Annotated in this window: 88 protein-coding genes and 1 pseudogene; 47 read left to right on the top strand and 42 right to left on the bottom strand. The window is 65.6% G+C overall.

The window, feature by feature from the left end; all coding sequences use genetic code 11:
- The 3 genes from FJT57_RS16820 to btuC all read right to left on the bottom strand — a co-directional run.
- A partial coding sequence (locus tag FJT57_RS16820; protein ID WP_275264639.1) for a transcription initiation factor IIB occupies positions 1-584 on the bottom strand: 584 nt, incomplete at its 3' end.
- Between the two features lie 180 nt (positions 585-764).
- Entirely contained in the window at positions 765-2,117 is a 1,353-nt protein-coding gene (locus FJT57_RS01210; RefSeq protein ID WP_144902472.1) for an ATP-binding cassette domain-containing protein, read from the bottom strand.
- Positions 2,118-2,167: 50 nt separating this feature from the next.
- The gene (gene btuC / locus FJT57_RS01205; protein ID WP_144900987.1) at positions 2,168-3,187 is read right to left on the bottom strand and encodes a vitamin B12 ABC transporter permease BtuC; all 1,020 of its coding nucleotides are present in this window, start codon (positions 3,185-3,187) and stop codon (positions 2,168-2,170) included.
- Positions 3,188-3,245: 58 nt separating this feature from the next.
- Between btuC and FJT57_RS01200 the strand changes: the two genes are divergently transcribed.
- Positions 3,246-4,394, top strand: coding sequence for a PGF-CTERM-anchored ABC transporter substrate-binding protein (locus FJT57_RS01200; RefSeq protein ID WP_144900986.1), 1,149 nt, complete (start codon positions 3,246-3,248; stop codon positions 4,392-4,394).
- A gap of 89 nt (positions 4,395-4,483) precedes the next feature.
- Positions 4,484-5,785 carry a 3-phosphoshikimate 1-carboxyvinyltransferase gene (aroA, locus tag FJT57_RS01195; protein WP_144900985.1) on the top strand — a complete coding sequence of 434 codons (1,302 nt, stop codon included), beginning with the start codon at positions 4,484-4,486 and terminating at the stop codon, positions 5,783-5,785.
- A 156-nt stretch (positions 5,786-5,941) separates the two neighbouring features.
- Here the strand turns inward: aroA and FJT57_RS01190 are convergent, their stop codons facing one another.
- Positions 5,942-6,406 carry a pyridoxamine 5'-phosphate oxidase family protein gene (locus tag FJT57_RS01190; RefSeq protein WP_144900984.1) on the bottom strand — a complete coding sequence of 155 codons (465 nt, stop codon included), beginning with the start codon at positions 6,404-6,406 and terminating at the stop codon, positions 5,942-5,944.
- A gap of 218 nt (positions 6,407-6,624) precedes the next feature.
- Between FJT57_RS01190 and aroC the strand changes: the two genes are divergently transcribed.
- From aroC to FJT57_RS01160, 6 genes are all read left to right on the top strand, one after another.
- Entirely contained in the window at positions 6,625-7,776 is a 1,152-nt protein-coding gene (aroC, locus tag FJT57_RS01185; protein ID WP_144900983.1) for a chorismate synthase, read from the top strand.
- A 367-nt stretch (positions 7,777-8,143) separates the two neighbouring features.
- Positions 8,144-10,039, top strand: a complete 1,896-nt coding sequence (locus tag FJT57_RS01180; RefSeq protein WP_144900982.1) for a 2-oxoacid:acceptor oxidoreductase subunit alpha — start codon at positions 8,144-8,146, stop codon at positions 10,037-10,039.
- Positions 10,040-10,041: 2 nt separating this feature from the next.
- Positions 10,042-10,977: a thiamine pyrophosphate-dependent enzyme gene (locus tag FJT57_RS01175; protein ID WP_144900981.1), complete on the top strand. Its 936-nt coding sequence runs from the start codon at positions 10,042-10,044 to the stop codon at positions 10,975-10,977.
- 142 nt (positions 10,978-11,119) lie between these two features.
- The gene (lrpA1, locus tag FJT57_RS01170; protein ID WP_144900980.1) at positions 11,120-11,548 is read left to right on the top strand and encodes an HTH-type transcriptional regulator LrpA1; all 429 of its coding nucleotides are present in this window, start codon (positions 11,120-11,122) and stop codon (positions 11,546-11,548) included.
- Positions 11,549-11,723: 175 nt separating this feature from the next.
- Positions 11,724-13,088 carry a DNA polymerase Y family protein gene (locus FJT57_RS01165; RefSeq protein WP_144900979.1) on the top strand — a complete coding sequence of 455 codons (1,365 nt, stop codon included), beginning with the start codon at positions 11,724-11,726 and terminating at the stop codon, positions 13,086-13,088.
- A 350-nt stretch (positions 13,089-13,438) separates the two neighbouring features.
- Positions 13,439-15,205, top strand: coding sequence for an ATP-binding protein (locus tag FJT57_RS01160; RefSeq protein ID WP_144900978.1), 1,767 nt, complete (start codon positions 13,439-13,441; stop codon positions 15,203-15,205).
- Positions 15,206-15,291: 86 nt separating this feature from the next.
- On the opposite strand, the gene FJT57_RS01155 is transcribed toward FJT57_RS01160, so the two are convergent.
- The 13 genes and pseudogenes from FJT57_RS01155 to FJT57_RS01095 all read right to left on the bottom strand — a co-directional run bounded on the left by FJT57_RS01155 (position 15,292) and on the right by FJT57_RS01095 (position 25,254).
- A complete protein-coding gene (locus FJT57_RS01155) occupies positions 15,292-16,044 on the bottom strand; it encodes a DICT sensory domain-containing protein (protein WP_144900977.1) in 753 nt (250 codons plus the stop codon).
- 22 nt (positions 16,045-16,066) lie between these two features.
- The gene (gene tpiA, locus FJT57_RS01150; protein WP_144900976.1) at positions 16,067-16,711 is read right to left on the bottom strand and encodes a triose-phosphate isomerase; all 645 of its coding nucleotides are present in this window, start codon (positions 16,709-16,711) and stop codon (positions 16,067-16,069) included.
- Positions 16,712-16,829: 118 nt separating this feature from the next.
- Positions 16,830-17,372, bottom strand: coding sequence for a multiprotein bridging factor aMBF1 (locus FJT57_RS01145; protein ID WP_144900975.1), 543 nt, complete (start codon positions 17,370-17,372; stop codon positions 16,830-16,832).
- Positions 17,373-17,966: 594 nt separating this feature from the next.
- Positions 17,967-18,215, bottom strand: coding sequence for a hypothetical protein (locus FJT57_RS01140; RefSeq protein WP_144900974.1), 249 nt, complete (start codon positions 18,213-18,215; stop codon positions 17,967-17,969).
- Positions 18,215-18,433 (bottom strand): zinc ribbon domain-containing protein, encoded by a 219-nt coding sequence (locus tag FJT57_RS01135; RefSeq protein ID WP_144900973.1) that lies wholly within the window; start codon positions 18,431-18,433, stop codon positions 18,215-18,217. Before FJT57_RS01135 ends, FJT57_RS01140 begins: the two co-directional genes overlap by 1 nt.
- Positions 18,434-18,679: 246 nt before the next feature.
- A complete protein-coding gene (locus FJT57_RS01130) occupies positions 18,680-19,303 on the bottom strand; it encodes a CDP-alcohol phosphatidyltransferase family protein (RefSeq protein ID WP_144900972.1) in 624 nt (207 codons plus the stop codon).
- A 13-nt stretch (positions 19,304-19,316) separates the two neighbouring features.
- The gene (locus FJT57_RS01125; protein ID WP_144900971.1) at positions 19,317-19,889 is read right to left on the bottom strand and encodes an adenylate kinase family protein; all 573 of its coding nucleotides are present in this window, start codon (positions 19,887-19,889) and stop codon (positions 19,317-19,319) included.
- A complete protein-coding gene (hisC, locus tag FJT57_RS01120; RefSeq protein ID WP_144900970.1) occupies positions 19,886-20,983 on the bottom strand; it encodes a histidinol-phosphate transaminase in 1,098 nt (365 codons plus the stop codon). Before hisC ends, FJT57_RS01125 begins: the two co-directional genes overlap by 4 nt.
- A gap of 88 nt (positions 20,984-21,071) precedes the next feature.
- Complete coding sequence (locus FJT57_RS01115; RefSeq protein ID WP_144900969.1) at positions 21,072-22,679, bottom strand: GMC family oxidoreductase; 1,608 nt, start codon at positions 22,677-22,679, stop codon at positions 21,072-21,074.
- Positions 22,672-23,283, bottom strand: a complete 612-nt coding sequence (locus FJT57_RS01110) for a gluconate 2-dehydrogenase subunit 3 family protein (RefSeq protein WP_144900968.1) — start codon at positions 23,281-23,283, stop codon at positions 22,672-22,674. Before FJT57_RS01110 ends, FJT57_RS01115 begins: the two co-directional genes overlap by 8 nt.
- Positions 23,284-23,346: 63 nt before the next feature.
- Complete coding sequence (locus tag FJT57_RS01105; RefSeq protein WP_144900967.1) at positions 23,347-23,568, bottom strand: DUF1328 family protein; 222 nt, start codon at positions 23,566-23,568, stop codon at positions 23,347-23,349.
- Positions 23,569-23,791: 223 nt separating this feature from the next.
- Positions 23,792-24,385: pseudogene (locus FJT57_RS01100) on the bottom strand (IS6 family transposase).
- Positions 24,386-24,519: 134 nt separating this feature from the next.
- Complete coding sequence (locus FJT57_RS01095; protein WP_144900966.1) at positions 24,520-25,254, bottom strand: fumarylacetoacetate hydrolase family protein; 735 nt, start codon at positions 25,252-25,254, stop codon at positions 24,520-24,522.
- A gap of 152 nt (positions 25,255-25,406) precedes the next feature.
- Between FJT57_RS01095 and FJT57_RS01090 the strand changes: the two genes are divergently transcribed.
- Both FJT57_RS01090 and FJT57_RS01085 read left to right on the top strand, forming a co-directional pair.
- Positions 25,407-26,123, top strand: coding sequence for a metal-dependent hydrolase (locus tag FJT57_RS01090; protein WP_144902470.1), 717 nt, complete (start codon positions 25,407-25,409; stop codon positions 26,121-26,123).
- Positions 26,124-26,235: 112 nt separating this feature from the next.
- On the top strand, positions 26,236-26,634 hold the full coding sequence (locus FJT57_RS01085; RefSeq protein ID WP_144900965.1) for an OsmC family protein: 399 nt from the start codon (positions 26,236-26,238) through the stop codon (positions 26,632-26,634).
- A gap of 37 nt (positions 26,635-26,671) precedes the next feature.
- On the opposite strand, the gene FJT57_RS16535 is transcribed toward FJT57_RS01085, so the two are convergent.
- Both FJT57_RS16535 and FJT57_RS01080 read right to left on the bottom strand, forming a co-directional pair.
- Positions 26,672-26,845, bottom strand: a complete 174-nt coding sequence (locus tag FJT57_RS16535; RefSeq protein ID WP_203229064.1) for a hypothetical protein — start codon at positions 26,843-26,845, stop codon at positions 26,672-26,674.
- Positions 26,846-26,942: 97 nt separating this feature from the next.
- Positions 26,943-27,560: a DJ-1/PfpI family protein gene (locus tag FJT57_RS01080; RefSeq protein WP_144900964.1), complete on the bottom strand. Its 618-nt coding sequence runs from the start codon at positions 27,558-27,560 to the stop codon at positions 26,943-26,945.
- 212 nt (positions 27,561-27,772) lie between these two features.
- Between FJT57_RS01080 and FJT57_RS01075 the strand changes: the two genes are divergently transcribed.
- Together FJT57_RS01075 and dpsA are read left to right on the top strand one after the other, a co-directional pair.
- Positions 27,773-28,564, top strand: coding sequence for a GTP cyclohydrolase III (locus tag FJT57_RS01075; RefSeq protein ID WP_144900963.1), 792 nt, complete (start codon positions 27,773-27,775; stop codon positions 28,562-28,564).
- A 199-nt stretch (positions 28,565-28,763) separates the two neighbouring features.
- A complete protein-coding gene (gene dpsA / locus FJT57_RS01070; RefSeq protein WP_144900962.1) occupies positions 28,764-29,312 on the top strand; it encodes a DNA starvation/stationary phase protection protein DpsA in 549 nt (182 codons plus the stop codon).
- Positions 29,313-29,373: 61 nt separating this feature from the next.
- On the opposite strand, the gene FJT57_RS01065 is transcribed toward dpsA, so the two are convergent.
- Complete coding sequence (locus FJT57_RS01065; protein ID WP_144900961.1) at positions 29,374-29,553, bottom strand: hypothetical protein; 180 nt, start codon at positions 29,551-29,553, stop codon at positions 29,374-29,376.
- A 171-nt stretch (positions 29,554-29,724) separates the two neighbouring features.
- Here FJT57_RS01065 and FJT57_RS01060 point away from each other — a divergent pair, with 171 nt between their 5' ends.
- Positions 29,725-30,813: an NADH:flavin oxidoreductase/NADH oxidase gene (locus FJT57_RS01060; RefSeq protein ID WP_144900960.1), complete on the top strand. Its 1,089-nt coding sequence runs from the start codon at positions 29,725-29,727 to the stop codon at positions 30,811-30,813.
- Between the two features lie 126 nt (positions 30,814-30,939).
- On the top strand, positions 30,940-31,881 hold the full coding sequence (locus FJT57_RS01055) for a DUF7547 family protein (protein WP_144900959.1): 942 nt from the start codon (positions 30,940-30,942) through the stop codon (positions 31,879-31,881).
- A 6-nt stretch (positions 31,882-31,887) separates the two neighbouring features.
- On the opposite strand, the gene FJT57_RS01050 is transcribed toward FJT57_RS01055, so the two are convergent.
- A complete protein-coding gene (locus FJT57_RS01050) occupies positions 31,888-33,324 on the bottom strand; it encodes a PQQ-dependent sugar dehydrogenase (protein ID WP_144900958.1) in 1,437 nt (478 codons plus the stop codon).
- 132 nt (positions 33,325-33,456) lie between these two features.
- On the opposite strand from FJT57_RS01050, the gene FJT57_RS01045 reads away from it, so the two are divergent.
- The 5 genes from FJT57_RS01045 (at position 33,457) to FJT57_RS01025 (ending at position 40,120) form a co-directional block, all read left to right on the top strand.
- The gene (locus tag FJT57_RS01045) at positions 33,457-34,464 is read left to right on the top strand and encodes an ABC transporter ATP-binding protein (RefSeq protein WP_144900957.1); all 1,008 of its coding nucleotides are present in this window, start codon (positions 33,457-33,459) and stop codon (positions 34,462-34,464) included.
- Positions 34,461-35,222: an ABC transporter permease gene (locus tag FJT57_RS01040; RefSeq protein WP_144900956.1), complete on the top strand. Its 762-nt coding sequence runs from the start codon at positions 34,461-34,463 to the stop codon at positions 35,220-35,222. Before FJT57_RS01045 ends, FJT57_RS01040 begins: the two co-directional genes overlap by 4 nt.
- 59 nt (positions 35,223-35,281) lie before the next feature.
- Positions 35,282-35,746, top strand: a complete 465-nt coding sequence (locus tag FJT57_RS01035; protein WP_144900955.1) for an Lrp/AsnC family transcriptional regulator — start codon at positions 35,282-35,284, stop codon at positions 35,744-35,746.
- A 383-nt stretch (positions 35,747-36,129) separates the two neighbouring features.
- Positions 36,130-37,623, top strand: coding sequence for a proton-conducting transporter transmembrane domain-containing protein (locus tag FJT57_RS01030; protein ID WP_144900954.1), 1,494 nt, complete (start codon positions 36,130-36,132; stop codon positions 37,621-37,623).
- Positions 37,613-40,120, top strand: a complete 2,508-nt coding sequence (locus FJT57_RS01025) for a DUF2309 domain-containing protein (RefSeq protein ID WP_144900953.1) — start codon at positions 37,613-37,615, stop codon at positions 40,118-40,120. Before FJT57_RS01030 ends, FJT57_RS01025 begins: the two co-directional genes overlap by 11 nt.
- Positions 40,121-40,145: 25 nt before the next feature.
- On the opposite strand, the gene FJT57_RS01020 is transcribed toward FJT57_RS01025, so the two are convergent.
- From FJT57_RS01020 to FJT57_RS01005, 4 genes are all read right to left on the bottom strand, one after another.
- The gene (locus FJT57_RS01020; RefSeq protein ID WP_144900952.1) at positions 40,146-41,825 is read right to left on the bottom strand and encodes a PH domain-containing protein; all 1,680 of its coding nucleotides are present in this window, start codon (positions 41,823-41,825) and stop codon (positions 40,146-40,148) included.
- Position 41,826: 1 nt separating this feature from the next.
- Positions 41,827-42,294 carry a PH domain-containing protein gene (locus FJT57_RS01015; RefSeq protein WP_144900951.1) on the bottom strand — a complete coding sequence of 156 codons (468 nt, stop codon included), beginning with the start codon at positions 42,292-42,294 and terminating at the stop codon, positions 41,827-41,829.
- 13 nt (positions 42,295-42,307) lie between these two features.
- Positions 42,308-42,766 carry a CopD family protein gene (locus tag FJT57_RS01010; protein ID WP_144900950.1) on the bottom strand — a complete coding sequence of 153 codons (459 nt, stop codon included), beginning with the start codon at positions 42,764-42,766 and terminating at the stop codon, positions 42,308-42,310.
- Positions 42,767-42,841: 75 nt separating this feature from the next.
- Positions 42,842-43,693 (bottom strand): inositol monophosphatase family protein, encoded by an 852-nt coding sequence (locus tag FJT57_RS01005; RefSeq protein WP_144900949.1) that lies wholly within the window; start codon positions 43,691-43,693, stop codon positions 42,842-42,844.
- Positions 43,694-43,824: 131 nt separating this feature from the next.
- Here FJT57_RS01005 and FJT57_RS01000 point away from each other — a divergent pair, with 131 nt between their 5' ends.
- Positions 43,825-44,340 carry a macro domain-containing protein gene (locus tag FJT57_RS01000; protein ID WP_144900948.1) on the top strand — a complete coding sequence of 172 codons (516 nt, stop codon included), beginning with the start codon at positions 43,825-43,827 and terminating at the stop codon, positions 44,338-44,340.
- Between the two features lie 26 nt (positions 44,341-44,366).
- On the opposite strand, the gene FJT57_RS00995 is transcribed toward FJT57_RS01000, so the two are convergent.
- The 3 genes from FJT57_RS00995 to FJT57_RS00985 all read right to left on the bottom strand — a co-directional run bounded on the left by FJT57_RS00995 (position 44,367) and on the right by FJT57_RS00985 (position 46,977).
- Positions 44,367-45,398, bottom strand: a complete 1,032-nt coding sequence (locus tag FJT57_RS00995) for a succinylglutamate desuccinylase/aspartoacylase family protein (protein ID WP_144900947.1) — start codon at positions 45,396-45,398, stop codon at positions 44,367-44,369.
- A 239-nt stretch (positions 45,399-45,637) separates the two neighbouring features.
- Positions 45,638-46,063 (bottom strand): hypothetical protein, encoded by a 426-nt coding sequence (locus FJT57_RS00990; protein WP_238993870.1) that lies wholly within the window; start codon positions 46,061-46,063, stop codon positions 45,638-45,640.
- A gap of 2 nt (positions 46,064-46,065) precedes the next feature.
- A complete protein-coding gene (locus tag FJT57_RS00985; RefSeq protein ID WP_144900946.1) occupies positions 46,066-46,977 on the bottom strand; it encodes a ParA family protein in 912 nt (303 codons plus the stop codon).
- A 944-nt stretch (positions 46,978-47,921) separates the two neighbouring features.
- Here FJT57_RS00985 and FJT57_RS00980 point away from each other — a divergent pair.
- The 5 genes from FJT57_RS00980 (at position 47,922) to FJT57_RS00960 (ending at position 50,908) form a co-directional block, all read left to right on the top strand.
- Positions 47,922-48,296 (top strand): winged helix-turn-helix domain-containing protein, encoded by a 375-nt coding sequence (locus tag FJT57_RS00980; protein WP_144900945.1) that lies wholly within the window; start codon positions 47,922-47,924, stop codon positions 48,294-48,296.
- Entirely contained in the window at positions 48,296-48,589 is a 294-nt protein-coding gene (locus tag FJT57_RS00975; protein WP_144900944.1) for a DUF7521 family protein, read from the top strand. The genes FJT57_RS00980 and FJT57_RS00975 overlap by 1 nt, the downstream gene beginning before the upstream one ends.
- A gap of 108 nt (positions 48,590-48,697) precedes the next feature.
- Positions 48,698-49,129: a thioredoxin gene (gene trxA / locus FJT57_RS00970; protein ID WP_144900943.1), complete on the top strand. Its 432-nt coding sequence runs from the start codon at positions 48,698-48,700 to the stop codon at positions 49,127-49,129.
- Positions 49,130-49,211: 82 nt separating this feature from the next.
- A complete protein-coding gene (locus tag FJT57_RS00965) occupies positions 49,212-50,180 on the top strand; it encodes a ribose 1,5-bisphosphate isomerase (RefSeq protein ID WP_144900942.1) in 969 nt (322 codons plus the stop codon).
- Between the two features lie 116 nt (positions 50,181-50,296).
- A complete protein-coding gene (locus FJT57_RS00960) occupies positions 50,297-50,908 on the top strand; it encodes a hypothetical protein (RefSeq protein ID WP_144900941.1) in 612 nt (203 codons plus the stop codon).
- A gap of 120 nt (positions 50,909-51,028) precedes the next feature.
- Here FJT57_RS00960 and rbcL read toward each other — a convergent pair whose 3' ends face one another.
- Together rbcL and FJT57_RS00950 are read right to left on the bottom strand one after the other, a co-directional pair.
- On the bottom strand, positions 51,029-52,306 hold the full coding sequence (rbcL, locus tag FJT57_RS00955) for a type III ribulose-bisphosphate carboxylase (RefSeq protein ID WP_144900940.1): 1,278 nt from the start codon (positions 52,304-52,306) through the stop codon (positions 51,029-51,031).
- A 69-nt stretch (positions 52,307-52,375) separates the two neighbouring features.
- Positions 52,376-54,373: a DEAD/DEAH box helicase gene (locus tag FJT57_RS00950; protein ID WP_144900939.1), complete on the bottom strand. Its 1,998-nt coding sequence runs from the start codon at positions 54,371-54,373 to the stop codon at positions 52,376-52,378.
- A 147-nt stretch (positions 54,374-54,520) separates the two neighbouring features.
- Between FJT57_RS00950 and FJT57_RS00945 the strand changes: the two genes are divergently transcribed.
- The 4 genes from FJT57_RS00945 (at position 54,521) to thiD (ending at position 58,697) form a co-directional block, all read left to right on the top strand.
- Complete coding sequence (locus tag FJT57_RS00945; protein WP_144900938.1) at positions 54,521-55,843, top strand: Nramp family divalent metal transporter; 1,323 nt, start codon at positions 54,521-54,523, stop codon at positions 55,841-55,843.
- A 1-nt stretch (position 55,844) separates the two neighbouring features.
- A complete protein-coding gene (locus FJT57_RS00940) occupies positions 55,845-56,399 on the top strand; it encodes a hypothetical protein (protein WP_144900937.1) in 555 nt (184 codons plus the stop codon).
- A 118-nt stretch (positions 56,400-56,517) separates the two neighbouring features.
- Positions 56,518-57,225 carry a thiaminase II gene (gene tenA / locus FJT57_RS00935; protein ID WP_144900936.1) on the top strand — a complete coding sequence of 236 codons (708 nt, stop codon included), beginning with the start codon at positions 56,518-56,520 and terminating at the stop codon, positions 57,223-57,225.
- 113 nt (positions 57,226-57,338) lie between these two features.
- On the top strand, positions 57,339-58,697 hold the full coding sequence (thiD, locus tag FJT57_RS00930) for a bifunctional hydroxymethylpyrimidine kinase/phosphomethylpyrimidine kinase (protein ID WP_144900935.1): 1,359 nt from the start codon (positions 57,339-57,341) through the stop codon (positions 58,695-58,697).
- Between the two features lie 36 nt (positions 58,698-58,733).
- Here the strand turns inward: thiD and FJT57_RS00925 are convergent, their stop codons facing one another.
- The 3 genes from FJT57_RS00925 to ribH form a co-directional block, all read right to left on the bottom strand.
- Positions 58,734-60,110, bottom strand: a complete 1,377-nt coding sequence (locus FJT57_RS00925; RefSeq protein ID WP_203229063.1) for an MATE family efflux transporter — start codon at positions 60,108-60,110, stop codon at positions 58,734-58,736.
- Between the two features lie 83 nt (positions 60,111-60,193).
- Positions 60,194-61,342, bottom strand: coding sequence for a pyridoxal phosphate-dependent aminotransferase (locus tag FJT57_RS00920; protein ID WP_144900934.1), 1,149 nt, complete (start codon positions 61,340-61,342; stop codon positions 60,194-60,196).
- A complete protein-coding gene (gene ribH, locus FJT57_RS00915) occupies positions 61,339-61,743 on the bottom strand; it encodes a 6,7-dimethyl-8-ribityllumazine synthase (RefSeq protein WP_144900933.1) in 405 nt (134 codons plus the stop codon). The genes FJT57_RS00920 and ribH overlap by 4 nt, the downstream gene beginning before the upstream one ends.
- A 166-nt stretch (positions 61,744-61,909) precedes the next feature.
- Between ribH and FJT57_RS00910 the strand changes: the two genes are divergently transcribed.
- From FJT57_RS00910 to FJT57_RS00845, 14 genes are all read left to right on the top strand, one after another.
- Positions 61,910-63,901 (top strand): flippase activity-associated protein Agl23, encoded by a 1,992-nt coding sequence (locus tag FJT57_RS00910; RefSeq protein WP_144900932.1) that lies wholly within the window; start codon positions 61,910-61,912, stop codon positions 63,899-63,901.
- Positions 63,902-64,076: 175 nt separating this feature from the next.
- The gene (locus FJT57_RS00905) at positions 64,077-65,246 is read left to right on the top strand and encodes a 5-(carboxyamino)imidazole ribonucleotide synthase (RefSeq protein ID WP_144900931.1); all 1,170 of its coding nucleotides are present in this window, start codon (positions 64,077-64,079) and stop codon (positions 65,244-65,246) included.
- Positions 65,247-65,343: 97 nt separating this feature from the next.
- Positions 65,344-65,994, top strand: coding sequence for a 5-(carboxyamino)imidazole ribonucleotide mutase (purE, locus tag FJT57_RS00900; protein ID WP_144900930.1), 651 nt, complete (start codon positions 65,344-65,346; stop codon positions 65,992-65,994).
- A gap of 93 nt (positions 65,995-66,087) precedes the next feature.
- Entirely contained in the window at positions 66,088-66,501 is a 414-nt protein-coding gene (locus tag FJT57_RS00895; protein ID WP_144900929.1) for an NADH-quinone oxidoreductase subunit A, read from the top strand.
- A complete protein-coding gene (locus FJT57_RS00890; protein ID WP_144900928.1) occupies positions 66,498-67,208 on the top strand; it encodes an NADH-quinone oxidoreductase subunit B in 711 nt (236 codons plus the stop codon). Before FJT57_RS00895 ends, FJT57_RS00890 begins: the two co-directional genes overlap by 4 nt.
- Complete coding sequence (locus FJT57_RS00885; protein ID WP_144900927.1) at positions 67,205-68,875, top strand: NADH-quinone oxidoreductase subunit D; 1,671 nt, start codon at positions 67,205-67,207, stop codon at positions 68,873-68,875. The genes FJT57_RS00890 and FJT57_RS00885 overlap by 4 nt, the downstream gene beginning before the upstream one ends.
- The gene (locus tag FJT57_RS00880; protein WP_144900926.1) at positions 68,875-69,933 is read left to right on the top strand and encodes a complex I subunit 1/NuoH family protein; all 1,059 of its coding nucleotides are present in this window, start codon (positions 68,875-68,877) and stop codon (positions 69,931-69,933) included. Before FJT57_RS00885 ends, FJT57_RS00880 begins: the two co-directional genes overlap by 1 nt.
- The gene (locus FJT57_RS00875; RefSeq protein WP_049984872.1) at positions 69,930-70,391 is read left to right on the top strand and encodes a NuoI/complex I 23 kDa subunit family protein; all 462 of its coding nucleotides are present in this window, start codon (positions 69,930-69,932) and stop codon (positions 70,389-70,391) included. Before FJT57_RS00880 ends, FJT57_RS00875 begins: the two co-directional genes overlap by 4 nt.
- A 115-nt stretch (positions 70,392-70,506) precedes the next feature.
- Positions 70,507-70,767, top strand: a complete 261-nt coding sequence (locus FJT57_RS00870; RefSeq protein ID WP_144902461.1) for an NADH-quinone oxidoreductase subunit J — start codon at positions 70,507-70,509, stop codon at positions 70,765-70,767.
- Positions 70,764-71,117 carry an NADH-quinone oxidoreductase subunit J gene (locus tag FJT57_RS00865; protein WP_144900925.1) on the top strand — a complete coding sequence of 118 codons (354 nt, stop codon included), beginning with the start codon at positions 70,764-70,766 and terminating at the stop codon, positions 71,115-71,117. The genes FJT57_RS00870 and FJT57_RS00865 overlap by 4 nt, the downstream gene beginning before the upstream one ends.
- Positions 71,117-71,419 carry an NADH-quinone oxidoreductase subunit NuoK gene (gene nuoK / locus FJT57_RS00860; protein WP_144900924.1) on the top strand — a complete coding sequence of 101 codons (303 nt, stop codon included), beginning with the start codon at positions 71,117-71,119 and terminating at the stop codon, positions 71,417-71,419. The genes FJT57_RS00865 and nuoK overlap by 1 nt, the downstream gene beginning before the upstream one ends.
- Position 71,420: 1 nt before the next feature.
- On the top strand, positions 71,421-73,439 hold the full coding sequence (nuoL, locus tag FJT57_RS00855; protein WP_144900923.1) for an NADH-quinone oxidoreductase subunit L: 2,019 nt from the start codon (positions 71,421-71,423) through the stop codon (positions 73,437-73,439).
- Positions 73,436-74,962, top strand: a complete 1,527-nt coding sequence (locus FJT57_RS00850) for a complex I subunit 4 family protein (protein ID WP_144900922.1) — start codon at positions 73,436-73,438, stop codon at positions 74,960-74,962. Before nuoL ends, FJT57_RS00850 begins: the two co-directional genes overlap by 4 nt.
- A complete protein-coding gene (locus FJT57_RS00845) occupies positions 74,962-76,476 on the top strand; it encodes an NADH-quinone oxidoreductase subunit N (protein ID WP_144900921.1) in 1,515 nt (504 codons plus the stop codon). Before FJT57_RS00850 ends, FJT57_RS00845 begins: the two co-directional genes overlap by 1 nt.
- A 206-nt stretch (positions 76,477-76,682) precedes the next feature.
- Here FJT57_RS00845 and FJT57_RS00840 read toward each other — a convergent pair whose 3' ends face one another.
- Positions 76,683-77,090 carry a carboxymuconolactone decarboxylase family protein gene (locus FJT57_RS00840; protein ID WP_144900920.1) on the bottom strand — a complete coding sequence of 136 codons (408 nt, stop codon included), beginning with the start codon at positions 77,088-77,090 and terminating at the stop codon, positions 76,683-76,685.
- Between the two features lie 357 nt (positions 77,091-77,447).
- Here FJT57_RS00840 and FJT57_RS00835 point away from each other — a divergent pair, with 357 nt between their 5' ends.
- Both FJT57_RS00835 and FJT57_RS00830 read left to right on the top strand, forming a co-directional pair.
- Positions 77,448-78,920 (top strand): DHH family phosphoesterase, encoded by a 1,473-nt coding sequence (locus FJT57_RS00835; RefSeq protein ID WP_144900919.1) that lies wholly within the window; start codon positions 77,448-77,450, stop codon positions 78,918-78,920.
- Positions 78,921-79,009: 89 nt separating this feature from the next.
- Complete coding sequence (locus FJT57_RS00830; protein ID WP_144900918.1) at positions 79,010-79,795, top strand: CBS domain-containing protein; 786 nt, start codon at positions 79,010-79,012, stop codon at positions 79,793-79,795.
- Between the two features lie 76 nt (positions 79,796-79,871).
- Here FJT57_RS00830 and FJT57_RS00825 read toward each other — a convergent pair whose 3' ends face one another.
- From FJT57_RS00825 to FJT57_RS00805, 6 genes are all read right to left on the bottom strand, one after another.
- Entirely contained in the window at positions 79,872-80,099 is a 228-nt protein-coding gene (locus FJT57_RS00825) for a DUF7543 family protein (RefSeq protein ID WP_144900917.1), read from the bottom strand.
- Between the two features lie 61 nt (positions 80,100-80,160).
- Positions 80,161-80,337 (bottom strand): hypothetical protein, encoded by a 177-nt coding sequence (locus FJT57_RS16530; protein WP_203229062.1) that lies wholly within the window; start codon positions 80,335-80,337, stop codon positions 80,161-80,163.
- Between the two features lie 147 nt (positions 80,338-80,484).
- A complete protein-coding gene (locus FJT57_RS00820) occupies positions 80,485-81,699 on the bottom strand; it encodes a phosphotransacetylase family protein (RefSeq protein ID WP_144900916.1) in 1,215 nt (404 codons plus the stop codon).
- A complete protein-coding gene (locus FJT57_RS00815) occupies positions 81,696-83,804 on the bottom strand; it encodes an acetate--CoA ligase family protein (protein WP_144900915.1) in 2,109 nt (702 codons plus the stop codon). The genes FJT57_RS00820 and FJT57_RS00815 overlap by 4 nt, the downstream gene beginning before the upstream one ends.
- Positions 83,805-83,893: 89 nt before the next feature.
- The gene (locus FJT57_RS00810; RefSeq protein ID WP_144900914.1) at positions 83,894-84,202 is read right to left on the bottom strand and encodes a hypothetical protein; all 309 of its coding nucleotides are present in this window, start codon (positions 84,200-84,202) and stop codon (positions 83,894-83,896) included.
- Between the two features lie 110 nt (positions 84,203-84,312).
- Positions 84,313-84,777 carry a YbaK/EbsC family protein gene (locus tag FJT57_RS00805; RefSeq protein WP_144900913.1) on the bottom strand — a complete coding sequence of 155 codons (465 nt, stop codon included), beginning with the start codon at positions 84,775-84,777 and terminating at the stop codon, positions 84,313-84,315.
- A gap of 238 nt (positions 84,778-85,015) precedes the next feature.
- On the opposite strand from FJT57_RS00805, the gene FJT57_RS00800 reads away from it, so the two are divergent.
- Positions 85,016-85,861, top strand: coding sequence for a ZIP family metal transporter (locus tag FJT57_RS00800; protein WP_144900912.1), 846 nt, complete (start codon positions 85,016-85,018; stop codon positions 85,859-85,861).
- 137 nt (positions 85,862-85,998) lie between these two features.
- On the opposite strand, the gene FJT57_RS16360 is transcribed toward FJT57_RS00800, so the two are convergent.
- Both FJT57_RS16360 and FJT57_RS00790 read right to left on the bottom strand, forming a co-directional pair.
- The gene (locus FJT57_RS16360) at positions 85,999-86,283 is read right to left on the bottom strand and encodes a DUF7545 family protein (RefSeq protein WP_162524292.1); all 285 of its coding nucleotides are present in this window, start codon (positions 86,281-86,283) and stop codon (positions 85,999-86,001) included.
- A 122-nt stretch (positions 86,284-86,405) separates the two neighbouring features.
- Complete coding sequence (locus tag FJT57_RS00790) at positions 86,406-87,830, bottom strand: MATE family efflux transporter (RefSeq protein ID WP_144900911.1); 1,425 nt, start codon at positions 87,828-87,830, stop codon at positions 86,406-86,408.
- Between the two features lie 118 nt (positions 87,831-87,948).
- Here FJT57_RS00790 and FJT57_RS16355 point away from each other — a divergent pair, with 118 nt between their 5' ends.
- On the top strand, positions 87,949-88,116 hold the full coding sequence (locus FJT57_RS16355) for a hypothetical protein (protein ID WP_162524291.1): 168 nt from the start codon (positions 87,949-87,951) through the stop codon (positions 88,114-88,116).
- The last annotated feature ends 51 nt before the right edge of the window (positions 88,117-88,167 follow it).

The raw sequence follows: 88,167 nt of genomic DNA, 5'->3' as shown, positions 1-88,167 counted from the left end.
CGACCGGGGAGCAGATCCTCGTCGAGCGCGCGGCGATAGATGACCGACGCGGTCTCTCGAACGTTCTCGGGGAGGCCGAGCGCCGAGGCCATCCGGTCGATCTCGCCGAGGGCCTGCTTGAGGTTGCGCTCTTTCGAGTCTCTGGTCCTAAAGCGCTCGTTCCACGTGCGCAGCCGCTGCATCTTCTGGCGCTGCGTAGACGACAGGGAGTTGCCGTAGGCGTCTTTGTTCTGCCAGCCGATGTTCGTCGACAGGCCCTTGTCGTGCATCAGGTTCGTCGTCGGCGCGCCGACACGGGACTTCTTGTCGCGCTCTGCGCTGTCGAAGGCGCGCCACTCCGGCCCGCGGTCGATCGAGTCCTCGTCAACGACGAGCCCGCAGTCACCACAGACGGTTTCACCGCGTTCGTCGTCGGTCTTGAGGTCGGTCGAGCCGCACTCCGGGCAGTGAAGGGTTTCGTCTTCCGAGGGCTCCTCGCGCTCTTCGGCGTCGTTCGTCGTCGTTTCGTTCTCGCCGTCGTGATCGCGCCACGTGCGTCGCCGCTCGGTGCGCTCTCGCGTGCGAGTGTGAAGGGCGTCACTCATTTTGTGTTACGTGAGGACGGTGAGAACCGAACCACCGCCTCGTTCTCATTACCATAGTTGTAGGCGCGCCTAAAAAATGTGTCGGCCGTGTGCGAACACAATACCGATCCGATAGATCGATGCGGTCGATCCCTCCCGCTGCCCGCTCTCCCCTGTGTGGTAGTGTCACACGTGGACGGGTTAGTGACGGATATCTGAGTGATTGTCGGCGCCATCACAGGGATGATCGATCGCGGGGGGGCCGTCTTCGACGGCGGCAGCGACGGCGCTCGGAACCTCTCGCGGTTCGACCACCCGGGCTCGCGCTCGAAGCGAGTCGTAGACCGCCCTCGCATCCGCGCCGACGTAGTTTCGCTCCTCGAAGGGGCGACTCTCCACGAGGACGAGGCGGTCCGCACGCGTCGCCGCCCTGAGGTTCGGGAGGTTCCCCGCGCCCACTTCCACGTCCGCGACGAGGACGCAGTCCGCTTCATCGATCCGCTCGTCGACGGCGGTTCGGGCGTCGTCACCGACGCCAGCGAAGGGGTCGACGGTCACGACGTCCAGCGCCAGACTTCGGGCGGCCTCCGCGTCGGTGTCGCCCACATTCAGCGCACCCGCGGAGACGTCGTAGCCAGCGGCGTCGAGGACGTAGAGGTATCTGGCCGCGGTTCCCCCGCCCCCGACGACGTGGACGCGACCGGCCGACGCATCGGGATCGGGACGGCGTCCCTCCGGTAGCGCGGTGACGTACACCGAGCCGGTGACCGGGTGACGCGAGACGACCGCGTTCGCGTCGAAGGCGTTTCCGAGGGCGCGCTCGGTCAGCACCGACTCCGGCGGTCCGTGCGCGGCGACCGCGCCGCCCGCGAGCAGCAGCAGTTCGTCGCAGTACTGCGCGGCGAGGTTCAGATCGTGAATCGCCGCGATGGCGGTCTTTCCGCGCGAGACGAGCGATCGCACCAGTTCGAGCGTGCGGACCTGATGGTTGATGTCGAGGCTGGCGGTCGGCTCGTCTAGGAGTAACAGCGGGCTCCCCTGTGCGAGGGCTCGCGCGAGGAGGACGCGCTGGCGCTCACCGCCCGAAAGCGTCGAAACGTCGCGCTCGGCGAACTGTCGGGTATCGGTCCACTCGAAGGCTCGTTCGACGGCGTCGGTGTCGGATTTGCGCCAGCCACCGAAGCGAGAGCGGTGCGGATTCCGCCCCATCTCGACGACCGCCCGGACGTCGAACTCGAACGCGACGCTCGTGTCCTGCGGGACTGTCGCGACGAGGCGGCTGGCGGCTTTCGAGGAGAGGTCGTGCACTCTCCGTCCGTCGACTGCGACGCTCCCCGCCTCGGGAGCGAGCGTCCCGTTGATCGTCCGCAGCAGCGTCGTCTTGCCCGCGCCGTTGGGTCCGACGAGTCCGACGAACGAGCCCCGATCGACTGCGGCCTCGACGCCATCGAGGACCGTCGTCTCGCCGAAACCGACCCGGAGGCCGTCGATTTCGACGAGGGGGTCGTCAGTCTGGACTGGTGGACCGTCGGTCGCAGCGGGGGACGCGTCCACAGCGGTGTCCGTCGCAGCGGGGCACGCGTCCGCCTCGGGTTTCGACTCCCTCACAGTCCCGTCACCTCCCGCGAGCGGAGGAGATAGAGGAAAAACGGCGCGCCGAGCGCCGCAGTCACGATCCCGACGGGGATCTCGGCCGCGCCGGAGCGGGCCAACGTGTCGGTGGCGACGAGAAACGAGGCTCCCGCGAGCGCGCTCGTCGGCAGCAGAATCCGATGGTCGGGGCCGACGAGGAGCCGCATCCCGTGCGGGACGATCAGCCCGACGAAGCCGATCACGCCCGTCACGGCCACGGCGGCCGCGGTGACGACGCTCGACGCGGCGAGGAGCAGCCGCTTGGTCCGCTCGACTTCGATGCCGAGCGCGTGGGCGTCTTCCTCGCCGAGCAGCAGGACGTTCAGGTCCCGGGCGTAGACGAGCAGGAGGAGGAACAGCGGCGGCAGGACCAGCGCGATCACCCGCACCTCCGCCCACGTCGTCCCGCCGAGGTGGCCCATCAGCCAGTAGACCACGCGTCGGATGCTCTGCCCGCTGTAGAGTAGCAGAAGCGAGATGATCGCCCCCAGGAACGTCTGCACGGCGACCCCCGCGAGAAGCAGCGTCGCGGTCGGCGTCCGTCCGCCCTCAGTGGCGATGAGGTAGACGGCGAAGGCGGTGAGAACCGCGGAGACGAACGCCGCCCCCTGCAGTTCGAGGCCGAAGGGGAACGCGAAGGGAAGCACGATCGTCGCGACGGCCCCGACGGCCGCGCCGGAGGAGACGCCGACGATCGACGGATCGGCCATCGGGTTGCGGAAGAAGCCCTGCATCACCGTTCCCGCGGTCGCGAGCGCGAAGCCGACGAACGCCGCCAGCACGATCCGGGGAAGCCGGACGTCGAGGACGATGATCCGATGCGTTCGGCCGACGTCGAACGCGAACGGAAGCGGGTCCGCAGAGAGCAACACCCTCGCGACCGTCTCCGGCGGGATCGACACCGAGCCGATCCCCGCGCTCGCGACGATAACGGCTGCGAGCGCTCCGAGGAGCGCGATCGACCACGCGACGGCACGCGTTCTGACGGTCACGGTAACAAGCATAGTTGGATTAGCCAAATACTTATTGCATTAGCGATCAGGGCACGCTATGCAACGCAGCGCACTCGTCTTCGCGATGCTCCTCGTCGTCGCCGCGGCCGGTCCGGCGGTCGGCGTCGGAGCCGCGACGGCGTCCGATAGAACGATTTCCACAGAGTCGATTTACGGGGACCACGGCCACGGCCAGGACTCACAGGCGGCGACCTGCGAGTTCCCGTACACCGAGACCGACGCCACCGGTTCCCAGGTGAACCTCACGTCCGATCCCGAGCGGATCGTGACGCTCAACCCGAGCGCCGCGCAGACGATGTGGGAGATCGGTGCCGAAGACGAGGTCGTCGGCGTCTCCCAGTACGCGAGCTACCTCGACGGCGCGGACGAGAAGGCGAACGTCTCCGGGGCGAGCGGTCCGGACGTCGAGCGCGTGTTGAACGCAACGCCCGATCTGGTGTTGGTGCCGAACAGCTCCTACGGCGCGTCGGCCGAGCGCGTCGAGCAGATCCGCGCCCAAGGGATCCCGGTTTACGTGTTCGCAGAGCCGACGTCGCTGGAATACGTGGCCGAGAAGACCGAGCGAGTCGGTCGACTCACCGGCAACTGCGAGGCGGGAACCGCGCGCGCTGACGACATCCGCCGGTCGGTCGAACAGATGGAACGCGCGCTCGAAGACGCCGAGCGGCCGGTCGGGCTGAACGTCTTTTACGGATACACCTCCGGTGAGGACACGTTCATCGGCGAACTGATGCGGACGGGCGGACTCGAAAACGGCGCTGCCGACGCGGGAATCTCGGGCTTCCAACAGATCAACGACGAGGCCGTTGTGGAGATGAATCCCGACTGGATTATCGTGCCCACCGGCAGCTCCGTTCCCGACACTGCGGCCTACGAGAGCACGACCGCCGTCCAAGAGGATAAAATCGTCCGCATCGAGACGAACTTACTCCAGCAGCCCGCACCGCGGTCGGTGCAGGCCGCCGAGCAAATTCTCGAAGCGGTGCACCCCGAGGCGTACGCGGAGTATCGATCGATGCAGGAGGATGAATCGACGACAGCGAGCGATCAGACGACGTCGACGGCAGAACCGGAATCGTCTCCGGAGGAGTCGCCCGCGACGTCATCGACGGAGTCACCCGGCTTCGGCGCGGTGGCGGGCCTCCTTGCACTCGCGGCCGCCGCGATGCTCGCGACGCGCCGGTAGCGGTTCGGACGGTCCCACAGACAGCAATAGCGATTCGAGCGGCCCCGCAGACAGCAAGTATCATACCGTCCCCGCCGCCTACGACCCGTATGGACGTCATCATCTCGCAGTCGCGCGTCGCAGGGCGCGTGCGCGCGCCGCCGTCGAAGAGCTACACGCACCGCGCGATCCTCGCGGCAGGCTACGGCCACGACGCCGTCGTCACCGACCCGCTCGTGAGCGCGGACACCCGCGCGACGATACGGGCCGTTGAGGCCTTCGGCGGAGCGGTCGAGCGGGCCGACGACGACTCCCGAATCGACGTCTCCGGGTTCGGCGGTCGTCCGGACGTCCCCGACGACGTGGTCGACTGCGCGAACTCGGGGACGACGACCCGGCTCGTCACCGCCTGCGGCGCGCTCGCCGACGGCCTCTGCGTCTTCACCGGCGACGACTCGCTGCGCTCGCGCCCGCAGGGGCCGCTTCTCGACGCGATTCAGCAGCTCGGGGGACGCGCCGAATCGACGCGAGGCAACGGCCAAGCGCCGCTCGTCGTCGGCGGCGACACGCCCGGCGGCGGCGTGTCGATCCCCGGCGACGTCTCCTCGCAGTACATCACCGCGCTCCTGATGGCCGGGGCGGTGACCGACGAGGGGATCGACATCGAACTGGAGACCGAACTCAAGTCCGCGCCGTACGTCGACATCACGCTGGAAGTCCTCCGTGACTTCGGCGTGGAGGTCGAACGGACGGACGCGGGTTTTTCGGTCCCGGGCGGGCAGTCGTACGACCCGACGGGCGGCGAGTACGCTGTCCCCGGCGACTTCTCGTCGATGTCGTACCTGCTCGCCGCGGGCGCGGTCGCCGCCGCGGAGGGAGAGACCGTCGTCGTCGAGGGCGCGCGGCCGAGCGCCCAGGGCGACAGCGCGATCGTTGGTATCCTCGAATCGATGGGCGCGTCGATCGATTGGGACCGGGAGGCGGGCGAGATCACGGTCGAATCGGGGACGTTGTCGGGGACGACCGTCGACGTCGGCGACACGCCCGATCTGCTCCCGACGATCGCCGCGCTCGGTGCGATCGCCGACGGCGACACTGTGATCGAGAACTGCGAGCACGTCCGATACAAGGAGACCGATCGCGTGCGCGCGATGGCCGAGGAACTCGAAACGATGGGCGCGTCGGTGACCGAGGAGCGGGATCGGCTGACGATCCACGGCGGCGAGAGCGACCTCGTCGGCGCGCGCGTCGACGGCCGCGCCGACCACCGAATCGTGATGTCGCTCGCGGTCGCGGGACTCGTCGCCGACGGCGAGACGACGATCCGGGGCGGCGAGCACGTCGACGTGTCGTTCCCGGACTTCTTCGAGCGGATGGCCTCTCTCGGCGTTGACGTCGAGCGGAGCGAGTGATTCGGGCAAGGGTGTCGGCACCGACAACTGGGTCGGGCGCTTGACGGCACTATCCAGGTATTCGACGTCGCCGTCCCGGCACTCGACGTCATCAGGGCGACGCGTGCGACCGCGACGGCCGGGCGCGGGCGCGGAACGATGGTGCGCCCAGCCACGTCACGGCGAGTTAGCGGTCTCTCGGCCCGCGATCGATTCGATTTCGAGTTCGAAGATGCGGATCTCGATCTCGTCGATCTCCTCGCCGAAGACGCGGATCGGCGAGAACTGACGGTTGATCTCGGCGGTGTCGAATCGGTCGTGTTCCGCGTTCGGTATCTCGCTGAGTCCGCCGTCGATGATGATGCTCCACGAGTCGATCTCTTGCGGATCCGCGGTGGGTTCGGTATCGTAGAGGACGAATGTGGCCGTCTCCGTCGCGTCCAGAAACGCCCGCTTTCTGCTCTCCTCCGTCACGCCGAGTCGGAAGTAGAGCGCCTCGCCGTCGTAGTAGTGCGCCAGTGGGATGGCGTAGCTGTCGTTCCCTTTCGAGAGCGCCAACACGCCCGTCTCGGTCGTTTCGAGCCGCTCCCGAACCGTTTCGTCGTCCATCCCGCAGGTGTACGCGAACTCGATGTGTTCCATAATGCCCCGGGGCGGCAATTCCGAGCGAACCGGGCATAGAACTACGTCGCACGTGGGGAAAGTCGTTCCTGCGATCGAGGATAGCTGACACCCCTCCGATCGGCGGGGGATCGGAACTTCTGTGGCCCATAGCGGAGCGGAAGAGTCGTTCCCGCGCCGAGCCCTTCGATTGCGCGTTTCTGCAACGTATATATGCCCGGAACCACGACGGCGAGGTAATGAACGGGAACCGATTCGGTCGGCTCTTCCAGGTCACCACCTACGGCGAGAGCCACGGCGACGCGATGGGCGTGACGGTCTCGGGCTGTCCGGCCGGACTCGAACTCGACGAGGACGACGTCCAGGCGGAACTGGACAGACGAAAGCCGGGACAGTCGATGATCACGACGTCGAGGGGCGAACCCGACGCCGTATCGATCAACTCCGGGGTCCAAGACGGCTACACGACGGGGACGCCGATCGGAATGGTCATCGAGAACAAGGACGCGCGCTCCGGAAAGTACGAGCCGTACGTGACGGCCCCGCGCCCGAGTCACGGCGACTTCACGTACTCGGCGAAGTTCGGGACGCGCAACTGGGGCGGCGGCGGGCGGTCCTCCGCGCGCGAGACGGTGAACTGGGTCGCCGCGGGCGCGATCGCGAAAAAGGTCCTCGAAACGCGCGACGTCCGGGTGAAAGCGCACGTGAACCAGATCGGGGACATCGAAGCGCCGGAAGTCTCCTTCGAGCAGATGCTCGAAAACACGGAGGAGAACCCGGTGCGGTGTGCGGATCCCGACACTGCCGAGGAGATGCGCGAACTGATCGACGAGTACCAAGAGCAGGGCGACTCCATCGGCGGTTCGATCTACTTCGAGGCGCAGGGCGTCCCCCGCGGGTTGGGCGCGCCGCGATTCGACGCGTTCCCCTCGCGGCTCGGTCAGGCGATGATGTCGATTCCGGCGACGACGGCCTTCGAGTTCGGACTGGGTCGCGAAGCCCGCGAGTGGACCGGCAAGGACAGAAACGAGGACTGGGAGTTCAGTTCCGACGGCGATCCGGTTCCCGAGGGCAACAAACACGGCGGCCTGCAGGGCGGCATCACGACCGGCGAACCGATCTACGGAGAGATTACGTGGCACGCGCCGACGTCGATCCCGAAAAAGCAGAAGACGGTCGACTGGGAGACCGGCGAAGAGAAGGAAATCCAAGTGGTCGGTCGTCACGACCCAGTGCTGCCGCCCCGTGCGGTTCCCGTCGTCGAAGCGATGCTGAATCTTACGATTCTCGACTTCATGCTCCTGGGCGGTCGGATCAACCCCGATCGATTGGACGATCAACCGGGCGAATACGACACGGACTACCACCCTTCCAGCCCCCAGAACAAATAACGAATCGGCTAGATCGACAAGCGAGTCGGCTGCAGCACAAGCAGGAGTCGGTCGCGCTGGACGAGCTATGTAGCGATTTTTGCGGTTATATCGGACGAATTCCAAAACCCTCCGATATGCGCGGAGGGATGTCGATGTCCGGCCGATACGGTTATGATGGTACAATCAATTGGGGCGACAATCGATTGAAGTATTACAACTATTTAGAAATTAATATTCGATTTAGGCAGTATATTTAGCAGATACTATGTATTACGGACGCATAATAGGAACTTCATCATCTTTCCTTGGTAACTTATAGCAAAGGCTTTAATCGACTCCTTCCGAAAGTTTTCGGTAGTGGCCCACTCGGGCCGTGAGCTCAGATATGACTGACGACGAACTCATCTGGCGAATCGCGGGTGGTTCCGGAGACGGGATCGCCTCGACGAGCCAGAATTTCGCGAAGGCCCTGATGCGAGCGGGTCTGCACGTATTCACGCATCGTCACTATCCGTCGCGCATCCGTGGTGGTCACACCTACACGGAGGTCCGCGTGTCGGCGGACCCGGTAAAGTCGCGTGGCGACGGGTACAACTTCCTGCTCGCGCTCGGTGACTCCTTCGCACGGAACCCACAGGAGAACGCATACTACGGGAACGAGGAGGTCAAACCCCTCTCGGAGAACCTGGACGAACTCGCCGAGGGCGGCGTCATCGTCTACGACTCCGGCCTGCTCGACACCGACGACATCCCCGACTTCGACGAACGCGTCGAGGAGAACGGCTGGCACGTCTACGACATCGACCTCCGGACGATCGCTCGCGAACACGGCCGCGAAGTGATGCGCAACACAGCCGGTGTCGCGGTCACCTGCGCCATCGCGGGCATCGAACCCCAGGTCATCAAGAGCCTGATGGAGGACACGATGTCCGAGAAGGTCTTCGAGCCGAATATGTCGGTCTTCGACGACGCGTACGACACCGTCCGCGAGGAGTTCGACGCCGACGCACCCGACGTGTCGGTCCCGGAGGGCGAACACGACGAAGAACAGGTGCTCATTTCGGGCTCCGACGCCATCGCCTACGGCGCGCTCGACGAGGGCTGCCGTTTCATCGCGGGCTATCCGATGACGCCGTGGACGGAGGTCTTCACGATTATGTCGCAGAACCTCCCGGAGGTCGGCGGGATCTCCGAACAGGTCGAAGACGAGATCGCCGCGGCGGCGCTGGCGGTCGGTGCCTCCCACGCGGGCGTGAAGGCGATGTCCGGCTCCTCCGGCGGCGGCTTCGCGCTGATGTCGGAGCCGCTCGGACTCGCGGAGATGACCGAGACGCCGGTCGTCCTCGTCGAGGCGATGCGCGCCGGTCCGTCGACCGGGATGCCGACGAAGCCCGAACAGGCCGACCTCGAACACGTCCTCTACACGTCGCAGGGTGACTCCCACCGCGTCGTCTTCGCTCCCTCGGACGCCGAGGAGGCGTACAAGCAGACGCGGCGGGCGTTCCAGATCGCCTACGAGTACCAGATTCCGGCGATCGTCCTCTACGACCAGAAGAACGGCGGCGAACTCCGAAACGTTCCCGCCAGCGTCTTCGATGAGGAACCGAATCCGGACATCGGATCGGTCATCACCGAGGCCGAACTCGAAGACGCGCCGCACGACCCCTCCGGGAAGTACAATCGCTTCCAACACGAGGGCGAAAACGGCGTGAGCCCGCGGTCGGTCCCCGGCCAAAAGGGCGGTCGCTACCTGGCGACCGGCAACGAGCACATGCCCGCCGGGCACATCTCTGAGGATCCGGATAACCGCATCAATCAGGTCAACCGCCGGATGGAGAAAATGGAGGCCATCCGCGCCGACCTCGACAACGACGAGGACACGAACACCCACTACGGGCCAGAGGACGCCGAATTCGGCATCCTGACGTTCGGTTCCCAGCAGGGAACCGTCGAAGAGGCGGTCGACCGCCTCAACGACCGGGACCACTCGGTGAAGATGCTCGGCGTCTCCGAGATGGCCCCCTATCCGGTCGAGGAGGTCACGGAGTTCGTCCAGAGCGTCGACGAGGTGCTCGTCATCGAGATGAACGCGTCGGCGCAGTTCCGGGGCCTGACGCAGAAGGAGCTCGGTCGCTTCGGCGAGAAGCTCTCGAGTCTCCTCAAGTACAACGGTAACCCCTTCGAGCCCGATGAAATCGTCGACGGGTTCGTCACCAGTATCGTCGAGGACGGCACGCTGCCCGGCCACGAGACCAAGTTCGTTCCCGCAGCGAGTGATTAAGTATGAGCGCATTCAGTGCAATCGGCGAACACGCCGAACACGACCGTAACGAGTACACGCCCGGCGTCGAACCACAGCCCACGTGGTGCCCCGGTTGCGGCGACTTCGGGGTCCTGAAGGCCCTGAAAGGAGCCGCCGCCGAACTGGGCCTCTCCCCCGAGGAGATGCTGGTCTGTACCGGCATCGGCTGCTCGGGCAAACTGAACAGTTACTTCGACAGCTACGGCTTCCACACGATCCACGGGCGATCGCTCCCGATCGCTCGGGCGGCCAAACTGGCCAACCCCGGCCTGACCGTCATCGCCGCCGGTGGCGACGGCGACGGCTACGGGATCGGCGGCAACCACTTCATGCACTCGGCCCGCGAGAACCACGACATCACGTACATCGTGTTCAACAACGAGATCTTCGGGCTGACGAAGGGCCAGACGTCGCCGACGTCGCCGAAGGGTCACAAGTCGAAGACCCAACCGCACGGCTCCGCGAAGGACCCGATCCGCCCGCTGTCGATGTCGCTGAACGCTGGCGCGTCCTACATCGCCCGGACCGCCGCTGTCAACCCCAACCAGGCGAAAGACATCATCGTCGAGGCCGTCGAACACGACGGGTTCTCCCACATCGACTTCCTCACGCAGTGTCCGACCTGGAACAAGGACGCGAAGCAGTACGTCCCCTACATCGACGTCAACGAGTCCGAGGACTACGAATTCGACAACACGAACCGGTCCGAGGCGTCCGAAATGATGTTCGAGACGGAGAACGTCCTCAACGAGGGGACCGTCCTCACCGGCCGCTACTACGTCGACGACCGCCCGTCCTACCAGCAGGAGAAGCGACAGATCGGCGAGATTCCGGAGGAACCGCTCGCAGAGCGGTACTTCGACGACAGCTACGAGTGGGAGCGCGTCTACGACACGTTCCTCGACAAACACAAGTAAGCGCGCTCGCGGATCCGTCTCCACTTCTACCCGTTGGTCTGCTGAATCCCTGCGATCGCACTCGTTCAGAGGTTGTTTCGTCGTCGTGAGTTCGGTTTTTGGATTCGGAAGGTATTTTTTCTGCCACGCGAAAGAAGCGGCTATGGAAGCTACCTCGACGGAGGGCCGCATTCTCGACGTCCTCGAGGAAGACGCTCAGGCGTCGTACGCGGAGATCGCGAAACGCGCGGAGGTCTCGAAGCCGACCGTCCGAAAGTACATCCGCCAGATGGAAGAGGAGGGCGTTATCGTCGGGTACTCCGCGGACGTCGATCCGAAGAAGCTCTCGGAGACGTCGATCGCGCTCGTCGGATTGGACGTCGCCTCCGAGCGATACGTCGAGGCAACACGCGAACTCAAAGCGCTCGACTCCGTCGAATCGCTGTATACCTCCTCGGGCGATCACATGCTGATGGCGGAGGTCCGCGCCTCCGACGGCGACGCCCTCGGCGAGGTCATCGCCGAAACGCTGCTGGAGATCGACGGCATCACCGCGGCGCACCCGTCATTCCTGCAGGAACGGCTGAAATAACGGTCGGGAGTAGCACTGACGGTTCCGTCGAGGAATTTCACTTTCGGCCCGCTTTGGGAACGCTATTGTGATGCCTCTCCGTAGGGTCGCGTATCGGTGCACAGTCGAACCGCGGCGATGATATCCCGGCGATGATACCCCGCCGTTCGATCGACGCGCCACATCCGAGATCACGATGAGCGAGGAAACCCTTCCGGGCGTCGAGACGGGAACGCCCTCGCGGATCGTTCTCCACGTGGATATGGACTGTTTTTACGCCTCGTGTGAACGGCTCCGGGAGCCAGCGCTCCGCGGCGAACCCGTCGTCGTCGGGATGGGATACGAGGACGGTGAGACGTTCGGGGCTGTGGCGACCGCCAGCTACGAAGCACGCGAACACGGCGTCGAGAGCGCCCAACCGATCTCACAGGCGCTCGATCGACTCCCCCGTGCTCGCGACGACGCTGAGCCGGGTGTGCCGGGCGGGACAGGCGAATCGGCAGCGACAGATGCGACAGACGCGTCGACGGCGACGAACGTCGGTCACTACCGGCCGGTCGACCTGGACTTTTACCGGTCGGTGGCGTCGGCGGTCAAGGAGATTCTGCACGACTGCGCTGACGTAGTTCGCGAGGTGAGCATCGACGAAGCGTACCTGGACGTCACCGACCGCACCGGCTGGCAGCGAACCCCCGACGACGACAGGACGCTCGCGGAGGGCTACGCCAGATACGTCAAACAACGGATCGCGCGCGAGGTCGGCGTCCCCGCCAGCGTCGGCGTCGCGCCGAATATGTCCGCCGCGAAGATTGCGTCCGATCACGACAAACCCGACGGGCTGGTCGTCGTCGAACCCGGTGACGTACGGGGGTTCCTGAGACCGCTTCCCGTCGCCGCGATCCACGGCGTCGGTCCGGTGACGGTCGATCGACTCTCGGAGATGGGCGTCGACACCGCCGGTGATCTCGCCGACGCCGATCCGGCCGACCTTCAAGCGACGTTCGGTTCGCGAGGCGTCGAGTTGCACGAGCGCGCTCGCGGGACAGACGACCGCGAAGTGACGCCGACGGGTCGTCCGAAGAGCCTCTCACGGGAGTCGGCGTTCGCGGAGGCGACGGCGGATAGTGGGGCGAAACAGGAGACGCTCGCTGCGCTCGCAGACGACGTCGCCGCCCGCGCGCGGGACCGAGACGCGACGTATCGAACGATCGGCATCAAGGCCGTCGTCCCGCCCTACGAGATCAACACCCGAGAGCGGTCGCTGTCGGGCCCGGTCGACGACCCCGACCTCGTCGAGTCGGTGGCGCTCGAACTCCTCGAGGAGTTCGACGACGTGGCGGTTCGAAAGCTCGGCGTTCGCGTCTCGAACCTCTCGTTCGCCTCGGGTGAACAGGCCAGACTCGACGGGTGGGACAGCGCGGACGCGGCTGCTTCGCGGGGATCCGAATCGAGGGCCGAAAGCGCGAGCGTGCGACGAGACGGCGACACCGACACACGAGCCCGCACCGAACGGGGTCAGATCTCTCTAGACGACTTCGATCCGGACGCCAGCACCGAATGACCGAATTCGAGTCGGCTGACCGGTTAGGGGGGCGAGCAGTCGGCACAGCGGACGGTAGTAGTGTTTACAACTGAGTTCGAAGCCGTGCGGGCGTACGAGTGGTGGCTTGCAAACGTACTCTCGTTGGGGGAGGCCCTCGCGTCGGCGTGCCGAGCAACCGCGGCCCGACGCGAGATCGCTTTCAGATCACGGCGGGTGTGGCCGCCCGTTCGTATATAAACTCTCGGCGAGCTAGAGTGTCGTAGGCGATCGGCGACCGCGGAACCGACGGTCCGCAACCGTGGAGCCGCCGGTCGGTCCGTCGGTCACGGGGAAGGAACTATTGCCCTGCGGGGGAGAGCACCCGATAGATGACCGAGGATACGGAGACGATCAGCGTCGCTAACGTCAGCGACGGGCCGGGTGGCGACGGAGAGCGAGCGCGGGGCACCACAGTCGAACTGCCCGTCGTCGACATCCTCACCGGACGGGGGTTCATCACCGGCAAGTCCGGATCCGGGAAGTCGAACACGGCGTCGGTGATCATCGAAAACCTCCTCTCGAACAACTTTCCGGTGCTCATCGTCGACACCGACGGCGAGTACTACGGGCTCAAAGAGCAGTTCGAGCTGCTGCACGCGGGCGCGGACGAGGAGTGCGACATCGTCGTCAGCGCCGAACACGCCGAGAAGCTCGCGCATTTGGCGCTCGAACAGAACGTGCCGATCATCCTCGACGTCTCCGGATACCTCGAGGAGAGCGAGGCCCAGGAGCTTCTGACCGAGGTGGCGAAGCGACTGTTCGCCAAGGAGAAGAAGCTGAAAAAGCCGTTCTTGATGCTCATCGAGGAGTGCCACGAGTACATCCCTGAGGGCGGCGGAATGACCGAAGCGGGGAAACTGCTCATCAAGATCGGCAAGCGCGGCCGAAAGCACGGGCTCGGAATCGTCGGGATCTCGCAGCGTCCGGCCGACGTGAAGAAGGACTTCATCACCCAGTGCGACTGGCTCGTCTGGCACCGGCTGACCTGGAACAACGACACGAAGGTCGTCGGGCGGATCCTCGGCTCGGAGTACGCCGACGCGATCGAGGAGATGGACGACGGGGAGGCGTTTTTGGTGACCGACTGGTCGGACTCGCTCCGCCGGGTCAAGTTCCACAAAAAGCAGACGTTCGACGCCGGAGCGACGCCCGGTCTCGACGACTTCCAACGCCCGGATCTGAAGTCGATCGACGGCGACCTCGTCTCGGAGTTACAGGAGATCTCCGACGAGCGGGCCCAACGCGAGAGCGAGATCGCAGATCTCCGACAGGAGCTCGAAACGAAGGAGGCGAAGATCCGACAGCTCGAACGCGAGCTCGAAGAGGCCAGAGACCTCTCACAGATGGCAGACCAGTTCGCACAGGCGATGTTCCAGACGGCCGAGTCGCCGTATCGAGGCGGTGACGGGCGCAACTTGAGCCGCCCCGAAGAACAGCAGGTAGCGCTCGATCAGTACGACGCCGCGGCTGCCGAGGACGCGAGTAAAGCAGAGCGCCCCGACGGGGCGGCGACTGACGGTGCTGAGGACGAGGAAGAGACGGTCGTCACCGCCGCCGCGGCGGGGGCCTATCCCGGGTTCGGTGGCAGTCCGGTCGGTGGCGACTCGATCGATGGTAACTCCGGAGAGGGTGACGCCGACGTACCCCCGGAACGCGCCCACGAGGGAACGGCGGCGTTGACCGGGCGAGCCGACGTGATCGAGCGGCTCCGCGACGTCGTCGCGTCGCTCCCGCCCGCGTCGAGGCGGATGCTCGCATTCTACCGCGAGATCGACGCCTGTGATCCGGTCGACGCACACGTCGCTGCCGGTGAAATCGGCGACAAGCAGCTCGCGTACAACCGAAACGGCCTCCTCCGACGTGCCGGATTCATCGAGCACGTCGGTCGCGGCCGGTACGCGTACGCGCTCCCGACGCTCGTTCGCCGAGAGTTCGCCGACCGTCTCGACGAAGACGAACTTCGGGAGGTCGTCGAAGCCGTCGAAGGCGCGTTCCGCCCCGCCGCGGGAGCCGATACGGACGAATCCGCGGATGGGAACTCAGAGGTGTCAAAACAGGCTTTCACGTCAGAAGAGCGGAGCGAGAACGCAGAGTGATCTGTGTCTCTGTCGTTGCTATCGAATAGCGACCGTGCGGCCGAGACTGATCCGCACGCCCTGTCATCCGACCGCAGTGTAGTCGCTCACAGGTTCCGCATCACGTACTCGTTGATACCTTCGATCAAGGACTGGTCGTACGTCCAGAACCCGGACCATCTGTTGGGCGCCTCTTCGAGCGCCAGCAGGCCGATATCCTCCGTCTCACCCGGCGACGTATAGACGACGAACCACGACTTCAGGAAATCCGTGCTGTATCCGGCGTGAGTCGTGATATCCGAGTCCCGAGGCGGTTCCCACCCGGGTGCTCCGTAGACGTGAACGTCGACGGCAGTGGTATCCAACGTCCGATAGATCCTGTTCGTTCCGACCTCGTCCTCGATTCGGGAGAGCTCCTGAAAGGACGCGCGGAGCGTTCCCTCGCCCCGCTCCCAGGCCGTTCGTTCGATGTAGCGAGACAGCAGAATCAACAGTAGCTTCTCCGAGTGAGACGCGGGATATCCGCGGAGCGTAAACGGCACATCGTCGAGCCGCTTCAACGCGTCCGGCAGTTCGATCTCGGCAAGGTCGCGCGCGCCGGTGATGAACAGATCCGAGTTGATCAGCAATATTGCGTTATGCAGCTCTTCGAGCGGAGATTGCGCGATAATCGAGCCGTCTTCGACGACCACCACAAGGTCCTCACTCCCGTCCGGAAGCGCGACCTCTTCGATCGGGACCGGTTGGTGCTCGAAGAGATTTCCCAGCATCCGCTGAATCGGATCGGGCGAGGTCCGATTCAGCACGACTAGCGAGCGGCCGGGATCGGACACGTCGTCGAAGAATCGTCGGAGGGTCATACGGAATCTGTGTGTCTCGTTCTCAGAGCGGTTCGACGAGTGATTCCAGTGCGGCGCGCGGATCGTCAGCCTTGGCGACGCCGGAGGCGAGGAGGATCCCCGTCGCACCCAACTCGCCCGCGGTGGCGACGTCGTCTCCCGAAGAGATTCCCGCCCCGCAGTACACCGCGACGTCCGTATCGACTGCCGCGGCCGCATCGACCGCGTCCTCGACGATACCGGGGTCAGCCGTCGCCACGGAGACGTTACCGCCGATCAGCTCGGGGGGCTCGACGGCGACGCTGTCGGGACCGAGCGCCGCGGCGGCCCCGATCTGTGTGGGGTTGTTCGCGCAGACGCACGTTTCGAGCCCAGCGCGCTCCGCAGATCGAACGGCTGCGTCGATGTCGGCGAGTTTCAGCCGCTTTTCGGAGTGGTTGATGAGGGTCCCGACCGCGCCCGCCTCCGCGACGGATTCGGCGAGCGTGCTGCCGGTGTGGCTCCCGTGACCGTTGGGGTCCACGTGTTGCGCCCACGTCTCGACGCCGGTGTCGGCGACCCGAGTGATGTCGGCCGCCTGCGGGGAAACCGCGACGGTGACTCCGGATGCGTCGGACACGTCTCGGGCGGCAGTCGCGACCTCGATCGGGTCACACGGGTAGGCCTTGAGATTGACCAGGATGAACACGTCTCCTCGTGTGCGCCACGGCCCAAAATAGGTTGCTCTTGATTCACACGGGCGATTCGCCGAGATCGCAGTAGCGGAGCCGACGCCCGAAACCGGGCGAAAATCAGCCTTCGGTCTTTCAGTCCTTTCGTTTCACGACGTCGCCGAGCGTCGTCGTCGTCGACGACCCGCCGGACCAGTCGCTGTCGTCGGTTTCGCCGCCCTCGACGAGCGAAATTTCCAGCTTCCGCTCGAGTTTCTGCTGGACGTCGTCGGAGGGGAGAATGTCACCGCGCTCCAGCTTTCGGATCAGGCTCGCCTTCTCGTTGAGCGACTGTGCGAGATCCTCCTGACTCAGACTGAGGCCTTCGCGCGCCTCGCGAATGCGCCGGTCGTAGTCGGCGGCGATCTCGTCCATATTGTCGAACATATCGCGGCGTCGGCGAGTGGAGCCGCCCGAGGAACCGCTTCCGGCGGAAGCCGATCCGCTCGAGCCGCCACTCGATCCGGACGATTTCGAGGTGCTCGACGTCGAGTACTTCGTCGACTGAGAGGAACTCGATTCAGTGCGGACCTCGGTGCCGAACTCCTTGCAGTCGTCGCACAGTTCGAGTTCGGCCCCCTCGACCTTGACCGTCGTGAGGGACGGCCGCTCACTGCCGCACATCTCGCACTGGGGCATACTCCGTCGTAGTCGAGGGGGCGATATAAAGCACACGCCGCGGGCAACGCGGCACCCGCGCTCTATTCGAGTAGCGGCAAGCGACGCTTTTCCGAGAGGAGTGATGGTCGAGAGAGAGACGGTGGTCGAGAGGGGCGACGGTCAAGAGAGGTGATCGTCGAGAGAGACGGTGGTCACGAGACGTGACAGTCCCGAAGACCTACTCCATCGGTCGCATCCCGAGTTTGACTTCGACAGTTGGGACGTACCCGTCTCTTCGAACGGTTACGTCGACGATGTCTCTCGGCCGCGTTTCCAGTGGAGTAACTGCTGAGATCTTCCGTCGTGTGTGTCGTCTCGTCGTCGACCGAAAGCAGGATGTCGCCGCCCGTCCGGACCCGCGAGTCGTCGACGACTCGCGTCTCCGATCCGCCGCGGAGGTGTCGGTCTCGTTCGACGTGATGTCAGCACCCCTCTCGGTGCCTTCGTGCTACAGCCCGCGAGCCAGGGGAGTCCGGCCGCTCCGCGACATTCGAGAAACTGCCTCCGCGTCGGCATCGACTCGATCATCGATGTCCGCGATTCGCCGGGGAATTTTGGGACCTCCGCAGTCCGTCAGCGGTAGCGGGTGTCGGCGTCGCCGTCTGCATCGTCGTCCACGCCTTCGTCGTCAAGATCCTTCCGCGCCGCCATCCCGAATTCCCGCGGCGTGGTTTCTTCGGAGTCTCGCCGCGCCGCTCGCTCGGCGTCGCGCCGATCCATCGTCTCCCGCTGGTCGTGCTCCGCTCGCACGAGAGCGTAGAGGACCAGCGGAGCCGCGACGGCGAACAGCAGGACGACGAGGAAGAGCGCGCCGTCGGCCATCAGCCGAGGAAGACGTCGACGATGTCGCTGGTTCCGGAGGTGGTGTCTCGGTAGAGCTCCGAGTAGCCGCAGTTCTCACACGAGACGACCTTGAAGCTGTTCGTCTGGATGTCGAACATCTTCGAGAGGCCGCCGCCGGTCGTCGAGATCGTCCCGACGTCGGTTTCGGTGTGACCGCACTTCGGACAACCGCGATCGTCGTCTGGTTGGGGGACCATACGTACTGTCAATCGAGTGGACCCTATCAATTTTCTCCCGTGTCGGCTCGCACTGTCGGCGAGGACTTATATCGGAAGGAGCGGCCAGCCACGCCGTGACCTGAGAACGGCCCCGCGTCGGGATGCGGTTGCTCGGCACGTCGACGTGGGGATAGCGACGACGACGGATCTGCGGGACCGTCGCCGCGAGCGTGTGTCGACTGTCAGCCACATCTTGCCCGCCGAGAGCCATCTTCAGACCCCCCGCTACGCCGACAAGTCCGACCACGCGCCCCAGAAGCGCTGGAGCGCCGTGAGGTGTCCGACTACGGCGAAGAAGACGAGGAGCCACCCGACGAGCGATAGCCCGAACGGGTACCTGGGAAGGGACCCGACGGCGAGCGTGACGCCGGCGGCCAGCGCCACAATTCCGATGATGGCGAGGCGGTCCGCGCGACCGACGAGGCCGCCGTAGGCCCGTCCGAGCCCGACCGCTTGGATCTGCGTCCCGAGATACGACGTCATCAGAACCCCCGTCACCGCCGCGAGACCGAGGGCGTAGGCGTCGATCCCGGCCGCCAGACCGACGAGTATCGCGATGTCGGCGTAGCGATCCAGGACGTGGTCGAGGAGGTCGCCGCCGTCGCTCTCGATACCCTGCGCCCGCGCGAGCGCGCCGTCGACGAGGTCGAGCCAGCCGTTGCTGAGAACGAATAGCGCGCCGAGCGCGTACCACAACGGGGTCGCGAGGGCGAAGACGACTCCGGCGGCGACCGCGAAGCCGAACGCGACGAGGCTGACGCCGTCGGGGGTCAGTCCCAACCGGTCCGCGGCGGCGACGAACGGGCCGAGCAGCCGGTCCGCGAGGTCGCGGTACTGATCTAGGGTCATCTGTGCTCCCGAGTCATAGGTACTCGACGAAATCGACGGTGCCGACCCGCGGTTCGATGTCGCCACCGATAGCGGCCGCCACGTCGTCGGCGACCTCCTCGGGCGAGCGATCAGTCGTGTCGATCTCCCACACCGAACCCGCGCCGTGTCGCTCGACGGCCTCAGCGAGGATCACGTCGAGCGCCTCGCTCTCGGCGTTCTCGGCGATTGACGTCTCGGACTCGCCGCGCTCTCGGAGCCGCGGCTTCAGGTCGTCGGGACGACACCGGAGCACGATCACTCGATCGACGTCAAGCAGATGCGCGAGGTGCGATTCGACGAGGACGTCCCGGTCGATCGGTTCGGATTCGTTGGACACGTCGTCGTCGGCACCGTCGCCACCATCGGCCCGTTGGACGAGCCACGCTTCGACCGCGTCGAGGTCGGCGACGAGCGAGTCGCGTTCGACGTCGCGCGATTCGAACAGTTCGGCCTCTCGGATCACGTCGTTCAGGTGGACGACGTCGATTCCCAAATCGTCCGCGACGAGTCTCGACACGGTCGTTTTGCCCGTTCCGGGCGTTCCGGTGAGCGCGATCCGACTCACGGCTCTGTGGCCTCCGGGCGAACGTCGGCGACGACCTCGTTGAGCACCGCGACCGCTCGCTGTGTCTCTTCGCGGGTGCCGCAGGAAACCCGGACGCACTCGGGGAGGCCGAAACTGGAGGTGTCACGGACGATGACCCCTCGCCGCTGTGCGGCATCGGCGACGGCGGTCGCGTCGCCGACCTCACAGAGGACGAAGTTGCCGCCGGAGGCCCACGTCGGCACGTCGAGTTCGTCGCGGTAGTACTGGCGCGCCCAGCGGGCGGTCTCGACTGACCGTTCCAGGTGTTCTTCGTCGTCGATCGCGGCGAGCGCGGCGCGGCAGGCGAGTTCGTTGGCCGCGAACGGCGTGTTCACGCGAGCGTAGGCGTCGGCCCACTCCGACGGGACGACGGCGTAGCCGATCCGGAGCCCGGCCAGGCCGTAGGCCTTCGAGAACGTCCGAAGCACCGCGAGGTTGTCGTACTCGTCGAGCAGCTCGATCGAGGTGGATTCGGCGGCGTACTCCGCGTACGCCTCGTCGACGACGACGAGCGTCTGCTCGTCGACGCGCTCCGCCAGCGTGCGGACGTCTTCCCGGGAGAGCACCGATCCCGTGGGGTTGTGGGGCGTCGTCGCGTAGACGATTCGCTCGCCCTCGTAGACGGACAGTATCGACTCCGCCGACTGCTCGAAGTCCCCCTCTTTGGCGATTCGGTACGTGGAGGCGTCGCCGTGGTGATACCGCGCGGACATCGAGTAGTAGGAAAAGCCGGGAGCGGGGACGAGGATGTCGTCGTTGGGCTCCAAGAACGCCCGCGACAGGTAGTCGATCGAGCCGTCGGCTCCGGCGCTCAGCCACACCTGTGCCGGATCGACGCCCCACTTCTCGGCGATCCGGTCAGTGAGGTCGGAGTGGGAGGCCTTCGGATAGACGTTCACGTCCGGAGCGGCGGTCTCGACGGCCTCGACGGCGGCCGGACTCGGGCCGTGGGGGTTCTCGTTGGAGGAGAGCTTCGTCAGTTCCTCGGGGTCCATCCCGAGATCGCGCGCCACCTCTTCGGCGCCGCGCCCGGGAACGTACGCCTCGTGCGCGGAGAGATCCCTCGGTTGCATACCCGTATCTGTCGCCCGCGGGTCTTTAAGGGTGCGTCTCTCGGTCGACGGCGGGTCGATCGATACCCACACGATCCATACGGGTGATCTACAGCGAATCGGCGAGCGACTCGGACGCACGGAGCGACAGCGCAGCGATCGTGAGCGTCGGGTTCATCGCGCCGCCGGTGGGAAACACCGAGGAGCCGACGACCCAGAGGTTCGAGAGGTCGTGCGTCCGACAGTCGGCGTCGACGACGCTCCGGCCCGGATCCGCCCCCATTCTCGTGGTACCCATCTGATGGTACGCTGGACCGGTTGCGTCCGGTCCGACCGTCCACTCGATCGACGCGTCGAGTTCTTCCAAAATCGCGTGCTGGATCTCGTTGGCCCGGCGGATAGCGCGCTCCGTTCGATCGGAGAGCGACCACTCGATGTGCGGGACGGGGTTGCCGTGATCGTCGGTTCGGCTCGGATCCAGCGTGACGCGGTTGTCGGCGTCGGGGAGCTGTTCGACCAACCCCCCCATCGCGATGTGGGTGCCGTAGGAGCCGCGGAGCTGATCAAGCAGTTCGTCACCCCAGGTCTCCGCGTGTAGCGCTTCGATCACCGGCGAGGGCCCGGCGTAGTTGAGAAACTCCAGTTTGAGGCCTTCGACCGGATCCTCGTCGTCGTAGAACTGGTGGCACTCGCTGGTGATGAACCCGACGTGGTTCTGTCGCGTCCGTTCGTCCAACCGTCCGCCCGCGCCCGCGAACAAGTGATCCATAAAGAACCGGCCGACTGCGCCAGAGGAGTTCGCCAACCCGTCGGGGTACTCCTCGGACTCCGAAAGCAGGAGCAGCCGAGCGTTTTCGACGCCGCCGCAGGCGACGACGAACCGTTGGGCCGACTGTCGATGCTCGGTTCCGTCCGGCGTCGCGTACACCGCGGCGTCGACGGCGTCGCCCTCGTCGTCGTGTTCGAGCCGTTGAACGGGGGCGTGATCGATCACTCGTGCGCCAGCGGACTCCGCCTTTTCGACGTGTGACTCCGCCGTGTACTTCGCCCCGGAGGGACAGACTGGCCGACACGTCCCGTACCCTTGGCAGGAGGCGCGCCCGTCGTAGGGCTCGGAGTTCCGAGCGTTCGGCACCGAGTGCATATCGATTCCGAGCCGTTCGCAGGCCTCGGCGAACAGCGAGTCCGAGTACGAGGGGGGAAACGCCGATAGCGGGAACGGGTCATCCCGCGGCGGTGCATAGGGGTTGTCTATCGCCCCCGCGACGCCGAGTTCGCGCTCGGCCGCCGCGTAGTACGGTCGCAAGTCGTCGTAGGTGAGCGGCCAGTCCTCGCCGACGTCGTAGCGCGTCGCCATCTCGAAGTCCCGTTCGTGCAGCCGCATCACCATCCCCTGCCAGTGCAGCGTCGACCCGCCCACGCCCTTGACGCGCGCCGCGTTCAGCGGGTAGTGCCGCCCCCCGGTGGAGTACTCGTCCCGCTGGCCGCCCATCTCCCACGGGTCGCCCATCCCGGGGCGGATGTGCCGTTCCTGCTGTTCCCGTCGCTGCGAGAACTCGAACCTCGGTCCGGCTTCCAGAATGACGACGTCTGCGCCCCGCGCTGCGAGCCGATGAGCAACGAGCGCCCCCGCCGGGCCGGAGCCGACGACGCACACGTCGGCCGGTGCGGCGGGCGTTCGGTCGAGACCATCGCCGACGCCGCCGTCGTCAGCCATCGCTGTCGCCTCCGGTTGGGTCGTCGGGGTCGCGCTCCATCGGGCCTCGTTGGTAGCTCTCGATTCCGCCGGGGTGGCCGATCGGGTTCTCGATGCCGACGAGTCGACCGCCCGCGGGCGACGCGTAAAACGCGAACAGCAGGTCCTCGACCAGGTAGAAGCGGATTCGATCCGTGATTGGTCCCTCGGGGTCGGGATCGGCGGTTTCGACGCCCAGTCTCCGGAGGGTTCGGTCGCGGTCCTCGGCGGCGAGATCCGCGTACGCGTTCCCCTCCCAGTCGCGAGCGACCGCGTCGAGCTGGGCGGCCGCCTCGCGAACGCCCGCTCGGTACTCCGGTCGCCCCTCGGTTCGCCCCAGCACGTACTCCTCGACGAACCCGCGGCGGCCGTCGACGTCAGACGGGTAGAGGACCTCGGCGAGCGCGTCCAGCAGGTCCAGCAGGTCGGTCGAGAGCGTCGGCGTCGCGGTGGACGGTGACCCGGCGGCTCCCGAACCGCCTGCGTCCGCTCGCGGCGGATCGAACCGTCCGGCGAGCGCGCCCCCACCGACCGTTGCGCCGGCGGCGGCAAGCGCTGCCAACGCGTCGCGTCGCGTCAGTTCCACACCGCCGGATTAGGCAAGCCTAAACTTAGGGATTGCCCTTCGTAGTCGCGCGCGGCGCGGCGCTCACAGGAGGATCGAAACGATTGTGAGGACGATAAATAGTATCACGAACCACTTCGCGATCTCCATCGTTATCCCGGCGACGCCACGTGCGCCGAGGAGTGCGGCGAGGATGGCGAGAACGAAAAACACGAGGGCTAATTCGAGGAATTCACCCGAGAATAGCTGTAATGAAGTCTGTGCGAGCAGGTCTCCGGTCAGCGTCGTCGCAGCGGTAACTGACATAGTCGATTACGCACTACCCCCCGTTGTTGCTTTATTATACAGATCATATCGTACGGTCGAGTCCGGACGATCGGCCGCCGTTCCGGGGGGTAGTACCGATACCGTCTGGAAAGCCCTCGGATTCTGGATCGCTCGTTCCCACGAATTGGATGTTGGTGAAGAGGACTATCCCGTTTTTCCGCCACCCGGGAAAAAGGGTTCACCGTTGAGACAGCGGTAGTGTTTACTTTGGAGCATTGAGCCAGGCGACAAATGCTTGAAGCCAATGTCGGCGGTTTTAGGCTCAACGTGACTGAAACAGTTTGAAAAAGACGAAGTACGGCGCTTGAGTTCTCGAAAGGTTCGCTCGATGGCATTCCGCTTTCCATTCCGTTCGGTTTGAAATCGGAGTCCAGCTCTGGCCAACGCGGTTTGGAGGCGTTGAGCGCCATCAACCAGAAACACGGCAGATTGAACATTATGTTTCTGGCGAAGTTCACGCAGGAAAATCTCTGTTAACGCGGTGGTTGTCGTCGAAAACAACCGCAAGTGTAGCAGCTCATTCGTGTCAGGATCGGCGACGGCATATTGCCAGAATTGCTGATCGTTGATTCGAATTACGGTTTCGCCAACCGTGACATAATTCGATTTTCGTTCCTCTGTGGGCTGTGATTCAGCCTTCTGCACCCAATCATAGTGCTTTGCGAGATTGCTCGATACCCAGTTCTTCGAGAACTGAAACGGGTTTCGACAGCGAGAGGCCCGCTAACTGGAGTTGAATACCGAGCTTCATCGCGCGCTCGGGTGTCCGCTGTCGCTCCACAAAATCCAAATCAATCCAGTCTGTTCATCCGTTGAGACGGGCGGTTTCTGCCATATACCAGCAAGAAATCAGTCCGCCTCACTCGTCATCCGTAACTAAACACGACCGAGACAGCCGCCCTCGGTTTTATTCGCGTTCGGCCTCCCGAGTCACTCGGGAATTCGGACGTCGTGTTCGAGGACGCCGACGCCTTCGAGTTCGACTTCGACGGTATCGCCGTCTTCGAGCGGGGCGACTCCCGCGGGGGTGCCGGTCGCGATGACGTCACCCGGTTCGAGCGTGAGATACGTCGTGATCTCCTCGATCAGGTCGGGCACCGAAAAGGCCAGGTGCTCCCGCGAGGAGGACTGCCGGGTCTCTCCGTTGACGCGCAGTTCGATGGCGGCGTCCGCGGGGACCTCCTCGGGCGTCGCGAGCACCGGGCCCATCGGCGCGGCGTTGTCGAACGCCTTTCCGCGGACCCAGTTCGTCTCCTGCTGCTGATCGTCGCGGTTCGAGAGGTCGTTCAGGCAGGTGAACCCCGCGACGTAGTCCATCGCGTCGTCGGCGTCGACGTTCCGCGCCGCCTTCTCGATCACGACCGCGATCTCCGCCTCGTGGTCGATGCGCTCTTTCCCGGCCGGAAGCGTCACCGTGTCGCCGTGACCCGAGAGCGTGTTCGGCGGCTTCAGAAAGAGCAGCGGGCGGTCGGGGATCTCGTTGTCCATCTCCGCCGCGTGATCGGCGTAGTTGCGGCCGACGCAGACGATCTTCGTCGGCTCGGTGGGCGGAAGGACGTCGACCTCGTCGAGATCGTACGTCTCGCCGCCGAAGGAGACGCCGTCGCCGTACCACTCGCCTATTCGGATCGATCCTGCGGGATCTCTGAATCTGACCGTGTGCATACCGACCGTGTCGTTCCCGCGTCGTTTCGTTCTTTCCATCTCGTCAGATCCCTCTCCCCCCGTGTTCTTCGCGACCGCCGCGCGGTGAACCCAAGCACCTCGACAGTACGCTTTATTGTCGATCCGGTAGAATATCGAGGTGGACGATGACGATGGAACTCACCTGGCACGGCCACTCCACGTGGCACGTCGACGTCGACGGCACCACCTTCTTGATCGACCCGTTCTTCGACAACCCGAAAACCAGCCTCTCCGCAGATGAGGTCGGGACGCCCGATTACCTGCTTCTCACCCACGGACACGCCGACCACATCGCCGATGCCGGGGCGTTCACCGACGCGACGGTCGTCGGCGTCCCGGAGATGACCGGCTATATGGAGGCGGAAGTCGGCTTCTCGGAGAGCATCGGGATGAACATAGGCGGGACCGTCGAGTGCGGCGAGGCGTTCGTGACGATGCACCGCGCGGATCACACGAACGGACTGAACACGGGCTACGAACACAGTCTCGGAATTCCGGTCGGCTTCCTCCTCAGCGACAAGAAGCCCACGCAGGAGTCCGACGCGGACGCGGCGACGTTCTATCACGCCGGGGATACCGGCCTGATGTCCGAGATGCGCGACGTGATCGGCGCGTACCTCGAACCCGACGCCGCGGCGCTCCCGATCGGCGATCACTACACGATGGGTCCGGTGCAGGCGGCGATCGCGACCGACTGGCTCGACGTCGACCACGCCTTCCCGATGCACTACGACTCGTTCCCGCCGATCGAGATCGACACCGACGACTACGTCCGCGAGGTGAAGGCGACGGGATCCGACACCGAGGTCCACGTCCTCGACGGCGACGAGTCGTTCACGCTCGAATAGCGCGGCCGTCGACCGAATCGAGCGGTGCTAACGCAATCAACCGTCGCAGATCGGGGCGAAAACGACCCGGTCGGCAACCTTTAGGGCAGTCCCGTCCGTTCACCCGGACGGAATGAGCGACATTCAGACTTCGACCGTCAGCGAGGAAGGCTTTGCGAGTACCAGCCAGGTCGGCGACTTCGAACTCACGATCGACGCACTCGGCGAAGCGGGACCGGACCCGAACTCCGTGCTCGTCGCCGACTACGCGTCCTGTTTCCTGCCCGCGTTCCGCGTCGGCGGTCAACAGCGCGGACACGACGACCTCGGCAAGGTCCAGATCGACGCCGACGCCGACCTCGATGACGACGACGACCTCGAAGCGATCCGCTTCGACATCTACGTCGAGGCCGACCTCGACGACGAGACGCTGGCGGAGATCCTCGAACGCGCGGAAGGGATCTGCCACGTTCACTCGGCGCTCCGAGCGGAGCTACGGGCGGACGCGACCGTCCACGGCGACGCGTTCTAACGGATCGATCGACGATAGCGGCGAAAATATCCGTGCGTCACCGACGGTGATACGCGCGGAAGCTCATCGCCTGGCCGTCGGCGATGATCACGTCTCGTCCCTCCGGGTCCGGAGGAGACGTTTCCTCGATTTCGTCGTGTGAGACGTACGGTTCCGCCGGTTCCGAGACGTCCTCGGAGTAGACGTACGGGCTGTTCGGCTGACTTTCCATACGAGCCTGAACGCTGTTCTGAAATATAAATCTTTGTCAGACATTACCACGCAGTGCAAAAACACCACCCGGTGGCTGTTTTCCACCCATTCCGGCGTCAATCGTCGATGGAAGCCGATTCGCGTAAGTCGTCGGCGACGGCCGCCTCGCCGGTTTCGATCTCCGTCCCGAGGAGGTCGAGAAACGCCGCGAGCCACTCGGGGTGGTCGGGCCACGCCTGCCCGGTGACGAGGTTGCCGTCGACGGTCACCTCGTCGACCCACGAACAGCCCGCCGCCTCGACCTCCGCGCGCACCGCCGGATAGGCCGTCATCTCGTAGCCGTCGAGAACGCCCGCGGCCGCCAGAATCTGCGGGCCGTGACACACCGCTGCCACGGGTTTGTCGGTCTCGAAGAAGTGCCGGACGGCGTTCAGTACCTCGTCGTACGTGCGGAGGTACTCCGGTGCCCGCCCGCCGGGGACGACCAGCGCGTCGTAGTCGGCGGGGTCGATGTCATCCATCGTCGCGTTCACCTCGAAGTCGTGCCCGCGCGTTTCGAGGTACGTCTGATCTCCGCGGAAGTCGTGGATGGCCGTCTTGATCTTTTCACCCGCCTCCTTGTCGGGACAGACGGTGTCCACGTCGTGCCCGACCATCTCCAGGGCTTGATACGGTACCATCGTCTCGTAGTCCTCGCCGAAGTCGCCGACGATCATCAGGATCTGTTTTCCCATCGGTTGTACCCAATTTATCGTTCACGTTCTGTGTCAATAACCGTTCCGTCGATCTTCCTCGGTTCATTGTCTCACGATTCGTTGTCTCACGATTCGTTGTCCCTCCGTTCGATGGCTCCCAAGGGCGACTTTCACAACTGTATCTCAATACTGAGAAGGTAATCCGATCTGATACGGAAAGAGGCATATACGCGAGGTCCCACGAAACGAACGTGACGAACTCCCAGCTTACACTCGTTCAGATCGACAACTACGGGCCGTGGACCGTGACCCCGGATCCGCGCCGCGAGATGGACTTGCAGACGCTGCAGTCCCGGCTCTTCGCCGATCTGGCCCAGTTCGTCGGAAGTCGCGACGGCTACGTCTTCTTCACTCGATTCGACAATATGGTCGCGATCACGAATGGCCTCGACGAGAGCGGCCACGAACTCCTTCAAGAGTCGATCGGCAACCGCTATCCGGTGACGATCAGCCTCGGCACCGGCATCGACGCGTCACCCGTCGAGGCGCTCGAATCGGCGACGGACGGCCTCCAGCGCGCCGGATCGGCCCAGGACGGCAACCGCCGCGAGGTGCTAGCGGGGAATTTCCTCTCGGACGCCGACCGGACCGTCGAGGACGTCCAGATCGCTCACTTCGACGTCAACGACGCCACCGGCAAGTACACGGACCGGCTCAACGAGTTCGACTCGTTCATACAGATCGAGCAGGGATACGCGACGCTGATGCGGTATCTCCGCGAGGAGTACGGCGCGCTCTCCTTCTTCGTCGGCGGCGACAACATCATCTCAATCTGCCCGTCGATGACCGCGGAGGACTATCGCGACGCGATCGATCACGTCGAATCCGAGGCGGGCGTCGAACTGAAGGTCGGCGTCGGCGTCGCCAGCACGCCCCACGAGGCCGGAATGGACGCCAAACACGCGCTCGAACGGTGTCGCCACGACGGAACCGACGTCGAGTTCGAACAGCCCCTCGAAGACGTCGAACTGACGACGGACTGATCCGGACACGATCGGATCCGACCGCACCGATGCCACCGCGCGAACGGTACTGGTGGATCAATCTAGACCGGTCGGATCAATCTAGACCGGTCCGATGCCCGAACGGATCATAGTTTTGTTATGTATTATTCGTATTTAGCAAAAACATTTTTCTGGAGGTCGAAGTATTAAGTCGTTGGCAGTCCAAGTACTACCCGCGATGAGTACCCAAAAGACGGTCCGACAGCACGCGGGCGAAGTCGAGGGAAGCGAAGCCCTCCGGATGGATTCAGAGAAGGCCACACAGATAGTTGACGCGTTGAACACGGATCTGGCGTCGACGTACGTCCTCTACCACCAACTGCGGAAGCACCACTGGAACGTCGAGGGTGCGGAGTTCCGCGATCTCCATCTGTTCCTCGGCGAGGCCGCCGAAGAGGCGGAAGCGTTCGCCGACGAACTGGCCGAGCGCGCGCAGGCGCTCGGTGGCGTACCGGTCGCCGGAATGGGTGCGCTTGAGGAACGGGCGGCGGTGACGCCGGAAGACGAGGACGTGTACGACATCCGCACGTCGCTTCGGAACGATATGGAGATGTACGGCGACATCATCGAGACGCTTCGAGACCACATCGAGCTGGCGGAGAACCTCGGCGATCCAACGACCGCGCATATGCTCCGCGAGAACCTCATCGAGGTCGAAGAGGCGGCCCACCACTTCGAGCACTACCTCGAAGACGACACGCTCGTGATCGAATCCGCGATGGAGTAGCGTCCTCGAACCGCCTGTGACCGTCAGAAGAACCGAAATCTGTCTTTTCTGATCACCGAGTTTACCGCTCGAGCGGCGTCGAAAGCTCCGCATCGATCGAGATCCACCCGTCGCAATTTCCGCTCTCGGTGAAGACGACGCGGTCCGGCGACGACCGATGCGCCGAGACCTGCGTCGTTGCTCGCCCGTCGGAACCGCGTTCGATAGCGCCGTCGCCCTCGACGACATTCGTTCCGTTCATCACCAGTGGATGACCGGGCTGCGAATAAAACGCTTTTGGTCGGCCTAAAACGAATCGTCTGTGGGCGCTTCGACCGCCAGCTCCGAGTACGGGTGACCTCCGACGACGATCTACCGTCACCAGCCTTCCGCGGACGTCAAGCGTATACTCCCGCAGAACGAGACTCCGACGATGACCGATTCGCTGTTCTCCCCGCTGGAACTCCGCAGCACGGAGATTCCGAACCGCGTCACTGTGTCGCCGATGTGTCAGTACTCCGCCGAGGACGGCTTCGCGACCGAGTGGCATCGTGTGCACCTCGGAAGCCGGGCAGTCGGCGGCGCGGGAGTCGTAATGACAGAAGCGACCGCCGTCTCGCCCGTCGGCCGCATCTCTCCGGGCGATCTCGGAATCTGGTCCGAGGATCACGGCGACGCCCTCCGAGAGACGGTCGCGTTCATCCGAGAACGGGGGAGCGTTCCGGGTATCCAGTTGGCCCACGCGGGGCGGAAAGGAAGCGTTACGCCGCCGTGGGACGGCGGAACGCCCATCCCCGTCGATGACGGCGGTTGGGAGGTGATCGCCCCGAGCGATGACCCGTACCCGCATTCGACGGGTGAACCGGTCCCCACGCGAGCGATGACATGGGAGGATATGGACCGGGTGATCGAGCAGTTCCGTCTGGCGGCCGAGCGCGCACGCGACGTCGGCTTCGGGATCGCCGAAATTCACCTCGCGCACGGGTACCTCCTCCACGAGTTCCTCTCGCCCGTCACGAACGATCGAGACGACGAGTACGGCGGTTCCTTCGAGAACCGGGCTCGCTTCCCGCTCGAAGTCACCGAAGCGGTCCGCGACGTGTGGCCCGACGATCAGCCCCTGTTCGTGCGGATCTCCGCGACGGACTGGCTCCCCGACCGTCCCTCGTGGGACCTCGACGACTCCGCCCGTCTGGCACCGCTCCTTTCGGATGCGGGCGCGGATCTGATCGACGTGAGTTCCGGTGGGATCCACCCCGACCAACGGGTGCCCGAAAGCGGCCCCGGCTACCAGGTGCCGTACGCCGAGCGCGTCAAGGATGCCACGGACGCGGCCGTCGGTGCGGTCGGCGGAATCACGACGCCCGAACAGGCCGATCAGCTGATCCGGAACGGCCGCGCCGACCTGGCGCTGCTGGCGCGCGAGCACATTCGGAACCCGTATTTCACCCTGGAGGCCGCCCGCGACCTCGGCGTCGACGTCGAGTGGCCGAAGCAGTACGAGCGGGGTCGTTTCCGCTGAACAGCGCGCCCAACGTCCGTTTCCCGGTCGTCCTCCCGCCGACTCGGGTCGATTTCCCGCTATCTCGCTGCGGTCTCTCTCGACCGCGGCGCACACGCTTTTGAGCGTCCGAGCCTAACACAGGGTATGGCCCCACGCGACTCCGAGGCGGACCTCCGCGAACTCGTCGCGGAACTCGAAGCGACGCTCTCCGCGCTTCGAGCCGAACTCGACGATGATCGGCCCGCAGAGCGATCGATCGAGACGCGCCGCGAAGCCGACGCGCCGGACGACCGCCGATCGCCGCGACCGACGCCCACGCGTCGGCGTCGCTCCCCGAGCCCGCCGTCGCTCTCGGAGCTGTTCCGATTCACCGAGCAGTACACGCTCCCGACGCTCATCGCGACTCTCGAAGCGACGATCCAGTCGTTAGAACTCCTCCGCGGGGCGCTCCGACTCGCCGATCCGGAGCGCTCGGCGTTCGACGGCTCGGGGCGCGCCGACCACTCCTCGACGTCGCGATTGAGCGACGGCGTCGCGGGCGTCGGTCGCGGCGCGGTCTCGGGCGTCGAACGCGCGCTGTCGGAGCTTCAGACGGCGCTTTCGGAGTCCGAACTGCCCGAGGACGAGACGTCTCGGACGCTCCTCGAAGACGCCAGACAGCTCTCCGAGGAGGTATCGGACCGGCTCGCCGGTGCATCGAGTGCGCGCGAGGCAGACCGATACGGCTACCGACGGGAGGACCGCACTTCGACGGCGTCGGACACATCGCGACGAGCCGACGAAACTGCGGCGTCCGGCGGCGTCGAGATCGCCGTTCGCGACAGCGCCGATTCCTCCGATTCTTCCGATTCTCCCGATTCCGGCGGCGACCGAACGGCAGACCCAGGGGACGAACGCGACGCCGACGAGTCACCGCAGGTAGACGTCGAAGCCGAACTGGCCTCGATCAAGGACGAAGTCGACGAGGTACCCGGCTCCGACGATACCGACAGACGGGACGAGAGCGGTGGTGCCGATAAAGGAGACGAGGGCGGTGGTGTCGACAAAGGAGACGAGAGCGGCGACGCTGACACACAGCCACAGTAATTCGAGTTAGGACGACGTGAGCCGAGCGACGGCCCCTGTGTCGCCGCTGCCGTCGCTCTCCTCGGTCGTGAGCAGGTACACCTCGCCCGCTTGATCGCGGCCGAATCCGAGGACGAACTGACCGAGATTGTCGTCGCCGTCGATCGAAACCGTCGAGATGTCCCACGGAGTCGGCTCGCCGGGGTCGACCGCGAACAGCCGACCGCGCGCGAGAAAGTCCGCGAAGACGTACGCGCCGCGTAGCGCGCCCAGCGACTCGCTCTCGCAGACGACGCCGCCGATGACAGAGACCCCGGTGACGTCACCGCCGTCGTGCGGGTACTCCGCCACGGGATCGACGAACACATCGCCAGCGGGCGTCGCGACGGGGCACGACTCCGCGCGGAAGCAGTGCGCCCCCTCGCGGACGTTCCACCCGTAGTTTCCGCCGCGTTCGAGGAGGTTCAGCTCCTCCCACGCGCTCTGTCCGACGTCGGCGACGTAGCAGTCCCGACCGTGAAACGAGAGCCGCCAAGGGTTCCGAAATCCCCACGCGTACTGTTCGTCGAGCCCCTCGCGGCCGACGAGCGGATTGTTCTCGGGAATCGCGTACGGTTTCTCATCACCGCCCGCGGTTGCACTGCTCCCGTCGACGCCGCCGCGCCCGTTCACGTCGATCCGGAGGACGCTTCCGAGGAGGTTCTCGGTGACGTCCTGCCCGTTTCCGCCGTCAACGGCGTCGTACCAGTCGTCGACGTGCCCCGTGCCGACGTCGTTGCCGCCGCCGCCGTCGCCGAACGCGACGTAGAGGTAGCCGTCGGGGCCGAACGCGAGCGCTCCGGCGTTGTGGTTCGACTGCGGCTGTGGCACTTCGAGGACTCTCCGCTCTTCGGGGTCGCCGACGGCGTCGGCGTCGGGATCCACCGTGAGCTCCGCGAGGACGGCCGTGTGACTGTAGGTACGCGGCGTTCCCGATCGGGGTTCGGTGCTGTAGCGGACGTAAAGCCGACCGTTGTCCGCGAACTCCGGATGAGCCGCCGCACCCAGCAGGCCGCGCTCGCCCCCGAGGAGGACGCGGTCGGAGAGATCGAGAAAGGGCGAGTCGCTTCGGCCGCGCCCATCGATGTCCCAGATGCGGCCGTCGCGGTCGACGACGAACCGACGGTCGGTTCCGGCTGGAGCGACGAAATCGAGCGGGGCCGCGAACCCCGCGGCGATCGGTTCGAGGGCCACACTCGCATCCTCGAGATCCGGCCGCGGGCCGCCCGTCTCCGTCGGCGTCGGTACCCGAGGTTCGGCGGCCTCCGAACCTTCGTCTCGACCGCCGCCCGACATCGTGGTCTCGTCGGTCGAATCGGCACCGCTGTCACCGCCGGGCGCGCTGAGGCCGGTACACCCCGCTAACGACGCGAGTCCGGCGGCGATCCCGGCCCGAAGCACCCGGCGTCTGCGACGGTTGTCCATACGGGATCGACGGTGCGCGAGCACAAGGGCGGTTCGGCCGCGCGGCCGCGGGAGAGCGTCACAGGCACTTTCGGATCAGAAGCGCCGATCGGATCCGAACGGCTTACCACCGGAGCGTTCGGAGACGGAGATATGACAGCGGCACTCGTCGCCCGCGAGGTTCGGAAATCCTACGACGACGTGACGGCGCTCGACGGCGTTTCGATCGACGTCGACGCGGGCGAGGTGTTCGGCCTCGTCGGCCCCAACGGCGCGGGAAAGACCACGCTTGTCCGTGCGCTCACGGGGACGACGAGGGTCGACGGCGAGGTGTCCGTTCTGGGGCGCGACCCCGAGCACGTCGAGAAATCGAAGATCGGCCTCCTTCCGCAATCGTTTTCGCCCGCGGCGCGGCTGACCCCCCGCGAACTGCTGGCGCAGTACGGCGGCCTGTACGAACGCGCGCGTACGCCCGAAGAAGTGCTCTCTGACGTCGGAATCGAAGGCGAGAGTGCCGAACAGTGGTACGAGACGCTCTCGGGGGGACAGAAGCGTCGCGTCTGCGTCGCCATCGCGCTCGTGAACGACCCCGAGATGCTCTTTCTCGACGAACCAACGACCGGAATCGACCCCGCGGGTCGCCGCGCGCTGTGGTCGCTCCTCGACGGCCTCGCGGCGGGAGGGACGACCGTCTTCCTCACCAGCCACTCGATGGCCGAGGTCGAACGCCTCGCCGACCGCGTGGGCTTCCTGAGCGAGGGACGACTCGTCGCCGTCGGGTCACCGAACGATCTCATCGAGGCACACGGGGGTCGGAGTCGGCTCGTCGTCGAGACCGAGTCGGCCCCGGACAAATCTCGGCTCGCAGCGGGTCTCGACGGCGACGGGAGCCAGCCGTCCGACGATCCCGAGATATCCTTCGACGTCTCCGTCGCCGACGGGATGCTGACAGTCGAGGGTGTGGGTCCCCGAGAGATCGGTGACGTCGTGAGCGCGCTCGAAAGGCGCGGTGTCGCGTTCGAATCGCTGACGTGGAAGCAACCCGGCCTCGAGGACGTCTACCTCGAACTGACGGGGAGCTCATTCGACGCCGACAGCGCTGAGATCGCCGACACCACCGCCAACACCGCCGATATCGACGCCGGAGGGGAGCGTCGATGAGCCGTCTCGGCCGCATCCGCGCGGAGTTCACCGCGTCGTGGCACGCCTTCCTCCGGCGGCGGACGGCGGTGTTCTTCACCTTCTTCTTCCCGGCGATTATCGTCGTGATCTTCGGCGCGCTGGTGCAGACGCAGCCGACGGGCGGGGGCCTCTTCGCGGAGCCGAAGGGCTACTACATCGCGGGATACCTCGCGGTCGTCGTCCTCTTTACGCCGTTGTCACGGATCGGAAGTACCGTGGCGCGCTACCGCGAAGGAAGTCGCTTCGAGAAGCTGGCGACGACGCCGTTGACCCGCGCGGAGTGGCTCCTCGCGCAGTCGCTCGTGAACGTCGTCGTGATCGGCGTCGCGGCGCTCTTACTGCTCGCGCTCTCGGCGCTCGTCACCGGCACGTCGATTCCGACGACGCCCGCGACGCTTCTGATCGTACCGTTCGTCGCCCTCGGCGTCGTCCTCTTCTGCGGCCTCGGTGCGATCATCGGTCGCGTCGCAGACTCCCAAGACGGCGTCATCGCGGCCTCGAACGCCATCGCGCTGCCGCTCCTTTTCCTCTCTGATACCTTCGTCACCCCGGACCTGTTGCCCGCGTGGTTCCGCCCCGCGCTGGGCCTGTCGCCGCTGACGTACGTCGCCCGCGGCGTCCGCGCGGTGACGTATCCGGAGGCTGCGACCGCCGCGCTCCCGAACCTCCTCGTGGTCGCGGTCCTCGCGGCGGCCTTCTTCGCCGCGGGCGCGCTGGCCGTTCCGCGAACGGACTAATTCCGTCGACCGGTCCGACGAGCGAAGTTCCTTAGTCCGTAACCCGCGAACACCCGCGTATGGCCGAAGACGATATCGACGACGTCGACAAAGCGATCCTCCACGCGCTCCAGGAAGATGCCCGAAATATGTCCTCAGGGGATATCGCCGAGCGGACTGGGACGTCCGACAGCACCGTCCGCAAGCGGATTCAGCGGCTCGAATCCGACGGGATGATCAAGGGATACAGCGCCGACGTGGACTATCAGGCGTCCGGGTACCCGCTCCGGATGTTGTTGTTCTGCACGGCGTCGATCCCGGAGCGCGGCGATCTCATCCCGGATATCCTCGATATCGACGGCGTCATCTCCGTCCAGGAACTCGTCACGGGCGAGCGGAACCTCCTCGTCACCGTGGTTGGGGAGACGGACGGCGACATCACACCCGTCGCACAGGAGCTGTTGGAGATGGGGCTGACGGTGGCGGACGAGGTGCTCGTCCGCAGTCACGAGACGAAACCGTTCGGCGAGTTCGACTCCCCGTAAGCCCGCCCGACGACCGTAGCCCCCTCAAAGTCTCACTACGGGCACATCTCGCTCGGCGGTTCGTCTCGTCCGTTCGTTGTGTTCGATAGGCCGAATAGTCGCGCGTTTCGCCGGAAGGAGTCCCACAGACGGCTCTCGGTCGCTGCACGGATTCGCGGGGCACAACGATAGATCGGTATCGAGGGAGCAAAATCGCTCATCAGAACGAGCCGAGAGGTCCAGAACATAATGTTCTATAATTTCCTTTCTGCGAACGATCTGTTCGGTATAGGTGGATTTAATAGACAGTCTGTTCTTGGAACTGACGAGAAGATCTGCTATTGCCACTGGCGACCTCGGAGCGGGTCGCCGGGGGGAATGCCAGACCAACTAGATACCAAAGGATGACAGGGCAGAAGCAATCGGAGGCGATCGGCGAGTTACCGAGTGGGAAACCGCAGACGGACGCGCTAACGCCTGTGGTGGTCACGCGACTCACGTGGGCGTTGTTCGTCGCAAGCCTCGGAGCGGTCGGGGCTCGAACGCTCGGGTGGTGGACGACGCTTCCGACCGCGGGCCCGTTCGCGATCGACGGGCTGACGCTCCTCCTGTGGGTCGTCGTGACCTTCTTCGCCGGTATCGTCGACAGCTACTCCCGTCGATATATGGCCGGAACCCACGGAGTCGGCCGATTTTTCGTCCGGACGCTCGGATTTACCCTGATCGTAATGCTGCTCGCCGCCGCGGATCACGCGCTGCTTTTCGCGGCCGCGTGGCTGGCGATGGGGCTCGTGATGGCCGACTTGATCGGCCACGTTCGCGGCTGGCCGCAGGCGCAGTCGGCCGCGCGGTTCGCCCGCCGGTACTTCCTCGGGAGCAGCGCCCTGCTCGGTGTCGCCATCGCGGTTCTGTGGTGGGTGACGGGTGCGACGACCGTCTCGGGGTTCGCCGCGGCGGCCGGATCGCTCCCGGTGACGGCGGTGTTCGTCGTCTCCGCCGCGCTCGTCCTGGGGGCGATGATCCAGTCGGCGCTGCTGCCGTTCCACGGTTGGCTCCTCGCCTCGATGACCGCCCCCACGCCCGCGTCGGCGCTTATGCACGCGGGGTTCGTCAACGCTGGCGGGATCTTGCTCCTCCGGTTCTCGCCGGTCATCACCGCGGAGCCTGCGGTGATGCTCGCGATCGTTCTCCTCGGCGCTCTCAGCGCGCTGGGCGGGAAGCTCCTCAAGTCGGTGCAAACTGACGTCAAACGCCGCCTTGGCTGCTCGACCGTCGGCCAGATGGGATTTATGATTATGCAGGCCGGACTCGGATTCTTCGGTGCCGCGATCACCCACCTGATCCTGCACGGGTGCTACAAGGCCTACAAGTTCCTTTCGGCGGGAAGTCGGATCAATCGGACGAGCCCGAACCCGGACTCCGACCACGGGTCCCTCGGAGTCGTCGGCGTCGCGGTGACGCTCCTCTCGGCAGTCGCGGGCGGAGCGGTGTTCGTAGCCCTTACCGGCAAGGGGTCGGGGCCAGACAGCGGCGTTCTGCTGCTGCTTATCGTCGTCTTGACAACCCTGCACGCGACGCGGACGGCGCTCGCACAGACCGCCCTTTCCGCGCCGGTCCGGATCGGTGCGGTCCCGTTCGTGTTCCTCCCGGCGATCGCGCTGTACGGCGCGATCTACCGTACCGTCGAGACGGTCCTGCGCGACGTGCCAGCCGTCACCGCACCGGCCGAACTGACGGTCGGACACGCCGCCGTGGCCGTCGCGTTTCTCCTCGCCTACCTCGCGATCGAGACGGGAGCCTACCGGCGCAGTCGGCGTCTCTACACGGCGCTACTGAACGCGACCAGACCGCCGTCAGCGACCCTGCTAACCGCTACGGAGGACTACAATGAGTACTGAAACTGCCATCCGCGACAGCATCGACCAGGCGAAGCGCGCGATCGGACGCACCTGGCCGCTCCACTCGTTCGTGACGGCCAACCCGCTCGCGGGGTTCGAGGATCGACCCTTCCACGAGGCGGTTCGCGAGGGGGAGCGTCTGTACGGCGGACGGGGATACCCGAGCGCATCGGTCTTTCGCCGGGCGTGGGAGCAGGGCCGAATCAACCCCGATCGACTGCGTGCGGCGCTGGCGCGGCACGGGTACGACGCCGACGCGGACGAAGCCGACCCCGAGGCGCTCCTCGATCGGATGGCGTCGGAGACCGAAGCGAGCGACGCGGGTCCCGACGACGACGCCGATCGGACGCCGACGCCGTCCGATCAGGTCGACGCCGTGCTGACGAAGTGGCTGTCGGCGTTCCTCGACGAGGGAGCCGCCAAATGGCCGATGCCGGACCGCTCGAACGGGTTTTACCGCGCGTTTCGCGCCGCCGCACGGTACGACCGCCAGATCCCCGACCGGGAGGCGATCGCGGGGCTCCCGGACGACCCGATCGACGCGCTCGCCGATCGCCTCGCAGATCGCCCGCGTGACCGGTGGGCGTCGGCGTTCGAGCACCACCTGAGCGCGCTCCCCGGTTGGACCGGTTTGATCAGACGCCGCGCCGAAGACGGCGGCGTCTGGCAGTCGGCCTGTCCGATCACGCTGCCCGGGTACCTGGCCGTCCGGCTGACGCTCGCGGACCTGTTCGGCGCGCAGATCGTCCCCGACGGCGCGGAAGCCGATGTGGGATCTACTCCCGGAAACGCGGACGCCGCGGGCGACGTCCCGCTCGCGGAGGTGTGGCTGAACGCTTGGGAGGCGACGTACCGCGAGCGGCTCGTCGACGAAGTCGCCGCCAGGAGCCCCCGCGTCGACGAGCGCCGCGAGGACGCCGGAGACGACGCTGACGATGGATCCCGCCCGGACGCGCAGATGGTATTCTGCATCGACACCCGGTCGGAAGTCATCCGCAGACACGTCGAGTCGGCTGGGAACTACGAGACGCACGGCTACGCCGGGTTCTTCGGGATTCCGATGCGGTACGAAGGCCGCGGCTCGGCGGTCGGAACCGACGCATGTCCGCCGATCGTCGACGTCGCCCACCGGATCGAGGACAGACCGAGAGCGGACCGCGAGCACCGTCACGAGCGCCACGCCCGGTGGACGAACCTGCTGGAGGCGGGCGAGCGAGTGCTCGAGGGGCTCAAGTCGAACGCGGCGACCGCGTTCAGTTTCGTCGAGACCGCCGGGAGCGGCTACGGGGCCGCACTCGCCGCGCGGACGCTCCTCCCGGGACGCGTTCACACCGCCATCGACGCGGTCGAGGGGCGGACGCCGTCCGCGCACGAGTTCTGTGGCCCGACGCTCGATCACGACGATACGGACGAGGGCGAGATCCCGCGCGGGATGACGTTCGAAGAGCGCGTCGAGTACGCCGCGAACGCCTTCGAGCTGATGGGCTGGGAGGAGTTCGCGCGCCTGGTCGTGTTTACCGGTCACGCCAGCGAGACGGCGAACAACCCTTTCGGATCGAGTCTCGACTGCGGGGCCTGTGCCGGAAACCCGGGCGGCCCGAACGCCCGGGTCCTCGCGGCGATCTGTAACGAGGGGCGGGTGCGGGCGGAGCTAGCCGATCGCGGGATCGAGATCCCCGACGACACCGTCTTCCTCGCGGGCGAGCACAACACCACGACCGACGAGGTGACGCTGTACGCGGGCGACGTCTCCGAGAGCCACGAAAGCGACGTCGAACGGCTGCGCGCCGACCTCGCGAGCGCCACCGCGGACGCCGCCGCCGAACGCGCGGCGTCGATGGATGCCCCTTCCGATGACGCCGAGCGCGAAACGAAGCGCCGCGCCGCCGACTGGGCGGAGACCCGCCCGGAGTGGGGCCTCGCAGGCAATGCGGGGTTCGTCGTCGGACCCCGGGCGCTCACGGCCGATCTGGACCTCGACGGACGCTCGTTCCTGCACTCCTACGACTGGCGGACCGACCCCGAGGGCGACGCCCTGGAGGCGATCCTGACGGGACCGATGGTGGTCACCCAGTGGATCAACGCCCAGTACTACTTCGCTACCGTCGACACCGCCGTCTACGGGAGCGGCTCGAAGGTGACGCACAACCCGGTCGGAAACGTCGGCGTCTACCAGGGCAACGGCGGCGATCTACTGGGCGGGCTCCCGCTTCAGTCGGTGATGCGCTCGGACGACGACCCCTACCACCAGCCGCTCCGGCTCTCGACGGTCGTCCACGCGCCCGTCGATCGCGTCGCCGACGTCCTCTCGGCGCACGAACACCTCACCGACCTGCTCGACAACGACTGGCTCTCGCTGACCGTCGTCGATCCCACCCGGGATCACGACGCCTTCCGCTACGACGAGGGGCTCGCGTGGACCGGCCTCGACGCGCCGGAGCCGTCGATCGAAGAAGCGCGAGAGTCCCAGGTGAGCGCCCCCGTCGCCGACGACTGAGAGACCGTTGTCGGCCCTCCCTCGGTTACCGCTCGTCCCCTTGCGACTCTGGCGTACCCGTCGCTTCGCCGGAATCGCCTCCACCGTGCGTTCCCGCCTCCTCGTTATGGTTCGTCCCCGCCTCTGAGTTGTACTCGTCGGCTATTCCGATCCCGGCGCGTCCGGACCGATACGCATCGACGGCGCGACCGAGCCGCGCTTCGAGTTCCTCCCGTAGCTCGTCGGCGCGGGCGCTCGATACGTCGACGGCGGCCGCGTCTTGGCCGCCCAGCGAGAGCGACCCGGCGGTGTCGACTGTGACCGTCGCGAGCCCGAGCCGTCTTTGAAAGACGCTCCGGGAGTCGATGACCGTCTGGATCCGGTAGTACGGCACGATCTTCGTCTCGCGTCTGAGAACGCCATTTCGGGTGACGACGTGGTGCTCGCCCAGCCAGTGGCCGCGGTTGCGCCAGGTGAGGTGCGCGAACAGGACCGCGACCGGGAGCAGAGACAGCGAGATCCACCACGGGAACGGGAGCGAGAGCAGCGCGCTGACACCGTAGAGCGCTCCCGCGAAAACGGCCACGACGAGCAGGTAGCGAACGAGATAACGCCGCCGCGCGCGCTTGGGGGGTCGCTCGAACGACACGTCGCCGACGGGTTCGAGTTCCTCGACGAGTTCGAGAACGTGCTCCCGTTTGGCGAGCGGAATCGCCGCCTCCGATCCCCGACCTCCGGCACCGGAACTCCCGGGCGTGTAGCCCGCCGTCTCGATGTAGAGCGTCGCATAGCCGAAGTACCGCTTCAGCGGGTTGTCCGCGATCGTCAGCGTCTGGATCTTGTCGAACGGGATCGATCCGTCGTAGCGTTGGAGCAGCCCGCGCTCGTACTGCAGTTCGTCGCCCGAGCGAACGAGCCGGAAGCCGTAGTACTCGATGATCGACGCGGCGGCCCCGGCGATCCACGAGACGAGCGCGACGGCGACGACGAGGACGACCGCGACCACCGCGAGCGCGAGGCCGGGGACTGACTCCAGGTAGTTGCCGATGACGGTCGATCCGACCGTCGAGACGAGAATGAAGAGAACCCCGGGAACGCGGAAGTCCACGGACAGCGCGCCGAGGATCGCGAGTTCGCTCCGGTCGAGCGCGAACAGCTCCGTCGACTCCGGTTCCGCGAACGTCGCTGTCGACGGCCGTCCTCCTCCCGCCACCCCTTCATCCACCGACACACCTTCGTCCGTCGCCACCGCTTCGCTCCCAGACTCGACCGCCCCGCCCCGCTTCAGCCGCGCTAGTTCGCGCTGGAGGCGCTTGGCCTCGTCGAAGGTGACGAACCGGAGCTGGGCTTCGGTCTCACCGCCCCCGGCGGTCTCGAATGAGACGACGGCGATACCGAGCCCGCGCTGGACGATGTTCCGCGAGATGTCGACGTTCTGTATCCGACGGAGCGGGATCTCGCGGCTTCGGCGCGAGAAGACGCCGGAGTCGATATCGAGCGTCTCCGCCGCGAGTTCGTAGCTGAACCGCCTGACGTAGGCGACCTCGTAGCCGACGAGCGCGGCGACCGCGAGGAGGGCGACACCCACCAGCACGAGTGGCCCCGCGGGACCGAGGCCCGGAAGCGTGACGCCGCCGCCCACCGCGAAGGCGAGGAAGACCACGATTCCGCCGCCGCGCTGGAACACCCGGTACGGGACCGACAGCGGCGAGAGCGATCGGGGCATCTCAGACCGCGTCCTCGCCCTCCGAGCGGATCGCCAACCGCTTCAGCCGCTCACGGAGATCGTCGGCATCGCTCGGCGTGAGTCCGGGGACCGACACGTCGGCACCGCGGGATCCCGCCGTGTAAACGACGGTGCTGGCGAGGCCGACGAGCCGTTCTGTGGGTGATCGTGACGTGTCGACGTGCTGAATGCGGACGAACGGAACGACGGTCCGAACTCGCGTGAGCACGCCGCGCTCGAGGTACAGCGAGTCCTCGCGGACCTCGTAGCGCCACGCCCGGTAGCGGAGCACCGCGAACGCGACGCCGAGACCGCCGACGCCGACGAAGACCGCCGCGGGCAGCCACCCGGGCAGCCACGTCGGATCGACGAAGCGGCTGACGCCGAGGACGATACCGGCCAGTACGGCTGCGGTCAGGATCGAGCGAACGATCCACAGGATTCGGATGCGGGGATCGAGCCGATTCATTCTTTGTATCCTCTTAATACGGCGCCATCCCCGATGCGAGCAGTCCAGCGTCGACGAGCAGGAGGATTCCGACGACGGCCGCCGCACGGAAGATCGCCGTCGAGTCGGCGGCGGGCGCGCGAACGCGCTTTTCCCGCAGGCCGTCGACGAGTCGGCTCCGGCCGATTTCGACGAGTGCGGTCAGGACGAGCCACAGCGCGAGCATCGCGAGAACCAAGTGTCCGCGTCCGCTCCCCGTGAGCGTCTCGACGGTGTAGCGCGTTCCGGCGAGGTGGCCGCCGGTGACGAACATCACGACCGCCGCGCCGCGGGAGAGATAGACGAGTCGATCCGCGATTTTCTCCAGCGGGGCCGCGTCAAGCGCCCCTTCGACCGCGGCCGGGAGGACCGCTCCGGCGACGAAGACGACGCTACCGACCCACAGCGCCCCCACCAGAACGTGTAGGGTAACCATCACAGTGTCGAGTACCATAGGTGGCGAAAAGGACCGACGGCGCTTGAAACCCGGCGGTTCCGAAGCACGCGGGTTGTGCTCGACGGAGACGATTCAGCGATCGAGCGCAGCCGTCGCCGCGTCGACGAGTCGGTCGCACGTTTCCCGATCGGTCGCCGCCACGTAGAGGCCGTTCACGCCGGACGCGTCGGTACCGACGTCGCGTTCTTCGAGTGCTTTACGCCCCTCTCCAATGTCGAACACGCGACGGACGACGCCGCTCTCCTCCGCGAGTAGCGAACCCGCGTACTGTTCGTAGACGTCCGGACGGTAGGCGACGAGGCCCTCGATCGACCCGCGCGCGAGGAGGCCCCAATCCACGCAGGGCGACCAGGTGTTGATGACGCGCTTGCAGCGCGAGTCGACCGCGGCTTCGACCCGCTCTGCGGCGGTCCGGTAACCCTCGTTGCGAAGGGCCGGAAGCCCCACGACGAACGAGACGGTTCCACGCGCGAGCGACCGCTCGCTCTCGGCGACGAGCGCGTCGCCGTCGACGGTCGCACCGCTCCCACGTCGTGCGAGATACAGCGAGTCGAGCAACGGCTCGTAGATCGCCGAAACCACCGGATCGCCGTCCTCGAGGACGCACGCCGCCGCCGCGAACAGCGGGATGTCGGCGACGAAGTTATTGGTCCCGTCGAGCGGGTCGACGACCCACTCGTAGCGGTGCTCGCCGCTGCGCCCGGACTCCTCGCCGTGGATCGCGTGGTCGGGATAGCGCTCTCTGATCGCGGTCACCGCCCGCTCCTCGGCAACGCGGTCCGCGGCCGACTTCACGTCGTCAGTGCCGTACTCGGCGTCGATCGGATCGCCGCGGAACGCGTCGAGGAGGAAGGCACCGCTGGCGCGAACGGCGCTCGCAGCGGTCTCCTGCAATCGGGCGTGATCCACCGATGGATCGGTCATACGCGTCCGAGGGCCCAATTCGACAAGAGTAGTTCGGTAGATCGACCGATACGTCCATCGTTCGGTGCATCGTGCGATCTGCTCGCGACGTGCGGCGCAGACGTTTTTTCGACTCGGCGTCGACTGTTGTTATGCACTTCTCCGTCGTGCGCGGGGACATCGCACAGCAGTCGGCTGACGCCCTCGTCAACGCCGCGGGAACGAGCCTTCGGATGGGATCCGGCGTCGCGGGCGCACTCAGACGAGGCGGCGGCCCGGCGTTGAACCGGGCGGCCATCGAGCAGGGGCCGGTCGACCTCGGCGCAGTCGCCGTGACAGACGCGTTCGACCTCGACGCCGAGTACGTGATCCACGCGGCGGCGATGCCGCATTACGGGGACGGAAAGGCGACTGCGGAGAGCATCCGCGACGCGGCGCGAAACGCCCTCGAACGCGCCGACGAACTCGGTTGTGACTCGCTCGTCATCCCGGCTCTGGGCTGCGGCGTCGCGGGCTTCGACCTCGAATCGGGCGCGCGGATTATCCTCGAAGAGATCGCTGCGTTCGACCCGGATTCGCTCTCAGACGTCCGATTCATCGCGTACGGGGACGACGACCACGGAACGGCCTCGCGAGTCGCGGACGGGGTTCGTTCACAGCGTTCGTGAGGCGGTCGCGCTTTCGCGCTTCATCACTACATCCACGGGCGTTCGCTGAACTCCCCGGCGTCGATTTCGCGTTCGATCTCTCGGAGCGTCGCGTCGTCGACGCCGACGAGGTGGCACAGCGGGTGCCCGGGGGCCGCTACGGGATTCTGCAGTGAACCGATGATGAGGCCGGTGAACGGGGCCGCAACGCGCTTCTCGCGCTCTTTGAAGTGATCCGTGATCGTACAGATCGTCTCGCCCTCGTGGACGAGCGGAACGGGACCGTACTGCATCTCGACGAGTCCGCCGGTGTCGGCGCGGAGCCACGTCTTTTCGCCGTCGCCGTCGACGACCTTCGTCCATCCCGGCCACTGGACCGTGGCCTCGGGGAGCATTTCGTACTCCGCGAGGACGCTCTCGACGCCGTCGAGTGCGCGCTCGATCAACTCCGGTTGGAATCGGTGCGCGCGCCCCATCTCGACGGTGATCGTCGGAATCTCGTCTCTCGTCGCGACCGTGCGCAGCGATCCCTGATCCGCCTCACCCGACAGGATGAGGTTCGAGCCGAACGCACGGGCGAGTCTGTTGACCGCCGGATTGCCCGTGTCGGCACGGACGTGGTACATCGTCGTCCGGTTTCGCGTCGACGTATGGAAGTCGAGGGCGAAGTCACAGGGCTTGACGAACCGCTCGTAGATCTGGTTCGCCATTCGTTCGGCCGTGTTCGAGCCTGCCCGTCCCGGAAATGACCGGTTCAGGTCCAAATCGTATATCGGAATGTAGCGCTGCTGTGCGAGATACCCAGGAACGTTGGCGACGTGTACGCAGACGATCGTTCCGTGGAGGTCGGTGGGGTCGTACCGGTCTGCCACTTCTTGGAGTACCTTCACACCGTTCAGTTCATCGCCGTGAATCGCCGCGGACAGAAACGCTGTCGGACCGCCCCTCTCACCGTTGATGATCGTCACGGGTATTTCGACAGGATCGCCGAGGTACGTCTCGCTGATCTCATAGCGGAGGTGGCGCGTCTCTCCGGCGGGCACCTCTGCGTCGTATCTGAACGGCTTCGGGTCGCTCATAGACGGTCCAAAGAGCCCCGCTAATAAAGTAGCACGTCCGCGCTCCTCGGAAGAGTGTCACTCCGCGGCACTATCACGTCTCCCCTAGGGGGACCACCGCCGTTTCGGCCCGTTGTTCGGAAATTATATCGCAGTTATTGGTTTATTGACTCGTATCGTACACTATATAGTCGCGTCAATGTGAGAATCGGATCGTCGACACCCCCGGACAAGGATCACAAACTCATTGAATCCGTGAGTCAGTGATCGCTGTCGGCAGCCGCGAGTTCGCGGATCCGCGCTTTGGTTTCTTCTCGGTGCTCGTCGAAGGCGATCTCGAAAATACCGCGATAGAAGTGTTTGTTCTTCTCCAGGGTGGTATCTTCGCGTTGCAGTTGCTTTTTCAACCGAGTGAAGGCGATCTCGATGTCCTCGCTCTGTTCGGGCTCGACGTATATCGTCGCCGAATCCCAGTCCTCGCGGATGTTGAGCGGTTCGTCGTCCGCTTCGCGCTGTTCGGCGTTCGTCGATTCCGCATCGGACGCGGAGGGACTACCCTGCGGAGACGAGCCGTCGTCCTTCGATGAATCGCTTCGGGATTCCGTCAGCGGGGCTTCGTTCCCGGTAGGCTCTTCTCCGTCGTCTCCCCCCGGGGTCGCAAACCGCTCGTCCATTCCTCGGGGCATCGTTACGCCTCCACCGGCGCTCTGTCGAACGCCCGTTCCATCGTTTCGGCGATATCTCCGAAGACGTCGCGTTCGACCTGTTGGTCGTTCGCATCCTCCCACTCGAAGATGTCCCGTCCGTTATCCCACGCGCGCTGAATCGCGACGCGCATCGGGAGTTTGAAAATCGGTGCCATTGAGGCGAAGGACTCCGTGAACACGGTCTCGAACTTCCTCGATTGGCCGTCGTCTCTGTACATATTGGCGAGGAGACCGACGATCCCGATTTCGATCTGTTGATTGTCTTCGATCGATTCGAGTTGGTCCCACAGATCGTCCAGCGCGTCTCGCGACGTGGCCTGGGTTTGTGCGGCTAAAAGGGCGTTTTGGGAGGCGATGAACGCCGCATCGGTGAGTACTGAGAGATCCGGCGGGCAATCGATGAGTATGAAATCGTAGTCGTACCCGTCTTCGACCAGCTCTTCGAGGGCTACTTTCAGCGAGAGACGGGCGTTGGCGTCGTCCATCCAGTCCCTGGCGAGACCCATATCCTTGTGGCTCGGAACCAAGTCGAAGTTCAGGTGATCGTACTCGTCGGCTCGGATCACGATTTCCGAGAGGTTCGTATCGTGCGTCCGCGGGTTGTCGACGAGGACGTCCAAGAGGTTCGCATCGTCGGTGACGAGCGTGTTCGGGAGCGCGTTCTTCGGGTTCGATGGGTCGGTGTCGTCGCCCGGGCCCAGACCGAGCCCCTTCGTCAGATCCGCCTGGGGATCCAAATCGATCGCGAGGACCTCGTGATCGCGAGTGGCCAGTGCCGCCGCGCTGTTAATCGTCGCCGTCGTTTTCCCAGTTCCGCCCTTTTGATTGCCGAAGGCGACAGTGGGGATCTCAGTTGACGGCGTGACGGCCCATCCACGTGGTGCGTCAGTCATCGATCGTTCATTGATTCATTGATTCATAAATCTATATCCGATCCCGAAATTTGATCTTTGTATCAAAGACGTTATTCCCGGAAAGGGGCAGTAGGGGCTTTATGAACGTATTTCGTCCCTATCAACAACTCAGTGAATCAAAGAGTCACTGATTCGAAAACAGAAAATCGCAGTACCGTTCCAAAGAAGTGCTGGTCCGAACGTGGCTCCTTAACTCATTGAATCTGTGATTCATCGGATCAGTGAATCAGGGAATTTGAGAATTAAGGAGTCTATTATTCATTGAATCTGCAACTCTGCGATTTCGTGATACAAAAGCGCAAGGGATCTTGGATTCGCACATTCGTTGAATCAGGTATTCCTCGATTCGCTAACTCGCTGAATCACTGTATCGCTGATTCAAAGAATAAAAGAATCAAGGAATCACAGATACAATGGTTTTGAATCGTTGAATCGGCGACGTACAAACTTGAAGAGATCTGCAGAAATGCGGAGTCGATCACCCAGGCTAAACGAATCAGCGATTGATGATTTGATGGTGGAACCTCGAGGCCCCAATCGAGACTGTACCGTTACCTACGCTATGCACCCTGCCGATCAATTGGTATGGCGGGTCGTGCCGTCCGCTGTCCCAGTGGTGCGTACGGGACGACATCCAGATCCGACCATCGTCGGTTGACTGTGGATTCACCCCGAAAAAGAGTCTGTCTCACCATGAGCGAGGATGATGGTTACGGAATTGTGCATTTGCGACCCACGCGACAGTCACACTGTCGGGTAGTTTATCCTCTATTGCAGGATCTACAGCGCTCGCTGGTGAATTAACGACGGTGAATAAATCACATACCGCAATACAATATGTGGAGCGTATGGACTCTCGCAGAACGGAACACCTCGCGGACACATCCGGGAGATTAATACAAGTCCTAACCCAGCATCCGGTAATGGCGCGGGAGTCGGCCGTGAGAGAATCTGCGGATCTGGGATCCGTCCTCGATGCACTCGACGACGCGGACGCCAGAGCCATCATCAGGGCGCTGGTGGAGCCTCAAACGGCGAGTGAAATATCGGAACAGACCGATATTCCGCTCTCGACGACGTATCGGAAACTGGATCTGCTGACCGAGGCGGATCTCCTCGAAGAAGGGACCGAAATCCGGTCTGACGGACATCACACGACGACCTACGCCGTGGCTTTTGAGGAAGTTCGCATCGCGCTCACGGAGTCTCGCGAGCTCAACGTACGGATCGCCCACATCGATAAGGGTCCCGAAGAACGCCTCGCGGAGATCTGGACAGCTGTACGGGAGGAAACATAATGGTACACACGACCGCAACGACCAGCATCGCAACGGGAATCATCGTGGTGAAGACGGCCATCCTCGTCCTCGGCGGACTCATCACGTACTTTTCGTTGAAAGCGTATCGAAAGACCGGAACACCAGCCCTCCGCTCGCTCGCGATCGGGTTCGGCATCATCACGCTCGGGGCGCTGCTCGGCGGGACGTTCGACGTCATTTTCGGCGTCGACCTCGCGACCGGCCTCCTCATCGATGCGATCTTGACGTTCGTCGGTTTCGCGGTCATCACGTACTCGTTGTACGCCGATTGATTCCAGCGTCGACGAGTAGCCCTCCGAACGTCGGGTGTTCGCAGCGGTCACCCATCTTGTGTAAATTTTGCATAACTGTTTTATGAGTTGCAGTCCTACAGGGCGATGATGAGCGAATCACCCAATGAGATAGACGAGATCCGCGCTCGGAAACGGGAGGAGTTGGAAGCCCAGGTAACCGATGCCGAATCCGACAGTGGCCCGGATAGCGCCCATTCAGTTCCCTCAGAACCGATCCATATACACGGGGAATCGGAGTTAGCGGAGGCAATCGAATCGTACGACGTTCTCCTCGTCGACTTCTATGCAGACTGGTGCGGTCCGTGCAAGATGCTCGAACCGACGGTCCAGTCGCTGGCCGAAACGACCGATGCCGCAGTGGCGAAAGTGGACATCGACCAGAACCAACAGCTCGCCCAGCAGTATCAGGTCCGCGGCGTACCGACGCTGCTGTTGTTCAGCGACGGTGAAGCAGTCGAACAGATCGTGGGCGTCCGCGACGAATCGTCACTCCGCTCGCTGATCGAGCAGCATCTGTAGGCTGAACAGCACGTACCTCCGAGAGCGTTGGAAGGGCACCAACCGTGAGCGCACTTTTTACTCGGGCGCACGAATAGCCAGTATGAGTCCTTCCGGAGGCGACGCCGACGTTTCCGAGGCGGTCCACCGTACGGCCGAGGACATCGGATCGATGGAGATTCGGGGGGCGGCGACCATCGCTGCCGCGGCCGCGGAGGCCCTCGGCGAACAGGCCGCCGCCAGCAACGCGGGCACGCCCGAGGAATTTCACGCCGAGCTTCGAGCGGCGGCCCGCGTCCTTTACGATACCCGACCGACCGCGGTGAGCCTCCCGAACGCGCTCCGGTACGTCTTTCGGGACATTGAGGGCGACACGGTCGAGCGACTCGCTGCCAGCGTCCACGCCAGCGTCTCGGAGTTCTGTCGGCGGCTCGAAACCGCCCAAAACGATCTCGGACGGGTCGGAGCGAACCGGCTCCGCGACGGCGATACGATTATGACGCACTGTCACTCGACCGACGTGGTTTCGTGCATCGAGACAGCCGTCGCGCATGGGAAATCGCTGTCGGCGTACGTCAAAGAGACGCGACCGAGAAATCAGGGCCACATCACCGCCGAAGCGCTCGCAGCGTTGGGTGTCGACGTCACGCTCATCGTCGATTCCGCGGCGCGCCGATACCTCAACGAGGTCGATCACGTCCTCGTCGGTGCCGACAGCATCGCCGCCGACGGGTCGGTGATCAACAAGATCGGCACGAGCGGGCTCGCGGTCAACGCCCGCGATCGGGGAACGCCGATCGTCTGCGCGGCGCAGACGATCAAACTCCACCCCGACACGCTCACCGGACACACCGTCGATATCGAGATGCGCGACGAGCGCGAGGTGATCGACGAGGCGGCCGAGCGCGAGATAGGCGACATCGACGTCCTGAATCCCGCGTTCGACGTGACGCCGCCGCGATACGTCGACGCGATCGTGACCGAGCGCGGACAGTTCCCGCCCGAGAGCATCGTGACACTGATGCGCGAACTGTTCGGTGAGGGGACGACGGAGCCGTGGGCGGAGGCCTGAGCATCCGGTGGATTGGGGGCTGAATGCTCGTGGGTTGGAAACTGAATGCTCGGTGGAGAAAGCCGTGCACTCCGAGCACAGAAGAGTTTTACCGACGTAGCTGAGATCCGGGAGCGATGGAGACCCTCCCGCATCTCACCGCTAAATCCGTCGTCGGCGTCGGTTCCTTCCTCCTCGCGCTGGTCGCGTCGTGGGCGACGATGCGAACACCCGGATTTCCCGACGGTCGCACACTCACCTCGTGGCCGAGAGTTCTCCTCGGGCGACTCCGAGACGAACTCCCTCGCGGTGACCGACTGACGCTGGGGTGGGTCGCTATCGCGGCCTGGTCGGTCCTCGTGTCAGTGCTGCACTTCGGCGGCGTCTACTACAACGTGTACACCGCGTTGCCGTGGTGGGATCTGCTCACGCACGCGATGGGCGGCCTCGGCGTGGCTGCGGTACTCGCGTTCACCTTCCGCGACGCGACGCTTCACTCACCGCTGTGGCTCGTCGCGGCGGTGCTCGCGATCGGCGCGGGGTTCGAGGTGTACGAATTCGTCTTCAAGACGTTCTGGTACCACTGGACGCTGGAGTTCTACGTCGTCGACACGGTCCTCGACCTCATCGTGAACACGAGCGGTGCGGCGCTGTTTGCGGGAGCAGCGCTCCTGTATCGGAACCGGATCGAGACGGGTTCAGTTAGCGACAGACGGGAGGACGAGTCGGTCGGTGCCGACTCGGATTGACGTATGCCGACTTCGACCGATCCATACCGACTCCGACTGGCTGGTGTCGACTCCGACTGGCTGGTGTCGACTCCGACGGATCGACTCGGCGACCACAAATCTCTGCGGTGCCGATATCTCTCACCGCGGCGTTTCGGTTCCCCATTTCTCGATCGCGGTCCGAAGCGCGGGGCTCTCCTCTGCCTTCGAATCCAGCGAGATCCCCTCGACGTAGGCCTCGACGGACGCCCGGAGCGCCTTCGCTCCTTCGTGGGTGCCGTCGGGGTGGCCGTGGATCCCACCGCCAGCCTGCACGCAGACGTTGGTTCCGGTCGCGTCCAGGAGGTCCGGAACCAATCCGGGGTGTAGGCCGCCGGAGGCGACCGGAAGCACGTCGTTGAGCCCGTAGAGATCGTCGCGGAGCCACGCGTTGATGCCGACGGTGTCCTCGTTGGCGAGCTTTCCGAGGCCAGCCGTGCCGGTGTGGAGCTGGTCAACGCCGACGAGGCGAGATACCTGGGCGAGCACGCGCATCGAGACGCCGTGGTCCGGGAGGCGGTCGAACGCGGCGTGCATCGCGCGGTGGGCGTGGATCGCGATTCCGAGTTCCTCGCAGCGTTCCCGGACGGTCTGCACCGCGGCCCACCCGGTCGTGATGACGTCGACCATCACGTACTCACAGCCCTCGGCGGCGACTTGGTCGACGCGTTCGAGCATCTCGTTGGTGCCCGCGGTGACGTTGATCAGGTACGACTTCGGCTCCCCGGTCTCTTCGGCGGCCCGATCGCGCTTCGCGAGGCTCTCGACGAGTCGATCGTGGAAGGGATTGAACCCCTGATCGGTCAGGTTCTCGTCGTCCTTCAGGAGATCGACGCCGCCGGTCCACGCCTCGTAGCCGACCTCGGCGTGCCGTTCCGTGGAGAGCCCCACCTTCGGCTTCGGAACGGTCGCGAGGATCGGCCGGTCGTCGACGCCGAAGATCTCTTGGCGGACCGCGGAGCCGAACTGCGGCCCCGAGAACGACGTCGCGAGTCCCTCGGGCCACTCGCAGTCGACAAGCCGAATCGTCTCGACGGCCTTCATCCCCATAATGTTGCCCGCGATGCACGAGAGGATCTGCGGCATGCTCCCCGGCTCGAAGAGCCCCTCCGGGTAGGCCACCTTGATCTCGGACGCGTCGTCGCCCGCGGCTTCGGTTGCTCCGCCGTCGATCTCGAACGCCATCGCGCGCATATCGGTGAATCCCGCGCCGGTCGGCAGCGCCGCCCACGTCCCGTTCGACGACTCGGAGGCGACGCGGGAAGCCGCGGCCTCGACGTCCATTCCCTCGGCGGGGACGATGCGGAAGGTGCAGACGAGGTCGTCGGCGGACGGCTCGAACGACAGGTCGATGAAGTCCTCGTAGGTGATTCCGGCCATACCCCTCAGACTTCACGCCGCACGCCCATAAAGTCCGACGGCGGCGCGGGGTGCCGAGGCTGACCTCGGTCAGCGGGGTCGCCGTTCGACCTCGTCCGACATCGACTCCCCGAGCGTTTCCCGGACCCGATCGAACACCCCGACGTCCGAACCGAGTGTCGTCGCCAGTGCGTCGCCCGCGCCGAGGAGCCAGACCGTCCGCTCGACGTGAGATTCGACGTCGCCGGGGCCGACCCGGAACCGGTCGACGAGGTCTTCGATCGTCGCGCCCTCACCCCACTCGAAGACGAGACGCGCCAGTTTCACTGCACAGAGCCACGCCTCGAAATCGTCGGCTTCGTCGGGCGCGGTCGTGAACTCCGCGGCGTGCCGCGAGGCGTATCGGTAGATGTCGGCGCGCTCGCGGTTGCCGAGGTACGTTCCCCGCATGTCCGGCGTCGCACAGACGACCCCGAGCGCTGTGAGCGGCGTGACGTGCTCCTCCGGCATCGTCCGGATCGTTCTGATTCCCGCGATGAGCCGCGCGCCCGTCTCCGGGCGAATATACTGTCGTGAAACGGTCTCTCCGAGATCGGTGGCGGCGAGCGACGTCGCACTGGGGTCTCCGCTGTCACCCGTCGCCTCGCCGTCGACCGCCAGCAGCTCCATCTCGCCTAACTCCTCGGTGACGCTGTCGACCACCCCGGAGAGGTCGACGTCGGGCGATTGATGCGCGAAGAACGTCGCGTCCAGGAGGTCGAGCACGCTCGCGGTCGAGTCGGCGAATCCCGAGGCGACGACCGAGAGGACGTGCGTGCGGAGCGCCTCTCTCGCGGTCAGTTGCGATTCGACCGCCTCGGGCCCGGCGTCGACGTAGCGGTCCCAGAGTTCTTCGGCCGTGTGGGGCTCGCCGATCAGGACCGCTTCGCCGTAGGGGTCGAGGTGGGGCCTCCCGGCGCGTCCGCACATCTGATGGACTTCGAGCACCGGTAGATTCGACATCTCCTCGCCGGTGTAGCGTTCGAGATCGCGCACGACGACGCGACGCGCGGGCACGTTGACGCCAGCCGCGAGCGTCGGCGTCGCACACAGTACCCCGAGTTCGCGCTCTCGGAACCCGCGCTCGACGAGCGCGCGGTGCTCGCTCACTAACCCGGCGTGGTGGAACGCGACGCCCGATTCGGCCGCCGCCGCCAGGCGTCGCCCGGTCGACGTGCCGTCGACCTCCCGGATCCGCGCCGCGAGGTCGGTCGCAGCCGACTCATCGATCCCGAAGTCCTCCTCCGAGAGACGCACCGCCAGCGACTCCGCCTCGCTGCGTGAGCGAACGAACGCGAGACACTGCCCGCCCGAGTCGATGGCGTCGGCGACGAGTTCGGCGGTCGCTTCGGTGTCCCGGTCCGCGTTCGAACCGACGTCGCCGACGTCCACGTCGAGCGTCGACCCGTCGTCGAAGCTGACGTCCTTACCATCGTAGACCCCGGTCCGGAGCGAGACGGGTCGCCACGTCGACTCCACGAGCGCCGCGTCGAGCCACGACGCGATGTCCGCGGGGTTGTCGACGGTCGCCGAGAGCGCGACGATCTGGACGCCCGGCGCGCGACGCTGGAGCGTCGCGAGCGTGACTTCCAGCGTCGGGCCGCGACGCTCCTGGCCGAGCAGATGTACCTCGTCGACGACGACGCAGGCGAGGTCTTCGATCCACGACGCGCCGTTTCTGATCGCGGAATCGACCTTTTCAGCGGTGGCGACGACGATATCTTCCCCGCCGAGCTCCTCGGCCGGGGAATCGAAATCGCCGGTCGAGATGCCGACGCTGACGCCCGGAAGCGCCGCGAACGACTCGTACTTCTCGCGGGCGAGCGCGCGCAGGGGCACGGCGTACAGCGCTGGCCCGTCCGCGGTCAACATCGCCAGCTCCGCGATCAGCGTCTTGCCCGACGCCGTCGGGATCGCCGCGACGACGTTTTCCCCGTCGGTGATTCCGGCGTCGACGGCCGCCGCCTGCGGCGGGTAGAGCTCCTCGATCCCCGACGCGCGGTAGTGCTCGCGAACGGCCGCGGAGACGGGGAGGTCGCTGACGTGCACATCTGCGTGTGGCGGCGTCAACGTATAAAAACTCGCGGGCGCAGATTCCATCGGTCCGAGAAGCAGCCGAAGTCCCGGGTTTTATTACTTATGAATATTAGCTAGTAGTACACAGATGTTGGACGAGTTCTTCGGGAGTGACCGCGAATGAGCGCGGTGCAGCGCCTTCGGGAATACAGCGGTGAGATGGGTCCCTCGTGGGTGGCCGGTGCCATCGCGGCCGGACCGGCGACGATGGCGACACTGATCACGGCCGGAGCGGGGTACGGGTACGACCTCCTGTGGGTTGTGGTCCTCTCGGCGGTCGCGGGGGCGCTCGCGCAGTACCTCGCGATGCGCCTCGGATTGCTCACCGAGCGGGGCATCGTCAACGTCGTCGAGGACTACCTCGGGGAGCGGTGGGCGTGGCTCCTCGTCGTCGACGTGGTCCTCGCCGCGGGCGTCGCCCAACTCGTCATTATGAACACGCTCGCGAGTGTTTCGGCGACGATTACAGGGGTCGACGCTCGGGTCTGGGGCGCGCTCTGGGCGGTCGTGCTCGCGCTGGGTCTGGCGGGGCGCGGCTACGACCTGCTGGAGACGCTGGCGAAAGTCCTCGTCGCGCTCGTCGTGTTGGCGTTCGTCGCCTCGCTAGCCGTCGTGCCGATCGATCCATGGGCCGCCGCGGGCGGATTCGTTCCGACCCTTCCCGGCGGGACTGCGCTGGTGGCCGCGGGCATTCTCGGCGGTGCGGTCCACGTCACGCTCATCACGATGCATTCCTACACGATGCGGGCCCGCGGTTGGTCCGAACGGGAGTACGGGCTCGCGACGTTCGACGTGGCCGCGTCGATGCTCGTCGCCTTCGGCGTCTACAGCGTCGCCATCTTCCTCGTCGCCGCCAGCGTACTCACGGACCCGAACCTGAGCACCGTCGCGGCGGCGGAGGCGCTCGGTCCGCTCGTCGGCGAGCACGCGAGGTGGCTCTTCCTCCTGGGTCTCGGCGGCGCGGCGGTCTCGACGCTCGGCGGCAACACGATCGTTCCGCCGTTCGTCCTGGCGGACAAACTGGGCTGGGGGACGACGGTCGAAGACGCGCGGTACCGCGCGTTGCTCGCGGCGGTCGCGCTCCTGTCGGGATTCGGCGCGGTCATCGGCGGACAGGTGCTCGGCCAGCTCGTGCTCGTGCTGGCGCTGGGAACCGTCGGGACGCCCTTCGCCATCGCCCTCGTGATCTACCTCCTCAACTCTGCCGCGGTGTCGCGACCGCCCGCGACGCTCGGAAACGTCGGTGGCGTCGCGCTCCTCGCGGTTTCGGGGGCGCTCGCGGCCAACTTCGTACGCGAACAACTCGCTGGGGGGGTCACGGCTCTCTCGGGGGCCGTCTTGGGGTTCGCGCTTCTCCTCGGGATCGCGACCGCGGCGTTGTTCGCGAGGTACGCCCGCGAGCGACTCGGAGGGCGCTCGTCGTCACCCGAGTGGGCCGACTGAGATGACCGAACTGCCGTTCCCGCTCTCCGGTCGGACACTCGTGACCGGGCCCTCGAACGCGGGGAAGACCCGGACGACCGTGCGGGCGCTCGACAGGTGGACGACCGACCGGGGAACCGACGGCATCGTCGCGCTCGACTTCGCCCCGGAGATCGAGCGCGATGGGGTGTTGCTGGGCGGTCGGCTCACGCGGTTCACCGATGTGCCGGAGGCCGTCTGGTACGGTTCGATCGAGGCCCACGCGCCACGGGCCACCGGGGAGACGACGGCCGAAACGCTCGCGCTCGCAACCGAGAACGCGCGTCGATCGCGAGCGGTCATCGAGTCGGCCCCGACCGGCCCGCGAGCCGTCTTCGTCAACGACGCGACGATCCCGTTTCAGGCCGGTGACGAACTCGACGCCGCGGCGCTCTTCGAGTACTGTGCGGGTGCGGAAGTCGTCGTCTGCAACGCCTTCGAGGGCGGGGAACTCGGGAGCGACGACCCCGTCTCCCGGAACGAGCGGACGACGCTGAAACGTCTCCGAGCGTGGACCGACCACCTCGTCGAACTGTAACCGAGCGACACTGTCTCCTCGACTTTAGCGTTATCCGTGTCGAACCGATCCCCACCCTGAATATTAGTTAGTTGTATACATTAGTTATAACACGCCGGACCGAATACTCCCGGCAGAGATGGACTTCAGCGAGTACCTCGTGGACATCGAGGATGACCTCTGGAAAGCGCAGTTCGAGCATCCCTTCGTCCGCGAGTTGGCGGCCGGAACTCTCGATGAGTCGGCGTTTCGCACGTGGCTCGAACAGGACTACCGCTACCTGCTCGATTACGCGCGGACCTTCGCGATTCTCGGGACGAAAGCGAACGGAGAATCGACGATGGGGCGCTGCTTCGAGGTCGCGACACGGGTCGTTGGCGAGGAGATGGATCTCCACCGATCGTTCGCCGCCGAATACGGACTTTCACCGGAGGAGTTGGCCGGGGCTCGGAAGACTCCCACTTGCGAGGCGTACACGAACTTCCTGCTACGGACTGCGCGGGAGCGGCCGTTCCCCGTCGGCGTGGCGGCGGTTTACCCCTGCGGACAAGGCTACTTGGACGTCGCAGCTGAGATGGCCGCTCGAGCGGACGGCGAGCACCGTTACACGCCGTTCATCGAGAAGTACACGAGCGATGCGTTCCGCGAGTCGGTCGCTTGGATGCGGGAGGTAGTCGACCACTGCGCGGAGACGCACCCGTCGCTCCGAGCGGAGATGGAGTCGGCGTTCCGACGGAGCGCCGAACTCGAATACGCATTCTGGGAGATGTCCTATACGGAGGAGCGGTGGCCGCACGAGGAGGATGATGCGGATCGATCGAAGCGGACCGCCGGGGAGGTGTGCTGAGTGTTCGTCCCGGGGCCTCGGTTGGGCGAGTCGCGTTCGACGACCGCGAAGTTTCACGGACTGCTACCGGAATGCCCGAAATCGGGCTCGAAAGTGCGGTCGGAGGTCCAACGATGACCGGTCGGGACGTCGCGCTGACGATCGCGGGATCTGACAGCGGTGGGGGCGCGGGGGTGCAGGCGGATCTCAAGACGATGGAGGCGCTCGGTGTCTTCGGCACCAGCGCCCTCACCGGCGTCACCGCGCAGAACACGCAAGGCGTCGCGGCCATCGAAACCGTCTCGACGGGCGTAGTGGAGGCGCAGATCCGCGCGGTCGTCGACGATTTCGACGTGGGAGCCGCGAAGACGGGAATGCTCGGCTCGGCGGAGATCATCGAGACGGTCGCGGACTCCCTCGCCGACTGCGACTTCCCGCTCGTCGTCGATCCCGTGATGGTCGCACAGAGCGGCGATCGGCTCCTCGCCGCCGAAGCGGAGGAGACGATCAGAGAGACGCTGCTCCCAGAAGCGACCCTCGTCACGCCGAACCTCCCGGAAGCGGAAGTTCTCACGGGAGAGACGATTACGGACGAGCAGGGGATGCGCGCGGCCGCCGAGGCGTTGGTTGAAACGGGACCCGATGCCGCCCTCGTAACCGGCGGCCACCTCGCGGACGAGAAACTCGTGGACGTGCTCTACGCCGACGGCGAGGTAGGGACGTTCCGGAAGCCGCGTCGCGACACGGCGAACACCCACGGGAGCGGCTGTACTCTCTCGTCGGCGGTGGCAGCGAGCCTCGCCGCGGGAGCGGAACTCGACGCGGCGGTCGACCGGGCCGAAGCCGTCATCGATCGCGCGGTCCGGTACGGGCTGGACGTCGGCGGGGGCGACGGACCAGTCCATCACTCGGCGGGGCTCCACAACGGTGCGGCCCGGTACGACGCGGTCGCAGCCGTCCGTGAGGTCGTCGGATCGCTGCGGGAGGGCGACATCTCCGCGCTCGTCCCCGAAGTCGGCTTGAACGTCGCCGTCGCAACGCCGTACGCGATGGGAGCCGAGGAGGTCGCCGCCGTGGAGGGGCGGCTCCACCGGACCAGCGACGGGATCGCCACGGCGGGTGGCGCGCGGCTCGGGGCATCGAGTCACGTCGCGCGGCTTCTGCTCGCGGCGCGGGCGTACGATCCCGCGGTCACCGCCGCGGCTAACGTGAGACTGGATGACTGCGTCGCCGCGGCCGTCGGTGACCGCTTCGATGCCGTCGAAGTGGATCGCAGGAGCGAACCCGGGGCCGATCCGACGGAGAAGCGCGAGGGGGACACGATGTCATGGACGGTCGAGCGGGCGATGGACGGACGGGAATCAGTTCCCGACGCGGTCTTCGACCGCGGTGCCCGCGGGAAGGAGGCGATGTGTCGACTGTTCGCCGGTTCGGCGGACGAACTCCGAAATCGACTGCTCGAACTGAGTGAGGCGGTCGACCCCGCGACGTAGTCTCGTCGGACCACCACGCGACGTAGTGCCGTCGGACTACTCGTCTGCGGCCTCGCGTTCGGCGATAAGGCGCGCGGCCAACGCCGTCCAGTCGTCGCCGAGGATTTCGACGCCGACGATGACCGCGCGCGCGGCGTAGGAGAGCACGATCCCGGCGAAGACTCCCGTGAGTCCGAAGCCGAGCGTGACCGCGAGTAGGTACGACGAGCCGAGGAGAAACACGTACGAGCCGACGACGCCCGCGTAGAACGGCGTTCGCGTGTCGCCCGCGCCCTTCAGCGCGCCCGAGAAGGGGAAATACAGCCCGATGAACGCCATCGAGAGCGCGAAGGTGCGGTTGAAGTCGGTCGCGTAGCCGATCGTCGCCGCGTCGCGGGTGAAAAGCGTCGCCAGCGGCTCCGCGGCGACGAACAGCAGCACGCCGATCGCGCCGAGCGTCCCGAGACTGAACAGGGAGATGACGCTTGCCGTCTCGCGCGCCTCCGCCGGGCGTCCGGCACCCAACTCCTGTCCGACGAGGACGCTCGCGACGGTTCGGAACGCACGGAAGAACGGCGCGGTGAACTGCTGGTAGATCCGATTGGCGATGTGATAGGCGGCGTTGGCCTCAGTACCGAACAGGAGGACGAGCGAGTTGAACGGGAAGTTCGCGACCTCGGTGCTCAGCCCGCCGACGATGTCGGGAACGCTCACTTCGAGCAGCTGCCTGGCGAGGAGGGTTCCTCTGGGCCACACGAGCGACACCGCCGTTCGACCGCTGAGAAAGACGCCGACGACGAGGACGGCTTCCACCGTCCGCCCGACGGCCGTGGCGATGCCGACGCCGACGATTCCCAGCCGAGGTGCACCGGCCAACCCGAGACCGAGCGCGATCGACAGCAGGATGTTGAGCCCGGTCGCCCCGCCGTTGATCAGCATCGGCGTTCGGGTGTCGCCGGTCCCCTGCAGTGCACGCGCGCCGACGAAGCCCACGATACGCATCGGCGCGGCGGCGAACACGATCGTCAGGTAGCGGCCTCCCTCGCGAGCGACGTCGGCCTCGGCCCCGAGCAGGCCGATCAATCCCCGGCTGAACAGCAGCCCAACGATTACCAGCGGAATCCCGCAAAGCGCACCGATGAGCAGCGCCTGCGTGACTGCGCGGTCCCGCGTGACGTCGTCACCGCGTCCGGTCTCCTGACTGGAGAGCGCGATCGCGCCGCTCCCGAGTCCCATACCGATCCGGAGGGGGATGCGCGAGTAGAGATCCGCGAGGCCGATCGCCGCGACGGCGACCGGCGAGAAGAAGCCGGTGACCAGGATATCGACCGTCCGCATCAGCGTGTTGAGCGTCTGCTGGACGGCGACCGGCCACCCGAGGTCGAAGGTCCGTCGCCAGACGGAGCGGGCGCGTTCGCTGGGAAGGGAAACCAACGGCTGAGAGGTGGAATCCACGGACGAAATAGCTTGTGTCGGCACGTTCGGCAGCTTGTGCCAGCGCGTGCGGCGTCGCCGACTTACAGGTAGCCGTGTTCGGCGAGGCGTTCGACCGCCTCCCGAAGCCGCTCCTCGCTGGCGGCGTAGGAGATCCGTGCGTAGCCGGGCGAGCCGAACGCTGACCCGGGAACGGTCGCGACGTGGGCGTCCTCGATCGCGCCCGCGCACCACTCCTGATCGTTTTCATCGACGGGCAGCATCATGTAGAACGCCCCGTCGCCCACGGGGACGTCGACGTCGTGCTCGGCGAACAGCTCCGAGAGCATATCGCGGCGCGCGCGGAACGCGTCGCGCATCTCCGTGACCGCCTCGTCGGTGTTTTCGATCGCCTCGACTCCGGCGTGCTGGACGAAGTTCACGGCGCAGGAGACCGAATGCGAGTGCAGCTTCGCGGCCTGCGAGACCAGCGATTCGGGCGCGTGGAGGTAGCCGAGCCGCCAGCCGGTCATCGAGTAGGCCTTCGAGAAGCCGTTGATTGTGACCGTTCTGTCCTCCATCCCCTCCAGCGAGCCGAGGCTCGTGGGCTCGACGCCGTAGGTGATCTCCTGGTAGATCTCGTCTGAGATGACGGTGATGTCGTGCTGGACGGCGAGGTCGCGGACGCCTTCCAGCGCCGCGTCGGAGTAGACTGCGCCGGTCGGGTTCGACGGGGAGTTGACGACGAGCAGTTCCGTGTCGTCGGAGACGGCGTCCGCAAGGTCGTCGAGCGCGGGTTCGAGTTGGAAGTCGTAGGGCGCGAGGTCGACGCGGTTGAGCGACCCGCCCGAGAGCTTCACCATCGCCTCGTAGGAGACCCACGCGGGGTCGAGTAAGGCGACCTCGTCTCCGTCATCAATCAACGTCTGGATCGTCTCGAAGAGCGCCTGCTTCGCGCCGGGCGTGACGATCACCTCGTCGCTCTCCGCGTCGACGCCGTCGTCGCGGAGCTTCGCGGCGATCGCTTCCTTGAGCGCCGGGATCCCGTTCGACGAGGTGTATCCCGTGTGCCCGGCGTCCATCGCGTTTTTCCCGGCCTCGACGATGTTCTCGGGCGTCGGGAAGTCGGGCGCGCCGACCGAGAGGTCGACGACGTCGACGCCTTCCGCTTCCAGTTCGCTCGCCTTGTTGCTGATCGCCAGCGTCGCGCTCGGTTCGACCCGTTCGACGCGGTCCGCGAAGTCGAAACTCATACTAACGTCTCCACCATATCAACCGCGGCGTTTACCGCTTCCGCACCTTTCTCGACTCGCTCCCGCGCTTCGGCCCCGCTCTGTCCTGGGCCGGAGACGCCGAACGTGACTGGAACGTCGCGGTCCAAGCTGACTTCCGTGAGCGATTTCGCCGTCGCGTCGGCGATGACGCGGTCGTGGTCCGTGTCGCCGGTGACGATCGCGCCGACGACCGACACGGCGTCGACGTCGTCGCGCCGCGCGAGCCGGTCCGCCGCCAGCGGCGAGTCGTACGCGCCGGGCACCGACAGTTCCGCTGCGATCTCGACGTTTCGTTCCGCGGCGGCCTCCCGCGCCGCCGCCGCCATCCGATCGGTGACCGAGGCGTTGAATTCGGCCACCACTAATCCGAGCGTTACCATACCGATGCGGTTCCGCGGGGACGTCAAAGAGGTATCGGCACAGGATCGCGGCGAGCACAAGCGGTTTCGCAGTTGAGACGTTGAGCGATTTCGGAGCTCCCCAGCGATTCCTGACGGTCGAGATCAAACACAAGAGTTGTAACGAACAGGAGAGCACGTATCACCAATGAGCCCTGACGAGGGCCCCTGCGAGGCCGACGGCGATCCCTCCCCCGACGAGCGTCGCGTTCCCGACCCGGTCGGAAGCGGCGATTCCGAGCCCGAATCCGCCGAGAGCGACGGTGAATCGTCCACTCGCGTCGATGGCGACGATTCGTCTTCTCACATCGATGGCGACGAGCCGTCTACCCGCGTCAACAGCGACGAATCGTCCACTCATCTCGAACGCGATGACGAGGTGGCGGACCGACGCCGCGCGCTGTTCGGCGTCCTGGGATTCACCGTCGTCGCGCTCGCACTCCGACTCGTCGCGCTCGGCGGCCGGATCTTCCACTGGGACGAGGGCCGCGTCGGCTACTGGATCCTCCGGTATCACGAGACCGGCGTGCACACCTATCGACCGATCGTTCACGGGCCGTTCCTCCCGATCGTCAACGACTGGCTGTTCGTCCTGCTCCCGGTCACGGATTTCACGGCTCGCCTCCCGGTCGCGCTCGTCGGCGGGCTGTTTCCGCTGGCGGCGTGGCTGTTCCGCGAGCGGCTTCGCGACGCCGAGCTCGTCGCGCTCGCGGCGGTGCTCGCGCTGAATCCGCTGGTCGTTTACTACTCGCGGTTTATGCGCAACGACGTCCTCGTGGCGGCGTTTTCCGTCGTCGCGCTCGGGTTCGTCGTCCGCGGCTTCGACACCGGTCGACTCCGGTACGCGTTCCCCGCGACCGCGGCCCTCGCGCTCGCTTTCACGACGAAAGCGAACGCCCTGCTGTACGTGCTCTGCTTCCTGGGTGCGGGCGCGCTGCTCGCGGATCATCGGCTGCTCGGCGCGCGGGCCCGCGGGGAATCGGGACGTAGCGTCTTCACCCGGTGGCGCGCGTCTCTCGGCGCGCGACTCGCGGCGCACGGATCGACGCCGCGGGCCTCGCTCGTGCGTGTCGCTTCGACGGCCGTCGGGGCGGTCGCACTCTTTCTCGCAATCACCGTGTTCTTCTATGCGCCGCGACCGGATCTCTGGCAGGCGTTCGCGAATCCGGCGCAGCTTCCGGACGTCCTCAACGCCGGGACCGTCGGCGCGGCCGAGAAGCTCACCGAGACGTGGGGCGGCGGCGGTCATCAGGACCACCCGTACCTCCCCTACCTCTCCGACCTCGGAGAGACGCTGGTCTACGGCGCTCCGGCGCTCCTGGCGTTCGGCCTGCTGGGGATCGTCGCGGATCGCTACGGACTCTACGGCGACGGCCCGCGGGAGCCGGTCACGTTCGCGACGTACTGGGCGATCGCGTCGCTCTTCGGCTATCCGATCGCGACCGACATTCAGGCCCCGTGGGCCGCGGTCCACGTCGTCGTGCCGCTGGCCGTTCCGGCGGCCGTCGGGATCGCGTTCGTCGTCGACTCCGCGCGCGACGCGCTGGAGACGGGCGACGCTGTGAGCGTCGGACTCGCCGCGCTCATCCTGCTCTCGGCAGTCGGCGGCGTCGCGGGGGCGAACGCCGCGTACTTCAATTCCGCCGATGAGGCCGACAAGCAGGTACTCCAGTGGGCGCAGCCGGAGAACGCGCTGAAACCGACGATGGAGGTCGTCGGCGAGGTCGCAGCCGCCAACGACGAGGGGGCGGACGTGCTGTTCGTCGGGACGCGAGCACCCGGAAGCGACGAGACGCTGTTCTACGTGCGCGACGAGTCCTCGTTAGCGACCGCGCCGCCGGGCGGGCCCGCGTGGCACGACCGACTGCCGCTGCCGTGGTATCTCGAACGCGCCGATGCGAACGTCACCAGTTCGTCGCCCGACGCCGACCTCGGGGAGACGCTCTCGGACCCGCCGCCAGTCGTGATCGCGAAGGACCACGACCGCGACGCCGTCTCCCGGGAGCTCTCCGGATACGCCGCCTTCGAGCACAAGTTCCGCCTCTGGGGCGACAACGTCGTCGTGTTCGTCGAGCGTGAAGAACTGCAGCGCGTCGCGCCGGAGTACGCGCCGGACGGACCGTCGAACCCGGATACGTAAGCGGCGGACGACCTTCCGCGGCTGGCAGTTCGCATTCACCCTCGCAGACGCGGTTCGCATTCAACTCCGCAGACGGCAGTCCGTGTTCAGTACACACTACCAATTACGCACGTGTGTGTATATTCGGCGGTGGGATTCGGCAACCTTTATTCAGTATCGTCCAGTACGGTCGCCCGTGACCGTCACCGTACCCGGACCCACGCTCGGCGTCGTCGGCGGCGGCCAACTCGGTCGGATGCTCGCCGAGGCGGCCGCCCCGCTCGGCGTCGAGGTGATCGTTCTCGATCCGACGCCCGAGTGTCCCGCCTCGCCGGTCGCCCGCGATCAGATCGTCGGCGACTTCGACGACCCCGAGGCGTTTCGCGAACTCGCCTCGCGCGTCGACGCGCTGACGTTCGAGATCGAACTCGCCGATTCGGCGCTGTTAGACGAGGTCGCCGACGAGTTCGACCTCTCCGTGAACCCCGCGCCGTCGACGCTCGAAACCATCGAGGACAAGCTCGTGCAGAAGCGCGCGCTCGAAGACGCTGGCGTTCCGATCCCGCCGTTCCGACGGGTCGACGACGCCGACGACCTCAGAGACGCGTTGGCGGCGTTCGGTTCCGTGATGCTGAAAGCCCGCACCGGCGGCTACGACGGCCGCGGTAACGTCCCCGTTACGGATCCCGACGACGCGGACGAGGCGATAGAGGAGATCGGCGGCCCCGCGATGGCCGAGACGTTCGTCGACTTCGAGCGGGAGCTGTCGGTGATCGCCGTGCAGGGAGACGGCGACGTCCGGACGTTCCCCGCGGGCGAGAACGTCCACGAGGCGGAGATCCTCCGAGAGACGATCCTGCCCGCGCGCACGACAGACGCAGTACTGCAGCGAGCCGAGGACGTCGCCCGCGACGTCCTCTCGACGCTCTCCGGGCGCGGCGTCTTCGGGATCGAGCTATTCGAGACCGGAGACGGAGAGATCCTGGTCAACGAGATCGCCCCGCGTCCGCACAACTCCGGACACTGGACGATCGAAGGCGCGCGCACCTCCCAGTTCGAACAGCACGTCCGCGCCGTCCTCGGGTGGCCGCTGGGTTCGACCCGACTCCGCTGTCCGACCGTGATGGCGAACGTGCTCGGCACCGTCGAAAAGACGCAGCCAGCGCGACTCGGAAACGTCGAGGCCGTCCTGGAAGATCCGGACGCCTCGCTGCACTGGTACGGCAAAGACGAGGTGCGCCCGCTGCGGAAGATGGGCCACCTCACGCTGACCGGTGACGGCGAGAGAAGCGACGGCGCGCCCGTCGATGTCGACGATCTCCTCGTGCACGCGAGAGAAACCAGAGATGCGTTGACGTTCGAATGACTCAGAGACGCGTCGACGTCCGAATGACTGATCGTCGGGAGCGGGCGATCCGCGCGACCACCGCTCGTTTTGGGCGGCCGCCACAAAGGAGACAGTGATGACCGACTACACGCCAGACGACGAGAGCGACGTGACCGTACAGGACCTGATCGATCGACTCCGCGCGGAAGCCGACGCCGACATCGATCCCGAGACGACGCCCGACGTCGGGATCATTATGGGTTCGGACTCGGACCTCGACGTGATGTCCGGCGCGCACGAGGCGCTCGCGGAACTCGGTTTCGACGAACAGACCGACTTCCACGACGCGCCCGACGCGCGCTTCACCTACGAGACGTACGTCGTCTCCGCGCACCGGACGCCGGAGCTGATGTACGCGTACGGCGAGACCACCGAAGCGCGCGGCCTGGACGTCGTGATCGCGGGCGCGGGCGGGAAGTCAGCCGATCTACCGAATATGACCGCCTCGATCGCGTATCCGATTCCGGTCGTCGGCGTGCCGGTGCAGGAGAAGTCCGTCGACTCCGTGATCGGGATGCCGACCGGCGCGCCGATCGTCGCCGTCGACGCGGGCAAGTCGTTCAACGCGGCGCTGTCCGCCGCACAGATTCTCTCTCGCGAGCACGACGAACTGCGCGAGCGGCTCGTCGAGTATCACGAGTCGCTCGTCGGGCGGGTCGCTCGCGACTCCCGCGACCTCCACGACCTCGGCGTCGATTCGTATGTGGAAAGCCGAAACGAGGAGTAGGCGGCGGCTTCGGCCCCCGCGACTCTCTCCGCGGTATAAATCAACGCTTATGGGGGGGCGCTTCTAACCCTCGAACGTCAGGGAGACTACGGAATGAGTGAATGGATAGCAATCGGGGCCCTTGGGCTCGTCGCCGTCGGAATCCCGCTCGGGATGATGGCGGTTTCGGCGATACTTCGCCCGTCGGTTCCCGAACAAGGTAAACGCGCCACCTACGAGAGCGGTGAGATACCGACCGGCACGGCGCGCGTCCAGTTTAACATCCAGTACTACATGGTCGCGCTGTTGTTCGTCGTGTTCGACGTCGAAACCGTTCTCATCTTCCCGTGGGCCGTGATCTATCGGCCCGCACTGGACCAGGGCGTTGCCCTCTCGACGGTCCTGCTGCCGATGCTCGCATTCGTCGGCGTGCTCGTCGTCGGACTGGTCTGGGCGTGGCGCAACGGCGCAGTCGAGTGGGTCAAAAGCCCGCTGGCGAACCGCCGGAAGACGGAGAGAAACGCATGAGTAGCGAACGAGATACACCATTCGTCACGGACGACACGCAGGTACAGACCGAGACGCGGGACGCCCGAATGACGGGCGCCGGTGCGGACAACCGGTTCAACTCGAAACTTCGGGAGGCGTTCGGCTCTTCGCCGTTCATCCTCACGAAGTTCGACAACTTCATGAACTGGGTCCGCGGTTCCTCGATGTTTATGCTGCAGTTCGGAATCGCCTGCTGCAGCATCGAGATGATGCACACCTACTCGGTGAAGCACGACCTCGACCGGTTCGCGGCCGGGGTTCCCCGTGCATCGCCGCGGCAGGCGGACGTCATCATCGTCCCCGGGACGATCGTCTCGAAGTTCGCCCCGCGGATGAAGCGCGTCTACGACCAGATGCCCGAGCCGAAGTTCGTCGTCGGGATGGGCTCCTGTACGATTTCGGGCGGCCCGTTCCAGGAGGGCTATAACGTCATCAAGGGCGCAGAGGAGGTCATCCCCGTGGACATCCACGTCCCCGGCTGTCCCCCGCGTCCTGAAGCGCTCATCTACGGCGTCGCGAAGCTGCAGCAGCGCATCGCCGAAGGCGAGTCGAGCCCGGTGACGGTGAAGCCGTACGAACTCGAACAGTTCAACGACCTCGAACAGGACGAGATCGTCGACAAACTCGCCGAGCAGATCGACGAGGACGACCTCGTGATGCGATACAACTGGGCTGATTCGCCATGAGCCTCGAAGAGCCGACCCCCGAAGACGGTGCGGTCGAAGTGCTACCGACCGAGGGCGACGAGATCGCCGACCTCCTCGGCGACCTCGTCGTCGATCGCGAGGAGCACGTCAACGCGCCCGGGTTCGTCATCCGACCCGACACGGTGCAGGAGACGCTCACCCGCCTCCGCGATGAGGCCGGGTTCGACCACCTCTCCTGCGTCACCGCCGAGGAGCGCGAGGATCGCTACGAATCGATCTACCACCTCACCAGCTTCGACGACCGACAGCGCGAAGTGAGCGTCATCGTCCCGACGGCGAAGGACGACCCCGTCAGCGAGTCCGCCGAACCGGTGTTCCGGACGGCCGACTGGCACGAGCGGGAGGCCTACGACCTGATCGGCATCGACTACGACGACCACCCCGATCTCCGTCGGATCCTCCTGCCGGACACGTGGCAGGGCCACCCGCTCTCGCAGAACTACGATCAGGACCGACCGCAGATCGTCACGCTCAAAGAGTGGGAGAACCCGCTCGCCGAGGACCACCGCGAGGACGAGGGCGACACGATGTACGTCAACATCGGACCGCACCACCCCGCGACCCACGGCGTGCTCCACGTCAAGACGGTCCTCGACGGCGAGCAGGTCGCCGACGTCGACCCCGACATCGGCTATCTCCACCGCTGCGAGGAGCAGATGTGTCAGACGAAGACGTACCGCCACCAGATAATGCCGTACCCGGACCGCTGGGACTACGCGTCGTCGGGGCTCCTCAACGAGTGGGCGTACGCCCGCGCGGCCGAGGATCTCAACGATATCGAGGTTCCGGAGTACGCGCAGATCATCCGGACGATGGGCGCGGAACTCTGTCGCATCTGTTCGCATATGCTCGCCGTCGGAACCTTCGCTCTCGACGTCTACGGCGACTTCACGGCGATCTTTATGTACGCGATGCGCGACCGAGAGAAGACCCAGAACATCCTCGAAGATCTCACCGGCCAGCGGATGATGTTCAACTACTTCCGGCTGGGCGGCGTCGTCTGGGACCTCCCCGAGCCCCGCGACGAGTTCTTCGAGCTGATCCGCGACTTCCTGGACGACCTTCCGGAAGCTGTCGAGGAGTACCACGACCTCATCACGTCCAACGAGATCCTGCAGTCGCGGACGATCGACACGGGCGTCCTCCCGCCGGAGGTCGCGAAGTCCTACGGCGCGACGGGCCCCGTCGCGCGCGGCTCCGGCATCGACTACGACCTCCGACGCGACGACCCCTACGGCTACTACGACGAACTGGAGTGGGACGTCATCACCGAGGACGGCTGCGACAATTTCAGTCGCCTGCTCGTTCGGATGCGAGAGGTCGAAGAGTCCGCGAAGATCATCGAGCAGTGCGTCGACCTGCTCGAAGACTGGCCCGAAGAGGAGCGGAACATCCAGGCGAACGTGCCGCGGACCCTCCGCCCAGACGATGACAAAGAGATCTACCGCGCCGTCGAGGGCGCGAAGGGCGAACTCGGCATCTACATCCGCGCGGACGGCACCGAGAAGCCCGGCCGGTTCAAGATCCGCAGTCCGTGCTTCTCGAACCTGCAGACGCTGCCCGAGATGAGTAACGGCGAGTACATCCCGGACATGGTCGCGTCGCTCGGGAGCCTCGACATCGTACTCGGTGAGGTGGACCGGTGATGCTGCCGCTGCAATCGGAGATACTTCTCCCCGAGCGAATCGCCGGACTCCTCGGGCTCTCCGGGACGGTCGGACAGATCGTCGGCGGTCTGCTCGGCGCGTTCCTGATCGCGAATCTCCTCTTGGTACAGACGGCTATCGCCGGTCCGTGGGCCAAGCGGAAGATCACCGCGGCGTTCACGGATCGAATCGCGGTCAACCGCGTCGGTCCATTCGGCCTCGCCGTGATCATCGCCGACGCCGTCCGACTGCTCTCGAAAGAGCTCATCATTCCGGAGGGCGTCGACCGACCCGCGTACGACCTCGGCCCGCTTCTCGTTCCGTTCTCGGCGCTGCTCGGCTTCGCCGTGATTCCGATGGGCAACGGCATCCACCTCGCCGACCCCGAAACCGGCGCGGTGTTCGCGTTCGCGGCCTCGTCGATCGCGTCGCTCGGACTCGTGATGATGGGCTACGCGTCGAACAACAAGTACTCGCTCATCGGCGGCCTGCGCGCGATCGCATCGAACATCGCCTACGAGATCCCGCTCATCGTCACCGCGGCGTCGGTGATCATCTTCACCGGCACGCTACAGATGAGCGAGATCGTCGCCCAGCAGACCGAACCGCTGCTGACGATCGCGGGAGTCACGGTTCCCCAGTGGTTCGCGTTCGTCAACCCGTTCGCGTTCGTGCTGTTCGTGGTCGCGAACCTCGCGGAAGTCGGTCGCAACCCCTTCGACGTGCCGGAAGCGCCGACCGAGATCGTCGCCGGGTATCAGACCGAGTACTCCTCGGTCTACTTCGTGCTCATTTACCTCGGCGAGTTCATCCACATCTTCCTCGGCGGCGCGCTGGCGGCGACGCTGTTCCTCGGCGGTCCGGCCGGACCGGTCCTGCCGGGATTCGTGTGGTTCCTGATCAAGATCTGGGGATTCTACCTGTTCACCCAGTGGGCGCGCTCGGCGATCCCCCGCCTCCGCATCGATCAGTTCCTCGATGTCGGCTGGAAGGGGATGCTCGTGCTCTCCTTTGCGAACTTGGTGCTCACGGCCGTAATCGTGGGAGTGATAGCATGATCGGCGTACTCAAATCGATGGCGACGACGATGAAGCACGCACTGGACGGCGAGACGTTCACGGTCGAGTACCCGGACGTCGCACCCGAAGTGAGCCCGCGGTTCCGCGGGGTCCACAAGTTCAGCCAGGAGCGCTGTATCTGGTGTCGACAGTGCGAGAACGTCTGTCCGAACGACACGATCCAGATCGTTCAGGACGACCAGCGCAACGGCGAGCAGTACAACCTCCACATCGGGCAGTGCATCTACTGCCGACTCTGCGAGGAGGTCTGCCCCGTCGACGCAATCCTGCTCACGCAGAACTTCGAGTTCGTCGCCGACACGAAAGACGACTTCGTCTACAACAAAGAGCAGCTGAAGAACGTCCCGTGGTACAAGGATATCGACCCGCTCAACTCCCGCGAACCCGACCGCGGCGCGTGGATCGGCGAGGGAGAGGGCGAGGTGGACTACCAGTGAGGTGACCGCTCACAGAGAGCGGGACAGACTGCCGATCAAAGTCCGTTCGGCCGGGATGATCCCGGGCGCGGACTTCTCGAAATCTTCAAAGGGATACCTCAAGGAGACACACACAATGGTTTATGAGACCATCGCGTTCGCGCTGTTCGCCCTCGTGACCGTGGGCTGCAGCCTGGGCGTCGTCCTCGTGCGGGACATCTGGCACTCCGCACTCCTACTCGGGGGCGCGCTCTTGAGCGTCGCGGTGCATTACGTGATGTTGCAGGCGGAGTTTCTCGCCGCAATGCAGATCCTCGTCTACGTCGGCGGGGTTCTCATCCTCATCACGTTCGCCGTGATGCTGACGCGTACACAACCGGAGGTGAGTAACACATGACTACGAAACCCGAGTTGAAACTGGGCTCGCATCTCGTTCCCGGACTCGCCGCGGCGGCGCTGTTCGTCGTGATGGCGGCTGCGATCCTGTCGGCGTCGATGCCGGAGCCGCAGGGGTTCGCGGACGGTGCGAACATCACGGCCAGCATCGGCTACGCGATGTTCAACTTGGAGCTCGGAGACGTCGCCGGGGAGAGCTTCCTCGTCGCGTTCATCCTCATCGCGATCACGCTGGACGTCGCGCTCGACGGCGCGGTCCATCTCGCTCGTCGCGAGGACGGAAGCGACCGGGGGCTCGTCGCCGACGGCGGTCGGGCCCTCAGAGAGCAGCTGTTCGGAGGTGAGGAGTGATGGTCCCGCCGGAGTACTACCTGCTCCTCTCCGCCGCGGTCTTCTGTATCGGACTGTTCGGCATCCTGACGCGGCGCAACGCGCTGCTGTTCTTGATGTCGGTCGAACTGATGTTGAACGCCGCGAACATCAACCTCGTCGCGTTCTCCTACGTCTGGGGGAACGTCACGGGGCAGACACTCGGGCTGTTCACGATGGCGCTCGCCGCCGCCGAGGTCGCGATCGGCATCGGGATCATCCTGGTGCTGTACCGCAACTTCGACGGCGTCGACGTCACCGACGCGACGACGATGAGGTGGTAAGATGGCAGGAATACTCGACTTCGCACCCGCGATCGTCTTGTTGCCGTTCGTCTCGTTCCTCGTCGCGCTCTCGGTGGGCGACCGCCTGCCGAAGGGCGGTGCCTTCGCTGGCATCGCCGCGACGGCGGGCTCGCTCGTCCTCGCAATCGCGACGGTCCTCACCGTCGCCGGGGGACAGACGTACGATGCGACCATTTACACGTGGGCCGAGGGAATCGACGCGGTCGATCTGACGTTCGGCGTCCTGATCGACCCGCTGTCGGCGATGATGCTGCTCATCGTGACGCTCATCGCGTTCCTCGTCCACGTCTTCAGTCTCGGCTATATGAACGACGAGGGCGAGACCGGCCTCCCGCGCTACTACGCCGGACTCGGCCTGTTCACGGCGTCGATGCTCGGCTTCGTCGTCGCCGACAACCTGCTGATGGCGTTCATGTTCTTCGAGCTGGTCGGGCTGTGCTCGTACCTGCTCATCGGCTTCCACTTCCGGGAACCGGGTCCGCCGAGCGCCGCGAAGAAGGCGTTCCTCGTCACGCGTTTCGGGGACTACTTCTTCCTCGTCGGCGTCGTCGCCGTCTTCGCCACGTTCGGCACGGCGGCGTTCGCGGGATCGGAGTCCTTCCCCGCGCTCGCGGAGGCCGCACTCAACGGTGAGGCGAGCGTGACCACCTTCGGCTTCGAGCCGCAGACGTGGTTCACGATCGTCGGTCTGCTCGTTCTCGGCGGCGTGATCGGCAAGTCCGCGCAGTTCCCGCTGCACACGTGGCTTCCGGACGCGATGGAGGGCCCGACGCCGGTCTCGGCGCTCATCCACGCCGCGACGATGGTCGCCGCCGGGGTGTACCTCGTCGCGCGGATGTACGGCTTCTACGCCATCTCGCCGACCGCGCTCGCGATCATCGCTTTCATCGGCGGCTTCACCGCGCTGTTCGCGGCGACGATGGGACTCGTCAAGCGTGAGATCAAGCAGGTGCTGGCGTACTCGACGATCTCGCAGTACGGCTATATGATGCTGGCACTCGGCGGTGGCGGCTACGTCGCTGCGACCTTCCACCTGATGACGCACGCCTTCTTCAAGGCGCTGCTCTTCCTCGGGGCCGGGTCGGTCATCATCGCGATGCACCACAACGAGAATATGTGGGACATGGGCGGGCTCAAAGACAAGATGCCCGTCACCTACTACACGTTCCTCGCGGGGTCACTCGCGCTCGCGGGTATCTTCCCGTTCGCTGGCTTCTGGTCGAAGGACGAGGTCCTGTATGAGACGCTCATCCACGGCCTCGGCGGAAGTCCGTTGCTCTTGGGCGCGTATGCGATGGGACTGCTCGCGGTCTTCTTCACCGGATTCTACACCTTCCGGATGTTCTTCCTGACGTTCCACGGCAACCCGCGGTCACAGACGGCGGAAGACCCGCACGGCGTGCGCTGGAACGTCAAGGGGCCGCTCGTGGTCCTCGGGGTTCTTGCCACCGTGGCTGGCGTCGTCAATATGGTGCCGATCGAGAAACTGCTCGGAATCGGAGGGATCGACTTCCTCCACCAGTGGCTCGACGGCGGCTTCGAGGGGCTGACCGCGCACCACTACGCCGACCTCATCCCGTACAGTTCGTCGTACATCGGCTCCGAGGCGACGACAGTGGCGGTTGGGGCCGCAGTCTCGCTCGGCCTGGCGCTCGCTGGTTCCGGTCTCGCGTACCTCCTGTACAACGTGCCCGAGCCGATCCGACACACCGACCGCCTCGGTCGCATCAAGGCCGTCCTGTACAACAACTACTACCAGGACGAGTACCAGGTCTGGCTGGCGAACGGCGTCGCCCGACCTCTCGCCCGCGTCGCCAACAAGTTCGACGGGGGCGTCGTCGACGGCGTCGTCAACGGCGTCTCGGGGGTCAGCCTGTTCGCTGGCGGCCGCGTCCGCCGGATTCAGACGGGCGTCGTCAGTAACTACGCGGCGCTCTTGACGCTCGGACTGACGGCGCTGCTTCTCGCCTTCGGGATTCTCGGAGGGTGGTTCGTATGATTATTGAAGCGCTCATTGCGGTCACGTTCCTCGCCGCGCTGGTCGTGTTCGTCGCTCCCGACGAGTACGCCGGTCGACTCGCGGCGGCACTCAGCGCGCTCCCGGTGCTCGGGAGCCTCTGGATGTGGGCACAGTACGACGCGAGCGGAAACGCCCTGCTCGGCGGTTCCATCGCGTTCGAGACAGACGTCGTCTGGCTGACGCTCGGTGGCCTCGACCTCCACTGGTTCGTCGGCGTCGACGGCATCAGCCTGCCGCTGATCGTCCTCACGACGATCCTCACGACGCTGGCAATCGTCAGCGCGTGGACGCCGATCGTGGAGCGACAGTCGCAGTTCTACGGGCTGATGCTCTTCATGGAGGCGAACCTCCTGGGAGTGTTCGCCGCGCTCGATTTCTTCGCGTGGTTCATCTTCTGGGAGGCCGTCCTCGTCCCGATGTACTTCCTCATCGGGGTCTGGGGCGGCCCGAACCGCCGCTACGCCGCGATCAAGTTCTTCGTGTACACGAACATCGCGTCGCTCGTGATGTTCATCGGCTTCATCGCGCTCGTGTTCGGTCTCGGCGACTCCGTGTCGTCGATGCGCCTGCCCGAGATCGCCCAAGCGCTCCGCGCCGGTGAACTCGGCGCGTTCGCCGGGCTCGACGCCGCGACGCTGAAGACGGTCGCCTTCGTGGCGATGTTCCTCGGCTTCGCGGTGAAGGTCCCGGTCGCGCCGCTGCACACGTGGCTGCCGGACGCACACGTCGAAGCGCCGACGCCGGTGTCGGTGATGCTCGCGGGCGTCCTCCTGAAGATGGGGACGTACGCGCTGCTTCGGTTCAACTTCACGATGATGCCGGACGTGGCGACGGCGCTCGTCGTCCCGATCGCGGCTATCGCCGTCATCAGCGTCATCTACGGCGCGATGTTGGCGCTCGCACAGGAGGATCTCAAGCGCATCGTCGCGTACTCCTCCGTGTCGTCGATGGGCTACGTCATCCTCGGTCTGATCGCGTACACGACCTACGGGGTCGGCGGCGCGACCTTCCAGATGATCGCCCACGGCCTCATCTCGGGGCTGATGTTTATGGCGGTCGGCGTCATTTACAACACGACACACACCCGGATGGTCGGCGATATGTCCGGCATCGCGGATCGGATGCCCGTCACCGCGGGCATCTTCGTGGCTGGCGCGTTCGGCTATATGGGCCTGCCGCTGATGGCTGGCTTCGCGGGCGAGTTCTTCATCTTCAAGGGCTCGTTCGAGTCGACCGTACACGCCGGAATGCCGCTGTTCACCGCGACCGCGATGTTCGGCATCGTCATCGTCGCGGGCTATCTGCTGTTCGCGATGCAGCGGACGCTGTTCGGACCGTTCAGCTTCGACGGCGAGTACGAGATCACGAACGCGCCGTTCCACGACGTCGCGCCGCTGGCGGTGCTGCTGCTGCTCACGATCGTGCTCGGCGTCGCGCCCGATCTGTTCTTCGGGATGATCCAAGACGCTGTTAATCCGATCCTCACGGGAGGTGGGCTATGATGTTCGACGCAGTCGTGCTGCAGTCCGAACCGGCCGCCGCGTGGACGGCGATGCTGCCCGCGATCCTGCTCGGCCTCACTGGCCTCGCGCTGCTCGGCATCGACACGCTGTACCCCGAGGAGACGAGCAACACCCTCCTGGCGGGCGTGTCCGCCGCGGGCTCGCTGCTCGCCTTTGGCGTCGCGGCGTGGTTCCTCGTGGCGGGCACCGGCCAGGAACACACCGGCGGCGCAATCTCGCTGTTCCGCGACACGATGGTCGTCGACGGGATGAGCCTCTTCTTCACGCTCATCGTCACGATCGTCACCGCGATGGTCGCCGTCGCCTCCTACGACTACCTCAGCGATCACGCCCACCGCGCGGAGTTCTACTCTCTCGTGCTCTTCGCCGCGACCGGGATGACGCTGATGTCGATGGCGAACTCGCTGGCGACCGTCTTCATCAGCCTCGAACTCGCCTCGCTGCCCTCGTACGCGCTCGTCGCGTTCCTCAAGAAGAACCGTGGCAGCGTCGAGGCGGGGCTGAAGTACTTCCTCGTCGGATCGGTCTCCTCCGGCGTGATGATCTTCGGCATCAGCCTCGTCTACGCCGTCACGGGATCGCTCGTACTTGGCGACGTCGCCGCGGCACTCGGCGACACCGAGATGGCGGGCGTCCTCGGCGTGGGCGTGCTGATGATCGTCGGTGGGGTCGCCTACAAGACCGCCTCCGTGCCGTTCCACTTCTGGGCGCCGGAGGCCTACGAGGGCGCGCCCGCGCCGATCTCGGCGTTCCTCTCGTCGGCGTCGAAGGCGGCTGGCTTCGCTATCGCCTTCCGCGTCTTCGTCGAGGCGTTCCCGCTCGGGGCGATCCCGGCGGGCGTCGACTGGGTGCTCGCGTTCCAGGTTCTCGCCGTCGTCACGATGACGCTCGGGAACTTCGCCGCGGCGACCCAGGAGAACGTCAAGCGGATGCTCGCGTACTCCTCGATCGGACACGCGGGCTACGCGTTGATCGGCCTCGCGGCGCTGACCGCGGGCGGTCCCAACGGGGACGTCCTCGGCGCGTCGATGGCGCACCTGCTCGTGTACGGCTTCATGAACACCGGCGCGTTCCTGTTCATCGCGATGGTCGAACACTGGGGCGTCGGCCGGACGTTCGAGGACTACAACGGCCTCGCGACGACGGCACCGATCGCCGCGGTGGCGATGACGGTGTTCATGTTCAGCCTCGCGGGTCTGCCGCCGTTCGGCGGCTTCCTCTCGAAGTACGCCCTCTTTTACTCGGCCATCGAGGCCGGGTTCTGGTGGCTCGCCGCCGTCGGCGCGATCAACAGCGCGCTGTCGCTGTTCTACTACAGCCGCGTCGTCAAGGCGATGTGGATCGAGTCGCCCGCGCAGGACTTCGAGATCCAGAGCCGACCGGTCGGCCTCTACGCCGCCGTGTTGTTCGCCGGACTCGCCACGCTGCTGCTGCTCCCCGGCTTCGGTCCGGTCATCGAGACCGCGCAGTCGGTCGCGGCGGCGCTGTTCTAGACACCCTCCTTTTCGCACCACCTTTCTCTCGGGGCCTTCGGCCGTGCTACGCGCGGCCTCGGACCCCCGTAAAAACCTGGAAGGAAAATGCCGCCAACGTTGCGGCCCTGCGGCCGCTCGTCGGCGGTGGCGAAGTGCGTTAGCCTCCAGCGAGTGGAGGTGTTGTCTGGTCCGTAGCTATTGATGAAAAAATTGGTAGGCGAGAGTTAATCGTCCGCCGCGATCTGTTGCTGAAGATGTTCGCCGATCTGCTGAACTTTGTCCTCGAACTCGTCTAAGTCGTACTGCTGGGCGTGGAGCATACTGCTGTAGCGGGCGGTGAAACTCGACAGCGAATACACTTCCGCAAGTTCCGCTTCGGTGGCGCCGTGTAGCTGCGCGGCCGCGCCGTGGAAATGCGCACAGTACGGGCACTTGATATTCGCCGCGATAGCGAGTCCGATCAGTTCCCGATATTTCGGTGGAATCTCCGATTCGCCGACGGTGTATTTTTTGAACGTCGGCCACTCCTGGACCGCATCGTCCTCGGGAATCGTATCCAGCGGTGGTGGAACCATCCCGAACGTCTCTTCGAGGTCTTCTTTCGCCTCCGTGTATCCCTGTTCGACTGCCATAATTTCCCTCCGTAGGGATGCCAACGTACGCCGTGAGTAGCTATGTTCGTTTTTACGGTGTAATTAGCCGATACCTCTCGTTACTACCGGGGTGATGGGAAATAACCGAGGAATGGACCATCGTGTATCGGTGAAATTCCAGTTTTCTCCGACCGGGAGGCGCTGCGCGTCTCAGAGGCCTTGCCTCGATCCGCTCAGCGAGACAGGTGTTGCGACAAGGGCGAGACGGCAGAGCCGTCTCGCTTCCCCCCGAGGGACTCACGGGTCGCCAGTAGAGCGCGGAGCGCCGAAGGCGCACCCGAGGCGGAACAAGGTGGGATGGCAGAGATTATGCCGCCGGGAGTCTGAGTACGAACTATGCAACGGCGGCTGGTTCTGGGCTGTGGAGCGCCCGTCCGCGGAACCATCGAACGGCTCGCCGAGTGGCCGGGAGAGCTGACGGTGATCGCCGACTGCGATCCGGACACGCTCCGAACGGGAACCGGCGCTATCAGCTTCCATCGAACCGGTCCCGACGACACGTCCGTCTTTCCGGCCCGAGCGGACCTGGTGTTCGTCGCCAGCGACGACGGCGAAACGAACGCGGCGGCCGCGTCGAAAGCCAGAGAGACGTACCCGAACGCGGAGGTGATCGCGTACGTCGGCGTCGACACGGGGGCCGACGCGCGGGAGCGGATCGAGTCGATCGCGGATCGGATCATCGACGCCGAGGCGGCCCTTCACGACCGGTTTCGAGACGTGACGATCGGACTCGGTGCGAATCGATTACAGCGGCTGTTCTCCGCGCTCCGACGGATCGACGGCCGGTTAGCGGTGGTGATGCACGACAACCCCGATCCCGACGCGATCGCCAGCGCCCTCGCACTCGTGCGCATCGCGGCCGCCGTGGGGATCGACGCCGATCCGTGTTACTTCGGGGAGATATCCCACCAAGAGAACCGCGCGTTGGTGAACCTCCTGGGGTTGGATCTAACCGAACTCGAGGACGAAGAGGACATCGACGCGTACGGCGGCGTCGCGCTCGTCGATCACTCGCGGCCGGGGGTCAACGACGGGCTCTCGAAGGAGACCGAGGTCGACATCGTTGTCGATCACCACCCACCGCGCGCGCCGGTCGAAGCGCACTTCGTCGATCTGCGACGCGAGGTGGGTTCGACCAGCACGCTCCTCGCGGAGTACCTCCGCCGCGCGGGGATCGACCCGGAGGAATCACTGGCGACGGCGCTGCTCTTCGGCATCCGAATCGATACGAACGACTTCTCGCGGGAGGTTTCGGTCGTCGACTTCGAGGCCGCGGCGTGGCTGCTCACACACGCGGACCTGTCGCTGCTCGATCGAGTCGAATCACCCAGTATGACCCCCGCAGTCGTGGAAACGCTGGCGCGGGCGATCCGTAACCGCGACGTTCGCGGCGACGCCCTCGCAACCAACGTCGGCGCGATCACCGACCGCGATGCCCTCGCGCAGGCCGCGGACCGCCTGCTGAATATGGAGGGAATCCGTATCTCTGTCGTCTACGGGTTCAAGGACGGGACCGTTTACGTCTCCGGGCGGGCCCGCGGGACGGACGTCGACCTCGGCGAGACGCTGCGAGACGCGCTCGACGCCATCGGAAGCGCCGGTGGTCACGCGGATATGGCCGGAGCGCAGGTCCCGTTGGGTATTCTCGCCGACGCCGACGAGGACTCTGCCGCAGAGTTGACGAGCATCGTCACGGACGTCATCGCCGGTCGGCTCTTCGAGACGCTCGAAGACGCGACGACGCTTCTGAACGTCGGCGACGGCGAAGAGTGGACGTTCGAGTCGCCGTTCGAATCGTTCGAAGAGTGAGGAGCGGAGACAGCGGAGACGTACCGCGGTCACGCGAGTGGACGGACCGATGCCGTACGCTTTTGCGTGCTGCGCTCGTATCGAAGACGATGAGTGGGCGACCGAAGGTCAAGGAGTATATGACGCGCGAGGTCCAGACGGTCGCACCGACGGATACCGTCGCGGACGTCGCGCGCCGAATCAAAGAGAGCGAGGGACACAACGGGTTTCCCGTCTCGGAGGGTCGAAAGGTCGAGGGGTTCGTCACGGCCAGCGACCTGTTGTTGGTCGACGACGACGCGCTCATCTTCACCGTGATGACCGAGAATATCATCGTTGCCCACCCAGAGATGGACGTGATCGACGCCGCGCGCGTGATCCTCCGATCCGGCATTCAGAAACTTCCGGTCGTCGACGACGCCGACAACCTCGTCGGCATTATCTCGAACACGGACGTCGTGCGGTCGCAGATCGAGCGCGCGACGCCCGAGAAGGTCGGGAAGCTGATGCGGACGCTCGAACAGATCCACGAGACGAGCCTCCACCAGGAACCTCGCGTCGTCGACCTCAGCGATCTCACGCCGACGCAGGGACGGGTGTACGCCGACGAACTCGAGGGGCGAAAGTACGAGCTCGAACGGGGGCTCGCCGAGCCGCTGGTCGTGATCGACAACAGCGGAAAGCTCCTCCTCGCGGACGGGCACCACCGCGTGATGGCCGCCTATCAGCTCGGGATCGAGGAGATGGACGCCTCCGTGATCGTCTTGGACGAGCCGGTCGAACTCGGGATGCAACGCACGGCCGACAACGAGGGGCTGCACTCGATCGAAGATATCGAGATCGAAGATTACGGCCGACACCCGCTGATCGAGACGACGCATCGGCTGCAGGAGTGAGGTTTCGGGGACGGACGGTTCGGACATCCCGGTCGAGTTTCTCGATTGAATCACTTGATTGGATCACCCAGTCGAATCACTCGATCGGATCTTCGCGTTTCCACGCCGCCACCAACTCGTTCGCCGCGTCGAGGTCGTCGACGCGCTCGCGGTGATAGCCACCGCCCGCGGATGCCTGAAAGAGGCGATCAAACCTGACGATCCATCGGCCGTCGGGGCGGCGACGACGGCGAATCGTCGCGCACCCGTCCTCGCGTGTCCACTCCACGAGACCGTCTCGATAGAGGCTCCGTGTCCACTCCATACCCGCCGATCGCCGCTCAGGAGCCTGTATGTTCCGGCTTCCCAACGGCGATCGGACGGTCTCAGTCGGCGATTTCGGGTTCGGCACCGTCGACGATTTCAAGACTCGCGAGTGGCCCGGTCCGCGCCGCACACTCGGGACACTCGGGATAGCCCAGATCGTCGTATCGGACCGCGTCCGCGGGGAACTCGGCATCGCACGCCGCGCACTCGAAGTAGGTGGGCCAGTCGAAATCCATACCCCTATCTCGGAGTATGTGGTAATAGTTAATGAGTGGTTACGCGGGCTTCGAGCGGATTTCGGCTTATTTGCCGTCGAGGAGGCGACGGAATGACGAGGCGCGAACGAGTTACACGGACGTGGATCGAGCGGTTCGCTCGCAGAGTTACTCGTGTTCGTCGCCGTGGTGATCGCCGCGCTGGTCTCCGCCAGCGTCGTTGGGCTGATCTTCGTCGTCTTCGTTGGGTTGATCTTCGCCGTCTTCGTTGCGTCGGTCTTCGCCATCCCCGCTTCCGGCGACATTCTCACTGTCGCCGTCGACCCCGATGATCGCGTCGACGTCGGCGTGATCGTACAGCAGTTGGCTCATTCGGGCGATGGTCTCCTCGTCGCGGGCGCGGCCCGTGTTGACGATCGCTTCCGCGCGGTCGACGACCGAGAGCGTATCGCCCGAGGCGAGCAGAATCGGCACCCCGCGCTGTTCGGCACGTCCGAGTATCGCGCCCGACGGTCGGTGCCCGCCGGTGAGGATGACGGCGTTGACGCCCGGCGCTTCCAACGCGGCCGTGATGATCTCCGAGCGGTCGCCGCCGGTGATCACCGCCGCGTTCTTCGTTCGCCGGAAGTAGCGTAACGCGGTGTCGCCGCCCATCGCTCCGACGAGGAAGCGTTCGACGTAGGCGTCGGAGTCCCCCTCGGTGACGACCTCCGTCCCCAGTTCGGCCGCGAGGTCGCCGACACGGACGCCAGCCAGCTCTCGCTCCCGCGGCACGACGCCGAGGACGGGCACGCCGCGTCCTTCGAGGAACGGAACGGCTTCGCTTTCGAGTTCGTCGAAGGACGCGTCGGCAACACCGTTGAACAGCACGCCCGCGAGGCGGTCGCCGAAGGCGTCCGCGGCCGCGACGACGTCGTCGAGGTCGCTCGCCTGTCCGTAGTCCGCGACGAGAAGGACGCCCGCATCGAGCCGGTCTGCGACGTCGACGTCCGTCAGGTCGACGATCCCACCGGTGGTCCAGGAGCCGCCGCCCTCGACGAGCATCAGGTCGGTCTCCGCGGCGAGTTCGGCGAAGTACCGCTCGACGATCTCGCCGAGTTCGTCGGGGCTCTCCCGGCCGCGGAGCACGCCCTCGACGAACGTCGGCGAGTAGACGATCGGCTCCATCTGGTGTATCTCGCTCTCCAGTCCGAGGAGTTCCCGAGCGAGCATCGGGTCCTCGTCGAGCGTCTTGCCGACGTTCGATTGGAGCCGCGTTCCCTTTGGTTTCATATATCCCACGCGGAGGCCGCGCTCCTGTGCGAGCCGTCCGAGCGCGAGCGTAACTGCCGTTTTGCCGGTGCTGTCTTCGATCGAGGTGACGAGTAGAGTGTTCGTGTTCATCTGTGGGCTCCTTCGAGTCGGTCGGGATCGACGGTGAGGCGCACGTCGACGGCCTCGACGCCGTCGGGCGTGGCGACGAGCGGGTTGATGTCCAGTTCGAGGATCGACGGAAAGTCGGTCACGAGCTGTGAGAGGCGCTGAATCGTCTCGGTCACGCCGTCGACGTCGACGGGCTCGCGACCGCGCGCGCCGCGCAACAACGGGGCGGCGTCGATCTCGCGAGTCATTGCGTCAGCCTCGACACCGGAGACCGGCGCGACCCGGAACGTCGTGTCTTCGAGCATCTCGACGAAGATGCCGCCGAGGCCGAACAGCAGGAGCGGGCCGAACTGCGGGTCGCGGTTCATTCCGACGATCGTCTCGACGCCGCTGTCGAGGTCGACCATCTCCTGCACCTGCACGCCGACAATCGTCGCGTCGGGCTGGTAGTTGCGAGCGCGCGAGACGAGGTCCTCGTAGGCGTCCTCGACGTCAGCCTCGGCTACACCGACTTTCACGCCGCCGATGTCCGATTTGTGCAGGATGTCAGGACTGACGATCTTCATCACGACGTCGCCGTCGATGCGCGCGGCGACCTCTCGCGCGTCGGCGGGCGAGTCGACGATTTCCCCGTCCGGCGTCGGGATGCCATACGCGTCCAACAGTCCCATCGCCTCGACGCCGAGTCGGGTGTCAGATCGGTCTTCGACGGCCGAGAGGATCTCGCGGGCGCGCTCGCGGTCGACGTCGAACGTCGTCGGCGACTCGTACTCGCGTTCGGCGATGTCCCGAAAGCGCGCGAGGGCATCGAGTCCGAGAATCGCCCGAGCGGGATCGAAGTAGTTCGGGATCCCGGCCTCCGAGAGGACCTTCGCGGCGGGGGTGACGCGGTCTCCGCCCATAAAACAGGCCGCGATCGGTTTGCCGTGCGTCGCCTGCAGTTCGACGGTGTCCTCCGCTAACCGCCCGTAATCGAGGACCGCCGTCGGGCACGCGAGGACGAGCGCGCTGCCGACGTTCTCGTCGGCGAGGGCGACGTCGAGCGCGTCGCGGAACCGATCGTTACCGGCGTCGCCGACGACGTCGACGGGGTTGTAGATGTTCCCCTCGGCGGGCAGCGCCTCCGAGAAGGCGTCGAGCGTCTCGTCCGCGAACGACGCCATCGATAACCGCGAATCGCCGACGGCGTCTGTGCTCATCACGCCCGGACCGCCCGCGTTCGTGATGACGGCGACGGCGTCGGAGTCGGGGACTGGTTGGCTCTCTAGCACCCGCGCGGCGTCGAACAGTTCCTGCACCGATTCGGCTCGGATGACGCCCGCCTGTTCGAGCCCCGCCTCGTAGGCTTCGTCGGATCCGGCGATCGCTCCCGTGTGGCTGGAAGCGGCCTGTGCACCGGCGTCGGTACGGCCTGACTTCACCAGCACGATGGGGGTCTCCCGCGTGACCTCTCGGGCGGTTTCGATGAACCGCCGCCCGTCGTCGATCCCTTCGAGGTAGCCGATAATGACCTCCGTCTCCTCGTCGTCGCCCCACTCCTCGACGAAGTCGGACTCGTCGAGGACCGCTTTGTTGCCGAGAGAGACGACGTCCTTGAAGCCGATTCCCTCGGCGTTCGCCCAGTCGAGGACCGCCGTGATGAACGCCCCCGACTGGCTCATAAACGACATCCGACCCGACTGGGCGTTCTCGGGGCCGAAGGTGGCGTTCATCCCGACGGGCGTCGACATAATTCCGAGGCTGTTCGGGCCGACGAGGTCGATATCGCACGCCTCGGCGACGTCGATCAGTTCCCGTTCTCGGGTGGCGCCCTCGCTGCCGGTCTCGCCGAACCCGGCCGTGATGACGACCACGTTTCTGATTCCGGCTTCGCCCGCCTCTCGGACGACGTCGACGGCGACGTTCGGCGGGACGACGATCACCGCGAGGTCGGCGTCGGCGTCGCCGACGCTGTCGATCGCCGAGCGCCCGAACACCTCCTCTCGGCTCGGGTTTACGGGAACGACCTCACCGGCGAAGGAGTCGAGGAGATTCTCCATAATCGCTCGACCGACCGACCCCTCGCGGTCCGTCGCCCCTACGACGGCGATGCGTCCGGGCGCGAACAGCGTGGATAGTGCTCCCATTGGGTACTCCTACTCACGGACCGTGGTTAAATTCGGGTACACAGTTCTCGGTTCCGAGTATTCATTTCCGGAATCCCTCGCGAGCACGCTCAGATCCGATCGGTCGCGGCGTACTGATCTCGGGTCCGTTTCGCCTCCTGAGCGTAGCGTTCGCGTTCATCGGGGTCGTTGACCGAGCCGAGACTCGACTCGCGGGCGAGCACGGACGCAGTGGTCTCGCGCGCGTCGTCGAAGCTCGTCAGCGCCCGCTCCTTTCGGAGGTACCGCGATCCGTCCGGTGTCGCGTACACGAGGATAACGATGTTCTGCTCGTCGTCCGAGTAGGTCCGCTCGACGAGCCAGACCCGTTCGCGCTCGTCGGCGTCCCTCGACGCACTCGTAGTCGGTTCGGACTCCATATCGATAGTACGTGCGCGTACGAGGAAATACTGTCGACGAGCTTATAGACGGAGCGAGACAGGACCCGAGAAACGAAACAGCCTCTCAGACGAGATCACGCAATCGAGGGTCACACCTCGATCGGGGTGGCCCCGGAGAGGCGTTCAAGTTCATCGGGCTCGATCGGAAACACCGCCGAGGGCGTTCCCGCGGCGGCCCAAACCGTCTCGTGGGTCAAGAGCGACTCGTCGAGAAAGACCGGAACGTCCGTCTCGTGGCAGATCGGCGGTACGCCGCCGATGCTCCAGCCGACGACCTCGGCGATCGCGTCGGGGTCGGCCATCGAGACGTCGGCGACGTCGAGATGAGCGGCGAGGCGGCTCTCGTCCACGCGGTTCGCGCCGCTGGTCACGACGACTACGAGGTCGTCGTCGGCATCGAAGACCAGACTGCTCGCGATCTGTCCCACGTCGCAGCCGACGGCTTCGGCAGCGTCGGCGGCCGTCTTCGTTCCCTGCGGGAACTCCTCGACAGTCGGTTCGAGGTCGTAGCGTTCGCGCGCCTGCTCGACGAACTCGGCTGCTCGGTGATGCATACGGGTCACTGTGATCCGCCGTTTCAAGAGCGCTTCGACCCCGAGGCAACGTGGCAGCGATACCGACATCAGCCCCGACTTCCGACTGTCCGATGATCCAGCATCGCGCATTTGTGATCATAATCTGACTGGAGTTCGTAGCAGAAACCTCTGTGACAGCGGACGAAATCATATTTTAGGTCGGCCAAAATAATCAGAAATATGAAATGTTTATGGTCGTCGACGACCTCTCTCAGATATGGTCGAGTTGTGGTCGCTCGGATTCGTCTTCGTCGCGGGACTCATCACCGCGTTCGCGACCGGGTTGGGAGCGCTGCCGTTCTTCTTTCTCTCGGATATCGGCGACCGCTGGAACGTCGCGCTGTGGGGGATCGCATCCGGAATTATGCTCTCGGCGTCGGTGTTCGGTCTCGTTCTCGAAGCGCTCGGAGCGTACGTGCACGTCTCGCTGGGCGGTCTCTCCGTCGACCCAATTCCCCATCAGGATCTGCTCTTGCTCGCGGGCGGTCTCGCCGCCGGCGTCCTCCTCGTCTACGTCGCCCACGACGTCATCGAAGCCGCGGAGGTCGACCCACAGCAGTACGCCGAAGCCGATTTCAAGAAGTTGGTGTTGATACTCGGGGTACTCACGGTCCACTCGTTCCCGGAGGGCGTCGCTGTCGGCGTCTCGTTCGCCGATCTCGGCGTACAAGGGGGCACCCAGATCTTCGGGTTCGTCGTGCCGCTCTTGGCGATCTTTATGACGATCGCGATCTCGATTCACAACGTCCCGGAGGGAGTCGCCATCTCGATCCCGCTTCGCTCGATGGGCGTGCCGAACTGGAAGCTCGTCTGGTGGTCGGTGTTCTCGAGCCTCCCGCAGCCGATCGGCGCGGTGATCGCCTTCTACTTCGTCCGGACCGCGCGGGAGTTTCTCCCCGCTGGCTTCGGCTTCGCCGCCGGGGCGATGATCTACCTGGTCCTCACGGAGTTCATTCCGGAGGCCCGCGACGTCGGTCGATCGCTCCCGGACGACGGTCGCCGAGAGCTGATCGGCGGACTCGTCGCCGGTGTGGCCGTGATGCTTCCGCTGGCGTTTATTTGAGACACTCGAATGCGTCGGTCCGAAGAAAGCTCGCGTCGGAGGAGTCACGCCGGAAGCGGAGCCGTGTCTGTACCGATTCACGTCGGTAGCGATGACGGTTCGATAGCCGTGAGGTGCGGTGGCCCCGGGCGCTTGTATTAGTGGCTGTGGCCCATCGCCTCGCCGAGCGAGACGCCGAAGCGCTCCTCGAATAGCTCCTCCATCTTCTCGTTGAGCGCCTCGAGGTCGGCAGGCGTCTCGCCCTGGCTGTGGTGGACGACGCCGTGGGCCTGCTGGGCGAACGACTGGATGAGGAGGTCGCCGACGACGACCGTCGGTGACTCTCCCTGTTCGGTGAAGACGTCTACGAGGCCCGCGGGGAGTTCGATCTCTTCGGTATCGCCGTTCGGCGCTTCGATGGTGTAGGTCTCGGTTTCGACCATATCGTCCATCCGACGGCTCGACATAAGGGTCTGTGGGAATCGGACGACGACGACGCGAGGGCGAGCGGTTCACGTTCGGAGACGGCTCGCTTGCGGCCCGGGGTCGGCACCCGATCCGGGGCTCAATCGCTCGGCGTCGGCCGGTACGACCGGCTGATCTCCTGCCAGCGATCCGAGCGGAACCGCCAGAGGTTCACCACCATCGGGACCGCGGTTTCGGCGAGCAGCGCGAGCAACAGCCCGGAGATGCCGAGCGCGGGGACGACGGTTCCGAGCCACGCCAGCGGCAGCGCGGCCAGATACAGCCCCGCGAGCGCGGCGATGAACGGGACGTTCGTGTCGCCCGCGCCGCGGAGCGCTCCCGTGATCGAGCCGTCGATCCCGAGCGCGATGACGCTGATCGCCGCGATTCGGACGAACTGCGCCGACAGCGCTCGGTGTTCGGGTTCGTTCACGAACACGCCAGCGATGGGGTCCGCGAGGGCGACCACGACCGCGGCGGCGACGACGTAGATGACCGCGGAGAGTCGGATGATCCCCCACCCGTACGCCTTCGCCTCCCCCTCGTCTCCCGCGCCGAGCGTCTGGCCGACGAGCGTCGACGCGGCGATCGAGAAGCCCCACGAGAAGCTCTCGAGCAGCGCGCGGACCTGCCGACCGACGCCGATGGCGGCGACGGCGATCGGGCCGAAGGTCGCCGCGATGGCGAGCAGGGGAAACACGACCAGACCCTGGGCCGCCCGCCGGGCGACGAGCGGGGTCGAGACGCGCGCGATCTGTCGGAGCAGTTCGGCGTCCACCAGCGGCCCCGAGAGCGTGAGTGGAACCGGACTCGCGCCGCGTCCGCGAGCGTAGTTCCGCCCGGTCATCCCCCACGCGAAGACGACCGTGACGAGGAACGTCGCGAGCGCGGTGCCGAGCGCCGCGCCAGCGACGCCCATCCCGAGTCCGACGACGAACGTCGCCGACAGCGCGATGTTGGCGAGGCCGCCGCCCGCGCGCACCGCCATCGGCGTGACCGTGTCGCCGACGCCCGCGTAGGTGCGGCTGGCGATCAGATTCAGGAACTCGAACAGTAAGCCCGGCGCGACCACCGCGAGGTACGTGGCACCGTGGCCGATGCTCGACGGGTCGTCGCCGACGAGGCCGACGAGCGGCTCCGCGCCGAGGCTGAAGACCGCGACGATCGGGACGCCGAGCACAACCGACAGGATGACGCTCAGTCGGACGACCGCCGCCGCCCGCGCGTTGTCGCCGCCGCCGTAGTTCTGCGAGACGAGCGCGACGGTGCCCCCCGCGAGCCCGATCGCGGCGAACTTCGCGACCATCCAGAAGGCGTGTGCGAGGGTCAGTCCGGCGACGGCGGTCGGCCCGATGACGAGGCCGACGAGCGCCAGGTCGACGGTCTGTTTCGACATAATCGCGAAGCCGGTGACGATCCGCGGCCACGCGAGATCGACGGTCGGGCGGAGTCGCGACTCGTCGATGACGCCCGTCGTTTCCAGCGTGCGAGCGAGAGCGGTACCGCTGCGACGGAGCCGTGACACGGTTACGGCGACGGCCTCCCGAAGCTAAGCGTTTCCGTTCTCGGGGAGCGGTCGTCGAGAGCGCAGTTGTCACAGAGTGGCGGAAAATACTTGCTGGCTTTCTTTGACATACCGCGTAATGGATCTGCAATCGCTACGAATCCGACTGGATCTCATAATCTGGCTCTTGCTCGTCTTGATCGCGGTACAGATCTGGCCGGTGTTGAAGACGTCAAGGGGTCTTGCCGTTCTTTTGGTCGTGACGGTCGCCGTCGTCGGCTATTGGGCACTCCACCGAGAGGGGTGAAGGTGTGGTCTGGAATTCTCATCGCAGGGGCTCTTGGATCGGTCCGGGTAT

Source organism: Halobellus captivus, assembly GCF_007655485.1.
GTDB lineage: Archaea > Halobacteriota > Halobacteria > Halobacteriales > Haloferacaceae > Haloquadratum > Haloquadratum captivum.
The sequence above is the reverse complement of the archived record's forward strand: the minus strand, read 5'-3'. Positions and strand labels throughout refer to the sequence as shown.

Excerpts from the sequence above, each read along its gene's own strand:
- FJT57_RS00835 (WP_144900919.1), top strand. The coding sequence starts at position 77,448 with ATGCAACGGCGGCTGGTTCTGGGCTGTGGAGCGCCCGTCCGCGGAACC.
- tenA (WP_144900936.1), top strand. The coding sequence starts at position 56,518 with ATGGACTTCAGCGAGTACCTCGTGGACATCGAGGATGACCTCTGGAAA.
- FJT57_RS00920 (WP_144900934.1), bottom strand. The coding sequence starts at position 61,342 with ATGAGTTTCGACTTCGCGGACCGCGTCGAACGGGTCGAACCGAGCGCG.
- FJT57_RS16355 (WP_162524291.1), top strand. The coding sequence starts at position 87,949 with ATGGATCTGCAATCGCTACGAATCCGACTGGATCTCATAATCTGGCTC.
- FJT57_RS00815 (WP_144900915.1), bottom strand. The coding sequence starts at position 83,804 with ATGGGAGCACTATCCACGCTGTTCGCGCCCGGACGCATCGCCGTCGTA.
- FJT57_RS01155 (WP_144900977.1), bottom strand. The coding sequence starts at position 16,044 with ATGACCCTCCGACGATTCTTCGACGACGTGTCCGATCCCGGCCGCTCG.
- FJT57_RS00810 (WP_144900914.1), bottom strand. The coding sequence starts at position 84,202 with ATGGAGTCCGAACCGACTACGAGTGCGTCGAGGGACGCCGACGAGCGC.
- nuoL (WP_144900923.1), top strand. The coding sequence starts at position 71,421 with ATGGCAGGAATACTCGACTTCGCACCCGCGATCGTCTTGTTGCCGTTC.
- FJT57_RS00995 (WP_144900947.1), bottom strand. The coding sequence starts at position 45,398 with ATGAGCGACCCGAAGCCGTTCAGATACGACGCAGAGGTGCCCGCCGGA.
- FJT57_RS01030 (WP_144900954.1), top strand. The coding sequence starts at position 36,130 with ATGACAGGGCAGAAGCAATCGGAGGCGATCGGCGAGTTACCGAGTGGG.
- FJT57_RS01005 (WP_144900949.1), bottom strand. The coding sequence starts at position 43,693 with ATGACCGATCCATCGGTGGATCACGCCCGATTGCAGGAGACCGCTGCG.
- FJT57_RS00875 (WP_049984872.1), top strand. The coding sequence starts at position 69,930 with ATGATCGGCGTACTCAAATCGATGGCGACGACGATGAAGCACGCACTG.
- FJT57_RS01015 (WP_144900951.1), bottom strand. The coding sequence starts at position 42,294 with ATGAATCGGCTCGATCCCCGCATCCGAATCCTGTGGATCGTTCGCTCG.
- FJT57_RS01160 (WP_144900978.1), top strand. The coding sequence starts at position 13,439 with ATGACCGAGGATACGGAGACGATCAGCGTCGCTAACGTCAGCGACGGG.
- FJT57_RS00870 (WP_144902461.1), top strand. The coding sequence starts at position 70,507 with ATGGTTTATGAGACCATCGCGTTCGCGCTGTTCGCCCTCGTGACCGTG.
- FJT57_RS00965 (WP_144900942.1), top strand. The coding sequence starts at position 49,212 with ATGAGTCCTTCCGGAGGCGACGCCGACGTTTCCGAGGCGGTCCACCGT.
- FJT57_RS00805 (WP_144900913.1), bottom strand. The coding sequence starts at position 84,777 with ATGCATCACCGAGCAGCCGAGTTCGTCGAGCAGGCGCGCGAACGCTAC.
- FJT57_RS01025 (WP_144900953.1), top strand. The coding sequence starts at position 37,613 with ATGAGTACTGAAACTGCCATCCGCGACAGCATCGACCAGGCGAAGCGC.
- FJT57_RS00940 (WP_144900937.1), top strand. The coding sequence starts at position 55,845 with ATGACCGAACTGCCGTTCCCGCTCTCCGGTCGGACACTCGTGACCGGG.
- ribH (WP_144900933.1), bottom strand. The coding sequence starts at position 61,743 with ATGGTAACGCTCGGATTAGTGGTGGCCGAATTCAACGCCTCGGTCACC.
- rbcL (WP_144900940.1), bottom strand. The coding sequence starts at position 52,306 with ATGGCCGGAATCACCTACGAGGACTTCATCGACCTGTCGTTCGAGCCG.
- FJT57_RS01010 (WP_144900950.1), bottom strand. The coding sequence starts at position 42,766 with ATGGTACTCGACACTGTGATGGTTACCCTACACGTTCTGGTGGGGGCG.
- FJT57_RS01045 (WP_144900957.1), top strand. The coding sequence starts at position 33,457 with ATGACAGCGGCACTCGTCGCCCGCGAGGTTCGGAAATCCTACGACGAC.
- FJT57_RS00800 (WP_144900912.1), top strand. The coding sequence starts at position 85,016 with ATGGTCGAGTTGTGGTCGCTCGGATTCGTCTTCGTCGCGGGACTCATC.
- FJT57_RS00865 (WP_144900925.1), top strand. The coding sequence starts at position 70,764 with ATGACTACGAAACCCGAGTTGAAACTGGGCTCGCATCTCGTTCCCGGA.
- FJT57_RS01080 (WP_144900964.1), bottom strand. The coding sequence starts at position 27,560 with ATGGGAAAACAGATCCTGATGATCGTCGGCGACTTCGGCGAGGACTAC.
- FJT57_RS00895 (WP_144900929.1), top strand. The coding sequence starts at position 66,088 with ATGAGTGAATGGATAGCAATCGGGGCCCTTGGGCTCGTCGCCGTCGGA.
- FJT57_RS01020 (WP_144900952.1), bottom strand. The coding sequence starts at position 41,825 with ATGCCCCGATCGCTCTCGCCGCTGTCGGTCCCGTACCGGGTGTTCCAG.
- nuoK (WP_144900924.1), top strand. The coding sequence starts at position 71,117 with ATGGTCCCGCCGGAGTACTACCTGCTCCTCTCCGCCGCGGTCTTCTGT.
- dpsA (WP_144900962.1), top strand. The coding sequence starts at position 28,764 with ATGAGTACCCAAAAGACGGTCCGACAGCACGCGGGCGAAGTCGAGGGA.
- FJT57_RS01090 (WP_144902470.1), top strand. The coding sequence starts at position 25,407 with ATGGAACTCACCTGGCACGGCCACTCCACGTGGCACGTCGACGTCGAC.
- FJT57_RS00910 (WP_144900932.1), top strand. The coding sequence starts at position 61,910 with ATGAGCCCTGACGAGGGCCCCTGCGAGGCCGACGGCGATCCCTCCCCC.
- FJT57_RS01035 (WP_144900955.1), top strand. The coding sequence starts at position 35,282 with ATGGCCGAAGACGATATCGACGACGTCGACAAAGCGATCCTCCACGCG.
- FJT57_RS16530 (WP_203229062.1), bottom strand. The coding sequence starts at position 80,337 with ATGGATTTCGACTGGCCCACCTACTTCGAGTGCGCGGCGTGCGATGCC.
- FJT57_RS01000 (WP_144900948.1), top strand. The coding sequence starts at position 43,825 with ATGCACTTCTCCGTCGTGCGCGGGGACATCGCACAGCAGTCGGCTGAC.
- FJT57_RS01200 (WP_144900986.1), top strand. The coding sequence starts at position 3,246 with ATGCAACGCAGCGCACTCGTCTTCGCGATGCTCCTCGTCGTCGCCGCG.
- FJT57_RS01190 (WP_144900984.1), bottom strand. The coding sequence starts at position 6,406 with ATGGAACACATCGAGTTCGCGTACACCTGCGGGATGGACGACGAAACG.
- FJT57_RS01165 (WP_144900979.1), top strand. The coding sequence starts at position 11,724 with ATGAGCGAGGAAACCCTTCCGGGCGTCGAGACGGGAACGCCCTCGCGG.
- FJT57_RS00845 (WP_144900921.1), top strand. The coding sequence starts at position 74,962 with ATGTTCGACGCAGTCGTGCTGCAGTCCGAACCGGCCGCCGCGTGGACG.
- FJT57_RS01050 (WP_144900958.1), bottom strand. The coding sequence starts at position 33,324 with ATGGACAACCGTCGCAGACGCCGGGTGCTTCGGGCCGGGATCGCCGCC.
- FJT57_RS00960 (WP_144900941.1), top strand. The coding sequence starts at position 50,297 with ATGGAGACCCTCCCGCATCTCACCGCTAAATCCGTCGTCGGCGTCGGT.
- thiD (WP_144900935.1), top strand. The coding sequence starts at position 57,339 with ATGACCGGTCGGGACGTCGCGCTGACGATCGCGGGATCTGACAGCGGT.
- FJT57_RS01180 (WP_144900982.1), top strand. The coding sequence starts at position 8,144 with ATGACTGACGACGAACTCATCTGGCGAATCGCGGGTGGTTCCGGAGAC.
- FJT57_RS01105 (WP_144900967.1), bottom strand. The coding sequence starts at position 23,568 with ATGTCAGTTACCGCTGCGACGACGCTGACCGGAGACCTGCTCGCACAG.
- hisC (WP_144900970.1), bottom strand. The coding sequence starts at position 20,983 with ATGCAACCGAGGGATCTCTCCGCGCACGAGGCGTACGTTCCCGGGCGC.
- trxA (WP_144900943.1), top strand. The coding sequence starts at position 48,698 with ATGAGCGAATCACCCAATGAGATAGACGAGATCCGCGCTCGGAAACGG.
- FJT57_RS01060 (WP_144900960.1), top strand. The coding sequence starts at position 29,725 with ATGACCGATTCGCTGTTCTCCCCGCTGGAACTCCGCAGCACGGAGATT.
- FJT57_RS00945 (WP_144900938.1), top strand. The coding sequence starts at position 54,521 with ATGAGCGCGGTGCAGCGCCTTCGGGAATACAGCGGTGAGATGGGTCCC.
- FJT57_RS01145 (WP_144900975.1), bottom strand. The coding sequence starts at position 17,372 with ATGCCCCAGTGCGAGATGTGCGGCAGTGAGCGGCCGTCCCTCACGACG.
- FJT57_RS01040 (WP_144900956.1), top strand. The coding sequence starts at position 34,461 with ATGAGCCGTCTCGGCCGCATCCGCGCGGAGTTCACCGCGTCGTGGCAC.
- lrpA1 (WP_144900980.1), top strand. The coding sequence starts at position 11,120 with ATGGAAGCTACCTCGACGGAGGGCCGCATTCTCGACGTCCTCGAGGAA.
- FJT57_RS01135 (WP_144900973.1), bottom strand. The coding sequence starts at position 18,433 with ATGGTCCCCCAACCAGACGACGATCGCGGTTGTCCGAAGTGCGGTCAC.
- FJT57_RS16535 (WP_203229064.1), bottom strand. The coding sequence starts at position 26,845 with ATGGAAAGTCAGCCGAACAGCCCGTACGTCTACTCCGAGGACGTCTCG.
- aroA (WP_144900985.1), top strand. The coding sequence starts at position 4,484 with ATGGACGTCATCATCTCGCAGTCGCGCGTCGCAGGGCGCGTGCGCGCG.
- FJT57_RS00980 (WP_144900945.1), top strand. The coding sequence starts at position 47,922 with ATGGCGCGGGAGTCGGCCGTGAGAGAATCTGCGGATCTGGGATCCGTC.
- FJT57_RS01085 (WP_144900965.1), top strand. The coding sequence starts at position 26,236 with ATGAGCGACATTCAGACTTCGACCGTCAGCGAGGAAGGCTTTGCGAGT.
- FJT57_RS01175 (WP_144900981.1), top strand. The coding sequence starts at position 10,042 with ATGAGCGCATTCAGTGCAATCGGCGAACACGCCGAACACGACCGTAAC.
- FJT57_RS00880 (WP_144900926.1), top strand. The coding sequence starts at position 68,875 with ATGCTGCCGCTGCAATCGGAGATACTTCTCCCCGAGCGAATCGCCGGA.
- FJT57_RS16360 (WP_162524292.1), bottom strand. The coding sequence starts at position 86,283 with ATGGTCGAAACCGAGACCTACACCATCGAAGCGCCGAACGGCGATACC.
- purE (WP_144900930.1), top strand. The coding sequence starts at position 65,344 with ATGACCGACTACACGCCAGACGACGAGAGCGACGTGACCGTACAGGAC.
- FJT57_RS01055 (WP_144900959.1), top strand. The coding sequence starts at position 30,940 with ATGGCCCCACGCGACTCCGAGGCGGACCTCCGCGAACTCGTCGCGGAA.
- FJT57_RS00985 (WP_144900946.1), bottom strand. The coding sequence starts at position 46,977 with ATGACTGACGCACCACGTGGATGGGCCGTCACGCCGTCAACTGAGATC.
- FJT57_RS00825 (WP_144900917.1), bottom strand. The coding sequence starts at position 80,099 with ATGGAGTGGACACGGAGCCTCTATCGAGACGGTCTCGTGGAGTGGACA.
- FJT57_RS01065 (WP_144900961.1), bottom strand. The coding sequence starts at position 29,553 with ATGAACGGAACGAATGTCGTCGAGGGCGACGGCGCTATCGAACGCGGT.
- FJT57_RS00890 (WP_144900928.1), top strand. The coding sequence starts at position 66,498 with ATGAGTAGCGAACGAGATACACCATTCGTCACGGACGACACGCAGGTA.
- FJT57_RS00840 (WP_144900920.1), bottom strand. The coding sequence starts at position 77,090 with ATGGCAGTCGAACAGGGATACACGGAGGCGAAAGAAGACCTCGAAGAG.
- FJT57_RS00830 (WP_144900918.1), top strand. The coding sequence starts at position 79,010 with ATGAGTGGGCGACCGAAGGTCAAGGAGTATATGACGCGCGAGGTCCAG.
- aroC (WP_144900983.1), top strand. The coding sequence starts at position 6,625 with ATGAACGGGAACCGATTCGGTCGGCTCTTCCAGGTCACCACCTACGGC.
- FJT57_RS01115 (WP_144900969.1), bottom strand. The coding sequence starts at position 22,679 with ATGGCTGACGACGGCGGCGTCGGCGATGGTCTCGACCGAACGCCCGCC.
- FJT57_RS00990 (WP_238993870.1), bottom strand. The coding sequence starts at position 46,063 with ATGCCCCGAGGAATGGACGAGCGGTTTGCGACCCCGGGGGGAGACGAC.
- FJT57_RS00975 (WP_144900944.1), top strand. The coding sequence starts at position 48,296 with ATGGTACACACGACCGCAACGACCAGCATCGCAACGGGAATCATCGTG.
- FJT57_RS00820 (WP_144900916.1), bottom strand. The coding sequence starts at position 81,699 with ATGAACACGAACACTCTACTCGTCACCTCGATCGAAGACAGCACCGGC.
- FJT57_RS01095 (WP_144900966.1), bottom strand. The coding sequence starts at position 25,254 with ATGCACACGGTCAGATTCAGAGATCCCGCAGGATCGATCCGAATAGGC.
- FJT57_RS00885 (WP_144900927.1), top strand. The coding sequence starts at position 67,205 with ATGAGCCTCGAAGAGCCGACCCCCGAAGACGGTGCGGTCGAAGTGCTA.
- FJT57_RS01140 (WP_144900974.1), bottom strand. The coding sequence starts at position 18,215 with ATGGCCGACGGCGCGCTCTTCCTCGTCGTCCTGCTGTTCGCCGTCGCG.
- FJT57_RS01130 (WP_144900972.1), bottom strand. The coding sequence starts at position 19,303 with ATGACCCTAGATCAGTACCGCGACCTCGCGGACCGGCTGCTCGGCCCG.
- FJT57_RS00850 (WP_144900922.1), top strand. The coding sequence starts at position 73,436 with ATGATTATTGAAGCGCTCATTGCGGTCACGTTCCTCGCCGCGCTGGTC.